At 56.6% G+C, this 113866-nt stretch carries 110 protein-coding genes, 3 tRNA genes, 1 pseudogene and 1 other annotated feature (2 of these 115 only partly in view); of the genes and pseudogenes, 58 read left to right on the forward strand and 56 right to left on the reverse strand.

Annotation, left to right across the window (positions count from 1 at the left end; genetic code table 11):
* A protein-coding gene (gene hpaR / locus DBY73_RS09945; RefSeq protein WP_112010996.1) for a homoprotocatechuate degradation operon regulator HpaR crosses the window boundary here: on the forward strand, positions 1 to 250 show its 3' portion. The gene continues 194 nt to the left of window position 1, outside the view; 250 of the gene's 444 nt are visible here — the last part of the coding sequence; its start codon lies beyond the left edge, outside the window; its stop codon occupies positions 248 to 250.
* Positions 251 to 332: 82 nt separating this feature from the next.
* Positions 333 to 1997, forward strand: coding sequence for a methyl-accepting chemotaxis protein (gene tsr / locus DBY73_RS09950; protein ID WP_112010997.1), 1665 nt, complete (start codon positions 333 to 335; stop codon positions 1995 to 1997).
* A gap of 60 nt (positions 1998 to 2057) precedes the next feature.
* On the opposite strand, the gene DBY73_RS09955 is transcribed toward tsr, so the two are convergent.
* From DBY73_RS09955 to DBY73_RS10040, 18 genes are all read right to left on the reverse strand, one after another.
* A complete protein-coding gene (locus tag DBY73_RS09955) occupies positions 2058 to 2567 on the reverse strand; it encodes a GNAT family N-acetyltransferase (RefSeq protein WP_112010998.1) in 510 nt (169 codons plus the stop codon).
* Between the two features lie 15 nt (positions 2568 to 2582).
* Entirely contained in the window at positions 2583 to 3056 is a 474-nt protein-coding gene (locus DBY73_RS09960; RefSeq protein WP_112010999.1) for a FidL-like protein, read from the reverse strand.
* A gap of 1 nt (position 3057) precedes the next feature.
* Positions 3058 to 3798: a winged helix-turn-helix domain-containing protein gene (locus DBY73_RS09965; RefSeq protein ID WP_112011000.1), complete on the reverse strand. Its 741-nt coding sequence runs from the start codon at positions 3796 to 3798 to the stop codon at positions 3058 to 3060.
* A 127-nt stretch (positions 3799 to 3925) separates the two neighbouring features.
* Complete coding sequence (locus DBY73_RS09970) at positions 3926 to 4882, reverse strand: spore coat U domain-containing protein (RefSeq protein WP_112011001.1); 957 nt, start codon at positions 4880 to 4882, stop codon at positions 3926 to 3928.
* The gene (locus tag DBY73_RS09975) at positions 4873 to 7164 is read right to left on the reverse strand and encodes a fimbria/pilus outer membrane usher protein (RefSeq protein ID WP_258458429.1); all 2292 of its coding nucleotides are present in this window, start codon (positions 7162 to 7164) and stop codon (positions 4873 to 4875) included. The genes DBY73_RS09970 and DBY73_RS09975 overlap by 10 nt, the downstream gene beginning before the upstream one ends.
* Positions 7085 to 7861 (reverse strand): molecular chaperone, encoded by a 777-nt coding sequence (locus DBY73_RS09980; protein ID WP_112011003.1) that lies wholly within the window; start codon positions 7859 to 7861, stop codon positions 7085 to 7087. The genes DBY73_RS09975 and DBY73_RS09980 overlap by 80 nt, the downstream gene beginning before the upstream one ends.
* Before the next feature lie 2 nt (positions 7862 to 7863).
* Positions 7864 to 8361 carry a spore coat protein U domain-containing protein gene (locus DBY73_RS09985; protein ID WP_112011004.1) on the reverse strand — a complete coding sequence of 166 codons (498 nt, stop codon included), beginning with the start codon at positions 8359 to 8361 and terminating at the stop codon, positions 7864 to 7866.
* 32 nt (positions 8362 to 8393) lie between these two features.
* Positions 8394 to 8936 carry a helix-turn-helix transcriptional regulator gene (locus DBY73_RS09990; RefSeq protein WP_112011005.1) on the reverse strand — a complete coding sequence of 181 codons (543 nt, stop codon included), beginning with the start codon at positions 8934 to 8936 and terminating at the stop codon, positions 8394 to 8396.
* Positions 8933 to 9571 (reverse strand): EAL domain-containing protein, encoded by a 639-nt coding sequence (locus tag DBY73_RS09995; RefSeq protein ID WP_112011006.1) that lies wholly within the window; start codon positions 9569 to 9571, stop codon positions 8933 to 8935. Before DBY73_RS09995 ends, DBY73_RS09990 begins: the two co-directional genes overlap by 4 nt.
* 179 nt (positions 9572 to 9750) lie before the next feature.
* Positions 9751 to 12042, reverse strand: coding sequence for a phosphatidylglycerol--membrane-oligosaccharide glycerophosphotransferase (gene opgB, locus DBY73_RS10000; protein WP_112011152.1), 2292 nt, complete (start codon positions 12040 to 12042; stop codon positions 9751 to 9753).
* A gap of 271 nt (positions 12043 to 12313) precedes the next feature.
* Entirely contained in the window at positions 12314 to 12796 is a 483-nt protein-coding gene (locus DBY73_RS10005; protein WP_112011007.1) for a DUF2501 domain-containing protein, read from the reverse strand.
* Between the two features lie 86 nt (positions 12797 to 12882).
* Complete coding sequence (gene dnaC / locus DBY73_RS10010) at positions 12883 to 13620, reverse strand: DNA replication protein DnaC (RefSeq protein ID WP_112011008.1); 738 nt, start codon at positions 13618 to 13620, stop codon at positions 12883 to 12885.
* Positions 13617 to 14162, reverse strand: a complete 546-nt coding sequence (gene dnaT / locus DBY73_RS10015) for a primosomal protein DnaT (RefSeq protein ID WP_112011009.1) — start codon at positions 14160 to 14162, stop codon at positions 13617 to 13619. Before dnaT ends, dnaC begins: the two co-directional genes overlap by 4 nt.
* Before the next feature lie 115 nt (positions 14163 to 14277).
* Entirely contained in the window at positions 14278 to 14706 is a 429-nt protein-coding gene (locus DBY73_RS10020) for an organic hydroperoxide resistance protein (protein WP_010427173.1), read from the reverse strand.
* A gap of 83 nt (positions 14707 to 14789) precedes the next feature.
* On the reverse strand, positions 14790 to 15242 hold the full coding sequence (locus DBY73_RS10025; RefSeq protein WP_112011010.1) for a MarR family transcriptional regulator: 453 nt from the start codon (positions 15240 to 15242) through the stop codon (positions 14790 to 14792).
* 41 nt (positions 15243 to 15283) lie between these two features.
* On the reverse strand, positions 15284 to 15925 hold the full coding sequence (locus tag DBY73_RS10030; RefSeq protein WP_112011011.1) for a TetR family transcriptional regulator: 642 nt from the start codon (positions 15923 to 15925) through the stop codon (positions 15284 to 15286).
* A gap of 66 nt (positions 15926 to 15991) precedes the next feature.
* Positions 15992 to 16465, reverse strand: a complete 474-nt coding sequence (locus DBY73_RS10035; protein WP_112011012.1) for a threonine/serine exporter — start codon at positions 16463 to 16465, stop codon at positions 15992 to 15994.
* Positions 16456 to 17232 (reverse strand): threonine/serine exporter ThrE family protein, encoded by a 777-nt coding sequence (locus tag DBY73_RS10040; RefSeq protein WP_112011013.1) that lies wholly within the window; start codon positions 17230 to 17232, stop codon positions 16456 to 16458. The genes DBY73_RS10035 and DBY73_RS10040 overlap by 10 nt, the downstream gene beginning before the upstream one ends.
* Positions 17233 to 17616: 384 nt before the next feature.
* Here DBY73_RS10040 and DBY73_RS10045 point away from each other — a divergent pair, with 384 nt between their 5' ends.
* Both DBY73_RS10045 and bglJ read left to right on the forward strand, forming a co-directional pair.
* A complete protein-coding gene (locus DBY73_RS10045; protein ID WP_112011014.1) occupies positions 17617 to 18354 on the forward strand; it encodes a LuxR C-terminal-related transcriptional regulator in 738 nt (245 codons plus the stop codon).
* Positions 18351 to 18989: a DNA-binding transcriptional activator BglJ gene (bglJ, locus tag DBY73_RS10050; protein WP_112011015.1), complete on the forward strand. Its 639-nt coding sequence runs from the start codon at positions 18351 to 18353 to the stop codon at positions 18987 to 18989. Before DBY73_RS10045 ends, bglJ begins: the two co-directional genes overlap by 4 nt.
* A 36-nt stretch (positions 18990 to 19025) precedes the next feature.
* Here the strand turns inward: bglJ and DBY73_RS10055 are convergent, their stop codons facing one another.
* Positions 19026 to 19484: a YbaK/EbsC family protein gene (locus tag DBY73_RS10055; RefSeq protein ID WP_112011016.1), complete on the reverse strand. Its 459-nt coding sequence runs from the start codon at positions 19482 to 19484 to the stop codon at positions 19026 to 19028.
* 328 nt (positions 19485 to 19812) lie between these two features.
* Between DBY73_RS10055 and DBY73_RS10060 the strand changes: the two genes are divergently transcribed.
* The gene (locus DBY73_RS10060; RefSeq protein WP_112011017.1) at positions 19813 to 21159 is read left to right on the forward strand and encodes a PTS sugar transporter subunit IIC; all 1347 of its coding nucleotides are present in this window, start codon (positions 19813 to 19815) and stop codon (positions 21157 to 21159) included.
* 47 nt (positions 21160 to 21206) lie between these two features.
* Here DBY73_RS10060 and fhuF read toward each other — a convergent pair whose 3' ends face one another.
* On the reverse strand, positions 21207 to 21995 hold the full coding sequence (gene fhuF / locus DBY73_RS10065; RefSeq protein WP_112011018.1) for a siderophore-iron reductase FhuF: 789 nt from the start codon (positions 21993 to 21995) through the stop codon (positions 21207 to 21209).
* Positions 21996 to 22086: 91 nt separating this feature from the next.
* Positions 22087 to 23151: a diguanylate cyclase gene (locus DBY73_RS10070; RefSeq protein ID WP_112011019.1), complete on the reverse strand. Its 1065-nt coding sequence runs from the start codon at positions 23149 to 23151 to the stop codon at positions 22087 to 22089.
* A 214-nt stretch (positions 23152 to 23365) separates the two neighbouring features.
* On the opposite strand from DBY73_RS10070, the gene DBY73_RS10075 reads away from it, so the two are divergent.
* On the forward strand, positions 23366 to 23635 hold the full coding sequence (locus tag DBY73_RS10075) for a DUF1435 domain-containing protein (RefSeq protein ID WP_181573228.1): 270 nt from the start codon (positions 23366 to 23368) through the stop codon (positions 23633 to 23635).
* 40 nt (positions 23636 to 23675) lie between these two features.
* Here the strand turns inward: DBY73_RS10075 and DBY73_RS10080 are convergent.
* The 4 genes from DBY73_RS10080 to rsmC all read right to left on the reverse strand — a co-directional run bounded on the left by DBY73_RS10080 (position 23676) and on the right by rsmC (position 25195).
* Positions 23676 to 23761 (reverse strand) — tRNA-Leu (locus tag DBY73_RS10080).
* 31 nt (positions 23762 to 23792) lie between these two features.
* Positions 23793 to 23879 (reverse strand) — tRNA-Leu (locus DBY73_RS10085).
* 28 nt (positions 23880 to 23907) lie between these two features.
* Positions 23908 to 23994: transfer RNA gene (locus tag DBY73_RS10090), tRNA-Leu, on the reverse strand.
* A gap of 172 nt (positions 23995 to 24166) precedes the next feature.
* Positions 24167 to 25195, reverse strand: coding sequence for a 16S rRNA (guanine(1207)-N(2))-methyltransferase RsmC (gene rsmC, locus DBY73_RS10095; protein ID WP_112011020.1), 1029 nt, complete (start codon positions 25193 to 25195; stop codon positions 24167 to 24169).
* 102 nt (positions 25196 to 25297) lie between these two features.
* Between rsmC and DBY73_RS10100 the strand changes: the two genes are divergently transcribed.
* From DBY73_RS10100 to DBY73_RS10135, 8 genes are all read left to right on the forward strand, one after another.
* Entirely contained in the window at positions 25298 to 25711 is a 414-nt protein-coding gene (locus tag DBY73_RS10100) for a DNA polymerase III subunit psi (RefSeq protein WP_112011021.1), read from the forward strand.
* Entirely contained in the window at positions 25686 to 26123 is a 438-nt protein-coding gene (rimI, locus tag DBY73_RS10105; protein WP_112011022.1) for a ribosomal protein S18-alanine N-acetyltransferase, read from the forward strand. The genes DBY73_RS10100 and rimI overlap by 26 nt, the downstream gene beginning before the upstream one ends.
* Before the next feature lie 19 nt (positions 26124 to 26142).
* Positions 26143 to 26820: a pyrimidine 5'-nucleotidase gene (yjjG, locus tag DBY73_RS10110; protein WP_112011023.1), complete on the forward strand. Its 678-nt coding sequence runs from the start codon at positions 26143 to 26145 to the stop codon at positions 26818 to 26820.
* A 91-nt stretch (positions 26821 to 26911) separates the two neighbouring features.
* Positions 26912 to 28501, forward strand: coding sequence for a peptide chain release factor 3 (gene prfC / locus DBY73_RS10115; protein WP_112011024.1), 1590 nt, complete (start codon positions 26912 to 26914; stop codon positions 28499 to 28501).
* 303 nt (positions 28502 to 28804) lie between these two features.
* Entirely contained in the window at positions 28805 to 29422 is a 618-nt protein-coding gene (gene osmY / locus DBY73_RS10120; RefSeq protein WP_112011025.1) for a molecular chaperone OsmY, read from the forward strand.
* A 128-nt stretch (positions 29423 to 29550) separates the two neighbouring features.
* On the forward strand, positions 29551 to 29712 hold the full coding sequence (locus DBY73_RS10125) for a DUF1328 domain-containing protein (RefSeq protein WP_003856556.1): 162 nt from the start codon (positions 29551 to 29553) through the stop codon (positions 29710 to 29712).
* Between the two features lie 122 nt (positions 29713 to 29834).
* Positions 29835 to 30887 (forward strand): patatin family protein, encoded by a 1053-nt coding sequence (locus DBY73_RS10130; protein ID WP_112011026.1) that lies wholly within the window; start codon positions 29835 to 29837, stop codon positions 30885 to 30887.
* Complete coding sequence (locus tag DBY73_RS10135) at positions 30887 to 31672, forward strand: TatD family hydrolase (RefSeq protein ID WP_112011027.1); 786 nt, start codon at positions 30887 to 30889, stop codon at positions 31670 to 31672. The genes DBY73_RS10130 and DBY73_RS10135 overlap by 1 nt, the downstream gene beginning before the upstream one ends.
* Here the strand turns inward: DBY73_RS10135 and DBY73_RS10140 are convergent.
* Entirely contained in the window at positions 31661 to 32521 is an 861-nt protein-coding gene (locus DBY73_RS10140) for a YjjW family glycine radical enzyme activase (RefSeq protein WP_112011028.1), read from the reverse strand. The genes DBY73_RS10135 and DBY73_RS10140 overlap by 12 nt on opposite strands.
* On the reverse strand, positions 32496 to 34043 hold the full coding sequence (locus DBY73_RS10145; RefSeq protein ID WP_112011029.1) for a YjjI family glycine radical enzyme: 1548 nt from the start codon (positions 34041 to 34043) through the stop codon (positions 32496 to 32498). The genes DBY73_RS10140 and DBY73_RS10145 overlap by 26 nt, the downstream gene beginning before the upstream one ends.
* A 262-nt stretch (positions 34044 to 34305) precedes the next feature.
* On the opposite strand from DBY73_RS10145, the gene deoC reads away from it, so the two are divergent.
* From deoC to deoD, 4 genes are all read left to right on the forward strand, one after another.
* Positions 34306 to 35085 (forward strand): deoxyribose-phosphate aldolase, encoded by a 780-nt coding sequence (gene deoC / locus DBY73_RS10150; protein ID WP_220092925.1) that lies wholly within the window; start codon positions 34306 to 34308, stop codon positions 35083 to 35085.
* A 109-nt stretch (positions 35086 to 35194) separates the two neighbouring features.
* On the forward strand, positions 35195 to 36517 hold the full coding sequence (gene deoA / locus DBY73_RS10155; protein ID WP_112011154.1) for a thymidine phosphorylase: 1323 nt from the start codon (positions 35195 to 35197) through the stop codon (positions 36515 to 36517).
* A 52-nt stretch (positions 36518 to 36569) separates the two neighbouring features.
* A complete protein-coding gene (gene deoB / locus DBY73_RS10160; protein WP_112011031.1) occupies positions 36570 to 37793 on the forward strand; it encodes a phosphopentomutase in 1224 nt (407 codons plus the stop codon).
* A gap of 131 nt (positions 37794 to 37924) precedes the next feature.
* Positions 37925 to 38644 (forward strand): purine-nucleoside phosphorylase, encoded by a 720-nt coding sequence (deoD, locus tag DBY73_RS10165; protein WP_065357047.1) that lies wholly within the window; start codon positions 37925 to 37927, stop codon positions 38642 to 38644.
* A gap of 39 nt (positions 38645 to 38683) precedes the next feature.
* Here the strand turns inward: deoD and DBY73_RS10170 are convergent, their stop codons facing one another.
* The 7 genes from DBY73_RS10170 to DBY73_RS10200 form a co-directional block, all read right to left on the reverse strand.
* Positions 38684 to 39388, reverse strand: coding sequence for a DUF1120 domain-containing protein (locus DBY73_RS10170; RefSeq protein WP_112011032.1), 705 nt, complete (start codon positions 39386 to 39388; stop codon positions 38684 to 38686).
* A 145-nt stretch (positions 39389 to 39533) separates the two neighbouring features.
* On the reverse strand, positions 39534 to 41945 hold the full coding sequence (locus DBY73_RS10175) for a fimbrial biogenesis usher protein (RefSeq protein ID WP_112011033.1): 2412 nt from the start codon (positions 41943 to 41945) through the stop codon (positions 39534 to 39536).
* A gap of 17 nt (positions 41946 to 41962) precedes the next feature.
* Positions 41963 to 42664 (reverse strand): fimbria/pilus chaperone family protein, encoded by a 702-nt coding sequence (locus DBY73_RS10180; protein WP_112011034.1) that lies wholly within the window; start codon positions 42662 to 42664, stop codon positions 41963 to 41965.
* A 71-nt stretch (positions 42665 to 42735) separates the two neighbouring features.
* A complete protein-coding gene (locus DBY73_RS10185; RefSeq protein ID WP_112011035.1) occupies positions 42736 to 43449 on the reverse strand; it encodes a DUF1120 domain-containing protein in 714 nt (237 codons plus the stop codon).
* 259 nt (positions 43450 to 43708) lie between these two features.
* Positions 43709 to 44416, reverse strand: a complete 708-nt coding sequence (locus DBY73_RS10190; protein ID WP_112011036.1) for a DUF1120 domain-containing protein — start codon at positions 44414 to 44416, stop codon at positions 43709 to 43711.
* Positions 44417 to 44604: 188 nt separating this feature from the next.
* Positions 44605 to 45621, reverse strand: a complete 1017-nt coding sequence (gene lplA, locus DBY73_RS10195) for a lipoate--protein ligase LplA (RefSeq protein ID WP_112011037.1) — start codon at positions 45619 to 45621, stop codon at positions 44605 to 44607.
* A 40-nt stretch (positions 45622 to 45661) separates the two neighbouring features.
* Positions 45662 to 46306, reverse strand: coding sequence for a YtjB family periplasmic protein (locus tag DBY73_RS10200; protein ID WP_112011038.1), 645 nt, complete (start codon positions 46304 to 46306; stop codon positions 45662 to 45664).
* A gap of 116 nt (positions 46307 to 46422) precedes the next feature.
* Between DBY73_RS10200 and serB the strand changes: the two genes are divergently transcribed.
* From serB to nadR, 3 genes are read left to right on the forward strand one after another with little or no spacing between them, the layout of a single operon-like run.
* On the forward strand, positions 46423 to 47391 hold the full coding sequence (serB, locus tag DBY73_RS10205) for a phosphoserine phosphatase (protein WP_112011039.1): 969 nt from the start codon (positions 46423 to 46425) through the stop codon (positions 47389 to 47391).
* An 11-nt stretch (positions 47392 to 47402) separates the two neighbouring features.
* Positions 47403 to 48788: a DNA repair protein RadA gene (radA, locus tag DBY73_RS10210; RefSeq protein ID WP_112011040.1), complete on the forward strand. Its 1386-nt coding sequence runs from the start codon at positions 47403 to 47405 to the stop codon at positions 48786 to 48788.
* Between the two features lie 37 nt (positions 48789 to 48825).
* Complete coding sequence (gene nadR / locus DBY73_RS10215) at positions 48826 to 50058, forward strand: multifunctional transcriptional regulator/nicotinamide-nucleotide adenylyltransferase/ribosylnicotinamide kinase NadR (protein WP_112011041.1); 1233 nt, start codon at positions 48826 to 48828, stop codon at positions 50056 to 50058.
* 110 nt (positions 50059 to 50168) lie between these two features.
* On the opposite strand, the gene DBY73_RS10220 is transcribed toward nadR, so the two are convergent.
* Entirely contained in the window at positions 50169 to 51170 is a 1002-nt protein-coding gene (locus DBY73_RS10220) for a zinc-binding alcohol dehydrogenase family protein (protein ID WP_112011042.1), read from the reverse strand.
* Between the two features lie 108 nt (positions 51171 to 51278).
* On the opposite strand from DBY73_RS10220, the gene DBY73_RS10225 reads away from it, so the two are divergent.
* Positions 51279 to 52178 (forward strand): LysR family transcriptional regulator, encoded by a 900-nt coding sequence (locus DBY73_RS10225; protein WP_112011043.1) that lies wholly within the window; start codon positions 51279 to 51281, stop codon positions 52176 to 52178.
* A gap of 171 nt (positions 52179 to 52349) precedes the next feature.
* Here the strand turns inward: DBY73_RS10225 and ettA are convergent, their stop codons facing one another.
* Positions 52350 to 54017: an energy-dependent translational throttle protein EttA gene (gene ettA / locus DBY73_RS10230; RefSeq protein WP_112011044.1), complete on the reverse strand. Its 1668-nt coding sequence runs from the start codon at positions 54015 to 54017 to the stop codon at positions 52350 to 52352.
* A 227-nt stretch (positions 54018 to 54244) separates the two neighbouring features.
* On the opposite strand from ettA, the gene sltY reads away from it, so the two are divergent.
* Positions 54245 to 56182: a murein transglycosylase gene (gene sltY, locus DBY73_RS10240; protein ID WP_112011045.1), complete on the forward strand. Its 1938-nt coding sequence runs from the start codon at positions 54245 to 54247 to the stop codon at positions 56180 to 56182.
* 55 nt (positions 56183 to 56237) lie between these two features.
* Positions 56238 to 56567 carry a trp operon repressor gene (trpR, locus tag DBY73_RS10245; RefSeq protein WP_112011046.1) on the forward strand — a complete coding sequence of 110 codons (330 nt, stop codon included), beginning with the start codon at positions 56238 to 56240 and terminating at the stop codon, positions 56565 to 56567.
* A gap of 27 nt (positions 56568 to 56594) precedes the next feature.
* Here trpR and yjjX read toward each other — a convergent pair whose 3' ends face one another.
* Positions 56595 to 57110, reverse strand: coding sequence for an inosine/xanthosine triphosphatase (gene yjjX / locus DBY73_RS10250; RefSeq protein WP_112011155.1), 516 nt, complete (start codon positions 57108 to 57110; stop codon positions 56595 to 56597).
* 49 nt (positions 57111 to 57159) lie between these two features.
* Between yjjX and gpmB the strand changes: the two genes are divergently transcribed.
* Positions 57160 to 57807: a 2,3-diphosphoglycerate-dependent phosphoglycerate mutase GpmB gene (gene gpmB / locus DBY73_RS10255; RefSeq protein ID WP_112011047.1), complete on the forward strand. Its 648-nt coding sequence runs from the start codon at positions 57160 to 57162 to the stop codon at positions 57805 to 57807.
* Here gpmB and robA read toward each other — a convergent pair.
* Positions 57804 to 58673, reverse strand: a complete 870-nt coding sequence (robA, locus tag DBY73_RS10260; RefSeq protein WP_112011048.1) for an MDR efflux pump AcrAB transcriptional activator RobA — start codon at positions 58671 to 58673, stop codon at positions 57804 to 57806. The genes gpmB and robA overlap by 4 nt on opposite strands.
* Before the next feature lie 211 nt (positions 58674 to 58884).
* On the opposite strand from robA, the gene creA reads away from it, so the two are divergent.
* On the forward strand, positions 58885 to 59358 hold the full coding sequence (creA, locus tag DBY73_RS10265; protein WP_112011049.1) for a protein CreA: 474 nt from the start codon (positions 58885 to 58887) through the stop codon (positions 59356 to 59358).
* Between the two features lie 45 nt (positions 59359 to 59403).
* Here creA and arcA read toward each other — a convergent pair whose 3' ends face one another.
* Positions 59404 to 60120, reverse strand: a complete 717-nt coding sequence (arcA, locus tag DBY73_RS10270) for a two-component system response regulator ArcA (RefSeq protein WP_003856501.1) — start codon at positions 60118 to 60120, stop codon at positions 59404 to 59406.
* A gap of 95 nt (positions 60121 to 60215) precedes the next feature.
* Here arcA and yjjY point away from each other — a divergent pair, with 95 nt between their 5' ends.
* From yjjY to DBY73_RS10305, 7 genes are all read left to right on the forward strand, one after another.
* Positions 60216 to 60356, forward strand: coding sequence for a protein YjjY (yjjY, locus tag DBY73_RS10275; RefSeq protein WP_085928893.1), 141 nt, complete (start codon positions 60216 to 60218; stop codon positions 60354 to 60356).
* A 399-nt stretch (positions 60357 to 60755) separates the two neighbouring features.
* A complete protein-coding gene (locus DBY73_RS10280; protein ID WP_112011050.1) occupies positions 60756 to 61442 on the forward strand; it encodes a tRNA/rRNA methyltransferase in 687 nt (228 codons plus the stop codon).
* A 190-nt stretch (positions 61443 to 61632) separates the two neighbouring features.
* Positions 61633 to 61722, forward strand: a complete 90-nt coding sequence (thrL, locus tag DBY73_RS10285; protein WP_112011051.1) for a thr operon leader peptide — start codon at positions 61633 to 61635, stop codon at positions 61720 to 61722.
* Positions 61661 to 61778, forward strand: a sequence feature (Thr leader region). Its footprint overlaps the gene before it by 62 nt.
* Positions 61779 to 61802: 24 nt before the next feature.
* Positions 61803 to 64265, forward strand: coding sequence for a bifunctional aspartate kinase/homoserine dehydrogenase I (gene thrA, locus DBY73_RS10290; protein WP_112011052.1), 2463 nt, complete (start codon positions 61803 to 61805; stop codon positions 64263 to 64265).
* Between the two features lies 1 nt (position 64266).
* Positions 64267 to 65196 (forward strand): homoserine kinase, encoded by a 930-nt coding sequence (gene thrB, locus DBY73_RS10295; protein ID WP_112011053.1) that lies wholly within the window; start codon positions 64267 to 64269, stop codon positions 65194 to 65196.
* Between the two features lie 3 nt (positions 65197 to 65199).
* Positions 65200 to 66486 (forward strand): threonine synthase, encoded by a 1287-nt coding sequence (thrC, locus tag DBY73_RS10300; RefSeq protein ID WP_112011054.1) that lies wholly within the window; start codon positions 65200 to 65202, stop codon positions 66484 to 66486.
* 243 nt (positions 66487 to 66729) lie between these two features.
* The gene (locus DBY73_RS10305; protein WP_112011055.1) at positions 66730 to 67035 is read left to right on the forward strand and encodes a DUF2502 domain-containing protein; all 306 of its coding nucleotides are present in this window, start codon (positions 66730 to 66732) and stop codon (positions 67033 to 67035) included.
* A 32-nt stretch (positions 67036 to 67067) separates the two neighbouring features.
* Here the strand turns inward: DBY73_RS10305 and yaaA are convergent, their stop codons facing one another.
* Together yaaA and DBY73_RS10315 are read right to left on the reverse strand one after the other, a co-directional pair.
* Complete coding sequence (gene yaaA / locus DBY73_RS10310) at positions 67068 to 67841, reverse strand: peroxide stress protein YaaA (protein ID WP_112011056.1); 774 nt, start codon at positions 67839 to 67841, stop codon at positions 67068 to 67070.
* 66 nt (positions 67842 to 67907) lie between these two features.
* Positions 67908 to 69338 (reverse strand): sodium:alanine symporter family protein, encoded by a 1431-nt coding sequence (locus DBY73_RS10315; protein WP_112011057.1) that lies wholly within the window; start codon positions 69336 to 69338, stop codon positions 67908 to 67910.
* A 262-nt stretch (positions 69339 to 69600) separates the two neighbouring features.
* On the opposite strand from DBY73_RS10315, the gene tal reads away from it, so the two are divergent.
* From tal to DBY73_RS10330, 3 genes are all read left to right on the forward strand, one after another.
* Entirely contained in the window at positions 69601 to 70554 is a 954-nt protein-coding gene (tal, locus tag DBY73_RS10320; protein ID WP_023310342.1) for a transaldolase, read from the forward strand.
* A 108-nt stretch (positions 70555 to 70662) separates the two neighbouring features.
* Positions 70663 to 71250 (forward strand): molybdopterin adenylyltransferase, encoded by a 588-nt coding sequence (gene mog / locus DBY73_RS10325; protein ID WP_112011058.1) that lies wholly within the window; start codon positions 70663 to 70665, stop codon positions 71248 to 71250.
* 114 nt (positions 71251 to 71364) lie between these two features.
* On the forward strand, positions 71365 to 72687 hold the full coding sequence (locus DBY73_RS10330; protein WP_112011059.1) for an MFS transporter: 1323 nt from the start codon (positions 71365 to 71367) through the stop codon (positions 72685 to 72687).
* On the opposite strand, the gene satP is transcribed toward DBY73_RS10330, so the two are convergent.
* Positions 72664 to 73230 carry an acetate uptake transporter gene (gene satP / locus DBY73_RS10335; protein WP_112011060.1) on the reverse strand — a complete coding sequence of 189 codons (567 nt, stop codon included), beginning with the start codon at positions 73228 to 73230 and terminating at the stop codon, positions 72664 to 72666. The genes DBY73_RS10330 and satP overlap by 24 nt on opposite strands.
* A 295-nt stretch (positions 73231 to 73525) precedes the next feature.
* On the opposite strand from satP, the gene dnaK reads away from it, so the two are divergent.
* From dnaK to nhaR, 4 genes are all read left to right on the forward strand, one after another.
* Positions 73526 to 75439, forward strand: coding sequence for a molecular chaperone DnaK (dnaK, locus tag DBY73_RS10340; protein WP_112011061.1), 1914 nt, complete (start codon positions 73526 to 73528; stop codon positions 75437 to 75439).
* 84 nt (positions 75440 to 75523) lie between these two features.
* The gene (gene dnaJ / locus DBY73_RS10345) at positions 75524 to 76669 is read left to right on the forward strand and encodes a molecular chaperone DnaJ (protein ID WP_112011062.1); all 1146 of its coding nucleotides are present in this window, start codon (positions 75524 to 75526) and stop codon (positions 76667 to 76669) included.
* A gap of 174 nt (positions 76670 to 76843) precedes the next feature.
* Positions 76844 to 78019, forward strand: coding sequence for a Na+/H+ antiporter NhaA (gene nhaA, locus DBY73_RS10350; protein ID WP_112011063.1), 1176 nt, complete (start codon positions 76844 to 76846; stop codon positions 78017 to 78019).
* Positions 78020 to 78075: 56 nt separating this feature from the next.
* Positions 78076 to 78975 (forward strand): transcriptional activator NhaR, encoded by a 900-nt coding sequence (gene nhaR, locus DBY73_RS10355; protein WP_112011064.1) that lies wholly within the window; start codon positions 78076 to 78078, stop codon positions 78973 to 78975.
* Positions 78976 to 79034: 59 nt separating this feature from the next.
* On the opposite strand, the gene rpsT is transcribed toward nhaR, so the two are convergent.
* Positions 79035 to 79298, reverse strand: a complete 264-nt coding sequence (gene rpsT, locus DBY73_RS10360) for a 30S ribosomal protein S20 (RefSeq protein ID WP_003856458.1) — start codon at positions 79296 to 79298, stop codon at positions 79035 to 79037.
* 115 nt (positions 79299 to 79413) lie between these two features.
* Between rpsT and DBY73_RS22325 the strand changes: the two are divergent.
* The 8 genes and pseudogenes from DBY73_RS22325 to DBY73_RS10405 all read left to right on the forward strand — a co-directional run.
* Positions 79414 to 79620 (forward strand): annotated as a pseudogene (locus DBY73_RS22325) (DUF2575 domain-containing protein); the annotation flags it as partial.
* A gap of 7 nt (positions 79621 to 79627) precedes the next feature.
* A complete protein-coding gene (gene ribF / locus DBY73_RS10375) occupies positions 79628 to 80566 on the forward strand; it encodes a bifunctional riboflavin kinase/FAD synthetase (protein WP_112011065.1) in 939 nt (312 codons plus the stop codon).
* Between the two features lie 34 nt (positions 80567 to 80600).
* Positions 80601 to 83417: an isoleucine--tRNA ligase gene (gene ileS, locus DBY73_RS10380; RefSeq protein ID WP_112011066.1), complete on the forward strand. Its 2817-nt coding sequence runs from the start codon at positions 80601 to 80603 to the stop codon at positions 83415 to 83417.
* Complete coding sequence (gene lspA / locus DBY73_RS10385; protein ID WP_112011067.1) at positions 83417 to 83917, forward strand: signal peptidase II; 501 nt, start codon at positions 83417 to 83419, stop codon at positions 83915 to 83917. The genes ileS and lspA overlap by 1 nt, the downstream gene beginning before the upstream one ends.
* A gap of 52 nt (positions 83918 to 83969) precedes the next feature.
* Positions 83970 to 84419, forward strand: coding sequence for an FKBP-type peptidyl-prolyl cis-trans isomerase (gene fkpB, locus DBY73_RS10390; protein ID WP_112011068.1), 450 nt, complete (start codon positions 83970 to 83972; stop codon positions 84417 to 84419).
* Between the two features lies 1 nt (position 84420).
* Complete coding sequence (gene ispH / locus DBY73_RS10395; RefSeq protein ID WP_112011069.1) at positions 84421 to 85371, forward strand: 4-hydroxy-3-methylbut-2-enyl diphosphate reductase; 951 nt, start codon at positions 84421 to 84423, stop codon at positions 85369 to 85371.
* Positions 85372 to 85509: 138 nt separating this feature from the next.
* Entirely contained in the window at positions 85510 to 86073 is a 564-nt protein-coding gene (locus tag DBY73_RS10400) for a glucose-6-phosphate isomerase family protein (protein WP_112011070.1), read from the forward strand.
* The gene (locus DBY73_RS10405) at positions 86066 to 86836 is read left to right on the forward strand and encodes a glucose-6-phosphate isomerase family protein (protein WP_112011071.1); all 771 of its coding nucleotides are present in this window, start codon (positions 86066 to 86068) and stop codon (positions 86834 to 86836) included. The genes DBY73_RS10400 and DBY73_RS10405 overlap by 8 nt, the downstream gene beginning before the upstream one ends.
* A 37-nt stretch (positions 86837 to 86873) precedes the next feature.
* On the opposite strand, the gene DBY73_RS10410 is transcribed toward DBY73_RS10405, so the two are convergent.
* Genes DBY73_RS10410 through DBY73_RS10430 form a run of 5 tightly spaced genes read right to left on the reverse strand, consistent with a single transcriptional unit; the run spans position 86874 to position 91181 of the window.
* Positions 86874 to 87692, reverse strand: a complete 819-nt coding sequence (locus DBY73_RS10410; protein WP_006173945.1) for a PTS system mannose/fructose/sorbose family transporter subunit IID — start codon at positions 87690 to 87692, stop codon at positions 86874 to 86876.
* Complete coding sequence (locus tag DBY73_RS10415) at positions 87692 to 88489, reverse strand: PTS sugar transporter subunit IIC (protein WP_112011072.1); 798 nt, start codon at positions 88487 to 88489, stop codon at positions 87692 to 87694. Before DBY73_RS10415 ends, DBY73_RS10410 begins: the two co-directional genes overlap by 1 nt.
* A gap of 10 nt (positions 88490 to 88499) precedes the next feature.
* Positions 88500 to 88994 (reverse strand): PTS sugar transporter subunit IIB, encoded by a 495-nt coding sequence (locus DBY73_RS10420; protein WP_112011073.1) that lies wholly within the window; start codon positions 88992 to 88994, stop codon positions 88500 to 88502.
* Between the two features lie 10 nt (positions 88995 to 89004).
* On the reverse strand, positions 89005 to 89433 hold the full coding sequence (locus DBY73_RS10425; RefSeq protein ID WP_112011074.1) for a PTS fructose transporter subunit IIA: 429 nt from the start codon (positions 89431 to 89433) through the stop codon (positions 89005 to 89007).
* A gap of 2 nt (positions 89434 to 89435) precedes the next feature.
* On the reverse strand, positions 89436 to 91181 hold the full coding sequence (locus DBY73_RS10430) for a class I mannose-6-phosphate isomerase (RefSeq protein WP_112011075.1): 1746 nt from the start codon (positions 91179 to 91181) through the stop codon (positions 89436 to 89438).
* Between the two features lie 187 nt (positions 91182 to 91368).
* Here DBY73_RS10430 and DBY73_RS10435 point away from each other — a divergent pair, with 187 nt between their 5' ends.
* From DBY73_RS10435 to DBY73_RS10460, 6 genes are all read left to right on the forward strand, one after another.
* Positions 91369 to 92376 carry a LacI family DNA-binding transcriptional regulator gene (locus DBY73_RS10435; RefSeq protein WP_112011076.1) on the forward strand — a complete coding sequence of 336 codons (1008 nt, stop codon included), beginning with the start codon at positions 91369 to 91371 and terminating at the stop codon, positions 92374 to 92376.
* A 128-nt stretch (positions 92377 to 92504) separates the two neighbouring features.
* Positions 92505 to 93326, forward strand: a complete 822-nt coding sequence (dapB, locus tag DBY73_RS10440; protein ID WP_112011077.1) for a 4-hydroxy-tetrahydrodipicolinate reductase — start codon at positions 92505 to 92507, stop codon at positions 93324 to 93326.
* Positions 93327 to 93780: 454 nt separating this feature from the next.
* Positions 93781 to 94929 (forward strand): glutamine-hydrolyzing carbamoyl-phosphate synthase small subunit, encoded by a 1149-nt coding sequence (carA, locus tag DBY73_RS10445; protein ID WP_112011078.1) that lies wholly within the window; start codon positions 93781 to 93783, stop codon positions 94927 to 94929.
* Between the two features lie 18 nt (positions 94930 to 94947).
* Complete coding sequence (gene carB, locus DBY73_RS10450; protein ID WP_112011079.1) at positions 94948 to 98172, forward strand: carbamoyl-phosphate synthase large subunit; 3225 nt, start codon at positions 94948 to 94950, stop codon at positions 98170 to 98172.
* A gap of 123 nt (positions 98173 to 98295) precedes the next feature.
* The gene (locus tag DBY73_RS10455; protein ID WP_258458430.1) at positions 98296 to 98784 is read left to right on the forward strand and encodes a toxin-antitoxin system YwqK family antitoxin; all 489 of its coding nucleotides are present in this window, start codon (positions 98296 to 98298) and stop codon (positions 98782 to 98784) included.
* A 111-nt stretch (positions 98785 to 98895) separates the two neighbouring features.
* Positions 98896 to 99129 carry a YgdI/YgdR family lipoprotein gene (locus tag DBY73_RS10460; protein ID WP_112011080.1) on the forward strand — a complete coding sequence of 78 codons (234 nt, stop codon included), beginning with the start codon at positions 98896 to 98898 and terminating at the stop codon, positions 99127 to 99129.
* A gap of 44 nt (positions 99130 to 99173) precedes the next feature.
* Here the strand turns inward: DBY73_RS10460 and DBY73_RS10465 are convergent, their stop codons facing one another.
* Complete coding sequence (locus DBY73_RS10465; protein ID WP_112011081.1) at positions 99174 to 102068, reverse strand: autotransporter outer membrane beta-barrel domain-containing protein; 2895 nt, start codon at positions 102066 to 102068, stop codon at positions 99174 to 99176.
* Positions 102069 to 102441: 373 nt separating this feature from the next.
* On the opposite strand from DBY73_RS10465, the gene kefF reads away from it, so the two are divergent.
* From kefF to folA, 3 genes are all read left to right on the forward strand, one after another.
* Positions 102442 to 102972, forward strand: a complete 531-nt coding sequence (kefF, locus tag DBY73_RS10470; protein ID WP_112011082.1) for a glutathione-regulated potassium-efflux system oxidoreductase KefF — start codon at positions 102442 to 102444, stop codon at positions 102970 to 102972.
* On the forward strand, positions 102965 to 104830 hold the full coding sequence (gene kefC / locus DBY73_RS10475) for a glutathione-regulated potassium-efflux system protein KefC (RefSeq protein ID WP_112011083.1): 1866 nt from the start codon (positions 102965 to 102967) through the stop codon (positions 104828 to 104830). Before kefF ends, kefC begins: the two co-directional genes overlap by 8 nt.
* A 114-nt stretch (positions 104831 to 104944) precedes the next feature.
* Entirely contained in the window at positions 104945 to 105424 is a 480-nt protein-coding gene (folA, locus tag DBY73_RS10485) for a type 3 dihydrofolate reductase (RefSeq protein ID WP_003856431.1), read from the forward strand.
* Between the two features lie 38 nt (positions 105425 to 105462).
* Here the strand turns inward: folA and apaH are convergent, their stop codons facing one another.
* From apaH to lptD, 6 genes are read right to left on the reverse strand one after another with little or no spacing between them, the layout of a single operon-like run.
* A complete protein-coding gene (gene apaH / locus DBY73_RS10490) occupies positions 105463 to 106311 on the reverse strand; it encodes a bis(5'-nucleosyl)-tetraphosphatase (symmetrical) ApaH (RefSeq protein WP_112011085.1) in 849 nt (282 codons plus the stop codon).
* A 4-nt stretch (positions 106312 to 106315) separates the two neighbouring features.
* Entirely contained in the window at positions 106316 to 106693 is a 378-nt protein-coding gene (gene apaG, locus DBY73_RS10495) for a Co2+/Mg2+ efflux protein ApaG (RefSeq protein ID WP_112011086.1), read from the reverse strand.
* A 3-nt stretch (positions 106694 to 106696) separates the two neighbouring features.
* Complete coding sequence (gene rsmA / locus DBY73_RS10500) at positions 106697 to 107518, reverse strand: 16S rRNA (adenine(1518)-N(6)/adenine(1519)-N(6))-dimethyltransferase RsmA (RefSeq protein WP_112011087.1); 822 nt, start codon at positions 107516 to 107518, stop codon at positions 106697 to 106699.
* A complete protein-coding gene (gene pdxA, locus DBY73_RS10505; protein ID WP_181573229.1) occupies positions 107515 to 108504 on the reverse strand; it encodes a 4-hydroxythreonine-4-phosphate dehydrogenase PdxA in 990 nt (329 codons plus the stop codon). The genes rsmA and pdxA overlap by 4 nt, the downstream gene beginning before the upstream one ends.
* Positions 108501 to 109787, reverse strand: coding sequence for a peptidylprolyl isomerase SurA (surA, locus tag DBY73_RS10510; protein WP_112011089.1), 1287 nt, complete (start codon positions 109785 to 109787; stop codon positions 108501 to 108503). The genes pdxA and surA overlap by 4 nt, the downstream gene beginning before the upstream one ends.
* A 53-nt stretch (positions 109788 to 109840) precedes the next feature.
* Positions 109841 to 112192: an LPS assembly protein LptD gene (lptD, locus tag DBY73_RS10515; RefSeq protein ID WP_112011090.1), complete on the reverse strand. Its 2352-nt coding sequence runs from the start codon at positions 112190 to 112192 to the stop codon at positions 109841 to 109843.
* Positions 112193 to 112432: 240 nt separating this feature from the next.
* On the opposite strand from lptD, the gene djlA reads away from it, so the two are divergent.
* A complete protein-coding gene (gene djlA / locus DBY73_RS10520; protein WP_112011091.1) occupies positions 112433 to 113251 on the forward strand; it encodes a co-chaperone DjlA in 819 nt (272 codons plus the stop codon).
* A 30-nt stretch (positions 113252 to 113281) separates the two neighbouring features.
* On the opposite strand, the gene rluA is transcribed toward djlA, so the two are convergent.
* Positions 113282 to 113866: the 3' portion of a bifunctional tRNA pseudouridine(32) synthase/23S rRNA pseudouridine(746) synthase RluA gene (gene rluA, locus DBY73_RS10525; protein ID WP_112011092.1), read on the reverse strand. The gene runs 75 nt beyond the window's last position; 585 of the gene's 660 nt are visible here — the last part of the coding sequence; its start codon lies beyond the right edge, outside the window; it ends in the stop codon at positions 113282 to 113284.

Consider the following 113866-nt stretch of genomic DNA (forward strand, 5'->3'; position numbering starts at 1 on the left):
TCTTACCCGCATGGAGCGTGACGGACTGGTGCTACGCCTGAAGCCGGTGAACGACCAGCGCAAGCTGTACGTGTCGCTGACCAAAGCGGGCAATACGTTGTATGAGCACGCTCAGGCGCAGGTGGAAGAGGCGTATCAGCGCATTGAGGCGGAATTCACGCCGGAGAAAATGCAGCAGCTGACGGCGCTGCTGGAGGAATTTATTACGCTGGGGAATCGGCAAAATGCAGAGCCAGAAGAGTTGGATTAATCATCACTTTTAGTACGATTTTCGTAAAGTTTTCTCCTTCCAGGCCGAAAATTCTGTTATCTGTCTGATGGAAAGTGAAAACATGTTAAATCGTATCAAGATTGTCACCAGCTTGTTGCTGGTTTTGGCCATTTTTGGCCTGCTTCAACTGACATCCGGTGGTCTTTTCTTTAATGCACTCAAGCATGACAAAGAGAATTTCACCGTCCTGCAAACCATTCGCCAGCAACAATCCACGCTGAACGGCAGCTGGGTGGCGCTGCTGCAAACCCGTAATACCCTCAACCGCGCGGGCATCCGCTACATGATGGATCAGAGCAATATCGGCAGCGGCGCGACCGTTTCCGACCTGATGCAGATTGCGTCGGCGTCCCTTAAGCAGGCGGAGAAAAACTGGGCGGATTACGAAGCCCTGCCGCGCGACCCTCGCCAAAGCGATGCCGCCGCGCTGGAGATTAAGCGCAACTACGATATCTACCACGGCGCGCTGGCCGAGCTGATCCAGCTGCTGGGCGCGGGCAAAATCAACGCCTTCTTCGACCAGCCGACCCAGAGCTATCAGGACGGTTTTGAGAAACAGTACGTCAGCTACCTGCAGCAGAACGACGCGCTGTACCAGAAGGCGGTAGAAGACAGCAACAGCTCTTACAGCCAGGCTATCTGGGTGCTGATTAGCGTGCTGGTTGCCGTGCTGGTGGTGATTATCGCCGTCTGGCTGGGCATTAAGCAGGCGCTGATTTCGCCGCTGAACCGCCTGATCGACAGCATTCGCCACATCGCCAGCGGCGACCTGGTGAAGCGCATCGACGTGGACGGCAGCAACGAAATGGGCCTGCTGGCCGATTCTCTGCGCCACATGCAGGGCGAGCTGGTGCGCACCGTGGGCGACGTGCGTAACGGAGCGAACGCCATCTACAGCGGCGCGAGCGAAATTTCGATGGGCAACAACGATCTCTCTTCTCGCACCGAGCAGCAGGCCGCCTCTCTGGAAGAGACCGCTGCGAGCATGGAACAGCTGACCGCCACCGTGAAGCAGAACGCCGAGAATGCCCGCCAGGCCAGCAACCTGGCCCTGAGCGCGTCGGAAACCGCGCAGAAAGGCGGTAAGGTTGTCGATAACGTGGTGCAAACCATGCGCGATATCGCCGGCAGTTCCCAGAAGATCGCCGATATTATCAGCGTGATTGACGGCATTGCCTTCCAGACCAACATCCTTGCGCTGAACGCGGCGGTAGAAGCGGCGCGTGCGGGCGAACAGGGGCGCGGCTTTGCGGTCGTGGCCGGTGAAGTGCGCAACCTCGCACAGCGCAGCGCCCAGGCGGCGCGCGAGATTAAGAGCCTGATTGAAGATTCCGTGGGCCGCGTCGAGCTGGGCTCGACGCTTGTCGAGAGCGCCGGTGAAACGATGGGTGAAATCGTGAATGCGGTAACCCGCGTGACCGACATCATGGGCGAAATTGCCTCTGCGTCCGACGAGCAGAGCCGCGGCATCGACCAGGTGGGTCTGGCGGTGGCCGAGATGGATCGCGTAACCCAGCAAAACGCCTCGCTGGTGGAAGAATCCGCCGCCGCTGCCGCGGCGCTGGAAGAGCAGGCGAGCCGCCTGACGCAGGCCGTTGCGGTGTTCCGCATTCAGCAGGAGCAGATGAAGGCGCGCGAGCTGGCGGCTGCAAAAAGCGTTGTCTCTCCGGTGATGTCGCGTAAAGCGGCAACCGCCGACGCGGGCGACAACTGGGAAACCTTCTAATCCCGCGCGTTGTGCCGGGGGCGGCGATGCCTTACCCGGCCAACGATTCGGAGAAATGCTCTAACTAAGAGGCAGGCGCATGGCGCAGCGCGTTTCAAACGCGAAGCCGTGCGCGGCCTCTTCTTCCCTTTTCTGACGCAGCTCAGGCGTGAGCGCAGTGACGAATTCAAACCCCAGCCGCGCGTAAAACGGCGCATTCCACGGCACGTCACGAAACGTCGTCAGCGTGAGCGACGTCAGCCCCGCTGAGCGCGCATGGTCCGCCGCGCAGGCGATAAGCTGCCGGCCAATTCCCTGTCCCTGCCAGTCGAGATGCACCGAAAGCTCCACGATAAACAGCGACAAAGCGTGCGCTTCCGTGAGGATAAACCCAACGGGACGGTCGTTCGCCAGCGCCAGCCAGCTGTACCCCCGTTCGGCGTAGTCGCGATGCTGTTCAGCAGAGATGACGTCTCCGTCGGCCAGCCACGCCAGTTCAGGAGAGTCGCGAAAACGCTGGCCCGCCGCGCGCTCGATGGCGGGCAGGCAGGCAACGTCATGTTCTGTGGTGGGGCGGAATGTGATGTTCATGGCGCGAGTATAGCGTTACTCCGAGCAGATCAGCACCGGAGAGTAAAAATTGCTGATCACCAGCGCGTCTTCCGGGGTGCGCTCTATCGTCAGGAGCCTTTTATTGCCCTGCGCCAGGCCCGCGACGTATTTTTCAAACACCCCTGGCGGCATAGCGTCATGGCTAAAACGCTCCACTTTTTGAATCACAATCTCATACAGTTCGCCCTCTACGTGGCGCCATTTGAACATCTCCTGGCGGGAGACCTCCCAGCTGCGCTGCGCATTCACCACGCTGCCGTTTAGCGTGATGTATCCCGTTTTGTCGGGATGAAACCGCATGATGATCTCGCCGTCGAACGTGAAATCATGGCTGTCTCGACGGTCGGAAAAGGTCAGGTTTCCGTCGCAGGCCACCGACAGCGGAGGCGTGTGAAAGTACCACGCCAGCGCGGCGCCCAGCAGCAGCAGGTTGAGGATGAGGATTAGCCAAACTTTTTTGTATCTCATATCACCACTCGTAATAGTAAAGCGTACGACAGGCGCTGGCTTTACCCTCCGTGAGGGAGCATTGGGAGAGCACCACCCGCCCTTCGTGGCCGTAGAAAAGCGTTCTCTGAATGTGCATGTAGAAAATCGAGTTTTTTAGGCACGGAAGATGACCGTCCTGCTGAAGCGTCTGCGCCAGCCCAATCGCCCTCTCATGGAAAACGTCCGCCAGCGGCATAAAGGTGTAGACCGGACAGGCGCCAATATGGGTCAGCAGATGGACCTCGCGCTTCTGGCCTGCCGGCTTGATTGCCGCTATCCAGATGCACAGTGCAACGACCGCCAGCGTGAGCGCACCGCAGAACAGCACGTCCGGACGCACCCGCCGTGCGGATGTCGCCGTTTCGGCTGCCGGGCGCGGCTCGTCCAGCGCGGTGACCGTGACGTCTGCGCTGAGCATAAAGCCCGTTTTAGGCACGGTGACGATAAACAGCACGTCGGGAAGCAGGCTTGCCAGCAATTTGCGTAAAATGCTGACGTACTGGTTTAGCGAATTGTTCGACCCCTGCAGCCCGCGTCTGTCCCAGACCTCGTGAAGAAGCGTTTCTCGTTCGACCACGTTCCCATGATGCTGCACCAGCAGCTTCATGATGGTATTGGCCGTGCAGGTGAGGATCTGCGCATCCTCATCCGGCGCATTAATCAGAGAAACAGAACCGTCCTCGTCATTGTAGACGAGGGCGTCAGCAAGCAGGTATTTCATAATGTGTTGTAATACAGACAGAGATAACGAATAAAAGAACAGGCCTTTCGCCTGATGAAGCAGAGCTGTTGGCTATTTTAGCGTCATTGTTACCGATAACATTGATCCAGACGGGATTTTTCGCTGTTTAATAAGTCAGGGTGATTAGCACATCATCACTGAATTCCCCCGTGCCGCTCAGGGGCTGCGCCGGGACCTCTCCGTAGACGGTATAATTCTGCATGCCGCCTGCGGGGTTGATGACCTGCATCGCATCGCCGCTGCTTTGGTCGCCCCAGCGTTGGGTGGTCCCCGCATCCTGCCAGAGGCCGTAGCGCAGGCACTTGCCTTCATCGTTGCACAGCTGCCGCTGATTGCCGCTGGCATGATTGCCTTTTCCCATCGCGAGCGTGAACGCGGTTCCGGCTGGGCAGCGCGTGGTGAGGGTGGCGGTGGAGCGCGTCGGGCGCAGGGTAGCGGTGCTGCTCAGGGTGCCGAAGTTAAGCGGCGTCACGCGCTCGATGTAGCATCCCTGGCTGATTTCGGCCTGCGCGTTGGTGCCGCCCTGCACTTCTTCCCCTTCTGCGGAACCGTCCGAGCAGTTTTGCAGCGCATCCTGACGCATGGCGCTGTGCCAGGCGATGCGCAGATTCATGTTGTAGTTGTAATAGTGGTATGCCGGAAGCTGGCTTTGCCCTGACGGTATGGTGGCAATAAGCGGAAAGCTGCCGCTGACGTTGGCATTGCTATCCGCGGCCAGGGTCTGCTGAATCAGGTTCCCGCTGCTGGCTGGCCCCAGCTCCTGAGCGCGCGCTGTGCCGTTAAGCAGGCGGAAGAGAAGGGTGTACTGTTTCCCCTCCTGGTCCCCCGGCGAGATCATCTGAAAGGGCGGGGCGTCGATGCTGCTGAGGCAAACGTTGATGTACTCTGTCGCCCCGAGATTATCCGCCTGACAGCTAAATTTTACCTCGGTGTTGACGGAGGTGGTATTGCCCGCAACGACGTTGCCAAAGTTAATGGCGGGCGTGGAGGTTATCCAGCACTCTGCGGCCATCACCTTAATGGACAGGACGATCAGCAATAATAACGGCACTCTTAATGACACAGTTGTTCTCCGATATTCTGTATGGATGACGCGGTACGCGGCGCGGGAAGCGTGACCCGGCACTCTCCCTCACCGGTTTTCACCACCAGTTGACCCGGCAGGGGTGGGTCTTCAAGCCAGATAAACCCATCGCGTCCCACGATGGTGCTGCCGTGTGGCGTTGAAACGATGCTGCCCAGCGGGAGCGGCGTGCCGCGGCTGTCGACCAGCCTGGCCTGAACCGTCACGGCGTGATGGACGTTGAAATCGACTTTTACCGCGCTGCTGTTACCCGGCCTGGCATACATGTCGGTGACGGGGGCGATGACATCGGCAGGCAGGTCAAGCGGGTTAATGCTGACTTTGCTGTTGTGGTAGCGCGGCAGGTCGGTCAGTAGGATATAACCGTCCTCATCGGTTTCGCCTGCCGGGCGATTTTCCAGCATCACCGGCACGTGCCCGATACCGCGCGTTGAGACCAGCGCTAAGCCCTGCTCGCTGTAGCGCAGGGGGTGCAGGCTGTGATCCAGCAGCGTCAGGCTGCCTTCGGCAGAGGCGTACTGATTGCTCGCGTTTGCGCTTTTCTCCAGCCCAACATGCCACTCTCCGGCGTGGCTCAGATAGCCCACGTCACCATACGTTTCCCGGCGTTCGCCAACGTTTTGCCCAAGTTGCCACGACCAGCCGCCTGTCTGGTCGTCTGGCTGGTGGCGATAGTCCATTCGCGGCGAATCCTGGTTTGCCTGGAGTGAGAGGGTGTTCTGGCGCCCAAGAGGGACCGAGAGCAAAAGCTGAACGTTGCTCGACGAGTCCGTAAACGCGCGGGTATAGCTCAGCGTGGCGGAAATATGCGCCGGTAGGGTAACGGACCAGGAGGCGTTGAAATAGCGTTGTTTATTGCCCTGTATGTCTTGTTCCACCCAGCCCAGGCCTGGCGTACCCAGGTGTGAGAATGAATGGCTTAACCACACGCTATCGCTGCGCCTGACGGGCACGGCACCGCTCATGCGGGCATTATCGGCGAACGCAGGATTGGTACGCACGGTGCTGGCAGAGATGCTCGTCCCGCCGCCGTTCCATTGCCAGCCAAGACCCCACTGTGTCCCCTGACCGTATGGGCTGTCGCTCACCGCGACGTGTTGGCTGACAATGCCGGCGTTTGGGGATATCAGCCAGTCAATCCCCGTTCCGATATTGCGCAGTTTATGCTGCTGCTCCGTATGTAGCGCCAGCGTCAGCTGGTTGTTGACCCCATAGCGCCAGCCGGCGTCGAGCATCGGCGACGCGGCGTAGTCGTCGGAGCGCTGGGCGTAGTTTTGCCGCATCCAGCCGATGTCCAGAGAGCCGCTGCTAAGCCCTTCGGCCAGCATTCCCGGAGCCCCGTATACATCAAGCTGTACGGTACGACGCTGGCCGTTGATATCGGTAATGACCAGCTGCGCCTGTCCGCTTCCGGTGAAGGTGGGTAGAGCATCCAGCGTAAACGCCCCCGGCGTGACGCGCTGGCTGCTCTCCCTGAGCCCGTCAATGTAAAGATCGACCGTTGAAGGCAGGACCGCCGTGTCGCTGTAGCGGCTACGCGGTTCGGTGTTGAGATGGGGATCGAGTTCGAAATTACGCGCCCAGTGCAGGCCCCCAAAGCGGACCTGCCGACTCCAGCGCGTGCCCGTGGTGATGCTGTCTCCCAGCGCCAGGGTGGTCAGCGAATCGGTGTTGTCCCACTGCCAGCGGGATTCAAGACGCGTATGGGTGGGCCGGGCGGCGCTGTTTTCCTCTCCGGCATGGCTTGAAAAGCTGCTGCTAAGCGTCCCGGGCAGCACCCCGGACGCGGTCCACTGGGTCTGGGCATTCAGCTGGCGCTTTCCCTGAGCATTGCTGGCGTAGAGAGCGTAGCCGAGCGTAAATGCGCTGATGGGCTGGGCTTCGGGATAGGCGTATTGCTGGGGCGATTTTTCGAGCGTCAGATGCTGCTGCCCCTCGAGCGCCTTTGCCTCGGCCGTAATCGACACCTGCTGGGCAAGCAGGTCAATATCAACCTTCAGGCCCGGCAGGGCCGTCAGTTCAACCCATCCGCCGTGGTTATCTGGGGCGCGGAGCCCCAGTTTTTTGACGTCGCTGTCGCTAATCCACAGCGTATCTTCCACCACCCGGCAGGCCCATAGATCGCCCCGCGGGGCGCGATTAACGGTGATGGCCAGCCATTGCACGGTGTCGGCGGCACCATCAGCGCGGGCTGACAGCATCAACGGTAGCCAAAGCAGGAGCGCGATAAGCGAGAGGGCGCAGGGGTATCTGGCTGGCATGGAGATCATCGTTGAGGTAGACGCGTAACGCGCTGAGCGTATGGTGTGGTGCTTGCTTAAGTTTCACCAGAGCGGTCTGTCCGGGCAGTACATAGCCCGCCAGGCCTTTAACCGATCCCGCAACCTGCCCACTGGCCGTCAGGGCCTCAAGATGGCTTAGGCGAATATGGCTTTTTCCGGCGTTATAGCATCGGATAACCGCCGGGCTGTCTGCCTGTTCACAGCTCAGGGCATCGCGACCGGCGGGGCTATTCTGGGCACCGGCAATAAACACCGGAATCGAATAGCGCAGCAGGAAGTGCACGCCGTTGGGATTGGCCGAATGGGAAGGGCTATCCGGCAGCTCATCAATGACCAGCCGGTAGCTTTGCTCTTGTTCACGGATGTCTGGCTGCATGACGATAATGCGGACCAGCTGTTGCTGGCCCGGCGCCAGCGCGGTCATCGCCGGGCTGCTGACGACCTTATCGGTGGCGACCAGGACATCCTGACCGTTTTTCTGTGTCCATTCGTATACCCGTAACTGTGCATGAATGGCCGTTTTTCCGCTGTTGGTGAGGGTGACCGCTGCCGCTCTTTGATCGCTTTGCATACCAAGCGTGACGGGGGCCACCTGCAGCGTGGCGGCCAGCGCGTAGCGTGACAGCAGCGCCAGCGTCAGGATCCACAGAATGAGGCAGGGAAAATAACGACGCACGATCAGTACACCAGGTTTAAGGTGATGTCGTCGCTGTAGGCGCCTGCCTGTGCAGTCGTCAGGGCACCCGCGTCAATCACGCCATAGAGCGTCTCTTTCTGCTGCTGACCGTTGCCGGTGTCGGTTAGCCCATCGGTGCTGGTGATTTGCGTCTGCTTGCCCTCGTCAGCAAAGAGTTTCCAGGCGATCTTCTGGGCGCCCGTTTCGCCGTTTTCCGGCTTCAGCCAGAAGGTGCCGTTCTCGCTGCTGTCGTTACTGATGGCGGAGAGAGTGAACGGGGTACCGTTGGTACAGACAATATCGACCTGCGTGCTGGCCTGAATTTCGCCCGATTCATCCGAGCCGTGGCTCGCGAAATTGAGGTCGTTGGCTTTGAGAGTGCAGGACTTCACCACCTCAAGCGAGACGTGCATCGTCGCGCTTGCGGTATTGTCTGCGGCGATCGCGGCCGCAGGAAGCAGGAGAGCGGAACAACATACAGCAGTAGTGATAATTTTCATGATCTTATTTCCTGACATGAGTAACAGTGCAATTACAAAGAGAATGACCAAGCGTCCAGCAGGCAAAGTTTTCGATGAAAATCCGCCATGCTGCGACAGCAAAATTTGTTCATCGCGTTACGCTTGTGGGTGTAGATCGTTTTAGGTGATTTTTTCAGGATTTTTGCAATGCGGACCGGAGTGAATCCTTTATGCAACAGCATGCATACCCGCATCTCCTGATCCGAGAGCGTGGCGGCGTTTGCGAAAGCGAATGTCTTGTCGCTAAAACTGTGGCTCAGCTGCGCAAGAGATAGGTTATCCGCGACCACTCTGACCCGCGCGTTGCGCAGGCAGGCGTTAACGTCGCAGACTCGCGCGGCGTCCGTAAATACCAGCCAGTTCTGTCCGAGGTGGGTATTAAGCAGCCGTTCCTGTAGGCGCAGAAGCCCTTTAGGCGTAACGTCATCGATCCAGTACATCTCCGGACGGGGAGTGACCGCCGCTGAAATCATCGAATGTAGGCCAAGCCATAAAAAAGCATTGTCGCTTAGAATAATGACCTGATAGCCAGCGTTGGGAATGAATGGCGTCATGTTTTGTCCCACAGATAGCCCTGGCCGTAGTCAGCCACGCTGGCACGGGCCAGCTCGAAATCACCCACGGTTTCGATGCCTTCTATCAGCACCTTGCTGGCGACGCGCTTGCACTGGCGAGTGAGATGCAGGAACTTCGCCTGCTCGGTGCGTCCGCTCCAGAAGGTGTGTTTGTCAATTTTGATGCCGCAGAAGCGGATCTGGCTGGTCAGAAGGTTGGGAAGAATGTCTTCGCAGACATCGTCAGCCCACGCTTCGATCCCCCACTGATGGAGCGTTGCGATGCATATCCGCAGGGTTAGGCTTTGCGCATCGTTGAGCTGTACCAGCGCATGGAGATCGGTGACCTCGATCGCAAGCCTTTCCGGGTACGGCGTTTCTTCTTTTATCCTGTCGAGGAAGTCCGTTTCCAGCAGCAAATCCGATGTTGCGTTGAGATAATACTTTTCTCCCGCCTCGCAAAACATGGCATGACGAAGCTGCGCAAAGAAGTGCGCCTTACGCTGCGCCAAGGACATCGAGCCAAAGTAATCTTCGAGATCGACGTGGGGATTTGCCGTGGACAATACCTCCCAGGCAATCACATTTTCGCTGCGAAGTGCCCGGATGGATTCGAACTTATAGCCGGTAAGCATGATAAAAGTGCGTAATGCTCCGTTATGATTCATAGAGCAGCACATGTTATTTATTTATCTTTTTGCGGGATATTTATAAATTAAATCGGGAAATATAAAGTGTTTTTATCTAATTTATAATTGTTATATAGGATTATATATTTTCATAAGTGCCCGGCAGAATGCCGGGCACGGGCGCGTTAACCTTGTGCACTGACGATTTTGATTTCGACCATGCCAATCCCCAGCTTGCGCGGAGAATGGCCGAGAATATTCCCTTCGTTCGTCGACTGCGGCTGCGGCGGAACGATGACAACGGTATTGCTTCGGGAGGGATTGTCGAAGCGCAGCGTCGTGGTGCTGACGTCGTGTCCGAGCGTCAGGGTTTGTTCTTTATCACCAACGCGCACGGGAATAGGCTGGCTGGCATTAGGCCCAAACGCCTTAGCCGTAATCACCAGATCGAATTTTTCCGGCAGAGTCTGCGCGTACTCAATTTTCACCTCGTCCCCCAGCTGGGCGTTAGACCAACGCCCCCAGGATTCCGGGCGCGAGATCCCGCTGAACTGCTTCACCTCTTCCGGCGCGCCGGCCACGTTAAAGATAAAGCTGTCCGCCTTATAGCGAATATCGTTGTCGACAATTTTCAGCATATCCACGTTGCGCTGATAGCGGGCGGTATCAACGACCGTATCTCTGAACGCGGTTTTGCCTTTCCACTGCGGCTTATCAACGTGCTGAACGGTTTGTTCGCCCCCGAGCTGGCCCTGAGAAACGCACCAGTCGGTTGAAAGCGACAGCGGCTGCGACCAGAGCTGACCCATCTTGTAGCATCTGTCGACCCAGACGAAATTATCGCGCGGGGCAAAATCAGCGAGCTGGAAGCGCAGCGGCGCGGAGTATTCACTTTCCGGCAGCGGCTCGACGCGCTTGTCAGAAACGCGCAGCAGCAGCGGCAGGCGGAAGTGGCTGCCGGAGAAGGCAATCATGCTTTTATCCCGATCTATCGTGAAATCTTTCATCTCCTTCGGGAAGTTCCACAGGCGGATGATATCCGGCTTCCACGCGAGGATTTTTTCCTTCATGTTGAGGAACACTTCCGACAGCGACTGCCCCGACAGCGTGCTGCGCCCCAGGCCGATAAAGTTATCGCCCCCCAGAATATCCAGCACGGTGGCGCCGTTATCCATGGAGTTGCGCTTGGTGGCGATGACCTCCTGCTGAGGTTTGTCGCCGCGAAGGACGAAGAACAGATTGCTGCGATCGAGCTTGTTGAGATCGTCCCATGCGCTGTTTTTCATTGCCAGGTGGTCGGAAGAGACGACGATGACCGTATTTTTAAAGTACGGCGAGGCTTTGATTTTCTCGACCAGCGCCGCGATATGCTCCTGGCTACAGGCGACGGCGCTGAACGATTTATTGCTTTTACCGTTCACGTCGTAGCTTTTGCGCTGGCAGGTGCGCGAGACAAAGCCGTCCGGATGGTGGGTATCCACGGTCAGGGCAAAGAGCGAGAAGCGTTTGCCCGCGCGGGAGAGTTCCTCAAATTTCTTCCAGGTTTCGTCCAGCACCGTGTCGTCGTAAAAGCCCCAGTCGTTGCGGTAGGCAGGATCGGCGACCGTGGTCTTTAGCTCTTCCGAACCATACAGATGGTCAAACCCGTGGGATTTCAGGAACACGTCTTTTCCGGCGAAGCGCAGGTTCGCGCCCTGCATAAAGTAGTTTTCGTAACCGGAGTTTTTTAGGATATCGCCCAGACAAATATTCTGCGGGAAGAAGCTCGACATCGACGCCGAGGCGTTCCCTTCAAACGGCGCAAAGAGCGGGATGCCGCACTGGGAGACGACCATACCGGCGATAGTATAATCCGTGCCGGGCAGCTGCACGGTGTGGCTAAAGTCGAGGCCTTCGTTTTTTAGCGCGCCAAGTTCGGGCGTCAGGTTGGGGAAGGCGTCGTTATCAAAATAGGTACGTTCCAGGCTTTCCCCGTAGATATAGACGAGGTTGAGCTTAGGCTCGGCAATCTTTTTCGACGGCTCTTTGTAGTAGGCGACAAAATCCGGATCGCCATCGCGGGACTGGGATTTCACCAGTTCCGTAATTTGGTGAAATGCCGGGCTGGCATCCACTGACGCCAGCGCCAGAATAAGCGCCAGCACGCTGTAGCCGAAATGATAGGGATGGTGTCGACGACGGCGCAGCACCCAGGCCAGTGAGCCGAAGATGGCTACCAGCGCAACAACCAGGCCTAAGCCTGGAAGTATGTACTTACCAACTCCTGCGCCCGTCAGGCTGTTCGTCAGGGTATAGAGGACGGCATCGTTAATACCGTCACCGGTGAAGTAATCGCTGGCATATAAGGTAATGTTTAAAACAATAAAAATGCCGAGAACGACCAGCGTGGCGATAAACCACCAGGTGTTGCGGCCAGCTTTCCAGGCGTAAATGCCGATGGAAGCCATAAAAAGGACAAGGGACATTAACTCTGACAACAGCATATCCTCATGACGCCAGTTGCTTTGCTGGCTAAGCGTTTATTTTTTGGGTGATACAATGTAATCGCGATGTCGTTAAGCTGCAATTTTAGTGTCACAAAAGTGTGCTGTGGTTAGGATTTGGTTTAGAAAATCGTTTATTTGACGGCGGTCGCATCCAGGCATGAGGACGCTGAGAGAGGGCTTATGGGGGGAAACGCTCATTTCACGCCGCGTTGTAATGCTAATGCAATAAACACGGCATGTTGTGGCAGAAAATGGGGGGCGATCAGGAGAGGAAATTAACGCCCTGTTTTAACACCAGATCGCAGGCTTTGGTTTTCACCTGTTTACCCAGAGACGAGTTGCCGAGGGTGTCCAGGTTGAGCTGCTGGCCGTTTTTCGCGTTGAGCAGGCCCTGAATCCCGTCCATGTAGTTGGTGTCTTGCTTCTGCTCCTGGGTGTCCAGGCCCAGCTTGCCGAGCACCTGATTTTTCACGTTTTGCGCGTCGGTAACGGACGCCAGCTTTTGCTTCGCGCAGTATTCCAGAATCCCGGCCGCGTTGTTCATGGTGCCCGCGCTCAGGCTTTGCGAGCTGTTGCCGAGCAGGCCGGTCAGCGAAGACGCGGACAGTCCGCCCTGGCTTTTGCCGCTGTCTTTAGTGAGTTCATTCGCGGCGCTGGTCAAAGAATCCTGCCAGGATGCCGCCTGCGCCGTGCCTGCAACCAGCAGAACGCTAAAAAGTGTGCTGAAGAGAATCTGTTTTTTCATCGTGGCTTACTCAAAATAGGTCCGTTTTGGGCCGGAAGTCGAACCAGTATAACGCCAGGGTTCGACGCACATTCATAGCAAAAATCCTAATACTCTTTGCCGGTGACGCGGCTGCGATAGCTTTCCCAGTCGAAGATGACGTACAGGCTGTTGCCGAGCTTCATGCGGTCCATGACGCGCTCGCCGAGCAGGCGGGTCATCTCGTCAATATTATGGTTGGTCAGCATGCCCGTTGGGCGTTTTGAGGAGGAGCGGCGGTCGACAATCTGGTTGATGATCACCTTTTCATAGCGCGATTCGGTTTGCACGCCAATTTCATCGATGACCAATAAATCCACGTTGCTCAGGTCGTTGAGCAGCTGTTCTTCGCTGGTTTCACGGTTGCTGAACGTGTCTTTCATGGCGGACATGATGTCGGCAACGGTGATAATCAGCACCGACTTTCCGCGCAGCAAGAGCTCGTTGCAGATGGCGGCCGCCAGATGGTTTTTCCCGGTGCCGGGCTTGCCGCTAAAGATAAAGCTGGCGATGTTGCCGTCGAACTCGTCCACATACTGGCGCGCGGCGGCGAGAGCGTTCATCTGCCCGGTGGTTTCTACCTTGTAGTTATCAAACGAGCAGTTCTGGTGCAGCGGGCGGATGCCCGAGCGGTTGAAGGTGCGCTGCATTTTCATGGCGCGGTTTTCCCGGGCGAGCGCCGCCGCGCGGATTTCACCCTGTTCCTTTTGCCAGGCCAGCAGCTCTTCACCCGTGGTAAACGCGGGCTTGACGTTGGCGGGCATCATCTTCTGCAGACGTTTCATCAGGTCGCCGACATTTTTCATTTAGCACCTCGGAATCCGTTAGGGATCTGTTTATCCGGTTCTGAAAAAGCGTTGATATCCCGCTTAGGCTGGCCATTATTGCTGGCGCGGTTGATTTGAATGCTGCGCGCGAGCTTTTGCTGCCACTGTATATGATGGAACACTTTCCCTTCCGCCTGCCAGTACGCGGTAAATGCGGCAAGCTCTTCCGGGGTGACGGGCTGTGAAAGCGCGATGCCCCACAGTGCGGCCAGCCGCAGGAAGTCTGCATCCGGCTGCCAGCCCGCATACATGGCAAACTTGCCCATGGGAACGGCCACCGGCCCGCTCGCCGGCTCTTCGAAAAATTGCGTGTCCAGGCTTACGTCGCTCGGCGGGCGAGACAGTCGCGCTTCGGTTTCCAGTAGCTGTGCCAGACGTTCCGGCGTGATTGCATAGAACGCCGGAGCGTTATCGGCAAAAACCGCAAGCGTGCCTTTTTCGGCATGCGTCAGCATACCGCGCGGATCGCGCATAAAGGCATCAATGCCAGCGATGCTGGAGGTCAGGATTCTGGAGGACATAACACTTTCTCAACTGGGTTACTACGGGCGTGATTGGGGCTTATGGTAGCACAAGGAGGGGGAGGGAAGGAGAGGGATGATATCCTCTCCGGGACGGAGAGGATAGTGAACGCGACTAGGCGATAATGTTCAGCGTCACGTCGATGTTGCCGCGCGTGGCGTTGGAGTAAGGGCACACGATGTGGGCCGCATCGACCAGTTTTTTCGCTTCAGCAGGGTCCATGCCCTCGACGTGGATGTTCAGTTTGGCTTCAATACCAAAACCGGTAGGCAGCGGGCCGATACCCACTTCGCCTTCGATAAATGCTTCTTTAGGCAGGGCGAATTTATCGCGGGCGGCAACGAACTTCATCGCGCCCAGGAAGCAGGCCGAGTAGCCCGCGGCGAACAGCTGCTCCGGGTTGGTCACTTCGCCGCCCATGCCGCCCATCTCTTTTGGCACGCCCAGCTTCACGTCCAGTACGCCATCGGAAGAGGTTGCGCGGCCGTCGCGGCCACCGGTTGCTTTTGCTTTGGCTGTATAGACAACTTTTTCTAAAGACATGGCAGGTTCCTCATTTTATTTGAAGTGCGCTATTAAATAGCGTGCGATTTATGTGGGTAAATAAAGACGCGTAAAGTATAGCCCTACGCCCGCTGTAGCTGTTGTCGCAAAAACTCAAGCTGCTGCTTGAGCGCCAGCAGGGTGTCGGAATCACACTTCGCTGCGCACCCGACGGCATGCGGAATGTCGGCGGCCTGCTGCTGCAGCTGACGTCCTGCGTCACTCAGCGTAACGGCGACCTGGCGCTCGTCCCGTCGGGAGCGCTGGCGGGTGATAAGCCCGGCGCTTTCCAGGCGCTTGAGCAGCGGCGTCAGCGTGGCAGAGTCCAGGAACAACCGCTCACCGATGTCGGATACCGTTACGTCATCCTTCTCCCACAGCACCAGCATGACCAGATACTGCGGGTAGGTCAGGTTAAGCGGTGCCAGCAATCGCCGGTACAGCTTATTAAGCGCCAGATTTGCCGAGTAAAGGGCAAAACAGAGCTGGTTATCCAGCATAAGCGCTTCGGCAGGAGAGTTCGTTTTTGCGTTCATGAAATGAATATAGATAGTGCGCGATATAATTGCAAGCGATTTTATGGGCAGGTGTAGCGTAGGGCAACCTGTACCGCCATTTTACGGTAGTGTTCGCGCTGAGCCGCTTCGTTAGCCCCCTCTTCAAACAGCAGGGTAAAGGTGTAGCTGTTTGCGACGTAGTGGAAGCTGAAGCTGCTGATGAGCCTGTGTAGATCGCGGGCATCTACCGTATCGTTGAAGAGCTGCTTCGCTTTGCCGCGACGCAGGAGGTCTTCCAGAAGCTCCAGCGCGCTGCGGTTAACCTGGCGCAGGTAGCTAGACTGCTGCATAAAGCGGCCGCGCTGCATGTTCTCCATACAGATGATGCGAATGTAGTCCGGATGATCGGCATGGTAGTCAAAGGTGGTTTCAACAAGCTGCACCAGCGCTTCCACGGGCGGCATGCCGGCAAGACTCAGCTGTTTTTCGCTGGCGCGAATCTGGGTATAAACGTGCTCAAGCACCAGAAGGTACAGATTTTCTTTGTTCTTGAAATGATACACCACCATGCGTTTTGTCGTGCCTGCCTTCTCGGCGATTTGCTCCATGCGCGCGCCGTTTAGCCCGTACTCGGCAAACAGGGTAATGGCGCTCTGAAAAATTTTATCCTTCAGGCTGATGCTTTCATTATTGTCGAGATGTTCACTGTCAGGAGGAGCCACATCCTTTCCTTTTCATCACCAAACGGAGTCAGGGATTATTACCATGGCTGCATGAGAACACAAATCTCAAACGCGCGGGCGCTTACGATACAGCCACAGGCCGGGAATCGAAAGGCCGATGGACAGGGCCCCGACAATAGAAGACGCCTTCAGGAAATTACTGAGCAACAGAATCATCTGCGGTTCGCTATAGCCAAAGTGGCTGATTTTTACCGCTGAAATCATCGCCGTGTAGGCTGAAATGCCCGGGAACATGGGGATCACCGCGGCGACAGTGAAGACCTTAGGGTGCGCCAGATACCAGCGTGACCACTGAATACCAATGCTCCCCACCAGCATCGACGCCATAAAGGTTGACCATTCAATATTAAAACCTGCCGTCATCATCACCATGCGCGAACCGTGGCCAATGGCCCCCAGCAGCGCACACCAGGGCAGCGCGCGCTGCGGTACGTTAAACACCATGGCGAAACCGACGGCGGGAATGGCGGCAAGCAGCATGTCCTGAATCAGTGCGAGTAAAAATTCCATTATGCCCATCCGCGTAACCCCCACAGCGTCATCGCCATCACCACCCCGATGCAGGTCGCGAGCGTTAATAGACTCGCGATGGCCCAGCGCGCGAGGCCGGTGTTGATGTGCCCTTTAAACATATCGGCGACGGCATTAATTAATGGAAAGCCCGGCACCAGCAGCAGCACGCTGGCGGCCATGGCGATAGTGGGCGTGTTGACGAACGTGGGGACACGCAGCAGTAATCCCGACACCGTTGTTGCCACAAAGGCGGTGATGCAAAAGTTGATTTGAGGATGCATTTGCCTGTGGGTTAGCAGCTGGCGCACGTACATCGCAATGCTGCTGGCGAAAAACGTAATGGCCGCGCCGTCCCACCCGCCGTCGTTGAGTTTGCAAAAACAGGCGCACGACAGGCCCACCATGATAACAACCAGCCAGCGCGGGTAGCGTAACGGCTTGATTTGGTTGAACCGTTTCTCGACCCCTTTTAGGTCTAGCAGCTTATGTTCTGCCAGGATAACGATATGCTGAACCTCCGTCACAACGTGCATATTAATGCCGCGATCGTGGTTCTTGCGGGTAGAGGTCAGGCACTGCCCGTCTTTAATGGTGGTGAGCACAATGGCATTTGATGAGATGGCGCTTTCTACGCTGTCCATTCCCAGCGCCAGACCGAGGCGCGTGGAGAGCTCCTCAACCAGCGCGCTTTCTGCCCCGTGCTGTAATAAATAAAGCCCGCACTGAATACATAGCCGCGTTGTTGCACGTTGCCGTGACCGTTCTTCCAGCATGGATCTCCCTGACGATAAGAAAGTGAGCAGCCTTGCGGCCCGAATTGCTTACTTTTAGCACAAAGTGTGGTGCCTCTTACTCTGGGTCAGATCAAGAATTGTGCAAACAGCGATGAGGCAAGACGGCCGCGCGGGGGGGTATATGTAATAGTTATGTTTATGATGGAAATATAATAATAATAAATTAAGTTTTGCTAATTTTAATTTTTCATTCTTCTAATGCCACTTTAATTAAATTTAATTGTTATTTGTGCGATATTAGCCCTGTTTTGGGCGAATTTTAATTTATTAGGTTTGCCTATTTTTTCGCTCATGGATGAAAAATATCATACTTTGTTGAGTTTTAAGGTTATTACGTAAACGATAAAAGGACATGGAGGGCCTATGTTGCCATTGAATGGTAAACACGGAGTAGTAATCAGTAAGGTACCAGTGATGCAAAGCGGGCTTGGTGGCGTAATGACGCATCATTTTCCTGAATATGAACTGACCTATTGTCGTTCATTACAGGAATTGACGCTGCTTCAATTACGTCGCGCTTCGGTAATTATTGCGGATATTTCGGGCGATTACCGGAACCCTCGGGGAACGCTCGAGCATTATTACGGCTTGCTGAATCAGTACAGGGATATTCACTGGATATTTTTAGTTTCTCGCCCACTTTATCCCCTCGCCGTGGAACTTCTCATGCGTCCTGAAAGCACGCTGCTTTCAGATATGGAGCCTATTGAAGGCGTGGTAAAAGCGATTCGGGCCGGCAGTGAACGCGCGGAACGGATTAGCCAGACGTTATTAATGCCGGAAACACCTGCTTTAGAAGAGGAGCAAGAGAGTTTCGTTGCGCTAACGCACTCCGAACGCAAGGTCTTACGTCTGCTGGGAAAAGGATGGGGTATTAATCAAATCGCCACGCTGCTGAAAAAGAGCAACAAAACGATCAGTGCTCAGAAAAACAGTGCGATGCGTCGGTTATCTCTGCGAAGTAATGCCGATATGTACGCCTGGATCAGCAGTACACAGGGAATGCGAGAGCTGAGTTTAATGTCGGCCTATGGAGAGTTTGAGGAATGGAAAAAACCACAGCAGCAAGACATATCGCCGTCATTGAAAATTGCGCAATGAGTGCCGTCGGGCTGGAACATCTTTTTGCCCGATCTCCGCTCGATAATTACCAGGTACATGTATTCAGCAGGTTTGAAGGGTTTAAAAGTGCCTTATCCCATACGCCGTTTTTCTCATTGGTCTATTCATTGTCCGATGAACGGGAAGAGCGGCGTAACTGCCTGGCCTATTTGCGCGATCTTGCCTTTTCGCATAATCACATTCAGCGGATTGTGCTGGCGTCGGATGAGATGGAAGCGAAGCTGATAAGCCACCTGTCACCTTCTCGCCTGCACGGCATCATTAGCAAATCGGCGCCGCTTGAGCATCTTCTCGATGGACTGGTGACATTACTCAGCGAAACGCGCCGGGTGAATGACAACATGATTAACCACTGGTACGTTAGCCAGAATCGGATGCTCAGCCCGACCGAGCGCGCGATTCTGCGGTATATGTCATGCGGCTATTCGATCCCAGAGATCGCGGTACAGCTTGAACGCAATATCAAGACCATTCGGGCACATAAATTTAACGCGATGGTAAAGCTTGGGGTTAACTCTGATGTGGGGCTTCTTGATGCTGCTGATATTCTTACGCATCTGCCCGTAAGAGAGACGCATCGCTCGTTATTAAACGTTCCAGTATTTTCCGCCTAGTCATTTACAGCGCCAGCTCGTCACTGGCGCTGTCATTCAACTGCAGACGTCCACCCATTTTGCAGAGGTCAGCTCTGCCATTCTTTCCGGGGAAATACGCACGGCGCTATGAACGGCACCGGCTGCGGGCAGCACTTCGGGATACTGCTTTAACGACACATCACAAAAGACCGAAAGCGGGGTTTCCAGCCCGAAAGGGCACACGCCGCCGACGGGGTGCCCCGTAATCGTGACGACCTCATCGCTGCTGAGCATGCGGGCTTTCGCGCCAAACGTGTCCTTCAGCTTTTTGTTATCCAGACGCGCGTCACCTTTCGCTACCACAAGAATCACTTCATTCTTTACCTTCAGCGAAAGGGTTTTGGCAATTTGGCCCGGCTCGACACGGTGTGCGGCTGCGGCCAGGGCAACGGTCGCAGTACTTTGGCTGAGCTCAATGACTTCAATATCCGGAGCGTGGTCGGCAAAAAACTGCCGTACTGACTGCAAACTCATTGTTTCCTCCTGACAAATATCCTGCGTAATCTGTCATAAGAAATTATGCTCTGTAAATATCTCTTCAGTAACAAATATCCCACAGGCCTGATTTCTGGATCGCCTTCACATTCACAGAAACCGGTTACAGTAACCGGTTGCAGTACGTGATTCAGAGATGAATACTGAGTACGTAACGTTCCCTGTATCCAATAATAAGAGCCAATTATGAAACCATTCCGTTTAAGCAGTTCCGCTGGTGTACGAACCAGTCAGGTTGTGAAGCTGATTGATGGCACAACGCGTGGCGTAGATGCGCCCCAAATGAACGTCTGACAGGAGAGCCGCTATGTCTGCCAACCATGCTGCGTTTAATCTGATATTCCGCTTTGTTGAGAATTACGTTAGCCCAATTGCCGGGCGGATCTCCTCCCAGCGTCACGTTATGGCGATTCGTGACGGCTTTATTTCCGCCATGCCGTTTATGATTGTTGGATCCTTCCTGCTGGTGTTTGCCTATCCGCCATTTTCGCCGGATACCACCTGGGGCTTTGCCCGCGCCTGGCTGGATATGGCAAAGCAGTTTGAGGGCCAAATTCTTACGCCGTTTGATATGACGATGGGCATCATGTCTATCTATATCTGTGCCGCGATTGCGTACAACCTGGGCAAACACTACGTAAAGACTCACCAGCTCGATCCATTTATGTGTGCGATGCTGTCGCTGATGGCATTTCTGCTGGTGGCCGCGCCGAAAACCAAAGGAAGCCTGCCTGTTGATAGCCTTGGCGGGACCGGCATCTTCACCGCGATTCTGGTGGCCGTTTACTGCGTTGAGATGATGCGTTTCCTGAAGGCGCATAATATTGGCATTCGCCTGCCCGACCAGGTGCCGCCGATGATCAAAAACTCCTTTGATCTGCTTATCCCGGTGCTGGTGGTAGTGCTGACGCTTTATCCGCTGAGCCTGTTGATTCAGTCGCAGTTCGACATGCTGATCCCTCAGGCGATCATGTCTATCTTCAAGCCTCTGGTTTCGGCGGCTGACTCGCTGCCTGCAATCCTGCTGGCGGTGCTGATTGGCCATCTGCTCTGGTTTGCAGGCATTCACGGCGCCGCGATTGTCTCCGGCATGCTGCAGATGTTCTGGCTAACTAACCTGGGTGCAAACCAGACCGCGCTGGCTTCCAGCCTGCCGCTGCCGCATATCTTTATGGAAGCATTCTGGACGTTCTTTATCGTTATCGGCGGCTCGGGGGCAACGATGGGACTGGTAATCTGCTATCTGCGCAGCCGCTCGGCCCATTTGCGCTCGATTGGCCGCTTAAGCGTGGTGCCAAGCTTCTTTAACATCAATGAGCCCGTCATCTTTGGTACGCCGATTGTCATGAACCCGGTGTTCTTCATACCGTTCCTGCTGGCACCGATGGTGAACGCCGTGCTGGCATGGTCAGCCATGAAGTTTGATCTGATTGGCCGCGTGATTTCCGTTGTCCCGTGGACGGCGCCAGCGCCGGTCGGGGCGGCGTGGGCATTAGGCTGGGATTTCCGAGCCGCCATACTGGTCATCGTGCTGGCCTGCGTTTCAGCCATCATCTACTTCCCGTTCTTTAAGGTGTACGAGAAGCAGCTGCTGGAGCAGGAGGCGGAAGAAGCGCAGCGGAATGCTGAAGAGGAAAATCAGCAGGTAGCATGAGGCGTTTGTGCCGGGTAAGGTAAAGCCGCACCCGGCACACGACATCGTTACTTAAGGGTACAGTCCCCGCACTGCTGCACGTCCGGCAGGCGATAGCGCTGGCAGCAGGTTCGGCGTACCAGCAGCCCATCTCGCGGTACCACGGTGCGGAAAAGCGGATTATCGCGGCCGTCTGCCAACTGCCTGGTAAAGAAGCAGGACTGGCGAAGAGCCTCCACCATTTCGTCGCCGAGGAGCGGTTTCATCTCCGTTAAATACCAGTGAATCAAATAGCCGGTATTGCTCCAGATAAGTTTCCCGTTTATCTCCCCGGTCTCCTCCAGCGCATCCACGACGGGGATCAGCGCCTGAGTCACGAGCTTCTCCATGCGCGCCTGAGCGGTCAGGTGCCTTGCATTCCGGTCTTCGATAACATCGATCCAGAAACAGGCCGCCCGGCCGGTTTCATGGAACTCAACGTGGATATACTCCGGAGAGAGGTCGATCATGGTGTCCTGCGTCAGCAAAGCCACCATAAGAGGAGGCACCATCAGGCCGATATACCATTGCGCCCAAAGGGAGAGCAGCGGTTTCTTTTCCCGCTGAAGGGTTGGCTGGTTACGGTAAATATGGTCGGAATAGGCCGCCAGCAGCGACTGACGTTCTGAAGGGCGTTTCCACTGCGCCAGCGTCATCGCATGGTGCGGATGGGCTTCATCAAGCTTGATAAAATCCAGCAGGTGGGCGCGGGTGTCAGCAATTTTATCCCGAATGGCATCCGCAAGCGTCACGCTGCCCGAGGAGAGTGGAGCTCGCCAGAGGATAGAGTCAACAGCCTGTGCGGTATGTGTTGCCATAGTATGGATAGAAATCTAAATGATAATGATTGCCAATCCTAACTATAGATATTACCGATCGCAAGCCTTTTGTCGGCTCAGGGCTCTGTTTTCAGGCCGTCTGCAAGTCATCGCTTAGCAGAATGCTGTTGCGCCCCATATGCTTGGCTTCGTACAGCGCTTTATCCGCTTTCTCCAGCGCGCCTTCAATGTCTTCGTCCTCAAAAATGGCAATGCCAATACTGATCGTGACGTTTGTGGCAACGCTGAGGTTAAACATATGCGGGATTTTAAGATCGTAGACTTTCTGACGAATGTTTTCCGCCGTCTGGCGGGCGCGCTCCAGCGAGATATTGGTCAATAGCACCATGAACTCTTCGCCGCCAAAGCGCGCGACAATATCACGTGAACGCACCGCATCGCGGATGGCCGCCGATACGCGGATGAGTGCCTGATCGCCCATCATATGGCCATAGTGGTCGTTATAAGCCTTGAAGTGGTCAATATCCAGCAGCAGCACAAAGTTCTCACCGCCGTCGGGCGCTGGGAGGTTTTGTAGCCGACTTTGCAGGCCCCGACGGTTATACAGACCGGTGAGGGGGTCCATCATGCTGAGATCGGTTAGCGTTTCTCGTTCTTCAAGAAGACGTGAAAGCAGGTCCTGGGCAAAGATATCGTTGCGTCTTTGCAGCACGTGGTGGATGCCGATGGCGACCATGGGCAGGGCAAAGAAATAGGCCATGCGCAGCCAGTGTTCATGATTGCTTAACCAGAGACAGGCGATAAAAGAGGGCAATGAATGCAGCGTAAATGCTTTGATATTACTGGCAAAAGCCAGAGAACCAATGAACAGCACGGTTAATAACACCAGAATTAAATAGGACGCCTGGTCGTGAGTAATGAGTGAAAATTTAGAGACGATTTGCAGAGCCCATAAGCAGCCAAAGATCGTTGAAATAACGGGAATATTTATTTTCCGGCTACGGTGCTTCCAGTGCCAAACGAGTAGCCCGCAGCTCACGATAATAATGGTGATAAGCGGTACCGAGAGCACGCGTACGGAATAAAGCGGGTTAGTTATTGAAAATAACGCAGACGCTGCATTTAAGAACAGAAACAAACGTAAAGATAATTGATATTTGCTATTGACCAAAGACCGCCAGGAATGTGATGTCATAGTTGTGCGTTTTTATTTATATTCAATTAAAACAGGTAAATAAGCGTTGATGCGAATGGATATGTGCAAATCAGGTGATATGTAATTTTCAGAAAATCTTTATAAGACGTTAACGGATGTGCAATTTATCACCTTATAGATTCACTGTCATTATGGGAAAAGGTAAAGCAGTACAATTCGACTCCGTTGGATGACAACTGATAATTAATATCATATGATATTGGTTATCATTATCAGTGTGAGAGAGCGAATCATGTTGAGCAGGGCGCTGGGAAGTGGTTGGGGTGTTTTACTGCCTGGGGCAATCATCGGCGGTCTGATGTTTGCCGATCTCCCCATAAACGTATGGAAGGCGCTCATCGTGTCGGGGTTGCTGATGACGTCAGTGATGATCTGGCATAAGCAACTACGGCACTACGTTCTGTTGCCGTCATGCGTTGCGCTGGTCAGCGGTATTCTGGTGATATTGATGAGTTTGAAATAAAGGAAAAACGAGACGTACAGCAGAGGGGATGTAAGATAATTGGTGCGAGGGGGGGGACTCGAACCCCCACATCCTAAGGACACTAACACCTGAAGCTAGCGCGTCTACCAATTCCGCCACCTTCGCACAGTCATCTTACTTTTCGATATTGCCTCGTTGGTGCGAGGGGGGGGACTTGAACCCCCACGTCCGTAAGGACACTAACACCTGAAGCTAGCGCGTCTACCAATTCCGCCACCTTCGCCCAGTGCGAGCAATATCAACGTGATTTATGGTGCGAGGGGGGGGACTTGAACCCCCACGTCCGTAAGGACACTAACACCTGAAGCTAGCGCGTCTACCAATTCCGCCACCTTCGCATACCATCGACACTGTAAAAGTATCGTAACCACGGAGGCGCATTCTAGATGTTTTCAGCTTTACGTCAATAGAAAAATACGCATGCTGTTTTGATTGCTGCAAAAATGGGCGAAAGAGGCGGGAGATATTGCCGGCTGGCGCTAACGCCAGTCCGGCTTACGGAAGGGGGAATTACTTTTTAGCCTGACGTGTCATCACGGTGCGGTAAACCTTAAAGCGGCCCGTCTGGGCGATGACTTCGTGGAAGCCGAAGGTTTCATCCAACACTTTCGGGTACGCCAGGAAGGCGTTCGCCACGATACGCAGCTCACCGCCGCTGTTGAGGTGACGCGTTGCGCCCCGGATCAGCGTCTGCGCGGCCTCAAGGCTGGTTTCCATTCCGTCATGGAACGGCGGGTTAGAGATAATCATGTCAAAACGGCCGGTCACGTCGGAGAAGACGTTGCTGGCAATCACTTCGCCTTCAATGCCATTCGCAGCAAGCGTGGCGCGGCTGGCTTCTACCGCCGGGGCGCTGACGTCACACAGGGTTAAACGCACTTTTGGTGAGTGGCTGGCGAGTACCGTTGACAGCACGCCCGCGCCGCAGCCCACGTCCAGCACTTTGCCTTTAGTATGCGGTGTGAGAGTGGACAGCAAAAGCTTGCTGCCGACATCCAGATAGTCGCGGCTGAAAACGCCCGGCAGGGTTTTGATGGTTAAATCGTCAAGCTGATACTCGCCCCAGAATTTCTCTGCGTCGAACGCAGGCTGTTTTTCGAGGCGCCCGTGATACAGGCCGCAGCGGCGGGCGCTGTCGACTTTGTTCAGCGGCGCATACTCTTCAAGCATCTGTTCTGCGCTACGCACGCCGCTGCGGTTTTCACCGACGATGAAAATATCGCAGCCAACCGGCAGCAGGGAGAGCAGGTTCATCAGCTGGAACTGGGCTTCCGGCTTGTTTTTCGGCCAGTAGTAGATCAGCGTGTCGCAATCGGCGATATCGCTTTGCTCCGCCACCAGGCTGAAGCGCGCGCGCTCGCCCATCTGGCGGCTCAGCACCTGCCAGTGGTGGTAATACTGGGTGTGGGCACGGCTTTCAGCACAGTCGAAACGCGCAGGCAGGTCATCCTGCATATCTCCGGCAAACAGAATACGGCTTTGTTCGAAATCATCACTGTGACGCAGCAAGACTTCACTTGCCGGGGTAAATGCAGACATGAATTGTTCCTCAATAAACTCAGGCGGGGATTATAGTAGGTAGATGGCGCAGTTTCGACACATTTGCTATATTTGCGCGCCTGAGAGACAGGAGATTTCGCTATGACATCCCGACGAGACTGGCAGTTGCAGCAGCTGGGCATTACCCAGTGGGCCTTGCGTCGCCCGACGGCGCTGCAGGGTGAAATCGCGATCGCGATACCTGCACACGTGCGTCTGGTGATGGTGGCGGATGAACCGCCCGCCCTGAGCGAAACCGTTATTGGTGATGTGCTTCGTAGCCTAAAGCTCACGCCGGATCAGGTTTTGCAGCTCACGCCCGACCGCGTGGCGATGCTGCCGCCTGAAAGCCGCTGTAACAGCTGGCGCATGGGCGACGTGGGCGATATTTCTTTGGAAGGGAGCCAGATCTGCTCGCCAGCGCTGGAAGAACTTAAGGCCAACCCAAAAGCGCGCAGCGCGCTGTGGCAACAAATTTGCGATGACGAACATGATTTCTTCCCTCACGACGCCTGATCTCGCGCAAGCGTTCGCGATTGAAACCCGCGCCCACGCGTTTCCCTGGAGCGAGAAGACCTTTGCCAGCAATCAGGGCGAGCGTTATCTGAACTACCGTCTGGACGTTGACGGCACGATGGCGGCATTCGCCATCACGCAGGTCGTTCTGGACGAAGCGACGCTGTTTAACATTGCGGTTGATCCCGCGTTTCAGCGTCGGGGGCTCGGAAGAGCGCTGCTGGAGCACCTCATTCGCGAGCTTGAAACCCGTGACGTTTTCACCCTGTGGCTGGAAGTGCGCGCCTCGAACGTCGCCGCCATCGCGCTCTACGAAAGCTTAGGCTTTAACGAGGCGACAATCCGCCGTAACTACTACCCCACCGCAGAGGGACGTGAAGACGCCATTATTATGGCTCTGCCGATTGGATAACAAAAATAAGGTTGTAACGATGAAATGGGACTGGATTTTCTTTGATGCCGACGAAACGCTGTTTACGTTTGACTCGTTCGGCGGCCTACAGCGGATGTTTCTCGATTATAGCGTGACCTTCACCGCGGAAGATTTTCAGGACTATCAGGCGGTGAACAAGCCGCTGTGGGTGGACTACCAGAACGGTGCCATCAGCGCGTTACAGCTACAGCATCAGCGTTTTGACGTGTGGGCCGAGCGGCTCAACGTCAGCCCGGGTTTGCTGAACGAGGCGTTTCTGAACGCGATGGCGGATATTTGCGCGCCGCTGCCGGGGGCCGTTTCCCTGCTGAACGCGCTGAGAGGGAAGGTGAAGCTTGGGATCATTACCAACGGCTTTACCGCCCTGCAGCAGATCCGCCTTGAGCGTACCGGCCTGCGCGATTATTTCGACGCGCTGGTGATCTCGGAAGAGGTCGGCGTGCCAAAGCCGGACCCGCGAATTTTTGACCATGCGCTTGAGCTGGCGGGGAACCCCGACCGCGCGCGCGTGCTGATGGTCGGCGATACCGCCGAATCCGATATTCTTGGCGGCATGAACTCAGGTCTGTCGACCGTCTGGCTTAACGCGCACGGTCGCGCTCAGCCGGAAGGCATCCAGCCGACCTGGACCGTCACGTCATTGAACGAACTGGAGCAGCTCCTGTGTAAACAATGATTGCCTGCCCCCCGTTGATGGGTAAAATAGCCGCAATTTTGTATTCCATGATGCGTGGCGTGCTGCCGCGCTTATAAAAGAAGATTTAATTATGACGTTGTCTCCTTATCTGCAAGAGGTGGCCAAGCGCCGCACTTTTGCCATTATCTCGCACCCGGATGCCGGTAAAACGACCATCACCGAGAAGGTGCTGCTGTTCGGACAGGCCATCCAGACCGCCGGTACCGTTAAGGGCCGCGGCTCCAGCCAGCATGCCAAATCCGACTGGATGGAGATGGAAAAGCAGCGTGGTATTTCGATTACCACGTCCGTGATGCAGTTCCCGTATCACGACTGCCTGGTAAACCTGCTGGACACCCCGGGGCACGAAGACTTCTCCGAAGATACCTATCGTACTCTGACGGCGGTGGACTGCTGCCTGATGGTGATCGACGCCGCGAAAGGGGTAGAAGATCGTACCCGCAAGCTGATGGAAGTGACCCGCCTGCGCGATACGCCGATCCTCACCTTTATGAACAAACTTGACCGCGACATCCGCGATCCGATGGAGCTGATGGATGAGGTCGAAAACGAGCTGAAAATCGCCTGTGCGCCAATCACCTGGCCGATCGGCTGCGGCAAGCTGTTCAAGGGCGTTTATCATCTCTATAAAGACGAGACCTATCTGTATCAGACCGGTAAAGGCCACACCATTCAGGAAGTGCGCATCGTTAAAGGTCTGGACAACCCGGAGCTGGACGCGGCGGTTGGCGAAGATCTGGCGGCGCAGCTGCGCGATGAGCTGGAGCTGGTGAAAGGTGCGTCTCACGAGTTCGATAAAGAGCTGTTCCTGGCGGGTGAAATCACCCCGGTATTCTTCGGTACCGCGCTGGGTAACTTTGGCGTTGACCATATGCTTGACGGCCTGGTGGAGTGGGCACCGAAGCCTATGCCGCGTAAAACCGACACTCGCGAGGTGGAAGCGCAGGAAGAGAAGTTCACCGGCTTCGTATTTAAGATTCAGGCCAACATGGACCCGAAACACCGCGACCGCGTGGCCTTTATGCGCGTGGTCTCCGGCAAATACGAAAAAGGCATGAAGCTGCGCCAGGTGCGTATCGGTAAAGACGTGGTGATCTCCGACGCGCTGACCTTTATGGCCGGCGACCGCTCGCACGTTGAAGAAGCCTATCCGGGCGACATCATCGGCCTGCACAACCACGGCACTATCCAGATTGGCGATACCTTTACCCAGGGCGAAATGATGAAGTTCACCGGCATTCCGAACTTCGCCCCTGAGCTGTTCCGCCGCATTCGCCTGCGCGATCCGCTGAAGCAGAAACAGCTGCTGAAAGGCCTGGTTCAGCTTTCGGAAGAGGGCGCGGTACAGGTGTTCCGTCCGATTGCCAACAACGACCTGATCGTTGGCGCGGTCGGCGTCCTGCAGTTTGACGTGGTGGTTGCGCGCCTTAAGAGCGAATATAACGTTGAGGCGATTTACGAATCGGTCAACGTGGCGACGGCGCGCTGGGTTGAGTGCGCTGACGTGAAGAAATTCGAAGAGTTTAAGCGCAAGAACGAGGTTCAGCTGGCGCTGGACGGCGGCGATAACCTGACGTATATCGCCCCAACCATGGTTAACCTGAACCTGACGCAGGAACGTTATCCTGACGTGCAGTTCCGTAAAACTCGCGAGCACTAATCCCCTTCAGAGCACGGCAGCCGCCGTGCTCTTCTTTAATTCCTGTCTTATTAATCCCTTGCGGAATGTTCTTAATTCATCGCTTTTTATTATTGATTGCGCGTTTTTTCCGCAATTCTGAAAGCGGCTTCGGAAATGTGATCTATATTTAACTCAGTGTTTAACACCGGGCGTGGATGAATTAACTGTTCAATGCATGACTTTGGGTTCGCCATTTTGCCCACGTGTTTATTCGCAAAATATAAATCTAGTGATAAAGGAAGTTTGACGCCCGAATAACGGGCAAAACACAGGAATACATCGATGAATATGACAAGACTGAAGATTTCTAAAACTCTGCTGGCCGTAACGTTAGGTAGCGCCCTGGTAAGCGGTTCCGTTTTCGCGGAAACCACCACTATGGACAAAGCGCAGTCCTCAGCGAATAGCGCAGGGGAAAAAATCGATAGCTCTATGAATAAAGTCGGTAATTTCATGGACGACAGCTCCATCACAGCAAAAGTGAAAGCAGCCCTGGTGGACGATGAAGCCATCAAGAGCACCGACATTTCAGTAAAAACTGAGAAAAAAGTTGTCACCCTGAGCGGCTTTGTTGAAAGCCAGGCCCAGGCTGAACAGGCCGTGAAAGTGGCCAAAGGCGTTGAAGGCGTCGCCTCTGTGAGCGATAAGCTGCACGTTCGGGACGCGAAAGACTCCTCCGTGAAAGGTTATGCCGGGGATGCGGCTACCACCAGCGAAATCAAAGCTAAACTATTAGCAGATGACGTCGTGCCGTCTCGCAAGGTGAAAGTTGAAACGACCGATGGTGTGGTTCAGCTTTCCGGTACGGTGGATTCGCAGGCACAGATTGAACGTGCTGAAACCATCGCCAAAGCCGTTGATGGCGTGAAAAGCGTCAAAAACGATCTGAAAGCGAAGTAATCGACATAATTCGCCCTAACGGCTGAGGCCTGCGGGCGAAATAACAACGACACTTGAATACTGCGCCGGTGAGGTGCCTGAGCACTCACGTTTAGCGGCCGACATTAACTATGGTAAAGGAGAGGCTTATGTTTCGTTGGGGCATTATATTTCTGGTTATCGCGTTAATTGCCGCCGCATTGGGCTTTGGTGGACTGGCAGGTACAGCTGCATGGGCAGCTAAAATTGTCTTCGTTGTCGGTATTATCCTGTTCCTGGTCAGCCTGTTTACGGGTCGACGCCGTCCGTAGCGATACGCTCATTGAAAACAATACTTCAAAGCCAGTCCATGCGACTGGCTTTTCTTGTTTGAGTAATCGTACCTGAGTGCGGTACTGTGTCTTCACAGAACAATAAAAACAGGAAAGCAGAGGTGGGGCAGCGAATACCCGTTACGCTCGGAAATATTGCGCCGCTCGCGCTAAAACCGTTTCACGCAGGCCAGCTTGCGCTGGTATGTGAAGGCGGCGGACAGCGCGGCATTTTCACGGCCGGCGTGCTGGACGAATTTATGCGCGCGCAATTTAACCCGTTCGATCTCTATTTTGGCACCTCTGCCGGGGCGCAAAACCTGTCTGCCTACGTCTGCAACCAGCCCGGCTACGCCCGAAAAGTCATCATGCGCTACACCACGGCGAAAGAGTTTTTCAATCCAGTGCGCTTCGTGCGCGGCGGAAATCTTATCGATTTAGACTGGCTGCTGGATTCCACCTCCAGCCAAATGCCGCTGGCGATGGACACGGCGGCGCGGCTTTTCGATACCGGTAAAGCGTTCTGGATGTGCGCCAGCAAAGGCGATGATTACTCCCCCAGCTATTTTTCACCGCAGAAAGAGAACTGGCTCGATATTATCCGCGCTTCAAGCGCTATTCCCGGCTTTTACCGTACGGGCGCGCTGCTGGAGGGGATCAGCTATCTGGACGGCGGCATTAGCGACGCGGTGCCCGTGCAGGAAGCGGCGCGCCGTGGCGCAAAAACCATTGTGGTGATCCGCACGGTGCCTTCGCAAATGTATTACACCCCGCAGTGGTTTAAGCGCATGGAGCGCTGGCTGGGCGACAGCAGCCTGCAGCCGCTGGTGGACATCGCCCATCGGCACGAGTCCAGCTACGGCGAGATGCAGCGTTTCATTGAAAAACCGCCGGGCAAGCTGCGTATCTTTGAAATTTATCCGCCAAGGCCGCTGGTCAGCATGGCGCTCGGCAGCCGTTTACCCGCGCTGCGCCAGGACTATAAAACCGGTCGGCTGTGCGGACGCTATTTCCTCGCGACGGTGGGCAAAATGCTGGCAGCACAGCCGCCGATTCGCCGGCATAAAACGATCATTACGCCGCCCGCCGTCGTGGCCAACGACGTGCTCGACGTGCCGCTGGTGGATGTGGCACAGGCAAACGACACCGCGTTCGATAACGAGGATCTGGCGTAATGCACCGCTTTGTCGACACCCACTGCCATTTTGACTTTCCGCCGTTTACGGGAGATGAGCCGCACAGCATCGTCCGCGCGGCGCAGGCGGGCGTGCGGGCCATCATTGTACCGTCTGTTCAGGCCGACAGGTTCGAGCGCGTGCTCGATCTCGCCCGGCATCACGATGCGGTATTCGCGGCGCTGGGGCTGCATCCGATCGTTATTGAGCAGCATCGCGATGAGGATATCGACAGGCTGGATGACGCGCTGAAAGCGCCGAACGGCAAGCTCGTTGCCATCGGCGAGATCGGCCTCGATCTCTACCGGGACGATCCGCAGTTTGAGCGTCAGCAGGCGATCCTGGATGCGCAGCTTCGGCTGGCAAAGCGTCACGATCTGCCGGTGATCCTCCATTCCCGCCGTACGCATGACAAGCTGGCGATGCACCTTAAACGCCAGAACCTGCCGCGCACCGGCGTCGTGCACGGCTTTTCAGGCAGCCTGCAGCAGGCGCAGCGGTTTATTGAACTCGGCTACAGGATTGGCGTGGGCGGGACGATCACCTATCCCCGCGCCAGCAAAACCCGCGACGTCATCGCGCAGCTCCCTCTCTCGGCGCTGTTGCTGGAAACCGATGCGCCGGATATGCCGTTAAGCGGCTTTCAGGGCCAGCCTAACCGCCCGGAGCAGGCGGCGCGCGTGTTTGCTGAACTGTGCGAACTGCGAAAGGAGCCGGAGGATGTGATTGCCGATGCGCTGCTCGAAAACACCCGCGCAACGTTCGGCATCACGCTAGAGGTATAGCGCCGGACGAAGCACCGTAATCTGCTGTTTTTCAAGCGCCCGCGCCAGCGGCTCCACGTCATCCGGCGTGGCGCTGCGCCATGACGCCGCCTCGCCGTAAACCCCGTGCGCGTGAAAGGCGTTAATGCGCACCGGAATGCTCCCAAGCGCGCGGATAAACGCCGCCAGGGCGGGAAAATGGTCCATATAATCACACCGCTCAGGAATCACCAGCAGCCTCAGCTCGGTAAGGCGCTGACGTTCGGCCAGCCAGCGTATGCTCTGCTTAATCTGAGGATTGTCGCGCCCCGTCAGGAAGCGGTGATGCTCATTGCCCCACGCCTTGAGATCCAGCATCGCCCCGTCAAGCACCGGAAGGAGTTTCTGCCAGCCGGTTTCGCTCAGCAGGCCATTGCTGTCCACCAGGCAGGTTAAGTGGCGCAGTGCAGGGTCGGCTTTGATCGCTGAAAACAGGGCGATCAAAAACGGCAGCTGGGTTGTCGCTTCGCCGCCGCTCGCGGTGATCCCTTCAATAAAGGGCGAGGCCTTGCGGACCTGCGCGAGGATCTCCTCGACGCTGTAGCGCTGCGCCATGGGCGTCGCCTGCTGCTGGCACAGGTGCAGGCAAGTATCGCACTGGTGGCAGAGGCTCTCCTGCCACCAGACGCGGCCGGCCTGCACGTTTAGCGCATCGTGCGGGCAGTGGGGAACGCAGTCGCCGCAGTCGTTGCAGCGGCCGATCGTCCACGGGTTGTGGCAGGTTTTACAGCGCAGGTTGCACCCCTGCAGGAACAGCGCCAGGCGGCTGCCCGGCCCGTCCACGCAGGAAAACGGGATAACCTGACTAACTAAAGCGCATCTGCTGTTCATGGCTCACCACTCGCGGCTGTCGCTCCAGAATGCGGGTATTGCGCGCGGCCTCCTCGCCGAGCCAGGTGGTGTTAGTGCGTGACCCCGCCTCGCGGTACTTCTCAAGATCCGACAAACGCACCATGTACCCGGTCACGCGCACCAGATCGTTACCGGCGACGTTAGCGGTAAACTCGCGCATCCCGGCCCTGAACGCGCCCAGGCAAAGCTGGACGACGGCCTGCGGGTTGCGCTTAACCGTCTCTTCCAGCGTCAGAATGTCGCTGATCCCGGCGTGGTAATACTGATGGTGCGGCGCTACGGCCAGCAGGTGGCTGATGGGATCGGGCTCATCGCCATAGGGCAGGCGCGCGCCCGGCGTGGTGCCTGAGTCGGAGCTGATCCCCGACTGGGCGTGCAGCATCGCCCGCTGCTTCCAGCCGTGTTTTACCGGCGTTTTGTCGACAAACGTCGAGAGCTGTTCGCTGATGCGATAGCCCAGCGCGTTCGCCCGTTCGTCCTTGCCGTAACGTCCTTCGATACCTTCCTTTTCGCACAGCGTATTGACCGCTTCCGCGAGGCCGTACATGCCAAACATCGGCACGAAACGATCGGCGTCGATCAGCCCCTCTTTCACCAGGAAGCTATTCTCAAAGAAGCCGGACTGCTGATAGAGGAAATCGCAGCGGGCATCGATGATGGCAATCTGCTGCTGGCAGTAGTGCGGCAGGGCGCGAGTGAAGAAGTCCTCGATGGATTCGCTGCGCTCGGCAATCGCCTTCAGATTGAGGCGCACCAGGGTGCTGCCGCCGCCCGCGAGCGGCAGGGAGTTGTAACAGCTAACCACGCCGTAGCGTCCTTTTGTGAAAATTTTATCATTCACAGGGCCATTCGAAACGTGCGGTTTACTGCATTCACATATGTTATTAGCGACGTTTAGCAGCAGATCGTCCGGCGTGACCTGCGGGTCATAGATAAAGGTCAGATTGGGTGCAACCTGCTTAAGCTCAGCATCGGCGCGGAGAATGGCGCGCGTGACGGGCGTATCTTCCGGGCCGATGTTGGCGTGCATAAAGGCATCCGGCAGCGTGCGGTCCAGGTAGCGCCAGAAACGTTTTATTCGGCTATCGATTTCTTCTTGTGTTAGAATTTTAACATACGGTTGCAGCAGTGCATCCAGATGGCCCAGGTACACCGGCATGGAGGTAACGGAGGGAACATGGTGGTAGAGAATGGTGAGCAGCGACAGCGCGTCATCAAGATCCTGCGCCCCCTCCAGCTCAAGCCAGTCGGAACCGTTTGCGAGGAATTTGGCGTAGTCCGGCAGCACGTAGCGCGGCTTGTAGGGGGCGTGCCCCTCAAACATATCGCAGATAACGCCTTCGTCCAGCGCGGCGCGGGCTGCGGAGGGAAGCGCCGGGTAGGGGAGGTTGTTTTCCGCTTCCAGCGCCAGAAAATGACGCTTCTGCTCGGGGCTCAACACCGGGCTTGTCACAATTTGCTGGCAACGTTGGCGCATGTCATCGGGGCTGGCGTGGGACATATTCGCTTCCTTTATCGTTCTGCGGATGATGCTGAGAATTTTAAGAAGCGATCCCGCCAGGGCTATTGATCCCACAGGGGTAACCGCTGTTTTAGGCAGCCGTTATCGGGTTAAAATTTGACGTCGATCTCATTACAGTAATGCAAATTTGCACGAAGTTTTCATTAACTGTGATGAATGTCGAAGTGTGAGTGCGGCTGGATGTTAGAATAGTCACAGACCGCAAGGTGAAATTTATACGGCGATGCCGTTGGAGAATGTTATGACCGATTTAACCGCAAGCAGCCTGCGCGCGCTGAAGCTGATGGACCTGACCACCCTGAACGATGACGACACCAATGAGAAAGTCATCGCCCTGTGCCATCAGGCGAAAACCCCCGTCGGCAACACCGCCGCTATCTGCATTTACCCGCGTTTTATCCCTATCGCGCGTAAAACCCTGAACGAGCAGGGCACGCCGGACGTGCGTATCGCGACCGTGACGAACTTCCCGCACGGTAACGACGACATCGAGATTGCGCTGGCAGAAACCCGCGCGGCGATTGCCTACGGTGCGGATGAAGTTGACGTAGTGTTCCCGTACCGCGCGCTGATCGCCGGCAACGAGCAGGTAGGTTTTGACCTGGTGAAAGCGTGTAAAGACGCATGCGCCGCGGCAGACGTGCTGCTGAAAGTGATCATCGAAACCGGCGAGCTTAAAGAAGAAGCGCTGATTCGCAAAGCGTCTGAAATCTCCATCAAAGCCGGCGCGGACTTCATCAAAACCTCTACCGGTAAAGTGCCGGTGAACGCGACGCCGGAAAGCGCGCGCATCATGATGGAAGTGATCCGCGATATGGGCGTATCAAAAACCGTTGGCTTCAAACCGGCGGGCGGCGTGCGCACCGCGGAAGACGCGCAGCAGTTCCTGGCGATCGCGGACGAACTGTTCGGCGCCGACTGGGCCGATGCCCGCCACTACCGCTTCGGCGCATCCAGCCTGCTGGCAAGCCTGCTGAAAGCGCTGGGTCACGGCGACGGTAAGAGCGCAAGCAGCTACTGATTGTCAGCCAATGCCGGATGACGCTTCGCTTATCCGGCCTACAGGGTCGTAGGGCGGGTCAGCGTAGCGCCACCCGCCACAATTCCCCCGATTCCGCATGGAGGTTACCGTGTTTCTCGCACAAGAAATTATTCGTAAAAAACGTGATGGTCATGCATTAAGCGACGAAGAGATCCGCTTCTTTATCAACGGCATTCGTGATAACACCATCTCTGAAGGGCAGATTGCCGCCCTGGCGATGACCATCTTCTTCCACGATATGTCGATGCCTGAGCGCGTGTCGCTGACCATGGCGATGCGAGATTCAGGAACCGTGCTGGACTGGAAAAGCCTCAACCTTAACGGCCCGATTGTGGATAAACACTCCACCGGCGGCGTGGGTGATGTTACCTCGCTGATGCTTGGCCCGATGGTGGCCGCCTGCGGCGGTTACATTCCGATGATTTCCGGGCGTGGCCTGGGCCACACGGGCGGTACGCTCGACAAGCTGGAAGCCATTCCGGGCTTCGATATCTTCCCGGACGACAGCCGCTTCCGCGACATTATTAAAGACGTTGGCGTGGCGATTATCGGCCAGACCAGCTCGCTTGCTCCGGCAGACAAGCGTTTCTACGCTACGCGTGACATTACCGCGACCGTTGACTCCATCCCGCTGATCACCGCCTCGATTCTGGCTAAAAAGCTGGCGGAAGGCCTGGACGCGCTGGTGATGGACGTGAAGGTGGGCAGCGGCGCGTTTATGCCAACCTATGAACTCTCTGCCGCACTGGCGGAAGCCATTGTGGGCGTCTCCAACGGTGCGGGCGTACGTACGACCGCTCTGCTGACCGACATGAACCAGGTCCTCGCGTCCAGCGCCGGTAACGCCGTCGAAGTGCGCGAAGCCGTGCAGTTCCTGACGGGCGAATACCGCAACCCGCGTCTGCTCGACGTCACCATGGCGCTGTGCGTTGAGATGTTAATCTCCGGCAAGCTGGCCAAAGACGACGCGGAGGCGCGCGCCAAACTTCAGGCGGTGCTGGACAACGGTAAGGCGGCGGAGATCTTTGGCCGCATGGTGGCGGCGCAAAAAGGCCCAACCGACTTCGTTGAGAATTATGCGAAATATCTGCCAACCGCGATGCTCAGCAAGGCGGTATATGCCGACGCGGAAGGATTTGTCTCCGCGATGGATACCCGCGCGCTCGGCATGGCGGTCGTTTCCATGGGCGGCGGTCGTCGTCAGGCATCAGATACCATTGACTACAGCGTCGGCTTTACCGAGATGGCCCGTCTGGGCGACAGCGTTGACGGGCAGCGCCCGCTGGCGGTGATCCACGCGAAGGATGAGGCCAGCTGGCAGGATGCGGCGAAAGCGGTGAAAGCGGCCATTACCCTTGACGATAAAGCACCAGAAAGCACGCCTTGCGTCTATCGTCGCATCATCGAATGACTGTATACTGATCTGATCCCTATTTTTTAAGCACTGAGTACGGAGAACAATTATGAAACGTGCATTTATTATGGTGCTGGACTCATTCGGCATCGGCGCAACCGAAGATGCAGAACGTTTTGGCGACGTGGGTTCCGATACCATGGGCCACATCGCGGAAGCCTGTGCGAAGGGCGAAGCGGACAACGGTCGTAAAGGCCCGCTGAATCTGCCAAACCTGACCCGCCTCGGTCTGGTGAAGGCGCATGAAGGTTCTACCGGTAAAATCGCAGCCGGTATGGACGGCAACGCGGAAGTGGTGGGCGCCTACGCCTGGGCTCACGAGCTCTCTTCCGGTAAAGATACCCCGTCTGGCCACTGGGAAATTGCCGGTGTGCCGGTGCTGTTCGACTGGGGCTATTTCTCCGATCACGAGAACAGCTTCCCGCAGGAGCTGCTGGACAAGCTGGTGAAGCGCGCCAACCTGCCGGGCTACCTCGGTAACTGCCACTCTTCCGGTACCGTGATCCTGGACCAGCTCGGCGAAGAGCACATGAAAACCGGTAAGCCGATTTTCTACACCTCCGCTGACTCCGTATTCCAGATTGCCTGCCACGAAGAAACATTTGGCCTGGATAAACTCTACGAGCTGTGCGAAATCGCCCGTGAAGAGCTGACCGAAGGCGGTTACAACATTGGCCGCGTGATTGCGCGTCCGTTTATCGGCGACAAGGCGGGTAACTTCCAGCGTACCGGTAACCGTCATGACCTGGCCGTTGAGCCACCGGCGCCTACCGTGCTGCAAAAGCTGGTCGAAGAGAAAGACGGCCACGTGGTCTCCGTGGGTAAAATCGCGGATATCTACGCTAACTGCGGCATTACCAAAAAAGTGAAAGCCACCGGTCTGGACGCGCTGTTTGATGCGACCATCAAAGAGATGAAGGAAGCGGGCGACAAGACCATTGTCTTCACCAACTTCGTCGACTTCGACTCCTCCTGGGGCCACCGTCGCGACGTGGCGGGCTATGCTGCCGGTCTGGAGCTGTTCGACCGCCGTCTGCCGGAGCTGATGGAGCTGGTAGGAGAAGACGACATTCTGATCCTGACCGCTGACCACGGCTGCGACCCAACCTGGACCGGTACCGACCACACCCGCGAGCATATTCCGGTGCTGGTGTACGGCCCGAAAGTCAAACCAGGCTCGCTGGGACACCGTGAAACCTTCGCGGACATCGGCCAGACGATTGCGAAATACTTTGGTACGTCCGATATGGAATATGGCAAGGCTATGTTCTGAATCATTTTGGGTGCGGTCTGATGGCCTCACCCCGGCACTCTCCCACGAGAAACACGGGTGCGGTCTAATGCCCTCACCCCAACCCTCTCCCACAGGGAGAGGGAGAATTTAAAAATGAAAAGGAACTGAAGATGGCAACTCCTCACATTAATGCAGAAATGGGTGATTTCGCTGACGTCGTATTGATGCCGGGCGACCCGCTGCGCGCGAAGCACATTGCGGAAACTTTCCTCGAAGACGTGCGTGAAGTGAACAACGTTCGCGGCATGCTGGGCTTCACCGGGACATACAAAGGCCGCAAGATCTCCGTTATGGGCCACGGCATGGGCATCCCATCCTGCTCCATCTACACCAAAGAGCTGATCACCGACTTCGGCGTGAAGAAAATCATTCGCGTGGGCTCCTGCGGCGCGGTGCGTATGGACGTTAAGCTGCGCGACGTGGTTATCGGCATGGGCGCATGTACCGACTCCAAAGTAAACCGTATCCGCTTTAAGGATCACGACTTCTCCGCCATCGCAGACTTCGACATGGTGCGCAACGCGGTTGACGCGGCAAAAGCGCTGGGCGTTGACGCACGCGTGGGCAACCTGTTCTCTGCCGATCTGTTCTACTCTCCTGACGGCGAAATGTTCGACGTGATGGAGAAGTACGGCATCCTGGGCGTGGAAATGGAAGCGGCGGGCATCTACGGCGTGGCGGCTGAGTTTGGTGCGAAAGCGCTGACCATCTGCACCGTATCTGACCACATCCGTACCCACGAGCAGACCACTGCCGCGGAGCGTCAGACCACCTTCAACGACATGATCAAAATCGCGCTGGAATCCGTTCTGCTGGGCGATAAAGAGTAATGTTGTGCAGTCGGGCGGCCTTCGCCGCCCGGTTTTTCTTTACAGGTACACCACGCTGATGGTTGCCTGACCATCAAATTCGGTACGTTCCGTCAACGAGAGCTTCTTAAGGCTTTCCACCGCCAGCGAGACGTTAAGCGGGAAGGTAACGCGCGTCACCGACATCGGTTCGGTTTTACCCGTCCGCGCTACGCTCATCAGTCCTAAATCCTTATTGGCGATAGTTCCCGTATTCGTTTTCTGCCAGCGGCTGGCTCCTCTTCCTGCCGTTGCTGCCGTGCGAATAGGTTCGGCAGACGCGCCGTTCGCGGTGACTTCAGCCGTGCGCGTATAAATCGCGTAAGCACCGATGTTTTTACCGTCATGGGTCTTGCCCAGGCCGAAGGTGGCCGTGGAGCCGCGCAGGGCATCGCCGCTGGCCGTGGCGTTCATCACCTTCAGATTCGCGGTGCCGCCGGTGCTGGCGTTGGTTTCGGTGCGGTTATCGGCAATGCTCCAGCCAACTTTGGTTGGCGTCGGGCAGGAGATGGTCAGGTTCAGGCTTTTATCACCCAGCTGCGTTGCCTCGGTTTGCGACAAGTCGCCCACCTCCACGCGTCCAAAATCGATCACGCCGTTATTGCTGAGTTCCGGCGTGCAGGGAAGGCTCGTGAGCGAGGCCTGCACCTTCAGGACGGCGGCTTCATCAGCCTGGGCGCTGGTGGCGGCCAACGCCAGTGCGGCAAAGAGAAGACTCTTTTTCATTTTTTTTCCTTAACATAGAGTTAAATAAGCATTTCATTACGTCTTTACAGCGACGGTGTTTTACTGATTTTCTTTTTATTCGCTCGGGTTACTCACCCGAAAGTGAATCCTGTTTGTTCCGCGTCACGACTGAAGATGGCCAGCCTCACCGGCACACGCCCTGTGCTTTTTCGTAATACGCGTCCTTATCTTTCTCATCGCTCAGGGAGTAGTGGATTTCGCAGATTCTGTTCATCCTGTCGTCCACAACGTAAAGCGCCGGGGTGCCCGATGCGTCGGAAATAAAGACGATGCCGTTATCCATCACGCTGACGACGTAGTGACTGTTGCTGTCGACGATGCTTAGCCCGCGATCCAGCCATTCACCGCTCTCTCGTTTGACCTCCAGCAGGACGCGGCGGGTATTCAGCACCCTGAAGTCAACCTGCGCAAACGAGCCGTAGGCCGCCGAGACGGACTGAATCCCGTTCGACAGGTCCATCCCTTTTGGCAGCGAGCCGGTGTTAATCACAATCTGTGATTTTTGCCATTCGCGCAGCCCGGGCACCACGGCCTGGCCCCAGTAGTCGGTCCAGACGGTGCCGTCCGGCGTGGAGATCTCAATGCCGCTCTCCGGTTCGCTCAGGCGCGCAATGCCAAACGTCTCCTTGATGGGGTAGGGGGTAAAGGTCATGCCGTGGCGGTGAAGGGCGATCCCGCCGCTTAATGACGTGCTGTAGCTGCGCTGATCTCCATCGCTCACCCCGGCTGAAAGACCGAGCTGCGTGTAATGCAGGTTGGAGTTGAGGTTGCCGTAGAAGGCGTTGCTTTTATCTTTATGATCGCGATCGGCTGAGAGGGAGTAGCTCACGTTTTGACTGACGTTTCCGCTGAGCTGCGCGCCGTAGGTCTTATTTTCACCCTGGCTGCGCACATAGGTGCTGATACGTTCTGCGCCAAAAGGCAGGTTCAGGTTGACATAAAACAGGTCATCATCCCGGCTTTGGGTATCGTCGCCGCTGCTGTTGTTCATGGCGTGCTGCCAGTTGACCGAAAGGGACGCGTGGCCTCGGCTCTTACTCCACGAGGCTAACAGATAGCGTGAGTCATCCCCCTGTTCATAGCCTGACGTGGCGCTGTACTGGAAAGACACGGCGCCGAGCAGATCGTGGCTCCAGCTGAGGTTTGCGCTCCACGCATTCTGGGCGCTTAACGCCCCCTCATCCATTGCTTCGGTAAACTCGCGGAAATCCCCCTGGTACTGCGTTGCGCTAAGCCCCAGCGAAAGCTGGGAAGGGAGAAGAAGGTTGCTCATCAGCTCGGCCTTGCCGCCGCGCTGAGTGCCGTAAAAGTCAGACTGGCTCAATAACACCGTGGAGGAGATCATCCAGTCGTCGTTGATTGACCATTCCAGCATGCCGCCGGCCGCCTGATACTTTTCCGCCAGTACGCCGGCGGTTACGCCAGAAAGCTGCGCGGCCAGCCGCGTTCCGGTTGACGCGTTGAACACCCAGGGGGAGCTCTCCGCACTGCCGCTGTCGCGGACCCGTCCCAAAGACAGGCTCAGCCCCTCACTGCGGGCGAATCCGCTGAGGTTCAATGATGATGCCGGAACCGTAAACCGGGTGGTTGCGCCATTCGTTTCAATCACGCTGACGTCGAGATCGCTGTTGCCGCGCACCACCGGCACGTCCGTCAGGGTGAACGGGCCCGCATTGACCATTGACGAGTAAATCACCTGTCCGGACTGACGGATTTCCACGCGGGCCTGATTGCTTCGGGCGATGCCGGTAATGGTGGTCGAGGGAATATTCGGCTGGAGGCCCGTTTCGGGCAAAAGCTGGAGCCCGGTGATTTGCGCCCCGCTAAACAGCGCCGAACTGACGTTGATCTGCCCCACCTGCGCGCGCACCTTACGCGCTTCGAAGACGTGTTCTGCGTAGGTATACAAATTCTCCGCGCTGCGCTGGCCGTTATCATCCGTGAGGATGTAATGACTGCGCAGGGTCCAGTTTGCCGCGTTGATGCCGGTGCCAATATTCCCCTGGGTATAGGTGCTGCTGCCACTGCTGCCGTACTGGTTGTAATTGCTGAAGGCGCTGTAGTTGATCAGACCCGCGACCCCACCATAGGAATAATATTTTGCGGAATAGAATCCGTTATCCATGGCTTCTGCGGGGACGAACAGCTCGATAGAATCGGTATTTGGCTTCGGGGTGATCGTGGCGGAAGGGTAGTCCTTCAGCAGGTCGTGGCACGTTTCATCCGGACGGGGCTTCAGCGGCAGCAGGCCGGTTGCTGCGGTGAAATCATTATCCGCGCAGAGATGGCCCTCTTCACCGATCTCGACAGCCAGCATGCCTTTATCCACGCCGTTGATTTTGACCTGCAGCGCATGCTTTCCGGGCAGGAAACGCTGAGCCTCAGAGAAATAGTGGGCGAGGTTGGTACTGATACCCCGGTTTGTCAAAATATCCGTATTAAAGTCCAGCTCGGCCGCGTGCAGCGTTAAGACGGGCAGAAAGGCTGAAGCAAACGCCGCCTGCTGCAGCCTGTTATGCGCTAAGAATCCCTTCATCAACGCGTCTCCGTCAATTAACGCTTAAGCGGAGCGGTGTAGTTTTCGACTTCGATCCCGTATCGGCTGGCAGGGCTAAACTCTACGGCGTTGTCTGCGCTGCCGGCGGGTTTATCCATTTGCACGTTCATGGTTTCGCCCGGCAGGATGAACGTTTTGTTCAATACGCCTTCCGTGCGCGAAGGAAGAAGCGTCACGTTGGTGTTGAAGCGAACAACATACGGCGAGCTGTTCTTCACCTGCACTTCCTTTCCCGCTACGGACCAGGAGAGCAGCGTCCAGGCATCGGTGACAACGGGCAGGGTTTCAGGATGAATGAGTACCGGCAAGCTCTGTCGAATATTGATCCCGACCTTCACGTTTTTATCGCTGGTCTTTGGTGGAATGCCCTCAAAAATGACGCGCTTGTAATGTTCCACGGTCAGCGGCTTGTCGGTTTCAAGAATGAAGCGAACCTGCTGCTCCTGGCCTGGCTCAAGCCTGACGAGAGGCTGCGTCACGGTAAGCTTTACCCCGACATCATCTTCGGAATCAACAATGGAGGTATAGAGCAGAGTAGGAATGGTGTCGGTGTTTTTGACGTTCATCACGCCGCCATGGCTGGCTTCATCAATCATCAACAGGGTGGTTTCAGGCACCATGCCGGCTGCAAACAGCGGGGATGACAGGGCGACGTAGAGTACGGACATTAAGGACAACGATTTCAGGTTAGTAGACATAGCGTTCACGGGTTCGGCGAAGTAAAGAAACGCCTCGCGGGACGCGAGGCGTTTTTCAAAGAAGATCTCAATCAGAGATAAACCAGGGTGATGGTGGATTGACCATCGAGATCGGTTTTATCCGTCAGGGTGAGGTTTTTGCTCGGTCCAATAGCCAGGGCGACCTTCAGCGGGAAGCTGGCGCTGGTGAAGGCCAGCGGTGCGCGAGCGCCCATCGCGGAGACGGTCATGACGTCGCTGCCGTTGTTGTAAATGATGCCGGTTGCCCACATGTTGATCCAGCTTTTGCTGCTGATGGTGCCGCCGCTATACAGCGTGCTGGCGATAGGCTGCACCGCAACGCCATCGGCGGTTACGGCGGAGAGGTCGGTTGAAACGGCGTAGCCGCCGATGTTTTCACCCGCGCTGGTTTTGCCTACGCCGCTCAGCATTGCGCCGGAGGCTCTCCCACCGTTTGCGGTGCCGTTTTCAACGTAAAATTCGCTGGCGAGGGTTTTCGCACCCAGGTTTGAATCTGGGCGATCGTCTTTAATCGCCCAGCCAACGCGCGTGGCCGACTGGCATTTGATGGTCAGCGTCATGTTTTTATGACCGGCCTGATAAGGCACGGCTGAAGAGAGTGAGTCCAGACCCACTTCACCAAAATTCGCCAGACCGCCGTTAGTGAGTTCCGGTACGCAGCCCGCAGTGGTCAGCGAGCCCTGGACTTTCAGCATAGCAGTAGGATCGGCATATGCTGCCGTTGCGGTCAGAGATAATACCGCAGCAAGAAGATGCTTTTTCATCGTTTTTCCTTAACCATAAAGATGAAATAATGTTGAGCTTGTTTGAATAAAATTATTCTTAATTACGCTTGCTATTCTTAAGTGCATGAATAACAAGTGCGCAGATTCTAATGGTCATTACTGTGATTAAGAATTTAGTTTTTCTACGTTACGGTTTGAGTTTTATTAACTGATCAATGAATACATTTGTGTATGTATTTATTGTTAGCCGTAAAACGGCGGAAAAATTCCGCCGTAAAAAATATCATGTATTAAGTTTTTATAAATAAAGCAGCGTAATGGTCGTTTCGCCGCTCAATTGCGCCTCATCGGTAGTGGTAAGACGATTCGTATTAACAATCGCCAGAGACACCTTGAAAGGATAAACCACATTCGTGATCGGCAGCGGCGAAATCGTTCCCGGCCGGGTGGCCGTCATTATTTCCGCATTGCCGTTGGCAATCACGCCAGAGCTCAGGTGGCGCCACATATATTCTCCCTGGCTATTAACCCACGATGGGGCAAAAATGGCCTGGGCCGGGACGCCGTTGGCGGTGATTTCATTGAGGCGGGTGCTGATCGCGTAAGCCCCAATCTTCTCGCCCGCCGCAGTGGTACCGACGCCGTAGGTTGTTCCGGCGCCGAACACGTCACCGCCGTTATCTTTCGCTTCGCGAATAACGAATTCGCTGGAGCTCAGGTCGTTTGCGGCGTTGGAGTCTTCTTTATTGTCGGCGATGCTCCAGGCCACCTTAGTGGCGGCTGGGCAGTTGATGGTTAAAGACATGTCTTTATGGCCCATCTGGTTGGTCTCAGTTGGGGACAGTTTATCCAGCGCAATGGTGCCAAAATCTATGGCGCCTCCATTGCTTAAGGTTGGGGTACAGGAGGCATTATTCATTTTGCCTTTTACTTTCATGACGACGGAATCAGCGAGCGCGGCGGACGACGCCAGAGCAACAAGCGTCGCGAGAGCGATTTTTTTCATTGTTAATCCTTAACCATAAATTAAAATAGGATATATTTGTATGGAGTGTTGCTTGCATAATACAAGCGAGAAGATTTTATTAAGAGAAAGGGTAATTTAGATATTTAGGAACTCTTCATTGAATATTGAGAGTTCCTAAGGTGTGTAAATACATTTATGCATGTATTTACACGGCGGGCGCGAGATTATTATTTAATAGCCCGTTCAATCCACGTCGATAATTCCCGCAATTCCGTTTCCTGTTCTGGAAAATCGGCAATTAATGTGTCGCACGCCTGCTGAAGCTTATCCGCTCGATATAAACAGCCCTGCAAACGTGTCGCCAGCGCCTCTAGCGGTGCCGGGTTCAGGCTGTCGGTAAAGACCTGCGTGCGGGTGATGTGGCCTTTCTCCACGTCGAAATGCAGCTCCACGCCGCCCCAGGTGAAACGCTCGTCCAGAAGGTGCGAGAAGGCGGGAGCCTGACCGAAGTTCCACTCCCAGCTGCTCTGGCGCGCAAAGGTATCAGCAAAATTGGGCAGGTCAGGCGACTTATCCGGTGAAATGACCTCCGCCTCAACCCGCTCGCCGTAGTGGGCAAAGAAGGCCTCCCGGATGGCATCGCAAACCTGCTCGTGCGTGATGTCGGGCAGCAGTTCTACCAGGTTCGCCACGCGGCCGCGCACCGAGGTGATGCCTTTTGCCTGAAGCTTTTTCTTGTCAGGATTGAGGTAGTTTGCCAGACGGCTTAAATCGGCATTCAGCAGCAGCGTACCGTGGTGAAATCCGCGATCCATCGTTTCACGGTAGGCGGAGCCGGAGACTTTGCGATCGCCTTCAGCGGTTTTGACCACCAGATCGTTACGACCGGAGGCCTCCGCCGTGACGCCAAGCGCGTTCAGCGCGTTGAGCACAATAGAGGTAGAGATCGTTTTATCGTATTCCGGCTTGCCAGCCATGAAGGTAAAGCAGGTATTGCCAAGATCGTGGAATACCGCGCCGCCGCCGCTGCTGCGGCGCGCAAGTCGAACGTTATCCTCTTCCATGCGCCGCGTGTTGCACTCCTTCCACGGGTTTTGCGCGCGCCCGATGACCACCGTGTCCGCATTGCGCCAGAGGAAAAGTACCCGCTGCGTGGCGGGCATCTGGCGGAAGATGCACTCTTCCACCGCGAGATTGAACCAGGGATCGTACGAGTCAGAGATGAGCAGGCGTAGCGTCGACATGGCAGATTTCCTTATTCCGAATCATCTGCCTACTTTACCATTATTCCTTCTTCTCGCTCTCTTCCTCTTCTGGAACGGATTTGCTGGCGGTCAGCAGGAAGGGGGATTGCTGCCAGCGGGTGCGCTTGCCCTGCAGCAGCGTGCGCGCCAGCACGACGCCGATGGCCAGCGAAAGCAGCAGCATCAGGCGAAGAATATTGGTGGTGTTATCGACCTGTTTGGCTTCGGTCGGCAGCGTGTGGGTGTCGAGCGTCAGGCGTAAATAGCCCAGCGGACCATTCTTCCCCTGAATAGGTTCAACGATCTGCTGGTTGAAATAGCCCCCGGCTTTTTTGCCGTCCAGCGCCAGCCTGTCGCGCACGTCAACGTGTTCACCGGCGCGGGCAATCAGGTCGCCTTGTTCATCGTAAACGCCCGCATCCAGAATGCGGCTGTTTTCCGTAAGCTGGCGCAGCACCTGGCCTATCCGCTTGTCGTCCGGCGTTTCGGTACGCATCGACGGGGCGACGTTGAGCGTGACCTGGCGCGCCAGCGTGCGGGCCAGTTCCTCGAACTGCGGGTTGCGCTGACGTTGATGGTTCTGGCTAAACCAGGAGGCCCCTTGCATCAGCACCACCAATAGTGCGAGACAGATCAGGACAATCACGGCGCGATGAAGCCGGAATTTTAGTTTTGCTCGAGCCATATTCCACCTGCTGAAAATTTACGGCTTAATGTTGCCAGAAGTGATGGTTACAGGGTAGCCTCATGCGTTATTTTCCCTCTTGACCTTGCGGCGCGAACGAATTTACAGGAGCTTCAATGCCGAACATTACCTGGTGCGACCTGCCAACGGATGTCTCTTTATGGCCAGGATTGCCGCTCTCGTTAAGTGGCGATGAGGTGATGCCTCTCGACTACCACGCCGGTCGTAGCGGCTGGCTGCTGTATGGCCGCGGGCTGGATAAGCAGCGCCTGACGCAATATCAAAGCACGCTGGGCGCGGCGATGGTGATCGTTGCGGCCTGGTGCGTGGAAGACTATCAGGTTATTCGCCTGGCCGGCTCCCTGACGCCGCGCGCCACGCGCCTGGCGCACGACGCCGGGCTGGACGTCGCGCCGCTGGGCAAAATTCCGCATCTGAAAACGCCGGGCCTGCTGGTGATGGACATGGATTCTACCGCGATCCAGATTGAGTGCATCGATGAGATCGCGAAGCTGGCGGGCAGCGGCGAGCTGGTGGCGGAAGTGACCGAACGCGCGATGCGCGGCGAGCTGGATTTTACCGCCAGCCTGCGCCAGCGCGTGGCAACCCTAAAAGGGGCGGACGCGAACATTCTGCGTCAGGTGCGCGATGAACTGCCGCTCATGCCGGGGCTGACGCAGCTGGTGCTGAAGCTCGAAACGCTCGGCTGGAAGGTGGCGATTGCCTCGGGCGGCTTCACCTTCTTCGCGGAATACCTGCGCGATAAGCTGCGCTTGACCACCGTGGTGGCGAACGAGCTGGAAATCATGGACGGCAAGCTGACCGGTCAGGTGATTGGCGACATCGTGGATGCACAATACAAAGCCAACACCCTGACGCGCCTGGCGGAAAAATATGACATCCCCGTCGCGCAGACGGTGGCTGTCGGCGACGGCGCGAACGATCTGCCGATGATCAAGGCAGCGGGTCTTGGCATCGCCTATCACGCCAAGCCAAAAGTGAATGAAAAGACGGAAGTCACCATCCGTCACGCTGACCTGATGGGGGTATTCTGCATTCTCTCCGGCAGCATTAATCAGAAATAACGAGGTAACCCGTGGCGAAAGCTCCAAAACGCGCATTTGTCTGTAATGAATGTGGTGCGGATTATCCGCGCTGGCAGGGGCAGTGCAGCGCCTGTCATGCCTGGAACACCATCACCGAGGTGCGCGGAGTGGCGGCCTCGCCGAGCGTGGCCCGCAACGAGCGCCTGAGCGGCTATGCGGGCAATGCGGGCGTGTCGAAGGTACAGAAGCTTTCAGACATCAGCCTGGAAGAACTGCCGCGCTTCTCTACCGGATTTAAAGAGTTTGACCGCGTGCTCGGCGGCGGCGTGGTGCCGGGCAGCGCGATTCTGATCGGCGGTAATCCGGGCGCGGGTAAATCGACCCTGCTGCTGCAAACGCTGTGCAAGCTCGCCGAGCAGATGAAGACCCTTTACGTCACCGGGGAAGAGTCGTTGCAGCAGGTGGCAATGCGCGCGCACCGTCTGGGCCTGCCGACCGGCAACCTGAACATGCTTTCGGAAACCAGCATCGAGCAGATCTGCATGATTGCGGAAGAAGAGCAGCCGAAGCTGATGGTGATCGACTCCATACAGGTCATGCACATGGCGGACATTCAGTCCTCGCCGGGCAGCGTGGCGCAGGTGCGTGAAACCGCCGCCTACCTGACGCGCTTTGCTAAAACGCGCGGCGTGGCGATTGTGATGGTCGGCCACGTGACTAAAGACGGCTCGCTGGCCGGGCCGAAGGTGCTCGAACACTGCATCGACTGCTCCGTCATGCTTGACGGCGACGCGGACTCTCGCTTCCGCACCCTGCGCAGCCACAAGAACCGCTTCGGCGCGGTAAACGAGCTGGGCGTATTTGCCATGACCGAGCAGGGCCTGCGCGAGGTGAGCAACCCGTCCGCGATCTTCCTGAGCCGCGGGGATGAAATTACCTCCGGCAGCTCGGTGATGGTGCTGTGGGAAGGGACGCGCCCGCTGCTGGTCGAGATTCAGGCGCTGGTGGACGTGTCGATGATGGGCAACCCGCGGCGCGTGGCGGTTGGCCTGGAGCAGAACCGCCTGGCGATCCTGCTTGCCGTATTGCACCGTCACGGCGGCCTGCAGATGGCGGATCAGGACGTGTTCGTCAACGTGGTCGGTGGCGTCAAAGTCACCGAAACCAGCGCGGACCTGGCGCTGCTGCTGGCGATGGTCTCCAGCCTGCGCGACAGGCCGCTGCCGCAGGATCTGGTGGTCTTCGGCGAAGTGGGCCTGGCCGGTGAGATCCGCCCGGTGCCGAGCGGGCAGGAGCGCATCTCCGAGGCGGCGAAGCACGGCTTCCGCCGGGCGATCGTTTCGGCCGCCAACGTGCCAAAGAAAATCCCGGAAGGGATGCAGGTTTTCGGCGTTAAAAAACTCGCAGATGCGTTAAATGTCTTTGACGACTTATAATTACGTAAATTTGATTTTGCAGGAGGCACCGTAATTTATGTCAACATTTGACTATCTCAAGACCGCCATTCGCCAAAAAGGCTGCACCCTGCAGCAGGTGGCGGATGCCAGCGGCATGACCAAGGGCTACCTGAGCCAGCTCCTGAACGCCAAAATCAAAAGCCCCAGTGCGCAAAAGCTGGAAGCGCTGCACCGTTTTCTGGGGCTTGAGTTTCCGCGCATTCAAAAGAACATCGGCGTGGTGTTCGGCAAATTCTATCCGCTGCATACCGGGCATATTTATCTGATCCAGCGCGCCTGTAGCCAGGTCGACGAGCTGCACATCATTATGGGCTTCGACGAAACCCGCGACCGCCAGCTGTTCGAAGACAGCGCCATGTCGCAGCAGCCCACGGTGTCAGACCGCCTGCGCTGGCTGCTCCAGACGTTTAAATACCAGAAAAACATTCGTATTCATGCCTTTAACGAAGAGGGCATGGAGCCGTATCCGCACGGCTGGGACGTGTGGAGCAACGGCGTAAAAGCGTTTATGGAAGAGAAGGGGATAGCCCCTAACTGGATTTACACCTCCGAAGAGTCCGACGCGCCGCAGTTCCGCGAGCATCTGGGCATTGAAACCGTGCTGATCGATCCTAAGCGCACCTTTATGAACATCAGCGGGGCGCAGATCCGCGAAAACCCGTTCCGCTACTGGGATTACATTCCCACCGAGGTGAAGCCGTTCTTCGTGCGCACGGTTGCCATACTGGGCGGCGAGTCGAGCGGAAAATCGACGCTGGTCAACAAGCTTGCCAACATCTTTAACACCACCAGCGCGTGGGAGTACGGACGCGACTACGTTTTCTCGCATCTTGGCGGCGACGAGATGGCGCTGCAGTATTCCGATTACGACAAGATCGCGCTCGGACACGCCCAGTACATTGATTTTGCCGTGAAATACGCCAACAAAGTGGCGTTTATCGATACTGATTTCGTGACCACCCAGGCGTTCTGTAAAAAGTACGAAGGGCGCGAGCACCCTTTTGTGCAGGCGCTGATCGACGAATACCGCTTCGACCTGGTGATCCTGCTGGAAAACAACACCCCGTGGGTTGCCGACGGCATGCGCAGCCTCGGCAGCTCGGTGGACAGAAAAGAGTTCCAGTCCATGCTGGTAGAGATGCTCAACGAAAACAACGTGCAGTTTGTGCACGTTGAGGAGTCAGACTACGACAGCCGATTCCTGCGCTGCGTCGAGCTGGTGAAGGAGATGATGGGGGAGCAGGGGTAATTCCCTCGCCCCTCACCCTAACCCTCTCCCCGAAGGGGAGAGGGGATTGCACAGAGCCGTCTTTTCCCCCTCGCCCCTACGGGGAGAGGGCCGGGGTGAGGGGGAAGACCTCAAAATGCAACCACCACTTTCCCCCGCATATGCCCCTCCAGCACCTTACGGTGCGCTTCACGGATGCTTTCCACGCTCAGCCCGCGCAGCGTTTCGCTAAGCGAGCTTTCCACTACGCCGTTATCAACCAGCCTCGCCACCTCGTTAAGGATCTCGCCCTGACGCGCCATATCCGCCGTCTGGTACATGCTGCGGGTATACATAAATTCCCAGTGCAGGGCGGCAGATTTGGATTTCAGCTTGTCCTGATCCAGCGGATGTTCATTCTCAACGATGGAGCAAATATGCCCCTGCGGCGCTATCAGCTCGCTGACCGCGTTCCAGTGGCCGTCCGTGTCGTTGAGAATGAAAATGTAGTCAACGAACGTGATGCCCTGTTTTGCCAGTTCGCCCTTCAAATCGCGATAGTTCACGACCCGATCCGCACCGCGATCGCGACACCACTGGGCGGAATCTTCTCTTGACGCCGTCGCGATGATTTTCACCTTGCTGTTGTGCTTCGCAAACGGGATCGCCAGCGAGCCCACGCCGCCCGCGCCCCCAATAATCAACAGCGTTTTATCCGCGCCAGCGTCCTGAATGTTCAGCCGTTCGAACAACCCTTCCCAGGCGGTGAGGGCGGTTAACGGCAGCGCGGCAGCGGCGGCCCAGCCGAGGCTTGCAGGCTTGTGCCCGACGATGCGCGCGTCAATCAGCTGGTGGGTGGCGTTGCTGCCCGGACGCGTGATGTCACCGGCGTACCACACCTCGTCTCCCGGTTTGAATCCGGTGACGCTCGCGCCAGCCGCTTTGACGATCCCGCTCGCATCCCAGCCGAGGATCCGCGGCGCTTTCAGCCCGCTTTTAGCAATGCTGGCATGTACTTTAGTATCGACCGGATTAATAGAGACGGCTTTTACCTCAACGAGCAGATCGTGCTCGCCAGGCTGCGGCATGGGTTGTGAAATCTCAATAAAATGAGAAGGATTCTCAGGGTTAACGGCAATGGCTTTCATTGACATGGCATGCTCCTCAGTGGAAGGCGTTTTGTTGAGGCTAGTCTATAAAGCGAGCGATGGCGTGATAAGATGGACAATCAAGAACGAAGCGTTCGTACAGGGTGAACAATCATGTTTAAACAGCTGCAGGATATGGCGCTGTTTGCGCTGGTGGCGGAGATGGGGAGCTTTACCGCCGCGGCGCAGAGGGCGGAACTGCCGAAATCGAGCGTCAGCCAGCGTATCAGCCAGCTTGAGCAGCAGATCGGGATACGCTTGCTCAACCGCACGACGCGCAGGTTAAACCTGACGTTTGCGGGCGAGCACTACCTGGTGCACTGTCGAGAAATGCTGGCGGCCAGCGAGCGGGCGGAGTACGCCATCCAGCGCCTGCGCGAGAACCCCAGCGGACGGCTTCGCATCACCTGCCCGGCGGGGCTCGGCGCGACCCTGCTGGCGCACCTCAACGCGGAGTTTCAGCTCCGCTACCCGGACGTGTCGCTGGACGTCTCCATCTCTGACGACGTGGTCGACCTGGTGGAGTCCGGCTTTGACGTGGCGCTGCGCACCGGCAAGCCGCAGGACTCCTCGCTGATCGGCCGGATGATTGGCCACTGTCCGCGCTATATGCTGGCCTCGCCGGACTACCTGGCGCGCCGGGATCCGCTGCTCCATCCGCGTCAGCTGGTGGAGCACCGTTGTATTACCCATAAGGCATGGTCCGAGTGGCTGCTGCGAAGCGGAGGCAAGGATTACCGCTATCTGCCGGATAATGCGCATATGACCGATAACCTGGTCTACGCCCGTGAATGTGCGATTGCGGGGGCAGGGATCACGCTGCTGCCGGCATTTCTGCTGGAAGACAGGATCGAAAAGGGCGCGCTGGTACAGGTGCTGCCGGAGTGGGGCGTGGAGGGAAACGAGCTGTGGTTGGCCTATCCGAGCCGCAAGCTAAACTCGCCCGCGCTGATGAGCTATATCGACTTTGCGATGCGGTTTGACGAGGTGAAGCGGTATTACGTGGGAGGGTGATTATGTGCGGCCTGATGCCCTCACCCTAGCCCTCTCCCACGGGGAGAGGGAACAAACACTAAAAACGGCACCATGCGTTACCGTTTTGCTTTTACCTTGCCCCACCCTGGCACTCTCCCACGGGGAGAGGGAACAAAACTAAAAACGGCAACCGAGGTTGCCGTTTTGCTTTTATTTCGCGATACGCTTGTACTTAATACGCTTCGGCTCCAGCGCGTCGGCGCCCAGCGTGCGTTTTTTGTACTCTTCGTATTCGGTGAAGTTACCTTCGAAGAACTCCACTTTCCCTTCGTCCTGGTAGTCCAGAATGTGGGTGGCGATACGGTCCAGGAACCAGCGGTCGTGCGAGATAACCATCGCACAGCCCGGGAACTCCAGCAGGGCGTTTTCCAGCGCGCGCAGGGTTTCGATGTCCAGGTCGTTTGTTGGTTCATCAAGCAGCAGCACGTTACCGCCGACCTGCAGCAGCTTCGCCAGGTGCAGACGACCGCGCTCACCGCCGGACAGCTCGCCAACGCGTTTGCCCTGGTCGGTGCCCTTGAAGTTAAAGCGGCCAACGTAGGCGCGGCTTGGCATCTCGGTGTTGCCGATGCGCATAATATCCAGACCGCCGGAGACTTCTTCCCACACGGTTTTGCTGTTATCCATCGCGTCGCGGAACTGGTCAACGGAGGCCAGCTTCACGGTCTCACCCAGGGTGATTGAGCCGCTGTCTGGCTGTTCCTGGCCGGACATCATGCGGAACAGCGTCGATTTACCCGCGCCGTTCGGGCCGATGATGCCGACGATTGCGCCTTTTGGTACGGAGAAGGTCAGATCGTCAATCAGCAGGCGGTCGCCGTAGGATTTACGCAGATTGGTGACTTCAACCACTTTATCCCCCAGGCGTGCTCCAGGCGGAATAAACAGTTCGTTAGTTTCGTTACGTTTCTGGTATTCGGTGCTGTTCAGCTCTTCGAAGCGTGCCAGACGGGCTTTGCCCTTAGACTGACGGCCTTTCGCGCCCTGACGAACCCACTCCAGCTCTTTCTCGATAGATTTGCGACGCGCCGCTTCCTGAGAAGCTTCCTGCGCCAGACGCTGATCTTTCTGCTCCAGCCAGGAAGAGTAGTTGCCTTCCCACGGAATACCTTCGCCGCGGTCCAGCTCCAGGATCCAGCCCGCCACGTTGTCGAGGAAGTAACGGTCGTGGGTGATCGCCACCACGGTGCCTTCGAAGTCGTGCAGGAAGCGCTCCAGCCACGCCACGGATTCCGCATCCAGGTGGTTAGTCGGTTCGTCGAGCAGCAGCATGTCTGGTTTTTCCAGCAGCAGGCGGCACAGCGCCACGCGGCGGCGCTCGCCCCCGGAGAGGTTCGCGATTTTTGCATCCCAGTCCGGCAGACGCAGGGCATCAGCCGCGCGCTCCAGCTGCACGTTCAGGTTGTGACCGTCATGCGCCTGGATGATCTCTTCAAATTTGCCCTGCTGCGCGGCCAGCTTGTCGAAGTCCGCATCCGGCTCGGCGTATTTGGCATACACTTCATCCAGGCCTTTCAGCGCGTTAACCACTTCGGAAACCGCTTCTTCAACGGATTCGCGAACGGTATGTTCCGGGTTAAGCTGCGGCTCCTGCGGCAGGTAGCCAATTTTGATGCCGGGCTGCGGGCGGGCTTCACCTTCGATGTCAGTATCGATGCCCGCCATGATGCGCAGCAGGGTGGACTTACCGGCACCGTTGAGACCCAGAACACCGATTTTTGCGCCCGGGAAGAAGCTCAGCGAGATATTTTTAAGAATATGACGTTTCGGCGGAACGACTTTGCCGACACGATGCATGGTATAAACGAATTGAGCCACGTTGGACTTCGCCTCTTTTATCGTGATGTGAATAGGTTTCAGCCCCGAAGTGTAGCCTTTTTCCTGCCCTAATCCCAGCCAGGAAAGCCGGGAGTGTTAAAACGCGCAGGAAAGGTAAAAAAGTGTCCGTAACGTGGCGCGTTACCGGATGCCTGGTTAGCATAAGTTGATATGACTTTGACGCGGCAAGACGCTGCAATTGATGAAAAAACAATGAGGAAGAGCTTGTGGAAAAAGCCAAACAGGTGGTCTGGCGTCTGCTGGCGGCCAGCGTATGCGTGATGGCGGTAAGCCAGGCGGTGCATGCCGATTCACTGGATGAGCAGCGCAGCCGCTACGCCCAAATCAAGCAGGCGTGGGACAGCAAGCAGATGGATACCGTACAGGCGCTGATGCCGACGCTAAAAGATTATCCGCTGTATCCATACCTTGAGTATCGCCAGATTACTGACGATCTGATGAATCAACCGACGGTGACCGTAAGCAGCTTTATTCAGGCAAACCCGACGCTGCCGCCTGCGCGTACCCTACAATCCCGCTTCGTGAACGAGCTGGCGCGCCGTGAAGACTGGCGCGGGCTGTTGGCCTTTAGCCCGGAAAAGCCGGGCACGACCGAGGCGCAGTGTAACTATTACTATGCCAAATGGGCCACCGGCCAGCAGGAAGAGGCCTGGGCGGGAGCGAAGGATCTGTGGCTAACCGGCAAAAGCCAGCCAAACGCCTGTGATTCTCTCTTCGGCGCGTGGCGCGCCTCCGGCAAGCAGGACCCGCTGGCCTACCTTGAGCGTATCCGACTGGCGATGAAGGCCGGCAACACGCGTCTGGTAACCGCGCTGGCCGGGCAGATGCCGCCGGACTATCAAACCATTTCCACCGCCGTCATCGGTTTGGCGAACGATCCGAACTCGGTGCTGACCTTTGCCCGCACCACGGGCGCGACCGACTTTACCCGCCAGATGGCGGCCGTCGCGTTTGCCAGCGTGGCGCGGGACGATGTGGAAAACGCGCGGCTGATGATCCCGCAGCTGGTGCAGGCGCAGCAGCTTAATGACGATCAAACCCAGGAGCTGCGCGACATCGTGGCGTGGCTGCTGATGGGCACCGACGTGACCGACGAGCAGGCCCGCTGGCGCGACGATGCGATTATGCGCTCTAATTCCACCTCGCTCGTTGAGCGCCGCGTGCGCATGGCGCTGGGAACGGGCGATCGCCACGGGCTGAATACCTGGCTTGCGCGCCTGCCGATGGATGCCAAAGAGAAAGACGAGTGGCGCTACTGGCAGGCGGACCTGCTGCTGGAGCGCGGCCGCGAGGACGAAGCGAAAGCGATCCTGCACGCGCTGATGCAGCAGCGCGGGTTCTACCCGATGGTGGCGGCCCAGCGGCTGGGCGAGGAATACACGCTTAAGATCGATAAGGCGCCCGCCAATGCCAGCCCGGCGCTGACGCAGGGGCCAGAGATGGCGCGCGTGCGCGAGCTGATGTACTGGAACCTCGACAACACCGCGCGCAGCGAGTGGGCTAACCTGGTGACCAGCCGCACGACGGATGAAAAAGCCCAGCTGGCGCGCTACGCGTTTGATAACCGCTGGTGGGATCTGAGCGTGCAGGCGACGATCGCCGGCAAGCTGTGGGATCACCTTGAGGAGCGATTCCCGCTGGCGTACAAGGATCTGTTCGATCGCTACACCCGCGGAAAAGATATTCCGCAAAGTTACGCGATGGCGATTGCCCGCCAGGAGAGCGCCTGGAACCCGAAAGTGCGTTCTCCTGTAGGGGCCAGCGGCCTGATGCAAATTATGCCGGGTACCGCGACGCACACGGTGAAGATGTTTAACATTCCGGGCTACAGCAGCCCGTCGCAGCTGCTGGACCCGGACACCAACATCAACATCGGCACCAGCTACCTGCAGTACGTTTACCAGCAGTTTGGCAATAACCGCATCTTCTCCTCGGCGGCCTACAACGCCGGTCCGGGCCGCGTGCGCACCTGGCTTGGCAACAGCGCCGGGCGCATCGACGCGGTGGCGTTTGTCGAGAGCATTCCGTTCTCCGAAACGCGCGGCTACGTGAAGAACGTGCTGGCCTACGACGCCTACTACCGCTACTTCATGGGGCAAAAAGATACCCTGATGAGCGACGCCGAGTGGCAGAGACGTTACTGATCGGCGTGGGTTGTGTTATGCTGTACTCGCTAATGAGTACAAGAGGCAGCATAACATGACCCAGCATTCCCCGTATTCCTCGGCGATGGCCGAACAACGCAATCAGGAGTGGCTTCGTTTTGTGGAGTTGCTCCGTCAGTCGTACGACAAGGATCTGCACCTGCCGCTGATGCAGCTGATGCTGACGCCCGACGAGCGCGAAGCGCTGGGCACGCGCGTGCGGATTATTGAAGAGTTACTGCGCGGCGAGATGAGCCAGCGCGAGCTGAAAAACGAGCTGGGCGCGGGCATTGCGACGATTACGCGTGGCTCAAACAGCCTGAAGTCCGCGCCGGTTGAGCTGCGCCAGTGGCTTGAAGCGGTACTGCTGAAAAACGCCGGATGACGGCTTCACCTTATCCGGCCTACACATTTAACGATAAATCGCGTTATGGAACGGGCTTAATGCCAGGATCACCGCCTGATGGTAAACGCTGGATCGCGTTAGCTTTCCTGCGGTAAACACGCCAATCGCCCCTTCCTTACGTCCTATTTCATCAATGCCTGTGTATTGCGACATAACCGGCCCAAGGGCTTCGCCCTCGCGCACTTTTTTCAGGATAACCTCCGGCAGCGGCAGGGTGGCCGAGCGCGCTTCGCCGCGCTGCTCGCGGCTCTCTATCACCACCCAGCTAAAGGTTGCGCCTTCATCAATGCCTGCCTCAATGGCGACCCAGAAGTCTGCGTCAGGCGCTGCGGCTTTGGCATTCGCCACGCGATTTCGTGCGCCAGCCCGCGTTTCCTCACTTCCAAACGGCTGTTCGGGAACGCCGCTCTCGACGCCAACCGCGTCAATGTGGCACGATCCTTCGCCGAAGATCTCTTCAAATGCCCTTAGAATTGCCTGAATTTTGGCAGGATTAGTGGTAGCAGAGACAACATGGTGCATAATTAAGCTCGACTCAAAAAAACTCATCGCAGTATAACGGAAAAAAAGCATGTTACAGGTATACCTTGTTCGCCACGGTGAAACGCAGTGGAACGCCGAGCGACGTATTCAAGGCCAGTCAGACAGTCCTCTTACCGAAAAGGGTGTGCAGCAGGCGAGGCAGGTGGCAGAACGCGCCAGAACGCTGGGCATTACCCACGTCATTTCAAGCGATCTTGGTCGTACACAGCAGACGGCACGCATTATTGCCGAGGCCTGCGGCTGCGATATTACCCTTGAGCCGCGCCTGCGCGAGCTGGACATGGGCGTGCTGGAAAAGCGCCATATCGACTCCCTCACCGAGGAAGAAGAGGGCTGGCGGCGCACGCTGGTCAACGGAACGGAAGATGGCCGCATCCCTGAGGGAGAATCCATGCAGGAGCTGAGCGGTCGCGTAAACGCCGCGCTGGCCGAGTGCCTGAACCTTCCGGCGGGAAGCCGTCCGCTGCTGGTCAGCCACGGTATTGCGCTGGGCTGCCTGGTGAGCACGATTCTGGGATTACCGGCCTACGCGGAACGCCGCCTGCGCCTGCGCAACTGCTCGATTTCCCGCATTGATTATCAGGAAAGCGCGTGGCTGGCGTCGGGGTGGGTCGTGGAGATGGCAGGGGACATTTCGCATCTTGATGCCCCTGCGCTGGACGAGCTGCAGCGTTAGCGGCGTATCGGGATTAAAAATTCCATACGCAGATTGATAGGCCCTTCTTCCGGCTTAGCGTCGCTGGCCGGATAGTAGCGCTCAATGTCCTGACCTTTACGGCGATTCAGATTTAGCATCGGCATGCAGGTCCCGTAAACGGTCAGGATAAATTCCTGAACGCCCGTTCCCAGCCCCTCATACGCGAACATCACATACTCTCCACCTTCGAGAACGACCGGCTTCGAGCCCTGAATGTAGCCGTTGGCCAGCTCCGGCGTTAAGGCGGTGGTGTAAAACACCTCCTGCTCATCGTCTTTTTCCAGGCTCGGATGCGTTTCGTTGAGGCCATACAGAATCGGCGGGATCGCAGGGGCATGGCTGAGGAAATCACGCCAGAACTGAACGCGCATCTGGTGGCGGAACTCGGAAATCTGCTCGAGAGAGCAGGAGTAGCTCTGGGTCGTACCGATCAGATGCGTTTCCGGCAGGGTGATAAATTCGTACTTCGGCATCGCGAATTCGCCAAGGCGCAGAGGTGGACGCATGCCAAAGGAACTCCAGTCCGGCGAGCGGCGATAGAGCGCAGGCGTCAACGAAAACTGTTTTTTAAACGCGCGGGTAAAGGTCTGCTGCGAGTCGAAGCGGTACTGAAGTGCAATATCCAGAATCGGCCGCGCGGTGAGGCGAAGCGCCACGGCAGATTTTGACAGACGGCGAGCGCGAATGTAGGCACCGATAGCATGACCGGTAACATCCTTAAACATCCTTTGCAGATGCCACTTGGAATAGCCTGCTTTTGCCGCCACATTATCCAGTGACAAAGGCTGGTCAAGATGACCTTCCAGCCAGGTAAGCAGGTCGCGAATAATTCCAGCCTGATCCATATACTATCCTCATCCTTAAAACAGCAGGTGCCTGATAACAGGTTAGCGGATAATAGCATTTTTTGATGTTTTAGCATTCAGTGTTTTTTTTGCGCATAAATGCTTTTTGGCGCACATTATGGGCAAATATTTTCTAATCCTGTGATCTTGCTACATTTTTGTCTGACGTGTTGAATAATTGCTCAATGTAATTTTAAAGAATGGTAACAATATGAAATACAAGACTTTGATCTTCACCGCGCTGCTTTTGATGGTTGGCCGCGCAGCGCAAGCGGAACAGGTAGGTTCTGTTGATACGGTATTCAAAATGTTTGGTCCGGACCACAAAATCGTCGTGGAGGCATTTGACGATCCGGATGTAAAAAACGTCACCTGCTACATCAGCCGCGCGAAAACGGGCGGCATTAAGGGCGGCCTGGGGCTGGCGGAAGACACCTCCGACGCGGCTATCTCCTGCCAGCAGGTCGGGCCGGTCGAACTGAGCGAGAAGATCAAAAACGGCAAAGCGCAGGGGGACGTTGTGTTCCAGAAGCGTACGTCGCTGGTGTTCAAAAAGCTGCAGGTCGTTCGTTTCTATGACGCCAAACGCAACACGCTCGCGTATCTGGCCTACTCCGACAAAGTGGTGGATGGTTCACCGAAAAACGCGCTGAGTGCGGTGCCGATAATGCCGTGGCGGGAATAAAAAAACGGCGCTTTCGCGCCGTTTTTTACTGCGTTCGCTGCGGGATTACTCCTGCAGATCGCCGCAGAAACGATAGCCTTCGCCGTGGATCGTGGCGATGATTTCCGGCGTATCCGGCGTCGATTCGAAATGCTTACGAATACGGCGGATGGTGACGTCAACGGTACGGTCGTGCGGCTTCAGCTCGCGACCGGTCATTTTCTTCAGCAGTTCTGCACGGGACTGAATTTTGCCCGGGTTTTCGCAGAAGTGCAGCATCGCGCGAAACTCGCTGCGCGGCAGTTTATACTGCTCGCCGTTCGGGCTAATCAGCGAACGGCTATTGATATCAAGTTCCCAGCCGTTGAATTTGTAGCTGTCTACGCTACGACGCTCTTCGCTCACCGTGCCCAGGTTCATGGTACGGGACAGCAGGTTGCGTGCACGAATGGTTAACTCGCGTGGGTTAAACGGTTTGGTGATGTAATCGTCCGCACCGATCTCCAGGCCAAGAATTTTATCAACCTCGTTATCACGTCCCGTCAGGAACATGAGTGCGACGTTCGCCTGTTCACGCAGTTCGCGCGCCAGAAGAAGGCCGTTTTTACCCGGCAGGTTGATATCCATAATGACCAGATTGATATCATTTTCAGAAAGGATCTGATGCATCTCTGCGCCATCGGTCGCTTCAAAGACATCGTAGCCTTCTGCTTCGAAAATGCTCTTTAACGTGTTGCGTGTTACCAACTCGTCTTCAACGATAAGAATGTGCGGGGTCTGCATGTTTGCTACCTAAATTGCCAACTAAATCGAAACAGGAAGTACAAAAGTCCCTGACCTGCCTGATGCATGTCGCAAATTAACATGATCGGCCTAACATGACTAAAGTACGTAATTGCGTTCTTGATGCACTTTCCATCAACGTCAACAACATCATTAGCTTGGTCTTGGGTACTTTCCCTTTGGACCCGACAGTGTCAAAAACGGCTGTCATCCTAACCATTTTAACAGCAACATAACAGGCTAAGTGACACCGGACACCCAATAAAACTACGCTTCGTTGACATATATCAAGTTCAATTGTAGCACGTTAACAGTTTGATGAAATCATCGTAGCTGAATGCTAGCCTTTGTCACAATTTTTCAATAATCCAACTAGTTGCGGACATTAATAGATAAACGATACGAATCCAAAAGTGAACAGGTATTCATCAGTGTATTATCATTATAAAACATAAGGATAAAGGCTGTTTATTAACATTCTAACTGATTGTTAAGTCACAAAATAGTTTAGCGCTTTTAATTTGTTGTGAAACGCTATTTCGGTGATTTGTGTTGCAATTTTGTAAATTCGTGCTGCGTAATATGTTGAGGCGCATCACAGTTTTGCCCGTTAACTGTTTAAAAAGAGACCATAAATGCATCTGTCGATTGTGCTGGTGGCGCCAGCAAGAGCGGAAAATATCGGCGCAGCGGCGCGCGCCATGAAGACCATGGGTTTTACTGATTTACGTATTGTCGATAGCCGCGCGCATCTTGAGCCTGCCGCCCGCTGGGTGGCGCATGGTTCAGGAGATATTCTCGATAATATAACTACTTACGACACGCTGGCGGAGGCGCTGCACGACGTTTCATTTACCGTGGCGACCACGGCGCGCAGCCGGGCGAAGTTCCATTATTACGCGACGCCGGAAGAGCTGGTGCCGATGCTGCGCGAGAAAAACGCGTGGCTGACCAAGGCCGCGCTGGTCTTTGGCCGTGAAGATTCTGGACTGACGAATGAAGAGCTGGAACTGGCGGACGTGCTCACGGGGGTGCCGATGGTGGCCGATTATCCGTCGCTGAATTTAGGCCAGGCGGTGATGGTCTATTGCTATCAATTAGCATCCTTAATGCAAATTCCTCGGCCGCCTGTTACAGGAACAGATGAAAACCAGCTGGCTGCGCTGCGCGCGCGCGCGAACAATTTGCTATCGCAGCTTGGCGTGGCGGACGATCAAAAAATGGTCGACTGGCTCCAGCAGCGTCTTGGCCGCCTTGAGCAGCGCGACACGGCAATGTTGCACCGTTTGCTTCATGATATTGAAAAAAAATTGGCCGAGTAAAATCCTGTCATCGTTTTTTATTATGGTTCAACAGTCTGTTAATAAGGGTTGTGTCCGGCAGGATCGGATGAAAATAAATCTGTTCACAGCGCGACCTCAGAGCGTCCCGAAATGTGATCAAATTAAAAATTCATTGACTTGAGGTGCTCAATCCTTTAACCCTAAAAGAATACAGCACAGACAGATAATAATGACAGAGTACACAACATCCATGAAACGCATCAGCATCACCACCATTACCACAACCACCATCATTACCACAGGTAGCGATGCGGGCTGACGCGTACAGGAAAAACAGAAAAAAGCCCGCACCTAGACAGTGCGGGCTTTTTTTTCGGCTAAAGGAAATGAGGTAGAACCATGCGAGTGTTGAAGTTCGGCGGTACGTCAGTGGCAAATGCAGAGCGTTTTCTGCGTGTTGCCGATATCCTGGAAAGCAACGCCAGGCAGGGGCAGGTGGCAACCGTGCTCTCTGCCCCGGCAAAAATTACTAACCACCTGGTGGCGATGATTGAAAAAACCATCGGTGGCCAGGATGCGCTTCCGAACATCAGCGACGCCGAGCGTATTTTCGCCGAGCTTCTCCAGGGGCTGGCCGACGCGCAGCCGGGGTTCCCGCTGGCGAAGCTGAAGGCCGTCGTTGAGCAAGAGTTTGCGCAGATTAAGCACGTTCTCCACGGCATCAGCCTGCTCGGGCAATGCCCGGACGGCGTTAACGCCGCGCTGATTTGCCGCGGTGAAAAACTCTCTATCGCGATCATGGCGGGCGTGCTGGAAGCGCGTGGCCACAGCGTAACGGTCATCGATCCGGTTGAAAAACTGCTGGCCGTGGGCCACTACCTCGAATCCACCGTTGATATTGCCGAATCAACCCGCCGCATTGCCGCAAGCAAAATCCCGTCCGACCACATGATCCTGATGGCAGGTTTCACCGCCGGAAACGAGAAGGGCGAGCTGGTGGTGCTGGGCCGTAACGGTTCCGACTACTCCGCCGCCGTGCTGGCCGCGTGCCTTCGCGCCGACTGCTGTGAGATCTGGACCGACGTTGACGGCGTTTATACCTGCGACCCGCGCCAGGTGCCGGACGCCAGGCTGCTGAAGTCGATGTCGTACCAGGAGGCGATGGAGCTTTCCTACTTCGGCGCCAAGGTGCTTCACCCGCGTACCATCTCCCCGATTGCCCAGTTCCAAATTCCCTGCCTGATTAAAAACACCGGCAACCCGCAGGCGCCGGGCACGCTGATCGGCGCCAGCAGCGACGAAGACGGCCTGCCGGTGAAAGGCATTTCCAACCTCAACAACATGGCGATGTTCAGCGTCTCCGGCCCCGGCATGAAGGGGATGGTCGGTATGGCGGCGCGCGTCTTTGCCGCGATGTCCCGTAACGGGATCTCCGTGGTGCTGATCACCCAATCCTCGTCCGAATACAGCATTAGCTTCTGCGTGCCGCAGGGCGACTGCCTGCGCGCCCGCCGCGCGCTGGAGGAGGAGTTTTATCTGGAGCTGAAAGAGGAACTGCTGGAGCCGCTTTCCATTCAGGAGCGCCTGGCAGTGATCTCCGTCGTAGGCGATGGCATGCGTACCCTGCGCGGTATCTCCGCCAAATTCTTTGCCGCGCTGGCCCGCGCCAACATCAACATCGTGGCAATTGCCCAGGGCTCGTCCGAGCGCTCTATCTCCGTGGTGGTGGATAACGACGATGCGGTGACCGGCGTACGCGTGGTTCACCAGATGCTGTTCAATACCGATCAGGTCATTGAGCTGTTCCTGATCGGCGTCGGCGGCGTCGGCGGGGCGCTGCTGGAGCAGGTCAAGCGCCAGCAGGCGTGGCTGAAGAAAAAGCATATCGATCTGCGCGTGTGCGGTATTGCGAACTCAAAAGCGCTGCTGACCAACGTTCACGGCCTGAACCTGGAAAACTGGCAGGCCGAGATGAGCGAGGCGAAAGAGCCGTTTAACCTTGGCCGCCTGATCCGCCTGGTGAAAGAGTATCACCTGCTTAACCCGGTGATCGTCGACTGTACCTCGAACCAGGCGGTGGCCGACCAGTATGCCGACTTCCTGCGCGAAGGCTTCCACGTGGTGACGCCGAACAAGAAGGCCAACACCTCGTCGATGGATTACTATCACCAGCTGCGCCTGGCGGCGAGCAAGTCGCGCCGCAAGTTCCTGTACGACACCAACGTCGGCGCTGGCCTGCCGGTTATCGAGAACCTGCAAAACCTGCTGAACGCGGGTGACGAACTGCAGCGTTTCTCCGGCATTCTCTCCGGCTCGTTGTCCTTCATCTTCGGCAAGCTGGATGAGGGGATGAGCCTCTCGGAGGCGACCCGCGCCGCGCGTGAACTGGGCTATACCGAGCCTGACCCGCGCGACGATCTTTCCGGGATGGACGTGGCGCGCAAGCTGCTGATCCTGGTGCGCGAAACCGGCCGTGAGCTTGAGCTGTCCGATATCGTGATTGAGCCGGTGCTTCCCGCAGACTTTGACGACGGCGGCGACGTGAACGCGTTTATGGCGAATTTACCGCAGCTGGACGACGTCTTTGGCGCCCGCGTCGCAATAGCCCGTGATGAAGGCAAGGTATTGCGCTATGTTGGCAACATCGAAGAAGACGGCGTGTGCCGGGTGAAGATTGCCGAAGTGGACGGAAACGATCCGCTCTACAAGGTGAAAAACGGCGAGAACGCGCTGGCGTTTTACAGCCACTATTATCAGCCGCTGCCGCTGGTGCTTCGCGGCTATGGCGCAGGGAACGACGTGACGGCGGCGGGCGTGTTTGCCGACCTGCTGCGCACCCTGTCATGGAAGTTAGGAGTTTAATATGGTTAAGGTTTATGCCCCGGCTTCCAGCGCCAATATGAGCGTCGGGTTTGACGTGCTGGGCGCGGCGGTGACGCCGGTGGATGGCTCACTTTTGGGCGATACGGTAACGGTTGAAGCGGCAGAGAGCTTCAGCCTGAACAACGTGGGCCGCTTCGCCAGCAAGCTGCCGACGGAGCCGCGTGAAAATATCGTCTATCAGTGCTGGGAGCGTTTCTGTCAGGAGATTGGCAAAAACGTTCCGGTCGCGATGACGCTGGAAAAAAGCATGCCGATTGGATCGGGGCTTGGCTCAAGCGCGTGCTCCGTGGTTGCCGCGCTGGTGGCGATGAACGAACACTGCGGTAAGCCGCTCAACAACAGCCGCATGCTGGGCCTGATGGGCGAGCTGGAAGGGCGTATTTCCGGCAGCGTTCACTACGATAACGTGGCGCCGTGCTTCCTCGGCGGCATGCAGCTGATGATCGAAGAAAATGGCATCATCAGCCAGCAGGTGCCAGGGTTTGATGAGTGGCTGTGGGTGCTGGCCTATCCGGGCATAAAAGTGTCTACTGCGGAAGCGCGCGCGATCCTGCCCGCGCAGTATCGCCGACAGGACTGCATCGCCCACGGACGTCATCTGGCGGGCTTTATCCACGCCTGCTATACCCGCCAGCCGCAGCTGGCCGCAAAGCTGATGAAAGACGTGATTGCCGAACCGTACCGCATGAAGCTGCTGCCGGGCTTTAACGAGGCGCGACAGGCGTCCATGGATATTGGCGCGCAGGCGTGCGGCATCTCGGGCTCCGGCCCGACGCTGTTCGCCCTGTGCGATAAGCCGGACACCGCGCAGCGCGTGGCGGACTGGCTCTCTAAACACTACCTGCAAAATCAGGAAGGCTTTGTTCATATTTGCCGTCTGGACACGGCTGGCGCACGAGTACTGGGATAAATAATGAAACTCTACAACCTTAAAGATCATAACGAGCAGGTCAGCTTCGCGCAGGCGGTGACTCAGGGGCTGGGCAAAAACCAGGGGCTGTTCTTTCCGCACGACCTGCCAGAATTTCAGCTGACCGAGATCGACGAACTGCTCAAGCAGGACTTTGTCACCCGCAGCACCAAAATTCTCTCTGCGTTTATCGGCGACGAAATTCCGCAGGAGCTGCTGGAAGAGCGCGTGCGCGCGGCGTTTGCCTTCCCGGCGCCGGTGAAGCAGGTTGAGCCGGACGTCGGCTGCCTGGAGCTGTTCCACGGCCCGACGCTGGCGTTTAAAGACTTCGGCGGCCGCTTTATGGCGCAGATGCTGACCCACATCAGCGGCGATAAGCCGGTCACCATTCTGACCGCGACTTCCGGCGATACCGGCGCGGCGGTGGCGCACGCGTTCTACGGCCTGAAAAACGTGCGCGTGGTGATCCTCTACCCGAAAGGCAAAATTAGCCCGCTGCAGGAAAAGCTGTTCTGCACCCTGGGCGGCAACATTGAGACCGTGGCCATCGACGGTGATTTCGACGCCTGTCAGGCGCTGGTCAAGCAGGCCTTCGATGACGAAGAGCTGAAGGCTGCGCTCGGCCTGAACTCGGCGAATTCCATCAACATCAGCCGCCTGCTGGCGCAGATTTGCTATTACTTCGAAGCGGTGGCGCAGCTGCCGCAGGACGCGCGCAATCAGCTGGTGGTCTCCGTGCCGAGCGGAAACTTCGGTGACCTGACGGCGGGCCTGCTGGCGAAATCGCTGGGGCTGCCGGTGAAGCGCTTTATCGCCGCGACTAACGCCAACGACACCGTGCCGCGCTTCCTGAAGGACGGAAAATGGGCGCCTAACGCCACGCAGGCGACGCTTTCAAATGCGATGGACGTGAGCCAGCCGAACAACTGGCCGCGCGTGGAGGAGCTGTTCCGCCGTAAGGTCTGGCGTCTTGGCGACCTGGGTTACGCTGCCGTGACGGACGAGACCACCAAAGCGACGATGCGCGAGCTGAAAGCGGTGGGGTATACCTCCGAGCCGCACGCGGCCATTGCCTACCGCGCGCTGCGCGATCAGCTGCAGCCGGGCGAATATGGCCTGTTCCTCGGCACCGCGCATCCGGCGAAGTTTAAGGAGAGCGTGGAAGAGATTCTGGGCGAGACGCTGCCGCTGCCGAAGGAGCTGGCGGATCGCGCCGACCTGCCGCTGCTGTCCCACGAGCTGCCGGCGGATTTTGCCGCGCTGCGTAAGCTGATGATGACGCGCGGGTGATGTTTTGTCGGGGGCGCTGCGCTTACCCGACCAACACGACCCCATTCGTAGGCCGGGCATGGCGTAGCCGCCACCCGGCTTTTTTATGGAGAAATTAAGGAGAAAAAACGCAGAGAAAAAGCAGGAATTCTCAATAAATGCGGTCACTTAGAGAATAGGATTGCAGAGAATAACATCCCCCGTCTCCCTCACGTATTCTCCTTACATCGGCCCACGCTGGGCAAGAATAATAAGGAGTCACCTATGTCGAAACTGAAACCTGCACTCATCGCGCTTTCACTGATGCTGGTCGCTCCTATGGCGGTACAGGCATCTGAGATCACCCTCGTGCCTTCGGTAAAACTGCAGATTGGCGATCGGGATAATAACGGCCACTACTGGGACGGCGGCCGCTGGCGCGACCACGACTGGTGGAAAGCGCACTATGACTGGCGAGATAACCACTGGCGCCCGCACGACGAGCACCGCGATCGCGACGACCACCACGATAACGGCCATCACGATCGTCACGATGACCGCGGCCACGGCCCGGACTGGAAACACCATTAACGCAAAACCCCGCCAGCCGGCGGGGTTTGTTTTTACTGCTCGTGGCGCTTAAACACCAGTTCGCCTTTTCCTGACGATCCCTCGTCAAAGAAATAACCTTCGCTGTTAAATTCGATCAGCTGTTCCGGCTTCGTCAGGCGGTTCTGAATGATGTAACGGCTCATCAGCCCGCGCGCTTTTTTCGCGTAGAAGCTGATCACTTTGAACTTGCCGTTTTTTTCGTCGAGGAAGACCGGCTTGATAATTTCGGCATCCAGCTTTTTCGGCTTCACCGACCTGTAGTACTCATCGGAGGCCAGGTTAATCACCACGTTATCGCCCTGCGCGCGCAGCGCCGCGTTGAGCTTATCGGTGATGATGTCGCCCCAGAAGTGGTAAAGATCTTTGCCTTTGGCGTTCTCCAGGCGAATGCCCATTTCCAGACGATACGGCTGCATCAGATCCAGCGGGCGTAACACCCCGTACAGGCCGGAAAGCATGCGCAGGTGCTGCTGGGCAAAGTCGAAGTCGGCTTCGCTAAAATCCTCCGCCTGCAGGCCGGTGTAAACATCGCCCCTAAACGCCAGAATGGCCTGACGCGCGTTGGACGGCGTGAAGTCCGGATGCCAGTCGTGAAAGCGGGTGGCGTTCAGGTCTGCCAGCTTGTCGCTGATGCTCATCAGCGAAGCGATTTGCGGAGCGGACAGCTTTCGCGCTTCGTGGATCAGCTGTTGCGAATAGTCCAGCAGTTCAGGCTGGGTAAAGCGCTCGGTGGCGAGCGGGCTCTGGTAGTCGAGCGTTTTTGCAGGTGAAATCAGAATCAGCATATCCAGTCCTTGCAGGAAATTTAGAGCGACTTTAGCAAAAAATCGCTCTGAATTGATCGATAGCTGTTATTGCCGCGGCAAATCGTCCCAGGTGCCGGGAGCGAGCTGCGATTCGATTTCGGGGTATCGTGATGCATCAAACACCGGGGGAACGCCGAGCTTTCGCTGGCGGAGATAATCTCGGGCAATCACCGACACGACCGGCGAGAGCAGCAGAATCGCCGTCAGGTTGGTGATGGCCATCAGCGCCATAATCACATCCGCCAGCTGCCAGACCAGCGACATGCTGAGCAGGGAGCCAACCATAACCATCGCGACGACGCTGACGCGAAGCAGGCTGCGTGAATACCACGAATTTATCTTCAGGAAGATAAGATTATTTTCCGCATAAACGTAGTTCACCGCGATAGAGCTAAAGGCAAACAGCCCGACGATGAGCGAAACAAATCCGACGCCCCAGCCGCCGACCAGGTTCGCCAGTGCCTGCTGTAAAAGCTGTATCCCGGACGCGCTCGTTGCATAGGGCAGGGGGCCGGCCAGCAGCACGATCATAGCGCTGGCGGAGCAGATGATAATGGTATCCGTAAATACCCCGATCATCTGCACAATGCCCTGTGCGGCCGGATGCGGGGGCCAGGAGGCCGCCGCCGCGGCGGCATTAGGGGTAGACCCCATCCCGGCTTCGTTGGAAAACATTCCCCGCTGGAATCCTGCCGTCAGCGCCTGGCTGATGGTGTAGCCCAGCGCGCCAGACGCTGCTTCCTGCCAGCCGAACGCGCTTTTAAAGATCAGCGTGATGATGCCGGGCAGCTGTTCAATGTTCATCACGCTTACGAACAGGCTGGCTCCAATCCAGAGTAGCGCCATGATGGGGACGAACCACTGCATGAGCCGGGCAATACCCTTTAGCCCGAAGGTGATGGTGAGAAGCGTCAGGAGGGCCAGAACAATACCGCTTAGCCATTTCGGAGAGTCAAATGCGTAGTGCATCGCATGGGCGACGGAGTTGGCCTGGACAGTATTAAAGATGAGGCCATAGGCGAGGAGTAAAAAGAGGGAAAACAGAACGCCCATCCAGCGCATCCCCAGGCCGCGAGCCATGTACCAGGCGGGGCCGCCGCGAAACTGGCCAGTCGCGTCTTTTTCCTTATAAAGCTGCGCCAGAGAGCATTCAGCAAACGAGGTCGCCATGCCAATAAGGGCTGAGATCCACATCCAAAACACCGCCCCCGGTCCGCCGGCCGTAATCGCCAGCGCAACGCCTGCCAAATTACCGCTGCCGACGCGCGCGCCAAGGCTGGTGCACAGGGCTTGAAACGACGTTAATCCCCCCGGCTGCGGGGAGACGCTGTTTTTCAGACTTCTGCCAAACTTGCGAATATAGCGAAACTGAATAAAGCCGCTGCGTAGCGTAAACCAGATACCTGCTCCCATGAGCAGGTAGATCATTATCGAACCCCAAAGCACTTCATTGATAAAGAAAAAGAAATCCGGCATTAACGTCCCTCTTGTTGATGCCAATGTGAATAGGTAAGCGCTACCATTGATTGAGCATGCTGTTACTTAGCAGCCTGTTAATATTCTCAGTTTATCATACTCTGCCTTAGGGCACTGTCTGCGGTTGCGCTGCCCCGGCGTCGTGTTATCATCAGGGCAGACCGGTTACATCCCCCTAACAAGTAAACCTGTCATTTTTCCGCTGCTGGCAGGCTGTCGGTAGCGTGAATTATCCAGGGCACGTTAAAAGAGAAACACTATCATGACGGATAAATTGACCTCCCTTCGTCAGTTCACCACTGTCGTAGCTGACACCGGAGATATCGCGGCAATGAAGCTGTACCAGCCGCAGGATGCCACAACCAACCCTTCTCTGATCCTTAACGCCGCGCAGATCCCTGAGTACCGCAAACTGATTGACGACGCTGTGACCTGGGCGAAAGCGCAGAGCAACGACCGCGCGCAGCAGGTTGTGGACGCCACTGACAAACTGGCAGTGAACATCGGTCTGGAAATCCTGAAGCTGGTTCCTGGCCGCATCTCCACCGAAGTGGATGCACGTCTGTCCTACGACACCGAAGCCTCCATCGCGAAAGCAAAGCGTCTGATCAAGATGTACAACGATGCTGGCATCAGCAACGACCGTATCCTGATCAAACTGGCCTCGACCTGGCAGGGCATTCGCGCAGCCGAGCAGCTGGAAAAAGACGGTATCAACTGTAACCTGACCCTGCTGTTCTCCTTCGCGCAGGCGCGTGCGTGTGCGGAAGCGGGCGTATACCTGATTTCTCCGTTCGTGGGCCGTATTCTGGACTGGTACAAAGCCAACACCGATAAGAAAGAGTACGCACCGGCTGAAGATCCAGGCGTGGTTTCCGTGACTGAAATCTACGAATACTACAAGCAGCACGGCTATGAGACCGTGGTGATGGGCGCAAGCTTCCGTAACGTCGGCGAAATCATCGAGCTGGCCGGCTGCGACCGCCTGACCATCGCGCCTGCGCTGCTGAAAGAGCTGGCTGAAAGCGAAGGTACTATCGAGCGCAAACTGTCCTACACCGGTGAAGTGAAGGCGCGTCCAGAGCGCATTACCGAGTCCGAATTCCTGTGGCAGCACAACCAGGACCCAATGGCGGTAGACAAGCTGGCGGACGGTATCCGTAAGTTTGCCGTTGACCAGGGCAAACTGGAAAAAATGATCGGCGACCTGCTGTAATCATTCCGCGTGACCGGGCCCCGGTCACGCTACTTCTTTCGTACGCTGTCTGATTTTCCCCTCTGCGTGTATCATTCCCCCTAAATGCATTAGTGGAATGGAATGAATATGAATACCTTACGCATCGGCCTGGTGTCGATTTCTGACCGCGCCTCCAGCGGCGTTTACCAGGATAAAGGCATCCCTGCTCTGGAAGAGTGGCTTGCCAGCGCGCTGACCACCCCCTTTGAGATCCAGACCCGCCTGATCCCGGACGAGCAGCCGATCATCGAGCAGACGCTGTGCGAGCTGGTGGACGAGATGAGCTGCCACCTGGTGTTGACGACCGGCGGCACGGGGCCCGCGCGCCGCGACGTTACCCCGGACGCGACGCTGGCGATTGCCGATCGCGAAATGCCTGGCTTTGGCGAGCAAATGCGCCAAATCAGCCTGCACTTTGTTCCGACCGCCATTTTGTCGCGCCAGGTTGGCGTAATCCGCAAACAGGCGTTAATACTTAACCTTCCGGGCCAGCCGAAGTCGATCAAGGAGACGCTGGAAGGGCTTAAAGCCGAGGACGGCAAGACAATTGTGCACGGCATTTTTGCCAGCGTACCGTATTGTATACAACTGCTGGACGGCCCGTATGTGGAAACCGATGAGAAAGTAGTAGCAGCATTTCGCCCTAAAAGCGCACGCCGCGAGACATTATCCTGAAATTAATGGATAGGTGACATTCGCTGTAACAGCCTTAGCGCGCGGGTTTTTTTACGGTATAGTAACTTTTTCTTTACGGTTGCTGTAAGAATATAAAAACACCTAAGGTGCGCTATGTCTCATTCTGCCCGGCCTCTGAATCGTCAGGACTATAAAACGCTCACCCTCGCCGCGCTCGGCGGGGCGCTCGAGTTTTACGATTTCATCATCTTCGTCTTTTTCGCCGCCGTGGTAGGCGCGCTCTTTTTTCCGGCGGATATACCGGAGTGGCTGCGCCAGGTGCAGACCTTCGGCATCTTCGCCGCGGGCTATCTGGCTCGCCCGTTAGGCGGCATTGTGATGGCGCACTTTGGCGATCTGGTCGGGCGGAAAAAGATGTTTACCCTCAGCATTCTGCTGATGGCCGTGCCGACGCTGGCCATTGGCCTGCTCCCCACCTATGCCTCGATGGGCATTCTCGCCCCGCTGCTGCTGTTGCTGATGCGCGTTCTGCAGGGGGCGGCGATTGGCGGTGAAGTGCCCGGTGCCTGGGTATTTGTCGCAGAACATGTTCCGGCGCGTCGCATTGGTATCGCCTGCGGAACCTTAACGGCGGGGCTGACGGTGGGGATCTTGCTCGGCTCGGTGGTCGCAACGATTGTGAATACCAGCATGACGCAGCAGGCCGTTCACGACTGGGGCTGGCGTATTCCTTTCCTGCTGGGGGGCGCGTTTGGCCTGGTGGCCATGTATCTGCGCCGCTGGCTGCAGGAGACGCCGATATTTCTCGAGATGCAGCAGCGCAAGGCGCTGGCGCAGGAGCTGCCGGTTAAATCGGTGGTTATGCGCCACCGACGCGCGGTGGCGATCTCCATGCTGCTCACCTGGCTGCTGTCGGCGGGCATCGTGGTGGTCATCCTGATGTCCCCGGTCTGGCTGCAAAAACAGTACGGTTTCGCTCCGGCGGTGACGCTGCAGGCGAACAGCGTTGCCACCATCATGCTCTGCTTCGGCTGTCTGGCCGCCGGGCTGGCGGCGGATCGCTTCGGTGCCAGCGTTACTTTCATTCTCGGCAGCCTGCTACTTGCCGGATCAAGCTGGGGGTTTTACCACCTGGCGGGCAATCATCCTGAACTGTTGTTCCTGCTGTACGGTACGGTGGGCCTGTGCGTGGGCGTTGTCGGCGCGGTGCCGTACGTCATGGTCCGCGCGTTTCCGCCGGAGGTCCGCTTCACCGGCATCTCTTTCTCTTATAACGTGTCGTATGCCATCTTCGGCGGGCTGACGCCGATTGCGGTCACGATGCTGATGGGGGTGTCGCCGATGGCACCGGCATGGTATGTGCTTGCGCTCTCGCTGATGGGGCTGGCGCTAGGATTTTGGCTGCGTCAGGCGGGGGGATGTCGTGCCCGCGATGCGGACACGACAGAGCAATCAGTGTTTTTCACCAATCGGTAGAACGGTACGGCCAAACTGCTCGTTGAGCACTTCGCCCATCGCCAGGTAGATCGCGCTTGCGCCGCACACGAGGCCAATCCAGCCTGCAACGTGCACGATGCCTTCGTTATCTGCCAGGTGGCCAATCGCCAGCAGGGCGAACAGCACGGTCAGGCTCAGGAAGACGAACTGCAGCGCGCGGTTGCCCTTCAGCGTGCCGAAGAACATGAACAGCGTGAACACGCCCCACAGGCCCAGATAGACGCCCAGGAAGTGCGCGTTTGCCGCATCGGCCAGCCCCATCTTCGGCATGAGCAGAATGGCGACCAGGGTCAGCCAGAAAGAGCCGTAAGAGGTAAAGGCGGTTAAGCCGAAGGTATTGCCTTTTTTATATTCCAGCAGGCCCGCGAAAATTTGCGCGATACCGCCGTAAAAAATGCCCATCGCCAGGATGATACCGTCCATCGGGAACATCCCGATGTTGTGCAGGTTCAGCAGAATGGTGGTCATGCCAAAACCCATCAGGCCCAGCGGAGCCGGATTAGCCAACTTAGTGTTGCCCATAAGTCCTCAAAAAAATCATCATTAATATGGTGAAATGGTGAATCCCGCGTCAATTCTCCCTGACGGGGCGCGGCATCATAATGGGCGCAACCAGTGCCGTCTATGATCTCATCAGGGTGAAATTAAAATTTTTTTTATCCTTCCCCCTTGATGGATGCCGTTGCGACCCCATCTTGTAAGCAACCGCAGTGTGTGGACCTGAAAAAATCAAATCTGGGCAGTTGAAAAAGCACGTTCTGCCCTTATTACAGGTACACAACCACATGTTGACTGAATTTTTAGTGGAGACGTTTAGATGGGTAAAATTATTGGTATCGACCTGGGTACTACCAACTCTTGTGTAGCGATTATGGATGGCACCACTGCACGTGTGCTGGAGAACGCCGAGGGCGATCGCACCACGCCTTCTATCATTGCTTATACCCAGGATGGTGAAACTCTGGTTGGTCAGCCGGCTAAACGTCAGGCAGTGACAAACCCGCAAAACACCCTGTTTGCGATTAAACGCCTGATCGGTCGCCGCTTCCAGGACGAAGAAGTTCAGCGTGACGTTTCTATCATGCCGTACAAAATCATCGCAGCGGATAACGGCGATGCATGGCTTGACGTGAAAGGCACCAAAACTGCACCACCGCAGATTTCTGCCGAAGTGCTGAAAAAAATGAAGAAAACCGCGGAAGATTACCTGGGTGAGCCGGTAACTGAAGCTGTTATCACCGTACCTGCCTACTTCAACGATGCTCAGCGTCAGGCAACCAAAGATGCTGGCCGTATCGCAGGTCTGGAAGTAAAACGTATCATCAACGAACCAACCGCAGCCGCACTGGCGTACGGTCTGGATAAAGAAGTTGGCAACCGTACTATCGCGGTTTACGACCTGGGTGGTGGTACCTTCGATATCTCAATTATCGAAATCGACGAAGTTGACGGCGAAAAAACCTTCGAAGTTCTGGCAACCAACGGTGATACCCACCTGGGTGGTGAAGACTTCGATACCCGCCTGATCAACTACCTCGTTGACGAGTTTAAGAAAGATCAGGGCATTGACCTGCGTAACGACCCGCTGGCCATGCAGCGCCTGAAAGAAGCCGCTGAGAAAGCGAAGATCGAGCTGTCTTCCGCTCAGCAGACCGACGTGAACCTGCCGTACATCACCGCAGACGCGACCGGTCCAAAACACATGAACATCAAAGTGACCCGTGCGAAACTGGAAAGCCTGGTCGAAGACCTGGTGAACCGTTCTATCGAGCCGCTGAAAGTTGCGCTGCAGGACGCTGGCCTGTCCGTTTCTGACATCCAGGACGTTATCCTGGTCGGTGGTCAGACGCGTATGCCAATGGTTCAGAAGAAAGTGGCTGAGTTCTTTGGTAAAGAGCCGCGTAAAGACGTTAACCCAGATGAAGCTGTGGCAATCGGCGCAGCGGTTCAGGGGGGCGTACTGACCGGTGAAGTGAAAGACGTACTGCTGCTGGACGTTACCCCGCTGTCTCTGGGTATCGAAACCATGGGCGGTGTGATGACTGCGCTCATCAACAAAAACACCACCATCCCAACGAAGCACAGCCAGGTGTTCTCTACCGCTGAAGACAACCAGTCTGCGGTAACCATCCATGTGATTCAGGGTGAGCGTAAGCGTGCGGCTGATAACAAATCTCTGGGTCAGTTCAACCTGGACGGTATCAACCCTGCACCGCGCGGCATGCCGCAGATCGAAGTTACCTTCGACATCGATGCTGACGGTATCCTGCACGTGTCTGCGAAAGACAAAAACAGCGGTAAAGAGCAGAAGATCACCATCAAGGCATCTTCTGGCCTGAACGAAGCGGAAATTGAAAAAATGGTTCGTGATGCAGAGGCTAACGCTGAATCCGACCGTAAGTTCGAAGAGCTGGTTCAGACCCGCAACCAGGGCGACCATCTGCTGCACAGCACCCGCAAGCAGGTTGAAGAAGCCGGTGAGCAGCTGCCAGCGGATGACAAAACGGCTATCGAAGCTGCGCTGACCGCGCTGGAAACTTCTCTTAAAGGTGAAGATAAAGCGGACATCGAAGCGAAGATGCAGGAGCTGGCCCAGGTTTCTCAGAAACTGATGGAAATTGCTCAGCAGCAGCACGCTCAACAGCAGGCAGGCGCTGATGCATCTGCAAACAACGCGAAAGATGACGACGTTGTCGACGCTGAGTTTGAAGAAGTGAAAGACAAAAAATAATCGCCCTTTGAACGGGTAATTACTGGCACGGGCGAAGAGGTTTCCTCTCCGCCCGTGCACGCATGTTAGGGGCAGATAAAAAAGATGGCTAAGCAAGACTATTACGAGATTTTAGGCGTTTCCAAAACAGCGGAAGAGCGTGAAATCAAAAAGGCGTATAAGCGCCTGGCCATGAAATTTCACCCGGACCGCAACCAGGGTGATAAAGAGGCTGAAGCCAAATTCAAAGAGATCAAAGAAGCCTACGAAGTCCTGACCGACGCGCAAAAACGTGCGGCCTATGACCAGTACGGCCATGCCGCCTTTGAACAGGGCGGCATGGGCGGCGGTGGATTCGGTGGCGGCGGCTTCGGCGGTGGCGCAGATTTCAGCGACATCTTCGGCGACGTGTTCGGTGATATCTTCGGCGGCGGTCGTGGTCGCCAGCGCGCGGCGCGCGGCGCGGACCTGCGCTACAACATGGATCTGACGCTGGAAGAGGCCGTTCGCGGCGTCACCAAAGAGATCCGCATCCCGACGCTGGAAGAGTGTGACGTTTGCCACGGCAGCGGCGCGAAGGCGGGCACCCAGCCGCAAACCTGTCCAACCTGCCATGGTTCCGGTCAGGTGCAGATGCGCCAGGGCTTCTTCGCGGTGCAGCAGGCGTGTCCACACTGCCACGGTCGCGGCACGCTGATTAAAGATCCGTGCAACAAATGCCACGGTCATGGTCGCGTTGAGAAAACCAAAACCCTGTCCGTTAAAATCCCGGCGGGCGTGGATACGGGCGACCGCATCCGTCTATCAGGTGAGGGCGAAGCAGGCGAGCACGGCGCGCCGGCAGGCGATCTGTACGTTCAGGTTCAGGTTAAACAGCACGCCATCTTCGAGCGTGAAGGTAACAACCTGTACTGTGAAGTGCCGATCAACTTCGCGATGGCAGCGCTTGGCGGCGAAATCGAAGTGCCAACGCTGGACGGTCGCGTAAACCTGAAGGTGCCTGGCGAAACCCAGACCGGCAAGCTGTTCCGCATGCGCGGTAAGGGCGTTAAGTCCGTTCGCGGCGGTGCGCAGGGCGACCTGCTGTGTCGCGTCGTGGTGGAAACCCCGGTTGGCCTGAACGACAAGCAGAAGCAGCTGCTGAAAGAGCTGCAGGAAAGCTTCGGCGGCCCAACGGGTGAGAAAAACAGCCCGCGTTCCAAAAGCTTCTTCGATGGCGTCAAAAAATTCTTCGACGATCTGACCCGCTAATTCTTCAGCAGGTACCGTCTGACATCAGGCCCGGAAGTGATTCCGGGCTTTTTTTCGTTTATTGATTCTCCTCGAAAAAACTGAGTATATACTCAATATTAATCTGCTTTTGCCGAGTTATATGGCTTGGTATGATGGTTTTATCGAAGTATTCCGCTTGAAGAGAGAATTGAAGTGAAACTACTACACCGTTTCTTTAGCAATGAAGCGTCCGGCGGCGTGATTTTAATTATCGCTGCCGTCGCGGCAATGGTGCTGGCTAACCTCGGCGCGACGCGTGAACTGTATCACGCTTTTCTGGAAACCCCGGTTGAGCTGCGGGTTGGCCCGCTGGAAATCAATAAGAACATGCTGCTGTGGATTAACGATGCCCTGATGGCCGTGTTCTTCCTGCTGGTGGGGCTCGAGGTGAAGCGCGAGCTGGTGCAGGGGTCGCTGGCCAGCCGCCAGCGCGCGGCGTTCCCGGTGATTGCCGCCCTCGGCGGGATGGTTGTTCCCGCGCTGCTGTTCCTCGCCTTTACCTGGCAAGATCCGATGGCGCGCCACGGCTGGGCGATCCCGGCGGCGACGGATATCGCGTTTGCCCTCGGCGTGCTGGCCCTGCTTGGCAGCCGCGTGCCGGTCGCGCTGAAAATCTTTCTGATGGCGCTGGCTATCATCGATGATCTGGGCGCTATCGTGATTATCGCACTGTTCTACACCAGCGACCTGTCGATCCTGTCGCTCAGCGTGGCGGCGGGGGCCATCGCGGTGCTGGCGCTGCTGAACATCTGCAACGTGCGCCGAACTGGCATTTACATCCTTGTGGGAATGGTATTGTGGACGGCGGTGCTGAAGTCCGGCGTGCACGCCACGCTGGCGGGGGTGATTGTGGGCTTCCTCGTGCCGCTTAGGGTCGAAGAGGGGAAATCCCCGGCAAAACAGCTTGAGCATGTGCTCCATCCCTGGGTGGCATTTATGATCCTGCCGCTCTTCGCGTTTGCTAACGCCGGGGTATCCCTGCAGGGCGTTACGCTGGAAGGGCTCACCTCCGTGCTGCCGCTGGGGGTTATCGCCGGGCTGTTTATCGGCAAGCCGCTGGGAATCAGCCTGTTCTGCTGGCTGGCGGTGAAAATGAAGCTGGCATCGCTGCCGCACGGAACGACGTTCCGGCAAATCATGGCCGTTGGGGTGCTGTGCGGAATTGGTTTTACCATGTCGATCTTTATCTCGACGCTGGCGTTTGGCGCGCATGCGCCTGAGCTTATCGTGTGGGCGAAGCTCGGTATCTTAATCGGATCGGTGCTGGCCGCGGTGAGCGGTTACGCGTTGTTGAAAGCGAAGCTGTCAGGGCAGGTTGCTCAGGCATAAGGGATGGCGGGAAAAGGGAGGACTTTTCCCGCAGCAGGATCGGGAGCGAAGTCGTAATGTCTCATCTGAATTACAACCATCTGTACTACTTTTGGCACGTCTACAAAGAGGGCTCGGTTGTGGGCGCGGCGGAGGCGCTCCATCTGACGCCGCAAACCATTACCGGGCAAATCAAGGCGCTGGAAGAGCGCCTTCAGGGTAAGCTGTTTAAGCGCAAGGGCCGCGGGATTGAGCCCAGCGAACTGGGCGAGCTGGTGTTTCGCTACGCGGACAAAATGTTCACGCTCAGCCAGGAAATGCTGGATATCGTCAACTATCGCAAAGAGTCAAACCTGCTGTTTGACGTCGGTGTGGCGGATGCGCTCTCCAAGCGGCTGGTCAGCGGGGTGCTGGACGCCGCCGTGGTAGAGGATGAGCAAATCCACCTTCGCTGCTTCGAATCCACCCACGAGATGCTGCTGGAGCAGCTGAGCCAGCACAAGCTGGATATGATTATCTCCGATTGCCCGATCGACTCAACGCAGCAGGAAGGGCTGTTCTCGGTAAAAATTGGTGAATGCGGCGTGAGCTTCTGGTGTATCAATCCGCCGCCGAAAAAACCGTTCCCCGCGTGTCTGGAGGAGCGGCGTCTGCTGGTTCCGGGGCGCCGATCCATGCTGGGGCGCAAGCTGCTTAACTGGTTTAACTCCCAGGGGCTGAAGGTTGAAATCCTCGGCGAGTTTGATGATGCGGCGCTAATGAAGGCGTTTGGCGAAGCGCATAACGCGATTTTCGTGGCTCCAACCCTATATGCACAGGATTTGTACACGGATGACAAGGTGACGGAGATAGGGCGAGTTGATAACGTGATGGAGGAGTACCACGCGATATTCGCCGAAAGGATGATTCAACATCCTGCGGTGCAGCGTATCTGTAACCGCGATTATTCGTCGCTGTTTACCCCACCGGCAATCTGAAGACATAAAAAAACCCGCGTTAAGCGGGTTCTTTTAAAACAAGCAACAACAAGCGGCGATTAAGCCAGTTTGTTGATCTGCGCGGTCAAGTTTGCTTTATGACGCGCTGCTTTGTTTTTGTGGATCAGACCTTTAGCAGCCTGACGGTCCACGATTGGTTGCATTTCGTTGAATGCGTTCTGTGCAGCAGCTTTGTCGCCAGCTTCGATTGCTGCGTATACTTTCTTGATGAAAGTACGCATCATAGAGCGACGGCTTGCATTGTGCTTACGAGCCTTTTCAGACTGAACGGCACGTTTCTTAGCTGATTTGATATTAGCCAAGGTCCAACTCCCAAATATGATCTATGTGGACAATTCAAAGGCCGAGGAATATGCCCTCTATACCTTCTTTTGTCAATGGATTTGTGCAAATAAGCGCCGTTAATGTGGCGACGCTACGTTACGTAGTGATGGCGCAGGATTCTACCAGCTTGTCTCTCGTGAATACAGCCTTTCGGCATAAAAATCGCCGTACAGGGGCAGATTTTTTTGCTGGCAAAGGTCAGCATGATGAAAACATTACGGCTTTCTGTTTTGCGTGAACAATCGCCGGTTAACCTTAATCGCCGTACAAGGTATACTTTGGCGATTTTCACTGTTTTGAGCCAGACATGAAGCTGATACGCGGCATACATAATCTCGGCAACGCTCCTCACGGGTGCGTGCTGACCATTGGTAATTTCGACGGCGTGCATCGTGGGCATCAGGCGCTGTTGCAGGGATTGCGTAAAGAAGGGGAAGCCCGCGGGCTGCCCGTTGTAGTGATGATTTTCGAGCCACAGCCGCTGGAGCTGTTTGCGGGTGATAAATCACCGGCCCGCCTTACGCGTCTGCGTGAAAAGCTGCGCTATCTGGCTGAGTCCGGCGTGGACTACGTCGTATGTATACGATTCGATCGTCGCTTTGCTGCACTGACGGCACAAAATTTTGTCAGCGACCTGCTGGTGAAGCGTCTTGGCGTGCAGTTTCTGGCTGTGGGGGATGATTTCCGCTTTGGCGCTGGTCGTCAGGGGGATTTCTTGCTATTACAGAAGGCTGGCCTGGAGTATGGCTTTGACGTCACCAGCGCGATGACCTTCTGCGAAGGCGGCGTACGCGTTAGCAGTACTGCCGTTCGTCAGGCGCTGGCCAATGACGAACTGGAGGCGGCAGAAAACCTGCTCGGCCATCCGTTCACGATTTCAGGCCGCGTAGTGCATGGCGACGCGCTGGGCCGCACGATAGGCTTCCCGACGGCGAATATACCGCTGCGCCGTCAGGTCTCCCCGGTTAAAGGGGTGTATGCGGTGGAAGTGTCTGGACTGGGCGACAGGCCGTTTTACGGCGTCGCCAATATTGGCACGCGTCCTACGGTTGCCGGTGTACGTCAACAGTTAGAAGTACACCTGCTGGACGTTGTAATGGACCTTTACGGTCGCCATATAGATGTAATACTGCGTAGAAAAATACGTAATGAGCAGCGATTCGCTTCGCTGGACGAACTAAAGGCGCAAATTGCGCGAGATGAATTAACGGCCCGTGAATTTTTTGGGCTATCAAACCCGGCTTAAATGCCTACGTGATAAATACGGAACCGAGAATCTGATGAGTGACTATAAATCAACCCTGAATTTGCCGGAAACAGGGTTCCCGATGCGCGGCGATCTCGCCAAGCGTGAACCGGGAATGCTGGCGCGTTGGACCGATGATGACCTGTACGGCATCATTCGTGCAGCCAAAAAAGGCAAAAAAACCTTCATTCTGCATGATGGCCCTCCATATGCGAATGGCAGCATTCATATTGGTCACTCTGTAAATAAGATTCTGAAAGACATTATCGTGAAGTCCAAAGGCCTCACGGGATATGACTCGCCTTACGTTCCAGGCTGGGACTGCCACGGTCTGCCAATTGAGCTGAAAGTGGAGCAAGAGTTTGGCAAGCCGGGTGAGAAATTCACCGCTGCCGAGTTCCGCGCGAAATGCCGCGAATACGCTGCCACTCAGGTTGACGGCCAGCGCGCTGACTTCATCCGTCTGGGCGTGCTGGGCGACTGGTCCCATCCGTACCTGACCATGGATTTCAAAACCGAAGCCAACATCATCCGTGCGCTGGGTAAAATCATCGGCAACGGCCACCTGCACAAGGGCGCGAAGCCGGTGCACTGGTGCGTGGACTGCCGCTCTGCGCTGGCAGAAGCCGAAGTAGAGTATTACGACAAAACCTCTCCTTCTATCGACGTGGCTTTCCACGCGGTGGATCAGGATGCGGTCAAAGCCAAATTTGGCGTGTCGTCGGTCAACGGCCCGATCTCTTTAGTGATCTGGACTACTACGCCGTGGACGCTGCCAGCCAACCGCGCGATCTCCCTGTCCGGTGAGTTCGAGTACGCGCTGGTGCAGGTTGAAGGTCAGGCGCTGATCCTGGCAAAAGATCTGGTCGAAAGCGTGCTGAAGCGCGCGAACATCGCCGACTACACCGTGCTGGGCACCGTGAAGGGTGACGCGCTGGAACTGATGCGCTTCAAGCATCCGTTCCTCGACTTCGACGTGCCGGCGATCCTGGGCGACCACGTGACGCTGGACGCGGGTACCGGTGCGGTCCATACCGCTGGTGGCCACGGCCCTGACGACTACAGCATCAGCCTGAAGTACGGTCTGGAAATCGCCAACCCGGTTGGCCCGGACGGTTCATACCTGCCTGGCACCTACCCGGCGCTGGACGGCATCAACGTCTTCAAAGCGAACGACATCATCGTGGACATGCTGCGCACCAGCGGCGCGCTGCTGCACGTTGAGAAAATGCAGCACAGCTATCCGTGCTGCTGGCGCCACAAGACGCCGATCATCTTCCGTGCAACCCCGCAGTGGTTCGTCAGCATGGATCAGAAAGGCCTGCGCGCGCAGTCGCTGAAAGAGATCAAAGGCGTGCAGTGGATCCCGGACTGGGGCCAGGCGCGTATCGAATCTATGGTCGCTAACCGTCCTGACTGGTGCATCTCCCGTCAGCGCACCTGGGGCGTGCCGATGTCTCTGTTCGTGCATAAAGAGACGCAGGAACTGCACCCGAATACGCTGGAGCTGATGGAAGAAGTGGCGAAGCGCGTCGAGGTTGACGGCATTCAGGCGTGGTGGGATCTCGATGCCCGCGACATCCTGGGCGCGGACGCGGACAGCTACGAGAAAGTGCCGGATACCCTGGACGTGTGGTTCGACTCTGGTTCTACCCACGCCTCTGTGGTTGATGTGCGTCCAGAGTTTGCCGGTCACGCTGCCGACATGTATCTGGAAGGGTCTGACCAACACCGCGGCTGGTTCATGTCATCCCTGATGATCTCCACCGCCATGAAAGGTAAAGCGCCTTACCGCCAGGTACTGACCCACGGCTTCACCGTGGATGGTCAGGGCCGTAAGATGTCTAAATCCATCGGCAACACCGTTTCTCCGCAGGACGTGATGAACAAGCTGGGCGCGGACATTCTGCGTCTGTGGGTGGCTTCTACCGACTACACCGGCGAAATGGCCGTTTCTGATGAAATCCTGAAACGTGCCGCCGACAGCTATCGTCGTATCCGTAACACCGCGCGCTTCCTGCTGGCGAACCTGAACGGCTTTGATCCAGTGAAAGACATGGTGAAGCCGGAAGAGATGGTCGTTCTCGACCGCTGGGCGGTAGGCTGTGCGAAAGCGGCGCAGGACGATATCCTGAAAGCCTACGAGTCTTATGACTTCCACGAAGTGGTGCAGCGCCTGATGCGCTTCTGCTCCATCGAGATGGGCTCGTTCTACCTCGACATCATCAAAGACCGCCAGTACACCGCGAAAGCGGACAGCGTGGCGCGTCGCAGCTGCCAGACCGCGCTGTTCCATATCGCAGAAGCGCTGGTGCGCTGGATGGCGCCGATCATGTCCTTCACCGCGGATGAAATCTGGGGCTACCTGCCGGGCGACCGTGAGAAGTATGTCTTCACCGGTGAATGGTACGAAGGCCTGTTCGACCTCTCCAGCAGCGAAGCGATGAACGATGCCTTCTGGGACGCGCTGCTGAAAGTGCGCGGCGAAGTGAACAAGGTGATCGAGCAGGCGCGTGCTGACAAGAAGGTCGGCGGCTCTCTGGAAGCGACAGTAACCCTGTACGCCGAACCGGAGCTGGCGGCGAAGCTGACGGCGCTGGGCGATGAATTACGATTTGTCCTGTTGACCTCCGGTGCGAAAGTTGCGGATTATGCCGGGGCGCCTGCTGATGCACAGCAGAGCGAACTGCTCAAAGGGCTGAAAGTCGCGCTGAGTAAAGCCGAAGGTGAGAAATGCCCGCGCTGCTGGCATTACACCACCGATGTCGGCCAGGTGGCGGAACACGCAGACATCTGCGGACGCTGTGTAAGCAACGTCGCCGGTGACGGCGAAAAACGTAAGTTTGCCTGATGAGTAAATCTCTCTGTTCAACAGGACTGCGCTGGCTGTGGCTGGTTGTGGTGGTGCTGATTATCGATCTGGGCAGCAAGTTCCTGATCCTCCAGAACTTTGCTCTGGGGGATACGGTTTCGCTGTTCCCGTCGCTTAACCTGCACTACGCACGTAACTACGGCGCAGCGTTCAGTTTCCTGGCCGACAGCGGTGGCTGGCAGCGCTGGTTCTTTGCGGGTATCGCTATCGGTATCTGCGTGATCCTGGCCGTGCTGATGTACCGCTCGAAGGCAACGCAAAAGCTGAATAACATCGCCTACGCGCTGATCATTGGCGGCGCGTTAGGCAACCTGTTCGATCGCCTGTGGCACGGCTTCGTGGTCGATATGATCGACTTCTACGTCGGCAGCTGGCACTTCGCGACCTTTAACCTCGCCGATAGCGCAATTTGCGTCGGTGCGGCACTGATCGTGCTGGAAGGCTTCTTGCCGAAACCGGCCGCGAAAGAGCAGGCGTAACACACCCGCCCGGTGGTGTAATGCCACCGGGCAAAACAAGCGAGCAATTTGCATGTCTAAATCCGTACAGAGCAACAGCGCGGTTCTCGTTCACTTCACGCTGAAGCTGGATGATGGCTCCACGGCTGAATCCACCCGCAACAACGGCAAACCGGCCCTGTTCCGTCTTGGCGATACTTCCCTGTCTGAAGGCCTTGAGCAGCAGCTTCTGGGCCTGAAAGAGGGCGAGAAGAAGGCATTCTCGCTTGAGCCGGATGCGGCGTTTGGCGTGCCAAGCCCTGACCTGATCCAGTATTTCTCGCGCCGTGAATTTATGGACGCGGGCGAGCCGGAAATCGGCGCGATTATGCTCTTTACCGCTATGGACGGCAGCGAAATGCCTGGCGTGATCCGCGAAGTTAACGGCGATTCCATTACCGTTGATTTCAACCATCCGCTTGCCGGGCGTACCGTCCATTTTGATATTGAAGTGCTGGAGATTGACCCAGCGCTGGAGGCCTGAAATGCAGATCCTGTTGGCTAACCCGCGCGGCTTTTGCGCCGGTGTAGACCGCGCTATCAGCATTGTTGAAAACGCGCTGGAGATTTACGGCGCGCCGATTTACGTGCGTCACGAAGTGGTGCACAACCGCTACGTGGTCGACAGCCTGCGCGAGCGTGGCGCGATCTTTATCGAGCAGATCAGCGAAGTGCCGGACGGCGCGATCCTGATTTTCTCCGCGCACGGCGTGTCTCAGGCGGTCCGTAACGAAGCGAAAAGCCGCGACCTCACGGTGTTTGACGCCACCTGTCCGCTGGTCACTAAAGTGCATATGGAAGTGGCGCGCGCCAGCCGCCGTGGCGAAGAATCGATTCTGATTGGTCACGCGGGTCATCCGGAAGTGGAAGGGACGATGGGGCAGTACAGCAACCCGGAAGGGGGCATGTACCTGGTCGAGTCGCCGGAAGATGTGCTGAAGCTGAACGTGAAAAACGACGCGCGCCTGTCGTTTATGACCCAAACGACGCTCTCCGTGGACGACACCTCAGACGTGATTGACGCGCTGCGCCAGCGTTTCCCGAAGATCGTCGGGCCGCGTAAAGATGATATCTGCTACGCCACTACCAACCGTCAGGAAGCGGTGCGCGCGCTGGCTGAGCAGGCGGACGTGGTGCTGGTGGTCGGCTCGAAAAACTCCTCTAACTCTAACCGTCTGGCCGAGCTGGCGCAGCGGATGGGGAAATCCGCATTCCTGATTGATGATGCAACGGATATTCAGGAGTCATGGGTGAAGAACGTCGCCTGCGTCGGCGTCACGGCGGGGGCTTCCGCGCCGGATATCCTGGTGCAGAACGTGATTAGTCGCCTCCAGGAGCTGGGCGGCGGCGATGCCATACCCCTGGAAGGACGCGAAGAGAACATCGTCTTTGAAGTGCCGAAAGAGCTGCGTATCGATGCGCGCGAAGTCGAGTAACTGAATTTTTAATGAATGCAAAGCCAGGCACCGTGCCTGGCTTTTTTGATCCACGGCGCAATTCCGGCACGGCATCATAAGGTTAATCGATTAATCTGCTATGCTTTTCAGGCTGTTCTCCTCGGGCCGGAGACACATATGAAACCTGACATTACCCAGCCACCGCAGGTGGACTGGCTGACCGGCGCGTTCGCGCAGGGTCATATCCTGCGTAAAACGACGCGCATTGCCGATCTGGCGGGCGTGTTTGCCTGCACTGACGCCTGGCAGAACGGCGACCCGCAACGGCCCGTTTACGATGTTGAAATCCTCGACGGTAAGACGGTCGAAGGCAGCCTGTTCACTGGCGTAACCCATCTTCAGCCCGGAAAAGTCGGCAATGAATTCTTTATGACCCGCGGCCACTTCCACGCGCGCCGGGAGCAGGGGGAAGTCTACCTCGGGCTGCGCGGGACGGGATTATTGCTGCTGCAATCAGAGAACGGCAAGGCGTGGCTCGAATCCGTGAACGCCGGTTCGGTACATGTCATTCCCGGCTTTACCGCACATCGTCTGATTAACACCGGCACGGAGATACTCTCCGCGCTGGCGGTCTGGCCGACAGTCGCCGGGCATGATTACGCGGCTCTTCAGCAGGGTTTTGCGCTGAGGGTGACGGAGGTGGACGGCGACATCCTCGTGCGTGAGGTGCAGCATGGTTAATTACGGGCTGGATATGCAGATACATCATCGGCCGCTCGGCTTTTCATACGGAGAAGAGGTCACAGGCCCGATGCCGGAGATCCGCCGTCTGGATCAGATCCGCTCGTCGCTGCGCGATCCGGACTGTCAGGGGCCGGAAGAGGTGTACGCTATTGCGATGGACGTGGCGCGAATGCAGGACAGGGATGAGCTGAGCAAACGGATGCTGCTGTTTGGCGTGGTGACCTATGCCGCCGGACAGCTTGGCGACGAGCCCGTGCGTAGCCAGGGGCATGTTCATCGCATCAGCCTGCATAGCGGCTGGTCGCCGCCAGAGCTGTATGAAATCTGGCAGGGGACCGCCATTATTTATATGCAGGAGCGGGTTGAAAACGATCCGGGCCGCTGCTTTGCCGCGATCGCTAACGAAGGTGAGAAAGTGCTGGTTCCACCGGGCTGGGGTCATGCCACGCTCTCCGCCGATCCGGATGTTCCGCTGACGTTTGGCGCCTGGTGCGACCGGGAATATGGCTTTGAGTACGAGGCCGTGCGGGCCCATAAAGGGCTGGCCTGGTATCCGCTGATGCAGGACCGGCAGGTCGTCTGGCAGCATAACCCGCGCTATGCGCCGGGACGGTTACAGGTCATCACGCCGCGGCGGTATGACGAGTTTGGCATCACCGCAGAGCCTATCTACCAGCAGTTTATTGCCGATCCGGCGCGCTTTCAGTTTATTTCCCGGCCCGATAAAGTCGCCGCGCTGTGGCACAATTTTCACCCATAAAAAAACCGGGGCCAGCTGGCCCCGGTTATCACAGGCATTATCCGGCGAAAAGCCCCGACGCCACGCCAGCGGCGGCCAGCACCAGCAGAAGTAACATCGCCTTCACCGGTGAAACACCGCGTTTCGCCATCAGGTACCAGGTGCTCAGAACCACCACCAGCGGCAGCAGCTGCGGGAAAATCCCGTCGAGCATCTGCTGAACATGAATGTTAACCCCATCTTTGGTGATGAACTCCAGCCCGGTGCCGAGCTTCACATAGCTTGCCGCGACGCCGCCCATCACAAAAACACCCAGCAGGGACAGCGCTTCGCGCAGGCGGGTCGATTTGCTGCTCACCAGCATTTCAACAGAGCCGGATCCCATCTGGTAACCCTTCAGGAATAAGAACCAGGAGCCAGGTATGATAATGGCGAGCCAGGCCACGATGTAGAACAACGGTCCCAGGGCGTTACCGCCTGCCGCCAGCGCCATACCGATGCTGAGCAGAATAGGGATCAACATGCCGGGAATCATCGAATCGCCGATCCCGGCGATCGGCCCCATCAGGCCAACCTTGAGGGTATTGATCGTCTCACCATCGATAGGCTCACCGTTGGCCTTTTTCTCTTCAAGACCCAGCGCCATCCCGTTCACAATGGCGCCAATCTGCGGCTCGGTATTGTAGAAAGAGGCGTGGCGACGCAGCATTTCCCGCCGCTGGTCGGCATCCGGGTAGAGCTTTTTGGCGACCGGCAGCATGCTCAGGCAGAATCCAAACGACTCAAGGCGCTCAAAGCTCATCGACGACAGGTTGTGCATCATCCATGCCCGCCAGCAGCGGCGCAGATCCTTACGGGTTAGTTTACGTTCTTCCATCAGAATTCGTCCTCGTCATCGACGACCGGCGCAGAGGCGACGGCCTTTGCGGATTCCGGTTTGTAGTTATAGTGGATCAGCGCCAGCAGCGCGCCAACGATGACCAGCGCAACCATGTTGAGCTTCAGGAAAACGATGCAGACGAAGCCCACCAGAAAGTAGATCAGCATGCTGTAGTCTTTGATGATCTGCTTGAGCAGGATAGCGATGCCGACGGCGGGCAAGATCCCACCTAAAACGTTCATGGTGGACAGCACCACGGCCGGCAGGCTATCCATGATGCCGCTGATGTACTGCGCGCCGAAGAAGACGGCAATGAATGTCGGGACAAAACGCAGAATAAAGTTGGTCGCCTGGGGCCAGATGGCGCTGTTCAGATAGATCCCTCGCTCGTCGCCGCGCTCCAGGGCGTTATCCGCGCGATGGTTCCAGAAGGAGTTCAGCACCATCATCATATTAAACAGAATGGTCCCGGCAATGCCGATCGTAGCCGCCAGCGCCACCGCCACTTCCGGGCCTTTACCCGACAGAATGCCCAGCGCAATGGCCGGGTAGGCGACAAAGTTCAGGTCGGCGGGCATCGACCCGCCCGGCGTCACCATGGCGATATAGACCGCCTGCACCGCCACGCCAATCATGATCCCGGTCTTGATATCGCCAAGGATAATGCCCACCAGCATGCCTGACACCAGCGGGCGGGTGATCAGATACCAGCCGCCGGTCAGGCCCAGCAGCCAGGGGCTGCTCAGCGCGCCCAGATAACAGAGCACGCCAATTAATGCCGCTTCGATAATCATCATTCGCTCCTTATTTCAGCTTTTGCCGGGCATCCTGCCAGCTGTAGCTGCTGGCATCCGGTACCAGACGAAATTCAATGAGATGCCCCTGAGCGTTAAGCCAGTCAAACGCCGCGATCTCCTCTGCGTTGACCGACTGGTTCGGGCCAATGGTGGTGGTCTCCGCGCGGGCGCTCATCGGGCCAACGTTGATTTTGCCGTTGCTGTTTTTCAGGCTGATACCGGCCTGTTCAATGCGCTGCAGGGTGAGGGGCGATTTGCCGATAACGAAATAGCGCTTGTCGCTGGCGATGACCTTCGGCAATTTTTGAATCGCCGTTGCGGTATCAAAAAGCCAGACTTTGGTGTCGGAGACGGCACCTTTCATGACGGAAGAGAGAAGGGGATCGGCCGCCACGGCGTCGTCAATGGCCACGATACCGTCGCAGGGCAGCTCTTTGGCCCAGCGTGTGATGAGCTGCCCGTGGATCACGCGGTCATCGATGCGTACAAAAGAAATGCTCATTGTGGAGTCCTCAAAAGTCGTCTGATTGCACGGCAGAAGCGGGAGCAGCTACCACCAGCGTGGGTTGGGTGAGCGCCAGCAGCAGGCTGGCCGCGGCGTTCACGTCGGCAAGCGCGTGGATCTCATCGGTTTGCAGCAGCATCGGCAGATTAACCCCGCCCAGCACCGCCACCGGCGGCGTGGCGTCTGGCGAAAAGGCGGCGCTGCTGGCGACGTTCCACGGCGTGCCGCTTTGCATATCGCACAGCACCAGTACACCCTCTGCGCGTTGTGAGGCCTGAGCCAGCACGCGGGCAAAGTCCTGCTTAAAGCCTTCAATTCCCGTCTCACCGGTGAGCGTAACGGCATAGCAGTAGGGCAGATCGCCGTAAACCATGCGGGCGCTGTCGAGCATCGCCTTTGCCATCGGCCCGTGGGAGGCCACAATGATGTTAATCATGCTTACCCCCTGACCCAGGCTTTAACGGTGGCGAGCTGTTGGCCTGCGCCTTTGCCCCACGGCGTGATTCGATATTCTCCTACGTCGGCAGGAATGATGAACGTCTCTGCGTAGTGCACGACGAAAGGCTCAAACGCGCCGCTCGGGCTGTCGACGCGCGCTTCGTCGCCCTCAACCAGATTAAGCACGTTGACGCCGCCTTCGGTGTGGTGAACGACCGGGCCGCTAAACCAGTGGCGGCGTGTTTCAATAAACTCACGTTCGTGCAGGCCGGTACGTTCTTCACGCCAGCCGTCACCCTCCGCCACCGGTTCAATACGGTTGACCAGGTTGTCATTTACCCATTGGGTGTCGCGCTGCCAGTCGATGACCTGCTCGCCGTGATCGAGGTGAACCGGGCGCGGTAAGCCATCAAGACCCAGGCGGCCCCAGTCCCAGAGCTTAAAGGTGAAAATGTAAGGGGTGGCGCTGATCTCAAGCACCATGGTGCCGGCACCTGAACAATGTACGGTTCCGGCCGGGATGAGAAAGTGATCGTGTTTTTTGGCGGGGATTTGATTCACAAAGCGTGCATCGTCGAACGGCTTTTCGCCCCGCGCGGCCTGGCGCAGATCGTCCATCATCGCCTCAGGCCGGGTGCCTGTTTGGGTGCCGAGATAGACCACGGCCCCCGGCTCGGCGTCGAGGATGTAGTAGCTCTCATCCTGGGTGTAATGCATGCCAAACTGCTGCTGAATGTACTCCGTCAGCGGATGCACCTGAAAACTCAGATTCTGCCCCCCGACGGTATCAAGAAAATCAAAGCGGATGGGGAACTCGGCCCCGAAGCGAGCGTGAACCTTTTCGCCCAGCAGCGCGCGCGGTTGCAACAGAACGACATCAATGGAGGGGATCTCGATCCGAACGTCGCCAAACCGCATCATCAGGCTGTTTTCCTCGGGCACGCAGTCAAAACACCATGCGTAGTTAGGCTTCGCTGGATCGAGATCGAATCGTTGTTTCATCCACTGGCCGCCCCAGACGCCGGGATCAAAGAAGGGAACAACGCGGAACGGCTGCCGTGTGGTCTGCTTAAGCCCCGCGCGAAGCGCCTCGCCGCTGACCATGGCCGGTGCGTCGGCCTGGGTGGTATCAAGCAGGAAATCACACCGCTTAAGCAGCGGCGTTTTGTGTCGGTCAAAGACGCGCCACTCAACGAAAAAGGCGCGTTTATACCGGCGCAGCATATCTTCAGTGAGGTTTTCAACGCCCCAGTTGCCCAGCTCGCCTGCGCGCATGCGCTGCTGAATTTCCCAGCGCGGCATATCGGCGTACACCAGCACATCCCCCGGATGGACCAGAGCGGCACCGGAGCCATACACAATCACCAGTCCCGCCGCCTCGGCCACCTGCTTTTGCAGGGCCGTTAATGCTTCGGCATCAAAAAACTCGGCGAGCTGGTGGCAGGAGAGTACGCCAAACACGCGGTCATCCGTCAGGTTGCGGGCCAGCATCTCGCTAAGCGTTTGCTCGTCGCGGCGGGCCGTTTCGACGTTTATCCGCACCGCGTCGCCGAACCGGGCAAGCACATTACGCTCCAGCTCAGCCAGTCGGACGCCGGGATAGCAATCAATAACCAGCACGGTTTTCCGGGACGTCAGGACCCCGGCGTTAAGCGTCGTAATAATGTCGTGCCACCCACGCCATGCGTGAGCGTCAAAGCCCCGAACAGAGACTTCAGGATGTTTGTTATAAGGGGGATAGGTCATTGTTTCACTCCGTTGTCGTTAAAATAAGATTAATCGATTAACCTTACGATGGAAGAGTGGTTAACGCGATTAACCTGGCAAAACGGCGAGGAAAGGCGGTTTTATGGCGGGGAGTGTGAACCGCTTCACAGGGAATTAGACAAAAATCAGGTTATTCGATTAATCTGTGAAGGATAAGGGAGGAACAATGACAACTGTAACGCTGGCGCAGGTCGCTGAACGAGCAGGCGTGTCGACCGCCACGGTGTCGATGGTCTTGCGAAACCGGGGGCGGATCTCGCAAGCCACCCGTGAAAGAGTATTAAAAGCGCTGGACGACGCGGGTTATGTTTATAACCAGACGGCGGCGAATCTTCGAAACCGCAGCAGCAACCAGGTCGGGCTGCTTCTGCACGATATTACTAACCCCTTTTACGGCGAGATGACGGCGGGGCTAAGTCATGAGATCGAGCGCCATGAGATGCTGCTGTTTCTGGCGAATAGCGAAGAGTCCGGCGAGCGACAGCAAAAGTTCGTTGATTCGCTGATGCGTAACAACGCGTGCGGTATGGTGCTGTGCGCGGCCCGCGAAACGCCACAGACGTTTTTTGACAGCCTCAAGCGCCGCAATATTCCCGCCATCATGGTGGTGCGGCCCGTTAACGATCCTGATTTCGACTTTGTCGGTACCGACAACTTTCTTGGCACCCAGATGGCGACCGCGCATCTGCTCGCCCTGGGACACCGGCATATTGCCTTTATCGGCGGGAGCCAGAGTTCCGGTACGCGTGCCCAGCGTATTGGCGGTTTTACCAGTAAGCTGCTCGAAAAAGGTCTTTCAGCGGACCCGCGATGGATTGTCCCCAGCCTGGCGAGCCAAAGCGACGGCGCGCGGGTAGCGGAGAGTTTGTTCAGCAAGTTCCCGGCGATCACCGCCGCGGTCTGTTATCAAGACATCGTCGCGCTCGGCGTGATGCAGGCGCTGCGTAAAATGGGGCGCGAGGTCGGGCGTGATTTTGCCCTGGTGGGGTTTGACGATATCACCGAGGCGGCGCTGGTCCAGCCTGCGCTCACCACCGTATCGGTGGCGGCAAAGGAGATAGGTCGTAAAGCCGGAGAGCTGCTCTACAGCCGAATTCAGGGCAATAATGAGCCGCCGAAACGTATCATCCTGCCGCCTGCCCTGGTGATCAGAGAATCATGCGGTTTCAGTTAGTATGCCTTTTACTGATATCGACTGCGGTTTCACATTAATTTCTAATTATGGGCGTTTTTAGTGGCAGCCTTCGCGAGGGCTGGTTACTCTGAAAACGATTTACATCATTTTAACGTAAGAGAATAACTATGCATGATGCACAGATCCGCGTCGCCATTGCGGGCGCGGGCGGACGTATGGGCCGTCAGCTGATTCAGGCGGCGCTGCAGATGGATGGCGTGGCGCTTGGCGCGGCGCTGGAGCGCGAAGGCTCATCGCTTCTGGGTACGGATGCGGGCGAGCTCGCGGGAGCAGGCCAGACGGGTGTGACCGTACAAAGTAGCCTGGACGCGGTTAAGAATGATTTTGACGTCTTTATTGATTTTACGCGCCCTGAAGGCACGCTGAACCATCTGGCATTTTGCCGCGAGCACGGTAAAGGGATGGTAATTGGTACTACCGGTTTTGATGACGCTGGCAAGCAGGCGATTCAGGACGCCGCAAAGGAGATTGCGATTGTCTTTGCCGCGAACTTTAGCGTCGGCGTTAACGTCATGCTGAAGCTGCTGGAGAAGGCGGCTAAGGTGATGGGCGACTATACCGACATCGAGATTGTCGAAGCGCACCACCGCTACAAGGTCGACGCGCCGTCCGGCACGGCGCTGGCGATGGGCGAAGCCATTGCGCAGGCGATGGACAAGGATTTAAAAGACATTGCCGTCTATTCTCGTGAAGGACACACCGGTGAGCGTGTTCCTGGAACCATCGGCTTTGCGACCGTTCGCGCGGGAGACATCGTCGGTGAACATACCGCGATGTTCGCCGATATCGGTGAACGCGTGGAGATCACGCATAAAGCTTCCAGCCGTATGACCTTCGCCAACGGTGCCGTTCGTTCCGCTCTGTGGCTGAAAGGCAAGAAAAAGGGTCTTTTCGATATGCGAGACGTGTTAGAACTTAACAGTTTATAGCTCTTTTTACCCTTCGTGATGTGGTTATTGCAGTCGTAATGACTTGATTGCATAGGGCAATATTTTATTGCCCTTTTATTTTGGCTGGCTGATTCGTTTTATTGATTGAAGTCGTCAAAATAGAATGTTTTACCCGTCTGATTGGTTATTAAATTGTAAATTTTGACCATCCGGTCCACTTTTTATCACCCCGACCTAAATTTTTTTATTAAACTTGCCGCGCAAGCGTTTCCTAGGCCTATTTACCTGATCTTTTTGCCGCTTAACCTGTCATATGGCGTCAAGCCCTGCAAAAGAATAAGCAAAACATCCGTTTTGGGTTGACTTTTACCGACCAAATCCCCAGAATGCCGCCGTTTGCCAAAAATCCGCTGGCAACATATTTGCATTGCTTCATAGCGTCGTTATGAATTAATATGCAAATAAAGTGAGTGAATATTCTCTGGAGGGTGTTTTGATTAAGTCAGCGCTATTGGTTCTGGAAGACGGAACCCAGTTTATCGGTCGGGCCATAGGGGCAACGGGTTCGGCGGTTGGGGAAGTCGTTTTCAATACTTCAATGACCGGTTATCAAGAAATCCTCACTGATCCTTCCTATTCTCGCCAAATCGTTACTCTTACTTATCCCCATATCGGCAATGTCGGCACCAATGCTGCTGACGAAGAATCTTCCCAGGTACATGCACAAGGCCTGGTCATCCGCGACCTGCCGCTGATTGCCAGCAACTTCCGCAATACTGAAGACCTCTCTTCCTACCTGAAGCGCCATAACATCGTGGCGATTGCCGATATCGATACCCGTAAGCTGACGCGCCTGCTGCGCGAGAAGGGCGCACAGAACGGCTGCATTATCGCGGGTGATAACCTCGATGCAGCGCTGGCGCTGGAAAAGGCGAAGGCCTTCCCGGGCCTGAACGGTATGGACCTGGCAAAAGAAGTGACCACATCAGAAGCCTACAGCTGGACGCAGGGAAGCTGGACGCTGGAAGGCGACCTGCCGGAAGCGAAGACCGAGAGCGAGCTGCCGTTCCACGTTGTTGCGTATGATTTCGGTGCCAAGCGCAACATCCTGCGCATGCTGGTTGACCGCGGCTGCCGCCTGACGGTGGTGCCGGCACAGACCTCTGCCGAAGAGGTGTTGAAAATGAATCCGGACGGGATCTTCCTGTCAAACGGTCCAGGCGACCCGGCACCGTGCGATTATGCCATCGATGCGATTGAAAAATTCCTCCAGACCGAGGTGCCGGTATTCGGTATCTGCCTCGGCCATCAGCTGCTGGCGCTGGCGAGCGGTGCGAAAACTATCAAGATGAAGTTTGGTCACCACGGTGGTAACCACCCGGTAAAAGACATCGATAACAACGTGGTGATGATTACCGCGCAGAACCACGGCTTCGCCGTTGATGAAGCGACGCTGCCAGCGACGTTGCGCGTGACCCACAAGTCGCTGTTCGATGGCACCCTTCAGGGTATCCACCGTACCGACAAACCCGCTTTCAGCTTCCAGGGGCACCCTGAAGCCAGCCCGGGCCCGCACGATGCTGCACCGCTGTTCGATCACTTCATCGAACTTATTGAGCAATACCGTAAGACCGCTAAATAATCAGGAGCTGAGAAGACCATGCCAAAACGTACAGACATAAAAAGCATCCTGATCCTCGGCGCTGGCCCGATTGTTATCGGCCAGGCCTGCGAATTTGACTACTCCGGCGCGCAGGCGTGTAAAGCCCTGCGCGAAGAGGGTTACCGCGTTATCCTGGTGAACTCCAACCCGGCGACCATCATGACCGATCCGGAAATGGCCGATGCGACCTACATCGAGCCGATTCACTGGGAAGTAGTGCGCAAGATTATCGAGAAAGAGCGTCCGGACGCGGTGCTGCCAACCATGGGCGGCCAGACGGCGCTGAACTGCGCGCTGGAGCTTGAGCGTCAGGGCGTGCTGGAAGAGTTCGGCGTGACCATGATCGGCGCGACCGCCGACGCGATTGATAAAGCCGAAGACCGTCGCCGCTTCGACGTGGCGATGAAGAAAATCGGCCTCGACACAGCGCGTTCCGGTATTGCACACAATATGGAAGAAGCGCTGGCCGTTGCGGCTGACGTGGGCTATCCGTGCATCATCCGTCCGTCCTTCACCATGGGCGGCACCGGTGGCGGTATTGCGTATAACCGTGAAGAGTTCGAAGAGATTTGCGAGCGCGGTCTGGATCTCTCCCCAACCAAAGAGCTGCTGATTGACGAGTCGCTGATTGGCTGGAAAGAGTACGAGATGGAAGTGGTGCGTGATAAAAACGACAACTGCATCATCGTCTGCTCCATCGAAAACTTCGACGCGATGGGTATCCACACCGGCGACTCCATCACCGTTGCGCCAGCCCAGACCCTGACCGACAAAGAGTATCAAATCATGCGTAACGCCTCGATGGCGGTACTGCGTGAAATCGGCGTGGAAACCGGCGGCTCCAACGTTCAGTTCTCGGTGAACCCGAAAACCGGCCGCCTGATCGTTATCGAAATGAACCCGCGCGTATCGCGCTCCTCCGCGCTGGCGTCAAAAGCGACCGGCTTCCCGATTGCCAAAGTGGCGGCGAAGCTGGCGGTCGGTTACACCCTTGACGAGCTGATGAATGACATCACCGGTGGCCGCACGCCTGCGTCCTTCGAGCCGTCCATCGACTACGTTGTGACCAAAATTCCACGCTTTAACTTCGAGAAATTCGCCGGTGCGAACGACCGTCTGACCACCCAGATGAAGTCCGTTGGTGAAGTGATGGCGATTGGCCGCACGCAGCAGGAATCCCTGCAGAAAGCGCTGCGCGGCCTGGAAGTGGGCGCGACCGGCTTTGACCCGAAAGTGAGCCTGGACGACCCGGAAGCGCTGACCAAAATCCGCCGCGAGCTGAAGGATGCGGGCGCAGAGCGTATCTGGTACATCGCCGATGCCTTCCGCGCGGGCCTGTCCGTAGACGGCGTGTTCAACCTGACCAATATTGACCGCTGGTTCCTGGTGCAGATTGAAGAGCTGGTGCGTCTGGAAGAAAAAGTGGCTGACCTGGGCATCAACGGCCTGGACGCTGACTTCCTGCGCGTGCTGAAGCGTAAAGGCTTCGCCGATGCGCGTCTGGCTAAGCTTGCAGGCGTGCGCGAAGCGGAAATCCGCAAGCTGCGCGACCAGTATGACCTGCACCCGGTCTACAAGCGCGTGGATACCTGCGCGGCGGAGTTCTCGACCGACACCGCGTACATGTACTCCACCTATGAAGACGAGTGCGAAGCGAACCCGTCCGTCGACCGCGACAAAATTATGGTGCTGGGCGGTGGGCCAAACCGTATCGGCCAGGGCATCGAGTTCGACTACTGCTGCGTACACGCCTCCCTGGCGCTGCGCGAAGACGGTTACGAGACCATCATGGTCAACTGTAACCCGGAAACCGTTTCGACCGACTACGACACCTCCGACCGCCTCTACTTCGAGCCGGTTACCCTGGAAGACGTGCTGGAAATCGTGCGCATCGAGAAGCCAAAAGGCGTAATCGTGCAGTACGGCGGCCAGACTCCGCTGAAGCTGGCGCGCGCGCTGGAAGCGGCAGGCGTACCGGTTATCGGTACTAGCCCGGACGCGATTGACCGCGCCGAAGACCGCGAGCGTTTCCAGCAGGCGGTTGACCGCCTGAAGCTGAAACAGCCTGCCAACGCCACCGTCACCGCCATTGAGATGGCCGTTGAGAAAGCGAAAGAGATTGGCTACCCGCTGGTGGTGCGCCCATCCTACGTGCTGGGCGGCCGCGCGATGGAAATCGTTTACGACGAAGCCGACCTTAAGCGCTACTTCCAGACCGCGGTGAGCGTCTCCAACGATGCGCCAGTGCTGCTGGACCGCTTCCTCGACGATGCGGTTGAAGTGGACGTGGACGCCATCTGCGACGGCGAAACGGTGCTGATTGGCGGCATCATGGAGCATATCGAGCAGGCGGGCGTTCACTCCGGCGACTCCGCCTGTTCTCTGCCAGCGTACACGCTGAGCCAGGAAATCCAGGACGTGATGCGCCAGCAGGTGCAGAAGCTGGCCTTTGAGCTGCAGGTTCGCGGCCTGATGAACGTCCAGTTCGCGGTGAAAGACAACGAAGTCTACCTGATTGAAGTCAACCCGCGCGCGGCGCGAACCGTGCCGTTTGTCTCCAAAGCCACCGGCGTGCCGCTGGCAAAAGTGGCGGCGCGCGTGATGGCGGGTCAGACGCTCGCTCAGCAGGGCGTGACTAAAGAAATCATCCCACCGTACTACTCGGTGAAAGAAGTGGTGCTGCCGTTCAACAAGTTCCCGGGCGTTGACCCGCTGTTGGGGCCAGAAATGCGCTCTACCGGGGAGGTGATGGGCGTGGGCCGCACCTTCGCAGAAGCGTTCGCGAAGGCGCAGCTGGGCAGTAGCTCCACCATGAGAAAATCGGGCCGTGCGCTGCTCTCCGTTCGCGAAGGCGACAAAGAGCGCGTGGTTGACCTGGCCGCCAAGCTGCTGAAACAGGGCTTCGAGCTGGACGCAACCCACGGCACGGCGATTGTGCTGGGCGAAGCGGGAATTAACCCGCGCCTGGTGAACAAGGTGCATGAAGGTCGCCCGCACATTCAGGACCGTATCAAGAATGGCGAATATACCTACATCATCAACACCACCGCGGGCCGCCAGGCGATTGAAGACTCCAAGCTGATTCGCCGCAGCGCGCTGCAGTACAAAGTGCACTACGACACCACCCTGAACGGCGGTTTCGCAACGGCGATGGCGCTGAATGCGGATGCCACCGAGAAGGTGATTTCAGTCCAGGAAATGCACGCGCAGATTACGAAGTAAGCTTCGGAATTCTCTCACAACCCGCTTCGGCGGGTTTTTTTTCAGCTACCCGACCAATTTTGGCGGTTGCGCCATCCCTCTCCTGAACGCATGTTAAGCCCACAAACTAAAAAGGAGCTGCATGTGATTCGTTCCATTACGCTGGTCTCTCTGGTGGTGCTGCTGTCTGGCTGCGCTGATTTTTCCTCATCCGTCACCAACACGATTGATAAAATGGGGATGACGCCTGATTACGCTAAAGGACTTCAGGACGACCTTCATCCGCAAAAAAAGCTCACCACGCCTGAAGTTAAGGTTGCTGATACAGTGCCGGAAGGAAAGCTGGTGGAGAAGTACGACAACGGCAACAAGAAGTTTGAAACCGTCGTTAAAGACCGCTGTTTCAATGAGTTCATCGATATTTACTATCCTAACGGCGTATTGAGAAGCCATACCCCGCTGGTGAACTGTAAAGCCGAGGGGCTGTCGCAGGGCTATACCCAGGAGGGCAAGCTGCGCTCGACAATTACCTTCAAAGCGAGCGTCGCGAACGGCGAGGCGAAAACCTACGACGCAAGCGGTAAGGTTGTGCAGACGGTCATGTACAAAGACGGTTTCCCGACGAAAAGCTAACGTGCGTTCTGCGGTGTCTTCAGAAAGTTCTGTATTCATCCATGAGCGTGGTGTTTTCTACTACAGTATTAACTCAGCTGATAAAAAATGACTAATAGCAGGGAGAATACGATGAAAAACAAACTTCTGATGACTTCAATTTTTGCCGCAGCAGCTATGTTTACCGTTGCCGGATGCTCGTCGAACCAGGCAGTGAAAACTACCGACGGGAAAACCATCGTGACCGACGGCAAACCGCAGGTTGATGATGATACCGGCCTGGTATCGTATAAAAATGCCGAGACGGGTAAGACCGAGCAGATTAACCGCGATCGCGTCAAGTCGATGGGTGAGCTGGATAACTAAAAAAAAGCCGTGGCCCAGGCCACGGCTTTTTGTTTACTGAAAGATTACCAGCGGTGGTTCAACAGAACATGTCCGCCGTAGGCAGCATAGCTGTTTTCACCCCACTCACCGCTCGCACGCAGCGAGATGGTGGTGGTGTCGTTCAGGTTACCGGTGACGCCCAGCTCTAGCTGACCGCGATCGTCAGGCGTATCGTTGCTGGTGGTTTCGCCGTTAAAGGCCAGATCGTTTTGACCTGCGCCCTTCAGCCAGTTAACCGCAACGTAAGGCTGCCATGCCTTCACGTCTTTCTGCAGGAAGTAGCTGGACTTCACGCCAAGACGACCGAGCACGCCGTCGTTGTCCAGCGTGGTGATGCGAACGCCGTCGCGATCGGTGTGGTTTTCCTGATCGAGGTAGCTGTAGATTACCTGCGCCTGCGGCTCGATTTTCCAGGCACGCTCTTTCTCGGAAGCAACAACCCATGCATGTCCCACTTCGACAGACGCGGCAAAGCCCTGGCTGTGGTAGCTTTCATCGTTGCGGTCGCTGGTTACCTTGTTGTTGAACCAGCTATACGCCGCCCAGGTGTCAACGTAGTTGCCAAGACGCAAGTTCTGGTCTTCCTGCCAGGTCGCATACAGGCCTACGTTAAAGCCATCCACTTTACCCTGCGCGTCGCGCACGTTGTGTTTGGCATCGGAATGGGTTTTCGCCTGGCCCGCGCCGAACATGCCGCCCGCGTGGAGAACGCCGTTCTCCATGGCTTTGCTCATGAAATCACTGCCGACCTGAAGGGTCATGGTGGTGGTGTCGTAGCTGCCCTTATCACCGTCCACGTTGTTTTCGTGGTAGCGGCCCTTCACGTACATCCAGGTGTTGAGGTCGTCGACGTTGCGGAAGGTGATCTGATCGCGATCGTCACGCTTGTGCAGGAACATGCTCTGAGCGGCCAGGTAGTTACCCAGATATGCGCCGGTTTCAGGTGCCAGCACTTCAGGCCCGGTATTGGTACCGTTGTTGGACGGGGTATTTCCCCCCGTGCCGTTGCCGTTATCGGTGTTACCGCCGTTGTTATTGCCGCCCGAATTGTCCCCGTTACCCGTGTCGCCACCGTTGCCACCGTCGGTATTGCCGCTGGTGTTGTCAGGATCGGTAGTATCGTCAGCAGGATCTTCGGAAGCATTCGCCGTGGATTCCAGATACCAGTTGCCATCGGTATGTTTGTTCAGGCTGTATTCCCATTTGCCCGCAACAACCGGTTTGGCTAAGGTCATTTTCGCATCAGAGCTTCCGCCAACGCTTACCACTTCCATTCCGTTAACCGTCTGTGCGCCCTGGCCGCCAATATTGTTGATGCTGATGCCGGATTGACCAAAGCTGCTGCCGGTGATGGTCAGGTGATCGGTCGCTGAGCTGTCGTCGGCCACTACGCTGTTCATGACGATGGTGCTGCCCGCGGCGCCGGTATAGTCACCTTTGATCGTGTAGTTGTTGCCAACGGCGTTATTCTGGCCACTCAGCAGCAGGGTGCCGTTATTGGTCATGTTACCGTTGAGGACATCGGCCGTTGCCGCCGAGGAAGCGTTATTACCAGCGATCGCGTTCCAGGCTGCCAGCGTGCCGCCGCTTAAAATCATCGCGTTGTTGTTCACCTCGCCCGCGGAAGCGAAGGTCGCTCCGTTTTCGACGGTGAGGGTCGCATTGCTGCCCTTGACGCCCAGCGTAGCGCCTTCCGCGACTAACGTTGTGCCACCGTGGAGAACGGTATCGCCGGAATAGCTGTTATTACCGGTGAGCGTCAGGATATTCGCATCGACCTTTTCCACGCTGCCGGTGCCGGTGATGCCGGTGGCAAAGGTGAAGTTTTCACCCTGGTTGAAAATAACGGTGCCGTTGTTGGTCAGGCCGCCGGTCAGCGTTGCCTTACCTTTGCCGGTGCCAAGCTGCAGCGTGGCGTTTTTCGCCACCAGCGTATTGCCGCTGTTGGTGACATCGCCGCCGAGCGTCAGGCTGCCGGTATTCACTTTAATGGAATCGCCGGAGCCGATCACGTCGATATCACCGGTCATCACCCAGTTTTCACCGGCCATTGTCACGGAGGCAAAACCGTCGCCGTCGTTCAGGCCGATAAAGTTGCTGTCTTCACTACCGGTACCGTTAAGCTCTAACGTATTGCTTTTAGAGACGGTGGTAATGACATCTCCGTTCAGGATTGAGCCGGTTTTCAGCATTAACGTATTGTCTTTGTCGCTGCCAAAGAAAATCGCGGTAGCGTCGCCATCAATTTTGCCGACGTTGGTTATATCCGCCCTGGCTGAATCCGTCACGTTAATACCGTTCGCGCTGGCCTTGATTTCACCGGCGTTAGTGATCTTGGTATTGCCATTCGTTAAAAAGATGCCATCACCGTTGGTCGCGGTAATTGTCCCGGCATTATTCACGCCGATGCCCACGGCGGAGCTGATGCCGGTTTGCCCTTTAATGCTCCCGGTCTTGCTATTGTTAATGTTAATAGCAGAGGATCTATTGCTGACTAAAATACCTTTTTCGGCACCGGTAACGCTGCCGCTGTTATTAAAGTCGCCCAGCATGGAGACAACGTTGACTGCGTTACCTGTGGTAGAAGAAATAGAGGCTCCTGCAACGTTGTTGACCGTGACGCGCTGTGCGCCAGTGTTGACGTTAAGGGCATCTTCTTTTCCTGAAAGATTCCCCTGATTGGTCGCCTCGGTGACGTTGGACCCTGTAACAGCCACTGCCGGGGTGGTATCTACAGAGGTAATGGTGACATCTTTGCCAATAATATATTGGGCATCAGAAGATAATTCTTGTGGTACAGAGGTTGATTGATCAATAGATCCCGCAACAGCTATCATTGGAGTCAATATTAAAAGTGCGGGAAATAGTTTTGCCAGAGTTTTGGTTGTTCTGTTTAATTCAAATGATTTGTTACTCATATACACATCCATTTGTTTGAAACGCGTTCAAGATTGAGTTTGCTCGACATCATTTATTTATATTTATGACAAAATTTATCAAATGATGAAAATGACTCGAAATTATTCGTTTTTCAATGTGTTGTGTATATAGAGATTTGGTTAAGAGTAAATTTAGCAAATCTTAAAAATTATAAATTATCGATCTTTTGAGTGTAACCATTCACACAAATGATCATTACTAAGGACATTGCGCGAGTGAGCGGGTAGCCATAGGCGCAGTACCAGCCGTTGGCGTTTTGGGGCATGAAGCCGCGCGGCGCTTTAAGCGAAGAGACTAACTGTCTACACTCTTAGACACAAAGAGAACCTGGACAGGGAACACATCGCGCTTATGATTTTAATTATTTACGCGCATCCGTATCCGCATCACTCGCATGCGAACAAAAGGATGCTTGAGCAGGCAGGGACGATTGAGGGCGTAGAAATTCGCTCTCTTTATCAACTTTACCCCGATTTTAATATCGATATCGCCGCCGAGCAGGAGGCGCTTTCTCGTGCCGATCTGATCGTCTGGCAGCACCCGATGCAATGGTACAGCACGCCTCCGCTGCTCAAGCTATGGATTGATAAAGTCTTTTCCCACGGCTGGGCATACGGCCACAACGGCAATGCGTTAAAAGGCAAAAGCCTGATGTGGGCCGTGACCACCGGCGGCGGCGAAAGCCATTTTGAGATAGGCGCCTTCCCGGGCTTTGACGTTCTGGCGCAGCCGCTGCAGGCCACCGCGCTTTACTGTGGTCTCACCTGGGTTCCGCCTTTTGCTATGCATTGCACCTTTGTCTGCGACGATGAAACGCTGCAGGCGCAGGCTCGTCATTACAAAAAACGCTTACTTGAGTGGCAGGAGACGCACAATGGATAGCCATACGTTAATACAGGCGCTGATTTATCTCGGCGCGGCGGCGCTGATCGTACCCGTGGCGGTTCGCCTGGGGCTAGGATCAGTGCTGGGCTATCTGATCGCGGGATGCGTGATCGGCCCCTGGGGGTTCCGCCTGGTGACGGACGCCGAGTCGATTCTGCATTTTGCGGAAATTGGCGTGGTGCTGATGCTGTTCGTTATTGGCCTTGAGCTGGATCCGCAGCGCCTTTGGAAGCTTCGCGCCTCGGTATTTGGCGGTGGGGCATTGCAGATGCTGGCCTGCGGCCTGCTGTTGGGCGGTTTCTGTATTCTGCTGGGAATGGACTGGAAGGTCGCCGAGCTTATCGGCATGACGCTGGCGCTCTCCTCAACGGCCATCGCCATGCAGGCGATGAACGAGCGCAACCTGACGGTTTCCCAGATGGGGCGCAGCGCCTTCTCCGTGCTGCTGTTCCAGGATATCGCGGCTATTCCGCTGGTGGCAATGATCCCGCTGCTGGCGGCCAGCGGCGCATCGACCACGCTGGGCGCCTTTGCGCTGTCGGCCCTGAAGGTGGCCGGCGCGCTGGCGCTGGTCATTCTACTGGGGCGTTACGTCACCCGCCCGCTGCTGCGCTTCGTGGCGCGCTCGGGGCTGCGCGAGGTATTCAGCGCCGTGGCGTTATTCCTGGTGTTCGGCTTTGGGCTGCTGCTGGAAGAGGCCGGGCTGTCGATGGCGATGGGGGCCTTTCTGGCGGGCGTGCTGTTGGCAAGCTCTGAATACCGTCACGCGCTGGAAAGCGATATCGAACCGTTCAAAGGCCTGCTGCTCGGGCTTTTCTTCATCGGCGTTGGGATGTCTATCGACTTCGGTACGCTGGTCACCCATCCGCTGAGGATACTTATTCTGCTGGTTGGATTCCTGGTCATTAAAATGGGGATGCTGTGGCTGATTGCCCGTCCGCTGAAGGTGCCCAACAAGCAGCGCCGCTGGTTTGCCGTCCTGCTGGGGCAGGGAAGCGAATTTGCGTTTGTGGTCTTTGGCGCGGCGCAAATGGCGAACGTGCTCGATCCCGAGTGGGCTAAAGCGCTCACCCTGGCGGTTGCGCTGTCGATGGCGGCGACGCCGGTCCTGCTGGTGCTACTGACGCGTCTTGAAAAATCCGACAGCGGTCAGGAGCGTGAAGCCGATGAGATCGACGAGGAACAGCCGCGCGTGATCATCGCGGGCTTTGGGCGTTTCGGCCAGATTACAGGCCGTCTGCTGCTCTCCAGCGGCGTCAAAATGGTGATTCTCGATCACGATCCCGACCACGTTGATACCCTGCGCAAGTTCGACATGAAGGTCTTCTACGGTGATGCCACCCGCGTCGACCTGCTGGAGTCTGCCGGGGCAGCGAAGGCCGAGGTGTTAATCAACGCGATCGACGATCCGCAGACCAGCCTGCAGATGGTGGAGCTGGTAAAAGAACACTTCCCGAACCTGACGATCATCTCCCGCGCGCGCGATGTGGATCATTACATTCAGCTGCGCCAGGCGGGGGTTGAGGCCCCGGAGCGTGAAACGTTTGAAGGCGCGCTAAAATCAGGCCGCATGGCGCTCGAAAGCCTTGGGCTGGGCGCCTATGAAGCCCGCGAGCGGGCCGACCTGTTCCGCCGTTTTAACACCGACATGGTTGAAGAAATGGTGGCAATGGCGGGAAGCACGGCTTCGGAACGCGCGGCGGTGTTTAAACGCACCAGCGCAATGCTGACGGAAATCATCAACGAGGACCGAAATCATCTGTCGCTGGTGCAGCGACACGGCTGGCAGGGCACGGAAGAGGGCAAGCATACCGGCAACCCTGAAGACGAACCGGAGAGTAAACCTTCCGCGTGAAGTGGAGTTGCCAGCAATATTAAAAAATATCTGTTTCTTTACTCTGCCGCCAGTCGACGAAAGATTAAGCTTTCCGTATAGTGGCGGCAATTTTTTGCATCCGGGAAATTTTCAATGATCAGTCTGATTGCAGCGCTGGCGGTAGACCGCGTTATCGGTATGGAAAATGCCATGCCGTGGAACCTGCCTGCCGATCTCGCATGGTTCAAACGTACGACGTTAAACAAGCCGGTAGTGATGGGCCGCCTGACCTGGGAGTCGATTGGTCGTCCATTGCCGGGCCGTAAGAATATCGTTATCAGCAGCCAGCCGGGCACTGACGATCGCGTTCAGTGGGTTAAATCCGTTGATGAAGCGATTGCCGCCTGCGGTGATGCCGAAGAGATCATGGTGATCGGCGGCGGTCGCGTGTACGAACAGTTCCTGCCAAAAGCGCAGAAGCTTTACCTGACGCATATTGATGCGGAAGTGGAAGGGGATACGCATTTTCCGGATTACGATCCGGACGAGTGGGAGTCCGTATTCAGCGAGTTTCACGACGCGGATGCGCAGAACTCACACAGCTACTGCTTCGAGATTCTGGAACGTCGCTAAGCGTTAAAACGCCTCTCCCTTTCGGGAGAGGTCTATTCTCAGGAGGCAACCGCCTCGCCTTCACTTAAGCCTGACTGTCGATTAGAGGGCTGCACGAAGTACGTTTGATCTTCCCAGCGCAGGCAGGTTAAATCCCCGCCCCAGCAGCAGCCGGTGTCCAGAGCATAAACGCCTTCCGGCGTACCTTTTCCTTCCAGCGATGCCCAATGGCCAAACGCGATGCTGTACTCGTTTGCGACCGGCCCGGGAATGGCGAACCACGGCTTGAGCGGCGCGGGCGCGTTCTCCGGCGTATCTTTGCAGTACATATCCAGCTGACCGTTCGGGAAACAGTAGCGCATGCGCGTAAAGGCGTTGGTGATGAAGCGCAGTCGCGCCAGGCCGCTAAGATCCTCGCTCCAGTTGTTCGGCATATCGCCGTACATGGCATCAAGGAAGAAAGGATAGGAGTCGCTTGCCAGCACCGCCTCGGCGTCACGGGCACAGGTCTTTGCCGTCTCAATATCCCACTGCGGCGTGATGCCCGCGTGCGCCATTACCAGCTTTTTCTCTTCGTCGATCTGCAACAGCGGCTGACGGCGAAGCCAGTTCAGCAGCTCGTCTGCGTCCGGCGCGTCAAGCAGAGGCGTAATACGATCTTTCGGCTTGTTGCGGCTGATCCCGGCAAACACGGCCAGCAGATGCAGATCGTGGTTACCCAGCACCATGCGCACGCTGTCGCCCAGCGATTTCACGTAGCGGAGCACGTCAAGTGAGCCTGGGCCGCGCGCGACTAAATCACCCGTCAGCCAGAGCGTATCCTGCCCGGGCGTGAAGTCGACCTGCTTTAATAATGCGATCAGTTCATCGTAGCAACCGTGAACGTCGCCAATCAGATATGTAGACATTAGATTAATGAATGAGTGTAGGTACGGCGAGACGGAACACAGGAATAGCAATACGGAACGGATTGCCATCGACGTCGACCATTTCATAATGGCCTTGCATGGTACCCATTGGCGTTTCAATTACCGCGCCGCTGGTGTACTGGTACTCTTCGCCAGGGACGATGTGGGGCTGTTCGCCGACCACACCCTCGCCCTGGACTTCTGTTTCACGGCCGTTGCCGTTGGTGATAAGCCAGTAGCGCCCGAGAAGCTGCACGGGCACCCGCCCCACATTGCGAATGGTCACGGTATATGCAAAGACAAAACGTTCTTCATCCGGTGAGGACTGAGACTCAACATAGATGCTTTGTACATGGACACAGACGCGGGGCGAATCAATCATGGCTTAACTCTCCTTCGGCGGGGCATTGTCGCTGATGTAATTAGCCAGCTTGCAATACTGCTCCACGGAAATGTTCTCCGCACGCATTGCCGGATCAATCCCCAGCTCGGCTAATACCTCAACGGTGAACGAATTGCTCAGGCTGTTACGGATCGTTTTACGGCGCTGGTTAAACGCTTCAGTGGTGATGCGGCTCAGCACGCGCAGCTCTTTAACCGGGTACGGCATCGTTTTGTGCGGCACGAGGCGCACAACCGCAGAGTCTACTTTTGGCGGTGGCGTAAACGCGGTCGGTGGAACTTCAAGCACCGGGATCACGTTACAGAAATATTGTGCCATTACGCTTAAACGACCATACGCCTTACTGTTCGGTCCTGCAACCAGGCGATTCACCACCTCTTTTTGCAGCATGAAGTGCATGTCGGCAATGGCGTCAGTATAGCTGAACAGGTGGAACATCAGCGGAGTCGAGATGTTGTACGGCAGGTTGCCGAACACGCGCAGCGGCTGGCCCATTTTCTCTGACAGTTCGCCAAAGTCCATGGTCATGGCATCCTGCTGATAAATCGTCAGCTTGGGGCCAAGGAACGGATGCGTTTGCAGGCGTGCTGCTAAATCGCGGTCCAGTTCAATAACGGTCAGCGCGTCAAGGCGTTCGCCAACGGGCTCGGTCAGCGCGGCAAGACCCGGGCCGATTTCAACCATAGCCTGGCCTTTCTGCGGATTAATGGCAGAGACAATACTGTCGATCACGAACTGATCGTTGAGAAAGTTTTGCCCGAAACGTTTACGGGCTAAGTGGCCCTGATGGACTCGATTAGTCATTGCGTATTAACAATCATTTTGATGGCGAGATTAAGCGCCGTAATAAAACTGCCGACATCCGCTTTTCCTTTGCCTGCCAGATCCAGCGCAGTACCGTGGTCAACGGACGTTCGAATAAAGGGTAAACCGAGAGTGATATTCACACCGCGGCCAAATCCCTGGTATTTTAGCACGGGCAAGCCCTGATCGTGGTACATCGCGAGCACGGCATCGGCATTATCCAGGTATTTCGGCTGGAAGAGGGTATCGGCGGGCAGCGGGCCGCTAAGATTCATCCCTTTGGCGCGCATTTCTTCAAGCACCGGGATAATCGTGTCGATCTCTTCCGTTCCCATATGCCCACCTTCACCGGCGTGCGGGTTCAGGCCACAGACCAGCACGTGCGGCTGCTGAATGCCGAACTTGGTCTGCAGGTCATGGTGCAGTATCCCGATAATCTCCCGCAGCAGCGCAGGCGTGATGGCATCGGGAATCGCTTTGATCGGCAGATGGGTCGTGACCAGCGCAACGCGCATCTCCTCGGTTGCCAGCATCATCACGACTTTCGGGCTTTGAGAGCGCTCTTCAAAGAACTCGGTGTGCCCGGTAAAGGGAATGCCCGCCTCGTTAATCACACCTTTATGCACGGGGCCGGTGATAAGTGCGGCAAACTCGCCTTTCAGGCAGCCATCGCAGGCGCGGGCGAGCGTTTCGACGACGTAATGGCCGTTTTCAGTACTCAGCTGGCCGGGAATAGCGGGGGTACGAAGCGGAATAGAAAGGAGCGTGAGCGTGCCGGCCTGCTGTGGCCGGGGCGTCTGACCTTCAACGTAGGGAATTAGCGTTAAAGGAAGACCGAGCAAGGCTGCCCGGTCCTGTAACAGTGTTGCATCCGCGCAGACGACCAGTTCCACCGGCCAGCCGCGCTGAGCGAGCTGGACGACGAGGTCGGGACCAATCCCGGCGGGCTCGCCGGGAGTGATAACAACACGATGCGGTTTCATCAGTTGCTCAGGATTTTCACGTAGGCGCTGGCGCGTTGTTCCTGCATCCAGGTTGCCGCTTCTTCGGAGAATTTACGGTTAAACAGCATGCGGTAGGCCCTGTCTTTCTGCGCCGCATCGGTTTTATCCACGTTGCGGGTATCCAGCAGTTCGATCAGGTGCCAGCCGAAGGAAGAGTGAACCGGCGCACTCATCTGGCCTTTGTTCAGCTTCATCAGCGCATCGCGGAAGGCCGGATCGTAAATATCCGCTGCCGCCCAGCCCAGATCGCCGCCCTGGTTAGCCGAGCCTGGATCCTGTGAGAACTCTTTAGCCGCGTTGGCAAACGAGGTTTTGCCGCTCTTAATGTCAGCCGCGATTTGTTCCAGCTTCACGCGCGCCTGGTCGTCGGTCATGATCGGCGACGGCTTAAGCAGAATGTGGCGAGCGTGAACTTCCGTTACGGAGATGTTCTGGCTCTGGCCGCGCAGATCGTTCACCTTCAGGATGTGGAAGCCCACGCCGGAACGAATAGGGCCGACGATGTCGCCTTTTTTCGCCGTGCTCAGCGCCTGGGCAAAGATAGACGGCAGCTCCTGAATACGGCCCCAGCCCATCTGGCCGCCTTTCAGCGCCTGCTGGTCGGCAGAGTAGGTAATGGCGAGCTTACCAAAGTCACCGCCGTTACGCGCCTGCTCGACGATAGAGCGCGCCTGGCTTTCCGCTTCGGCCGCCTGATCGGACGTTGGGTTTTCCGGCAGCGGGATCAGGATGTGGCTCAGGTTCAGCTCGGTGCTGGCATCGTTCTGATTACCCACCTGCTTCGCCAGCGCGTCGACTTCCTGAGGCAGAATGGTGACGCGACGACGAACTTCGTTGTTACGCACTTCTGAAATCAGCATCTCTTTGCGGATCTGGTTACGGTAGGTCCCATAGTTCAGACCGTCATAGGCCAGACGGCTACGCATCTGATCCATGGTCATGTTGTTTTGCTTTGCGATGTTGGCAATGGCCTGATCGAGCTGCTCGTCGGTGATCTTCACGCCCATTTTCTGCCCCATCTGCAGGACAATCTGATCCATGATCAGACGTTCCAGGATCTGGTGGCGCAGCGTGGCGTCATCCGGAAGCTGTTGACCGGATTCGCCCGAATTAAGCTTCACCGACTTCATCAAACCATCAACGTCACTTTCAAGCACGACGCCGTTATTAACCACGGCCGCGACTTTATCGACAACCTGGGGGGCTGCGAAGCTGGTATTCGCAACCATGGCGACACCGAGAAGCAGCGTTTTCCAGTTCTTCATACTTTTTCCATTTCAATTAACCGCAAAGCGGATTACGTTGTAAATCAAGCACATTACATTGAAGTGCGATACGGCAGAATGTTCGAGCGCAGCATCTGCTGCGTGCCCAGGCCGTAGTTGGAACTCAGGCCGCGCAGCTCAACATTAAAGCCAATCACGTTGTCGTATTTGCTCTGATTGTTTTGTGTATCCCAGCCGTTCAGCTTGCGCTCGTAGCCTACGCGCAGCGCATAGCAGCAGGAGTTATATTGCAGACCCACCATCTGGTCAGCCGGCTTGTTGGCGTTCGTATCGAAATAGTACGCTCCTACGATCGACCAACGGTCAGCGATTGGCCAGCTTGCCGCGCCGCCGACCTGCGAAATGCCTTCTTTGTACTGATCGGCATTGGCGTAGTTTGGCAGCGTCGCCTGGATGTATTCCGGGCTTGCGTAACGGTAGGTCAGCTGCAGCATACGGTCTTCGTCACGACGGTATTCAATAGCGGCACTGCTCGTCGCCACGTTGTCCAGACGCGTATCGTATTGCAGACCACCGCGCAGACCCCAGCGATCGGTCATGCGCCAGTAGGTATCGCCTGCCCATACCAGAGACCCCGTTTTGTTATCTTTCTCCCAGTTGATGTCGTCATCACCGGTACGAGATTCGGTGAAGTAGTAGATTTGACCAACGGAAACGTTAAAACGTTCAACGGCAGCATCATCAAATACGCGGGTAGTGACCCCGGTCGTCAGCTGGTTCGCTGAAGCAATACGGTCAAGACCGCCGTAGGTGCGGTCGCGGAACAGGCCGCTGTAATCCGACTGCAGGAAAGAGGAATCGTAGTTCTGAATTTTGCTCTGATCGCGGTAAGGCACATACAGATACTGCATGCGCGGCTCAAGCGTCTGGGTGTATCCATCCGCCAGCAGGCCCATATCGCGTTCGAAAATCAGCTTGCCGTCCATCTTGAACTGCGGCAGCACGCGGTTAACCGACTCTTCAAGATCGGTACCATAGCGATTGTTATACCAGTCCAGGTTCTTCTGCTGGTAGTGCGTCGCCATCATCTTGGCTTCGGTATTCAGGCTCGCCCAGTTGTTGGAAATCGGCAGGCTGATGGTCGGCTCGAGGTGCACACGCGTCGCTTCCGGCATATCGGAGTTGGTGTTGACGAAATGCACCGCCTGGCCGTAAACGCGGGTGTCGAATGGACCGACGTCATTCTGATACCAGTTAACGTCCAGCTGCGGCTCCGCGCCGTAGGTGCTTGACGTCTGGGTGTTGAAGACCTGGAACTGCTTGGTTGATACCGTGGCGTTAAAGTTTTGTACCGCATAGCCCGCGCTGAAAATCTGCGTGGCGTAGCCGTCGGTACTGGAACCGTATTTGGAGTCAAAGTCGTTGAAGTAGTAAGGATCGCTGACCTTGGTGTAGTTCACGTTGAAGCGCCACACCTGGTCCAGAACGCCAGCATGTTGCCAGAAGTACATCCAGCGGTGCTTATCACCGTCTTTAGGATGCTCGTCCTGGAACACGTCATCGGACGGCAGATAGTCAAATTCCATCAGGCCAGTGCCTGCCTGGGTCAGATAACGGAATTCATTTTCCCACATGACGTTGCCGCGCTTGTGGATATAGTGCGGCGTAATGGTGGCGTCCATGTTGGGCGCGATGTTCCAGTAATACGGCAGGTAGAACTCGAAGTAGTTCGTGGTGCTGTATTTGGCATTCGGGATCAGGAAGCCGGAACGACGCTTATCGCCAACGGGGAGCTGCAAATAAGGGCTGTAGAAAACGGGCACCGGGCCGAGTTTGAAGCGTGCGTTCCAGATCTCAGCAACCTGCTCTTCACGGTCGTGGATCACTTCGCTGCCGACGACGCTCCAGGTATTCGACCCCGGCAGGCAGGACGTGAACGAGCCGTTTTCCAGAATCGTATAGCGGTTCTCACCGCGCTGTTTCATCAGGTCGGCTTTACCTCGCCCCTGGCGCCCCACCATCTGATAATCACCTTCCCAGACGTTGGTGTCTTTGGTGTTCAGGTTTGACCAGGCTTTCGGACCTTTCAGGATGACCTGATTGTCGTCGTAGTGCACATTACCCAGCGCATCGACCGTGCGCACGGGCGCAGCGGCCCCTTCCGGTTGCTTCTGGTGGAGTTGCACTTCGTCGGCCTGCAGACGGCTGTTGCCCTGGTTAATATCCACATTGCCCGTAAAGGTGGCATTGTCAGGATAATTACCCTTCGCACTGTCGGCGTTGATGGTTACCGGCAAGTCGTTTGCGTCGCCCTGAACGAGAGGACGATCGTAACTTGGGACGCCAAGCATACACTGCGAGGCAAGATCGGCTGCCAGCCCCTGATGGCTATACAGGGCGGTGCCAATCATTGTGGCCAGGAGGGTGGGGATACGTTTTTTCATACGTTGTATTTTAGTGTTCCGTCATCAGTGGCTACGGCTTACAAACGCTCAGAGACTATCTTACTCATCAGCGCAGTACCAGCGTTAATCCTGCCCGTTTGCGTGCCAGAGTGTTAGGCTCGCGATCGAATGACGAGTATGATAATGCAAATTATAGGCGATGTCCCTCAATTGACCGTGGCTCGACCACTGTAATGATGGAGTTACGTCGAACCAGGACCATGACTATTTGGGGAGTATATGCAGTATTGGGGTAAAATCATCGGCGTTGCGTTCGCCATTGTGATGGGCGCTGGCTTTTGGGGCGTCGTGCTTGGGCTAATTATCGGCCATATGTTTGATAAGGCCCGCAGCCGCAAAATGGCCTGGTTTGCCAACCAGCGCGAGCGCCAGTCGCTCTTTTTCTCCACCACCTTTGAGGTGATGGGGCATTTAACCAAATCGAAAGGCCGCGTAACCGAGGCCGACATTCAGGTCGCCAGCGTTTTTATGGATCGCATGAACCTTCACGGTGAATCGCGCCTGGCGGCGCAAAATGCGTTTCGAATTGGTAAAGCGGATAACTATCCGCTGCGTGAAAAAATGCGCCAGTTCCGCAGCATCTGCTTTGGCCGTTTTGATTTAATTCGGATGTTTCTGGAGATTCAAATCCAGGCCGCGTTCGCCGACGGCTCGCTGCACCCTAACGAGCGCGACGTTCTGTACGTGATTGCAGAAGAGCTCGGCATTTCCCGGATGCAGTTCGATCAGTTCCTGCGCATGATGCAGGGCGGGGCGCAGTTTGGCGGCGGCTATCAGCACCACCAGTCGTCCGGCGGCGGCTGGCAGCAGGCGCAGCGTGGCCCAACGCTGGAAGATGCCTGTAACGTGCTGGGCGTTAAGCCAACGGATGACGCTACCACCATCAAGCGCGCCTACCGCAAGCTGATGAGCGAGCACCACCCGGACAAGCTGGTGGCGAAAGGCCTGCCGCCAGAAATGATAGAGATGGCGAAGCAGAAGGCGCAGGAAATTCAGAAAGCGTATGAGCTGATCAAAGAGCAGAAAGGATTTAAATAGACAATGGCCCGACAGCGTCGGGCCATTTTTTTAGAAGTCGACAGGTGCCTTGAACGTCATGGCATTGCCAAAGGCCGGATGCGTAACGGTCAGCGTCTGCGCGTGAAGCTGCAGGCGGCTCGCCATGGCCAGCGCTTCAGGCGGCGCGTAGAAACGATCGCCCAGAATCGGGTGGCCCAGCGCCAGCATATGCACGCGCAGCTGGTGCGAGCGCCCGGTAATGGGCTTAAGCAATACGCGCGCGGTGTTATCCGGCGCGTACTCCAGCACCTCGTACTCGGTTTGCGCCGCCTTGCCGGTTTCATAGCAGACCTTTTGCTTAGGCCGGTTCGGCCAGTCGCAGATCAGCGGTAAGTCCACCAGCCCTTCCGCGGGATGTGGGTGCCCCCACACGCGCGCCACGTACTGTTTTTTCGGCTCGCGCTCGCGGAACTGACGCTTCAGCTCGCGCTCCGCCGCCTTGTTCAAAGCCACTACAATCACGCCGCTGGTGGCCATATCCAGACGATGGACGGATTCGGCCTGCGGATAGTCACGCTGAATGCGCGTCATCACGCTGTCTTTATGTTCCTCCAGACGTCCCGGCACGGACAGCAGGCCGCTCGGCTTGTTGAC

Source organism: Enterobacter sp. RIT418 (assembly GCF_003057745.1).
Taxonomy (GTDB): Bacteria; Pseudomonadota; Gammaproteobacteria; order Enterobacterales; family Enterobacteriaceae; genus Enterobacter.

Excerpts from the sequence above, each read along its gene's own strand:
- DBY73_RS10145 (WP_112011029.1), bottom strand. The coding sequence starts at position 34,043 with ATGTCCCACGCCAGCCCCGATGACATGCGCCAACGTTGCCAGCAAATT.
- DBY73_RS10040 (WP_112011013.1), bottom strand. The coding sequence starts at position 17,232 with ATGCTGGAAGAACGGTCACGGCAACGTGCAACAACGCGGCTATGTATT.
- yaaA (WP_112011056.1), bottom strand. The coding sequence starts at position 67,841 with ATGCTGATTCTGATTTCACCTGCAAAAACGCTCGACTACCAGAGCCCG.
- djlA (WP_112011091.1), top strand. The coding sequence starts at position 112,433 with ATGCAGTATTGGGGTAAAATCATCGGCGTTGCGTTCGCCATTGTGATG.
- creA (WP_112011049.1), top strand. The coding sequence starts at position 58,885 with ATGAAATACAAGACTTTGATCTTCACCGCGCTGCTTTTGATGGTTGGC.
- DBY73_RS10315 (WP_112011057.1), bottom strand. The coding sequence starts at position 69,338 with ATGCCGGATTTCTTTTTCTTTATCAATGAAGTGCTTTGGGGTTCGATA.
- kefC (WP_112011083.1), top strand. The coding sequence starts at position 102,965 with ATGGATAGCCATACGTTAATACAGGCGCTGATTTATCTCGGCGCGGCG.
- DBY73_RS10305 (WP_112011055.1), top strand. The coding sequence starts at position 66,730 with ATGTCGAAACTGAAACCTGCACTCATCGCGCTTTCACTGATGCTGGTC.
- DBY73_RS09975 (WP_258458429.1), bottom strand. The coding sequence starts at position 7,164 with ATGCCAGCCAGATACCCCTGCGCCCTCTCGCTTATCGCGCTCCTGCTT.
- deoD (WP_065357047.1), top strand. The coding sequence starts at position 37,925 with ATGGCAACTCCTCACATTAATGCAGAAATGGGTGATTTCGCTGACGTC.
- DBY73_RS10005 (WP_112011007.1), bottom strand. The coding sequence starts at position 12,796 with ATGAAAAAACAGATTCTCTTCAGCACACTTTTTAGCGTTCTGCTGGTT.
- trpR (WP_112011046.1), top strand. The coding sequence starts at position 56,238 with ATGACCCAGCATTCCCCGTATTCCTCGGCGATGGCCGAACAACGCAAT.
- rimI (WP_112011022.1), top strand. The coding sequence starts at position 25,686 with ATGATTTCTTCCCTCACGACGCCTGATCTCGCGCAAGCGTTCGCGATT.
- DBY73_RS09990 (WP_112011005.1), bottom strand. The coding sequence starts at position 8,936 with ATGACGCCATTCATTCCCAACGCTGGCTATCAGGTCATTATTCTAAGC.
- deoC (WP_220092925.1), top strand. The coding sequence starts at position 34,306 with ATGACCGATTTAACCGCAAGCAGCCTGCGCGCGCTGAAGCTGATGGAC.
- DBY73_RS10330 (WP_112011059.1), top strand. The coding sequence starts at position 71,365 with ATGTCTCATTCTGCCCGGCCTCTGAATCGTCAGGACTATAAAACGCTC.
- rsmA (WP_112011087.1), bottom strand. The coding sequence starts at position 107,518 with ATGACTAATCGAGTCCATCAGGGCCACTTAGCCCGTAAACGTTTCGGG.
- thrL (WP_112011051.1), top strand. The coding sequence starts at position 61,633 with ATGACAGAGTACACAACATCCATGAAACGCATCAGCATCACCACCATT.
- DBY73_RS10020 (WP_010427173.1), bottom strand. The coding sequence starts at position 14,706 with ATGTCTTTAGAAAAAGTTGTCTATACAGCCAAAGCAAAAGCAACCGGT.
- DBY73_RS10170 (WP_112011032.1), bottom strand. The coding sequence starts at position 39,388 with ATGAAAAAGAGTCTTCTCTTTGCCGCACTGGCGTTGGCCGCCACCAGC.
- ispH (WP_112011069.1), top strand. The coding sequence starts at position 84,421 with ATGCAGATCCTGTTGGCTAACCCGCGCGGCTTTTGCGCCGGTGTAGAC.
- tsr (WP_112010997.1), top strand. The coding sequence starts at position 333 with ATGTTAAATCGTATCAAGATTGTCACCAGCTTGTTGCTGGTTTTGGCC.
- DBY73_RS10225 (WP_112011043.1), top strand. The coding sequence starts at position 51,279 with ATGTTTAAACAGCTGCAGGATATGGCGCTGTTTGCGCTGGTGGCGGAG.
- carB (WP_112011079.1), top strand. The coding sequence starts at position 94,948 with ATGCCAAAACGTACAGACATAAAAAGCATCCTGATCCTCGGCGCTGGC.
- DBY73_RS10025 (WP_112011010.1), bottom strand. The coding sequence starts at position 15,242 with ATGAACGCAAAAACGAACTCTCCTGCCGAAGCGCTTATGCTGGATAAC.
- DBY73_RS10415 (WP_112011072.1), bottom strand. The coding sequence starts at position 88,489 with ATGATTATCGAAGCGGCATTAATTGGCGTGCTCTGTTATCTGGGCGCG.
- dapB (WP_112011077.1), top strand. The coding sequence starts at position 92,505 with ATGCATGATGCACAGATCCGCGTCGCCATTGCGGGCGCGGGCGGACGT.
- prfC (WP_112011024.1), top strand. The coding sequence starts at position 26,912 with ATGACGTTGTCTCCTTATCTGCAAGAGGTGGCCAAGCGCCGCACTTTT.
- satP (WP_112011060.1), bottom strand. The coding sequence starts at position 73,230 with ATGGGCAACACTAAGTTGGCTAATCCGGCTCCGCTGGGCCTGATGGGT.
- DBY73_RS10125 (WP_003856556.1), top strand. The coding sequence starts at position 29,551 with ATGTTTCGTTGGGGCATTATATTTCTGGTTATCGCGTTAATTGCCGCC.
- DBY73_RS10175 (WP_112011033.1), bottom strand. The coding sequence starts at position 41,945 with ATGAAGGGATTCTTAGCGCATAACAGGCTGCAGCAGGCGGCGTTTGCT.
- DBY73_RS10420 (WP_112011073.1), bottom strand. The coding sequence starts at position 88,994 with ATGAGCATTTCTTTTGTACGCATCGATGACCGCGTGATCCACGGGCAG.
- DBY73_RS10220 (WP_112011042.1), bottom strand. The coding sequence starts at position 51,170 with ATGTCAATGAAAGCCATTGCCGTTAACCCTGAGAATCCTTCTCATTTT.
- osmY (WP_112011025.1), top strand. The coding sequence starts at position 28,805 with ATGAATATGACAAGACTGAAGATTTCTAAAACTCTGCTGGCCGTAACG.
- DBY73_RS10070 (WP_112011019.1), bottom strand. The coding sequence starts at position 23,151 with ATGACATCACATTCCTGGCGGTCTTTGGTCAATAGCAAATATCAATTA.
- ileS (WP_112011066.1), top strand. The coding sequence starts at position 80,601 with ATGAGTGACTATAAATCAACCCTGAATTTGCCGGAAACAGGGTTCCCG.
- rsmC (WP_112011020.1), bottom strand. The coding sequence starts at position 25,195 with ATGTCTGCATTTACCCCGGCAAGTGAAGTCTTGCTGCGTCACAGTGAT.
- DBY73_RS10435 (WP_112011076.1), top strand. The coding sequence starts at position 91,369 with ATGACAACTGTAACGCTGGCGCAGGTCGCTGAACGAGCAGGCGTGTCG.
- thrA (WP_112011052.1), top strand. The coding sequence starts at position 61,803 with ATGCGAGTGTTGAAGTTCGGCGGTACGTCAGTGGCAAATGCAGAGCGT.
- yjjG (WP_112011023.1), top strand. The coding sequence starts at position 26,143 with ATGAAATGGGACTGGATTTTCTTTGATGCCGACGAAACGCTGTTTACG.
- DBY73_RS09985 (WP_112011004.1), bottom strand. The coding sequence starts at position 8,361 with ATGAAAATTATCACTACTGCTGTATGTTGTTCCGCTCTCCTGCTTCCT.
- fhuF (WP_112011018.1), bottom strand. The coding sequence starts at position 21,995 with ATGGCAACACATACCGCACAGGCTGTTGACTCTATCCTCTGGCGAGCT.
- DBY73_RS09960 (WP_112010999.1), bottom strand. The coding sequence starts at position 3,056 with ATGAGATACAAAAAAGTTTGGCTAATCCTCATCCTCAACCTGCTGCTG.
- ribF (WP_112011065.1), top strand. The coding sequence starts at position 79,628 with ATGAAGCTGATACGCGGCATACATAATCTCGGCAACGCTCCTCACGGG.
- DBY73_RS10465 (WP_112011081.1), bottom strand. The coding sequence starts at position 102,068 with ATGAGTAACAAATCATTTGAATTAAACAGAACAACCAAAACTCTGGCA.
- apaH (WP_112011085.1), bottom strand. The coding sequence starts at position 106,311 with ATGTCTACATATCTGATTGGCGACGTTCACGGTTGCTACGATGAACTG.
- nhaR (WP_112011064.1), top strand. The coding sequence starts at position 78,076 with ATGTCTCATCTGAATTACAACCATCTGTACTACTTTTGGCACGTCTAC.
- DBY73_RS10100 (WP_112011021.1), top strand. The coding sequence starts at position 25,298 with ATGACATCCCGACGAGACTGGCAGTTGCAGCAGCTGGGCATTACCCAG.
- DBY73_RS09955 (WP_112010998.1), bottom strand. The coding sequence starts at position 2,567 with ATGAACATCACATTCCGCCCCACCACAGAACATGACGTTGCCTGCCTG.
- dnaT (WP_112011009.1), bottom strand. The coding sequence starts at position 14,162 with ATGTCCTCCAGAATCCTGACCTCCAGCATCGCTGGCATTGATGCCTTT.
- DBY73_RS10425 (WP_112011074.1), bottom strand. The coding sequence starts at position 89,433 with ATGATTAACATCATTGTGGCCTCCCACGGGCCGATGGCAAAGGCGATG.
- deoB (WP_112011031.1), top strand. The coding sequence starts at position 36,570 with ATGAAACGTGCATTTATTATGGTGCTGGACTCATTCGGCATCGGCGCA.
- DBY73_RS10180 (WP_112011034.1), bottom strand. The coding sequence starts at position 42,664 with ATGTCTACTAACCTGAAATCGTTGTCCTTAATGTCCGTACTCTACGTC.
- folA (WP_003856431.1), top strand. The coding sequence starts at position 104,945 with ATGATCAGTCTGATTGCAGCGCTGGCGGTAGACCGCGTTATCGGTATG.
- bglJ (WP_112011015.1), top strand. The coding sequence starts at position 18,351 with ATGAGTGCCGTCGGGCTGGAACATCTTTTTGCCCGATCTCCGCTCGAT.
- DBY73_RS10060 (WP_112011017.1), top strand. The coding sequence starts at position 19,813 with ATGTCTGCCAACCATGCTGCGTTTAATCTGATATTCCGCTTTGTTGAG.
- robA (WP_112011048.1), bottom strand. The coding sequence starts at position 58,673 with ATGGATCAGGCTGGAATTATTCGCGACCTGCTTACCTGGCTGGAAGGT.
- thrC (WP_112011054.1), top strand. The coding sequence starts at position 65,200 with ATGAAACTCTACAACCTTAAAGATCATAACGAGCAGGTCAGCTTCGCG.
- DBY73_RS10280 (WP_112011050.1), top strand. The coding sequence starts at position 60,756 with ATGCATCTGTCGATTGTGCTGGTGGCGCCAGCAAGAGCGGAAAATATC.
- surA (WP_112011089.1), bottom strand. The coding sequence starts at position 109,787 with ATGAAGAACTGGAAAACGCTGCTTCTCGGTGTCGCCATGGTTGCGAAT.
- lptD (WP_112011090.1), bottom strand. The coding sequence starts at position 112,192 with ATGAAAAAACGTATCCCCACCCTCCTGGCCACAATGATTGGCACCGCC.
- nadR (WP_112011041.1), top strand. The coding sequence starts at position 48,826 with ATGTCAACATTTGACTATCTCAAGACCGCCATTCGCCAAAAAGGCTGC.
- gpmB (WP_112011047.1), top strand. The coding sequence starts at position 57,160 with ATGTTACAGGTATACCTTGTTCGCCACGGTGAAACGCAGTGGAACGCC.
- DBY73_RS09965 (WP_112011000.1), bottom strand. The coding sequence starts at position 3,798 with ATGAAATACCTGCTTGCTGACGCCCTCGTCTACAATGACGAGGACGGT.
- DBY73_RS10190 (WP_112011036.1), bottom strand. The coding sequence starts at position 44,416 with ATGAAAAAAATCGCTCTCGCGACGCTTGTTGCTCTGGCGTCGTCCGCC.
- DBY73_RS10405 (WP_112011071.1), top strand. The coding sequence starts at position 86,066 with ATGGTTAATTACGGGCTGGATATGCAGATACATCATCGGCCGCTCGGC.
- lspA (WP_112011067.1), top strand. The coding sequence starts at position 83,417 with ATGAGTAAATCTCTCTGTTCAACAGGACTGCGCTGGCTGTGGCTGGTT.
- apaG (WP_112011086.1), bottom strand. The coding sequence starts at position 106,693 with ATGATTGATTCGCCCCGCGTCTGTGTCCATGTACAAAGCATCTATGTT.
- thrB (WP_112011053.1), top strand. The coding sequence starts at position 64,267 with ATGGTTAAGGTTTATGCCCCGGCTTCCAGCGCCAATATGAGCGTCGGG.
- dnaJ (WP_112011062.1), top strand. The coding sequence starts at position 75,524 with ATGGCTAAGCAAGACTATTACGAGATTTTAGGCGTTTCCAAAACAGCG.
- DBY73_RS09995 (WP_112011006.1), bottom strand. The coding sequence starts at position 9,571 with ATGCTTACCGGCTATAAGTTCGAATCCATCCGGGCACTTCGCAGCGAA.
- mog (WP_112011058.1), top strand. The coding sequence starts at position 70,663 with ATGAATACCTTACGCATCGGCCTGGTGTCGATTTCTGACCGCGCCTCC.
- fkpB (WP_112011068.1), top strand. The coding sequence starts at position 83,970 with ATGTCTAAATCCGTACAGAGCAACAGCGCGGTTCTCGTTCACTTCACG.
- tal (WP_023310342.1), top strand. The coding sequence starts at position 69,601 with ATGACGGATAAATTGACCTCCCTTCGTCAGTTCACCACTGTCGTAGCT.
- serB (WP_112011039.1), top strand. The coding sequence starts at position 46,423 with ATGCCGAACATTACCTGGTGCGACCTGCCAACGGATGTCTCTTTATGG.
- DBY73_RS10035 (WP_112011012.1), bottom strand. The coding sequence starts at position 16,465 with ATGGGCATAATGGAATTTTTACTCGCACTGATTCAGGACATGCTGCTT.
- DBY73_RS10400 (WP_112011070.1), top strand. The coding sequence starts at position 85,510 with ATGAAACCTGACATTACCCAGCCACCGCAGGTGGACTGGCTGACCGGC.
- DBY73_RS10075 (WP_181573228.1), top strand. The coding sequence starts at position 23,366 with ATGATATTGGTTATCATTATCAGTGTGAGAGAGCGAATCATGTTGAGC.
- dnaK (WP_112011061.1), top strand. The coding sequence starts at position 73,526 with ATGGGTAAAATTATTGGTATCGACCTGGGTACTACCAACTCTTGTGTA.
- DBY73_RS10460 (WP_112011080.1), top strand. The coding sequence starts at position 98,896 with ATGAAAAACAAACTTCTGATGACTTCAATTTTTGCCGCAGCAGCTATG.
- DBY73_RS10200 (WP_112011038.1), bottom strand. The coding sequence starts at position 46,306 with ATGGCTCGAGCAAAACTAAAATTCCGGCTTCATCGCGCCGTGATTGTC.
- DBY73_RS10410 (WP_006173945.1), bottom strand. The coding sequence starts at position 87,692 with ATGGAAGAACGTAAACTAACCCGTAAGGATCTGCGCCGCTGCTGGCGG.
- yjjX (WP_112011155.1), bottom strand. The coding sequence starts at position 57,110 with ATGCACCATGTTGTCTCTGCTACCACTAATCCTGCCAAAATTCAGGCA.
- DBY73_RS10140 (WP_112011028.1), bottom strand. The coding sequence starts at position 32,521 with ATGAACAGCAGATGCGCTTTAGTTAGTCAGGTTATCCCGTTTTCCTGC.
- dnaC (WP_112011008.1), bottom strand. The coding sequence starts at position 13,620 with ATGAAAAATGTCGGCGACCTGATGAAACGTCTGCAGAAGATGATGCCC.
- DBY73_RS10045 (WP_112011014.1), top strand. The coding sequence starts at position 17,617 with ATGTTGCCATTGAATGGTAAACACGGAGTAGTAATCAGTAAGGTACCA.
- DBY73_RS10430 (WP_112011075.1), bottom strand. The coding sequence starts at position 91,181 with ATGACCTATCCCCCTTATAACAAACATCCTGAAGTCTCTGTTCGGGGC.
- kefF (WP_112011082.1), top strand. The coding sequence starts at position 102,442 with ATGATTTTAATTATTTACGCGCATCCGTATCCGCATCACTCGCATGCG.
- DBY73_RS10055 (WP_112011016.1), bottom strand. The coding sequence starts at position 19,484 with ATGAGTTTGCAGTCAGTACGGCAGTTTTTTGCCGACCACGCTCCGGAT.
- DBY73_RS10135 (WP_112011027.1), top strand. The coding sequence starts at position 30,887 with ATGCACCGCTTTGTCGACACCCACTGCCATTTTGACTTTCCGCCGTTT.
- lplA (WP_112011037.1), bottom strand. The coding sequence starts at position 45,621 with ATGTCGACGCTACGCCTGCTCATCTCTGACTCGTACGATCCCTGGTTC.
- DBY73_RS10185 (WP_112011035.1), bottom strand. The coding sequence starts at position 43,449 with ATGAAAAAGCATCTTCTTGCTGCGGTATTATCTCTGACCGCAACGGCA.
- arcA (WP_003856501.1), bottom strand. The coding sequence starts at position 60,120 with ATGCAGACCCCGCACATTCTTATCGTTGAAGACGAGTTGGTAACACGC.
- yjjY (WP_085928893.1), top strand. The coding sequence starts at position 60,216 with ATGACTAAAGTACGTAATTGCGTTCTTGATGCACTTTCCATCAACGTC.